Source organism: Mucilaginibacter gracilis, assembly GCF_003633615.1.
Lineage (GTDB): Bacteria > Bacteroidota > Bacteroidia > Sphingobacteriales > Sphingobacteriaceae > Mucilaginibacter > Mucilaginibacter gracilis.
The window spans coordinates 2,710,028-2,825,370 of the sequence record NZ_RBKU01000001.1 but is presented as its reverse complement, the minus strand read 5'-3'; the positions used below and the strand labels follow the sequence as shown (position 1 = coordinate 2,825,370).

Sequence of the window (115,343 nt, the reverse complement as noted above, 5' to 3'; positions counted from 1 at the left end):
TTCCAAATTTTGGTCAGTTTATCTTTGGGGTGGCCTTTTTCGGTGGCGCCGCTAACAAACTGAGCTTCCATTTTATTTAAAATCTCAATTTGCTTTTTACCCATCGCCTTCCGCAAAACGTCGGCATCACCTTTACTAAAGCCTGCCAGCTTTTGCGATAAAAGCATCACCTGCTCCTGGTACACGGTAATACCATAGGTTTCGGCCAGGTATTCTTCCATATCATCCAAATCATAAGTAATGGGCTCCAACCCATGCTTACGCTTAATAAAGTTTGGAATGTACTCTATCGGCCCAGGGCGGTAAAGTGCGTTCATGGCAATTAAATCCTCAAACTTATCGGGTTTCAGGTCGCGCAGGTACATTTGCATACCATCACTTTCAAACTGGAAGGTACCGTTGGTATCGCCGCGTTGGTAAAGCTCGTAAGTTTTAGCATCGTCAAGCGCTATATAATCAATATCAATTTCAACGCCGTGGTTTTGCTTAATCATCTTTAACGCACCTTTAATAATGGTTAAAGTTTTAAGCCCCAAAAAGTCCATTTTAATAACCCCGGCATCTTCAATTACGCGGCCATCATATTGGGTAACCAGCAAATCCGAGTCTTTGGCAACGGCAACGGGTACAATGTTGGTTAAATCGTCGGGCGCAATAATAACGCCGGCGGCGTGTACACCCGTGTTACGTACCGAGCCTTCCAGTTTTTCGGCGGCCTTTAGTACCTGGGCGCGCAAGTCGTTGCCGGCTAATATGGCTTTTAACTCGGGCACCTGCTCTATGGCATCTTTTAAGGTAATGCCCAGGGTATCGGGCACCAGCTTTTTCATGGCGTTCACTTCGGATAGCGGCATATCCAGCACCCGGCCTACATCCTGTATACTGGTGCGGGCAGCCATTGAGCCATAGGTGATAATTTGTGCTACCTGGTTTTTGCCGTATTTATCAACCACATAATCAATCACCTTTTGGCGACCCTCATCATCAAAATCGGTATCAATATCGGGCATTGATTTACGATCCGGATTTAAAAACCTTTCGAAAAGCAGGTTATACTTCATCGGGTCAATATTGGTAATGCCCGTACAATAAGCCACCACCGAACCCGCCGCCGAACCACGGCCAGGGCCAATAAACACGCCAATATCGCGCCCATGCCTTATAAAATCGGCCACAATTAAAAAGTAGCCAGCAAAACCCATTGTACGGATGGTAAAAAGCTCAAAATCTATCCGCTCCTGGTTTTTGAGGGATATATCTCCGTAGCGTTCCTTTGCACCGGTATAGGTTAAGTGCTTTAAGTATTCCCATTGGTTTAGTACATCGCTTTCGGGGCCGTTGTGTATTTTAAACTCGGGCGGTATCGGGAAATTGGGCAGCATAATATCGCGCTTCAACTTCAACACATCCACCTTATCAACTATTTCGTTGGTATTATCTAACGATTCGGGCAGGTCATGAAACAGTTTACCCATTTCGGCCTGCGTTTTAAAATAAAACTGGTCGTTAGGGAAACCGAAGCGATAGCCCTTGCCACCTTCTTCGTCGGTTGCTATAGGCGTGCTTTGCATATCGCCGGTATTTACGCAAAGTAAAATATCGTGCGCATTACTATCCTGCTGATCCACATAGTGCGAATCGTTAGAGCAGATCATCTTAACATTATACTTTTTAGCATATTTGGTTAATGTTTCGTTGATGATGCCCTGTTCCATTATCTCGTGCCGCTGTAGCTCGATGTAATAATCTTCACCAAAAATATCAAGCCACCACTTAAATTCGTTTTCGGCCTCCTCTTCGGTACCCTTTAAAATAGTTTGCGGCACCGATGCACCAATACAACAGGTGGTAGCTATGAGCCCCTTATGGTATTGCAGTATCAGTTCTTTATCAATACGCGGCCATTTACTGTACAAACCCTCCATGTAACCCAGTGAACATAGCTTGATGAGGTTTTTATAACCTTCGGCGTTTTTTGCCAAAAAGAGCTGGTGGCGGCGCACGTCTCTTTTTTCTTTGGTAAATTGTTTTTTATGCCTGTCGTCAACCACATAAAACTCGCAGCCAACTATGGGTTTAACATTATGCTTACCGGCCTCGGCCACAAACTTAAACACGCCAAACATATTGCCGTGGTCGGTAATGGCCAAGGCTTTCATGCCATCGGCGGCGGCTTTTTTATAGAGTTTACCTATATCGGCGGCACCATCCAATAACGAAAACTGAGTATGTACGTGTAAATGCGAAAAATCGGGCATGGTAAAAAAATCTGATTCACTAATATCCTAAGCGGATAACAAATTTACCAAAAAACCCCTGCTAAAGACAATGTTGTTGAAAAATACGGTATATCTTTATGCAAGCGAAATGAAACTCAGGCTATTTATATATCCTCTTTTTTTGCTTATCAATACGGTGCTTTTTTTTGCGCAATTAAATTGAAATTTCTCATATTAATAAAAATGTATGCTTTAAAGTACAAAACACACATTTTGCTTAAAACAACTTTCCCAAAGTGTTGTTGAAAACTTAGCTTGCGGCCTTAAATGGTAGTAAACTGATATTCAGCGCAGAAATTCGAAGCATTACTTTTACAGACGGATCCGGAATATCTAACATAAAGCATCAACTATAGAAAAATTATACAAAATTGGAAAAATTCGGACGCTTAGCCCTCAAAACGCTTCTGTGGATTATAGGAGTAGTTATTTTCCTTGTAGTACTGGTGCTGGTTTTGATACAGGTACCCGCTGTGCAAAATTATGCCAAAGATAAAGCGGTAAATTTTTTACAGGGTAAAATAAAAACGAAAGTTAAAATTGACCGCCTAAGCATCGACTTTCCTAAAATGATAGTTTTGCAGGGTGTTTATTTTGCCGACCAAAAGGGCGATACCCTCTTAGCCGGAGATAAACTAAAGGTTGATATTGCCATGCTGCAACTGCTACACAAAAAAGTAGTGGTTGACGAGATTAACTTAGAAGGCATTACAGCCAACATAACCCGCACACCCGATAGCCTTTATAATTACAGTTATATAATGAAGGCCTTTATGAGCGGGCAAAAAGAAGAACCCAAACCCGCTGATACCACCTCAACGCTCAAGTTTTCGCTTGATAAGGTTATACTCGATAAAATTAACATCAAATATAAAGATGCCATTAGCGGTAACAACGTGGCGTTTTTGCTGGGGCATTTTGATACCCGCATTAAGGATTTTGACCTTGATAAGATGAAGTTTAACATCCCGAAAATTACCTTATCGGGATTTGATGCCAATATCATTCAGGCACCTGCCGGACCGCAGGTAGCTGCCGCGCCCGATACTGCAACCAAACCCCTAAACCTTACTTTAAATTTAGGCACTATCGATTTTTCAAAAATAAACGTGGCGTACCAGGGCGGCGATACTAAAACCAAAGTTAACCTGGGCAGGCTTTTGGTTGAAATGGATAAGATAGACCTTAAAAACCAAAATGTGGTTGTTAAAAACATTCAGTTGGAAAACACCAATGGTATGTTATCGTTGCTAAAGCCCCAAAACGTTCAAAAAGCTGTGGTTAAGGCAATAAAAAAAGCCGATACCTTAATGGCTTCTGCGCAAAGCGGCAAAAGCTGGTCGTTGGTTTTAAACAAAATGAGCTTGGTTAACGATAATATTAAATTTGATAACGAAGCGCAAAAAGCTATGCCTAAAGGTTTGGATTTTGGGCATATGGATATTCATAACCTAAACGCCGACGCTCAGGATATTAGTTACGATGCAACCAAAATAGCCGGAAGAATAAATGCTTTTACTTTTAGCGACAAAAGCGGCTTAAAGGTTGAAAAATTTCATACCACGTTTTTATACGGCGAAAAGCAATCGTACCTGAACGATTTGTATTTGCAAACACCTTACACCGTATTGCAGGACCAGGTACAGATAGCTTACAAATCGCAAGCAGATATGACCAAAAACCTGGGCGAACTACGGGTACATGCCAACCTAAACGGCAGCAAACTGGGCCTGCGCGATGTTTTGATACTGATGCCAACTATGGCTACCATGGAACCCTTTAAAAGTTCGCCCAATGCGGCTTTCAAAATTAATGGTAAAGTAAACGGGCAGGTTAATAATTTAGATATTCCTACCCTCGAAATAACCGGCCTGAGCAATACCCACATCAAAGCATCGGCTACTTTAAAAGGCTTGCCTAATATGAACATAGTTTATTTTGATGTAAAAATAAATGATTTTACTACCAGCGCTGCCGACATTAATAAACTTGCCCCGGCAGGCAGCATTCCGTCAAGCTTCCGGGTTCCGGCAACTATCAACGTCAAGGGCACTTTTAAAGGTGGAATTAAAAATTTCACCACCAATCTTAATCTGCACACCAGCGATGGAAACCTTACGGCAATTGCCGGGCTAAATACCAGCAAAGGCGGCATGAGTTACACCGCCGATTTAAAGGCCGACAATTTAAATGCCGGCAGATTGCTTAAACAAGAAAAAAATGTAGGAAATATAACCTTAACGGCTAAGGTGAAGGGATCGGGTACAAATTTAAAAACTGCCGTAGCCCAATTTAGTGCCGATGTGGTAAGTGCCGATATACGGGGTTATCGTTATCAAAATTTGGTAATGAGCGGTAAAGCTAATCGCGGTATCATCACCACAGTTGCCCGCATGAAAGACCCTAACATCAGCTTTGCACTCAATGCCAAGGCAAACGTGACTAAAAAATATCCGTCAATTAACATGACGCTTAATGTAGACAGCATCAATCTGCAAAAGCTGCATTTTGCTAAAGATGATATGCGTTTTCACGGAAAGCTGATTGCCAATATAGCTACCGCCGATCCGGATTATTTGAATGGGGATATTAAATTAACCAATATTCAATTGGTAAACAAAGGCCAGTTAATTCGCATGGATTCGGTACTGGTAATAGCAACTGCTAATGCCGATAGCAGTACCATGCGCTTAAAAACCGATATGCTTACTGCACACCTGGCCGGTAAATATAAATTAACCGAAATTGCGCCTGCCTTGCAGGATGTGGTTAACAAATATTTTAACACGTCCCCGGCAAATGCTAAAACGGTAAAAGTAAAATATTCGGCACAGCAATTTACTTTTGAGGCCAAGCTGGTAAAAACCCCACTGTTTAAACAATTTGTGCCCGATTTAAAACAACTTGACCCGGTAATTATAAAAGGCAGTTTTGATAGCCAGGCAGGCAAACTGGTGGTTGATGCTTCGGCGCCCAGGGTGGTATATGGTACCAACTCCATCAATAATCTTAAATTTAATATTAATACCAATAATGCACTTAATTACAGCTTAACTGCCGATCAGATCAAAGCTTCGCAGGTTAACCTGCTGTTTGCAAGCATTACCGGCAACGCTCAAAACAACAAGCTTACTACGAGTTTGCAAATACGCGATGCCGGCAAAAAAGAACGTTACCGCATAGCAGGGGTACTAAGCACTACCGATGGCGAATTTTCGTTCAGCTTTTTGCAGAATGGCTTACTGCTTGATTATACGCAATGGGCGGTTAATGCCAGTAATGCACTGCAATTTGGAAACAAGGGCATTATGGCTAATAATTTCACCATTAGCAACGCCAACCAAATATTAAGCGTAAACACATCGCCGCAGCAATACAACGGGCCGCTAAATGTTGATTTTAAGAATTTTAAAATAGAAACCATTACCAAACTTGCCGATCAGAGTTCGTTACTGGTGGGTGGCGTAATTAATGGCACGGCCAATGTAACCAATCTCAATAAATCGGCAACCTTTACCTCCGATATCAACATTACCGATTTCAACTTTAAGAGCGATACCCTGGGCAATGTTGCGCTCAAGGTAAATAACCAAACAGCCAATGCATTTGCCGCCAACGTAGCCATTACGGGCAAGGGCAACCAGGTTAATTTAGATGGTTATTACTATACCGATAAAAGCAGTTTCGATATGAACCTCAATATTGCTAACCTTAACCTTAAAAGCGTCGAGGGGTTCACTTTTGGTAACATGAAACAGGCCAGCGGTGCTATAAACGGCAAGTTAAAAATAACCGGTACTACCGATGCCCCAGCCGTGCGCGGCGACATTAACTTTGATAATGCGGCTTTTAATGTTTCGATGATTAATTCGTACTACAAACTGCCTAAAGAAACCATCACTTTTAACGACGATGGCATTTTGTTCCGCGATTTTACTTTGGTTGATTCGGCTGGAAACAAGGCCATTATTGCGGGTACTATTTACACAAAGACCTATAAAGACTATAAATTTGGGCTCGATATAACGGCTGATAACTTTAGGGTATTTAACGCCACACAAGCCGATAATAAACTTTATTACGGCCAGGTTTACATTAATAGCCGCATTAAAGTACGTGGCGATATGAATAAGCCTATTGTTGACGGAACCCTTAAAATTAACGACAAAACCAAGCTTACGGTAGTACTACCGCAAAGCGACCCAGGAGTTGAAGAGCGTAAAGGCGTGGTTGAATTTGTAGATAAAAAGAAAATAATTGCCGATTCGGTATTTAAAGGAAAATTGGATTCGCTAAAACGATCGAGCCTTACCGGGCTTGACGTGGCTATGAACATCACCGTTGATAAAAACGCCGATTTTACCATAGTTGTTGACGAAGCCAACGGCGATGTGGTACATATTAAAGGAGATACACAATTAGCCTTAGGTATAGACCCGAGCGGTAAAACCAGCTTAACAGGAACGTTTACTGTAAATGAAGGCTCGTACGATCTGTCGTACCTAACCATTAACCGTAAATTTACCTTTAAGCAAGGCAGCACCATAACCTGGCAAGGCGACCCAACAAGTGCAACTTTAGATTTGACTGCTATTTACATAGCCAATGTAGCACCTATAGATTTGGTTGATAACCAATTAACCGACGAAAGCCAGCGCACCATGTACAAGCAAAAGCTGCCCTTTAATGTGCAGCTAACGCTCAAAGGCGAATTGCTGAAACCCGATATTACATTTGGCATTGTGCTGCCTGCAAATACCAATTACAATGTATCTGCCGATGTACTATCTACCGTAAACAATAAGCTGGACCAGCTAAGGCAAGACCCTAACGAGCTTAACAAACAGGTATTTGCAGTGTTATTGCTTAACCACTTTATTGGCGATAACCCATTACAAAGCCAGGCCGGCGGAGAAGGAATAGAGGGCCAGGTACGGTCAAGCGTGAGCTCGCTCCTCTCCGACCAGTTGAACCAGTTGGCGGGTAATTTAATTGAGGGCGTTAATTTAAACTTCGCGCTGCAATCGGGTACAGATTATTCATCGGGAACAGCCCAAAACAGAACCGATTTGAATGTTGGCCTATCCAAACAGTTTTTAAACGACAGGCTAACCGTTAGCGTAGGCAATAACTTTAACCTGGAGGGCCAGCAGGCTAACGAAAAAGCAACCAACATTGCGGGCGATATTTCGGTAGGATACAAACTAAGTAAAGATGGCCGCTACATGATACGCGCTTACCGTAAAGACCAGTACATTGTTGTGCAGGGCCAGGTTGTTGAAACAGGCGTAGGTTTTTCGCTCACGGTAGACTATAACCGCTTTAGCCAAATTTTCAGGCGCAAAACCAAAGAAGAAAAACAAATGATAAAAGATAATAAGCAACAGGATAAAAAGCAAAAAGAGCAAGATAAAGCCAAAGAACAAAAAGCGCAGGATGATAAGCAACCACAAACAGCAACCAAGTAACATGAAAAGGCACTTACCCTATATACTTTTGCTGGCCTTTATTTTAAACGCTTGCAGTAACACCAAGTATTTGCCCAATAACCAAAAGTTATATCTGGGTGCAACCGTTAAGGTAACCGATAAAAACATCAGCAAAAAAGATGCTAAAGCAGTTGTAAGCGAACTGTCTGATTTAACGCGGCCCAAGCCCAACGCCTCCATTTTAGGTTTGCGGGTTAAGCTGTACCTGTACAACATCAGTAAAGGCAAAAAGAATTTTATTTCGCGCTTTATTAACAAGTGGGGAGAGCCGCCCGTTTTATGGAGCACGGTTGATGTGGATAATAACGCCACCATATTACAAAGCCGTTTGCAAAACGAGGGTTACTTTCATGCTATGATTACGCCCGATAGCGTTATCAAAAACAAAACCGCCAAAGCGGTTTATAATACCGTAACCGGCCCGCCATTTAAAATAAAGAGCATTACCTTCCCAACCGATAGCGACAGTTTAGATACTGCCGTTGCCGGAATATCAAAAAAATCGTTATTAAGGGTGGGCGATAAATACAACTTTGATGTGATAAAAAACGAACGCCTGAGGATAGATGCGCGCCTTAAAGAAGAAGGCTTTTACTACTTTTCGCCGGAGGATATATTAATACAGGTTGATAGCACCAATGCGGGCCCCTACCAGGTAAATTTATATGAAATAGTGAAACAAGAAACGCCCGACAAAGCATGGGATATTTATACCATGAATAAAACGTATATCTACCCAAGATATTCGTTAAAAGACACGGCTGCCAAGCTCGATTCGGCCATCCATTATAACGATTATTACGTGATCGACCCTAAAAACACCATTCATCCCTATGTGTTTCAAAATGTAATAGCACTGCACCCTAACGAGCCTTATAACCGCACGCACCACAACCAGGCACTCAGTCGTTTTATCGACATCGGTCCGTATAAATATGTTAAAAACCGGTTTGATATTTCGCCTAAAGATACCTTAAAGCTGGATGCCTTTTATTATCTCACTCCTTATCCTAAAAAATCGCTGCGGTTTGAAACGCTACTCCGTACCACATCGGCCAATTATAACGGCACGCAGGTAAATGTTAGTTGGCGCAACCGCAACGCCTTTAAAGGTGCAGAGCTACTCACCGTAACCTTAATGGGAAGTACCGATGTACAATTTGGCGGGCAAAATAATGGTTACAACGTGTATCAAACCGGTATACAAACCAGTTTAACCTGGCCCCGGTTTATTTCGCCTTTAAACATCAATACCAACAATGGTTATTTACCGCGCACCCGGCTACAATTGGAATACGATTTAACCCGAAGGCTAAAATTGTATACGCTAAACTCGTTTAGTGCATCGTGGGCGTATTTATGGAAACAAGATGTGCATATTAGCCATGAGCTTAACTTGTTTGGCTTTACTTATACCAATGCTGCCGATATTACCAAAGAATACCAGGATAGCATTATCCATACCCGAAACCCATCGTTAAAACACGTAATTGATAACCAGCTTACTTTTGGCCCAAGCTATAGCTATACTTACACCAATACCACCGAAGATTACAAACAAAACACTTATTACTACAATAGTAAAATTGGACTATCGGGCAATATATTAGGGTTGGTAAGTGGTGCCGATACCTTGAGAGGTAAAGCCAAAAGTATATTTGGCACCAATTACAGCCAATATGTAAAAGTAGAGAACGAGTTTCGCTTTTACCATAAGCTCAATGCCAACACCAAGTTTGCCAACCGTATAATTGTTGGTGTAGGTTTACCTTACGGCAACTCCACCATAATGCCTTACAGCCAGCAGTTTTTTATTGGTGGTGCCAATAGCTTACGCGGCTTTAGGGCGCGCAGCGTAGGCCCCGGCAGTTACTTTCCGGATGCAACTATCACCAACGGCTCGGGCTTTATTCCCGATGAATCGGGCGATATTAAGATAGAGGCCACTACTGAATACCGTCCTAAACTGTTTAGCATAGTATATGGCGTTATATTTTTAGATGCCGGTAACGTATGGCTGTTAAACTCAAATGGCTCACAACCGGGTGGTGCGTTTACCCGCAAGTTTTTAAACGATATGGCTGTTGATGCCGGCCTGGGCCTGCGTTTTGATTTAACGGTACTGGTGCTGCGCACCGATTTGGGTTTCCCCCTACGTAAGCCATGGTTGCCAGATGGACAGCGCTGGGTAATTAACCAAATTAATTTTGCCGATGGCGGCTGGCGAAGCAATAACCTGGTTTTTAATTTAGCTATCGGTTACCCGTTTTGAGCTTAGTTATGGGTTGATGGAGTTAACAGATTACCGGAAGAGGGCGTTAATATTAAGGCTACGTTTGCAATTTTTTAGTACTAACTATTAACACAATAACTTACTAACTGAATAACTAAATTATTATCTTCGGAACAGTAAATATCAACCAATAAATTATAACCAAACATGAAGATAACCGTAATTGGAGCAGGCGCCGTAGGTGCTACCTGTGCCGATAATATTGCCCGCCGTGAATTAGCCGAAGAACTGATATTGTTAGACATCCGCGAGGGTTTTGCCGAAGGTAAGGCCATTGATATGATGCAAACCGCTGCTTACCTTGGTTTTGATACCAAGATAACCGGTGTTACCAATGATTATGCTGCCACTGCCGATTCGGAAGTGGTTATCATCACATCCGGCCTGCCCCGTAAACCGGGAATGACCCGCGAAGAACTGATTGGCACCAATGCAGGTATTGTAAAAAGCGTTACCGAAAACGTTTTAAAACACTCGCCAAACACCATCATCATTGTAGTATCCAACCCTATGGATACCATGAATTACTTAACGCTTAAAACTTCGGGCTTGCCTAAAAACCGCATTTTAGGGATGGGCGGTGCTTTAGATTCGGCACGCTTTAAATATTACCTAAGCCAGGAACTGGGCTGCTCACCTGCCGATTTAAACGCCGTTGTAATTGGCGGCCACGGCGATACCACCATGATTCCGCTGATTGCGCACGCCACCTGGAACAGCATCCCGGTAACGCAATTGCTAAGTAAAGAACAACAGGATAAAATAGTTGCCGCAACCATGGTTGGCGGTGCAACACTAACCAAACTGATAGGCACATCGGCATGGTATGCGCCTGGTGCAGGTACCGCAGCTATGGTTGAAAGCATTGTTAGGGACGAAAAGAAACTGATTTCGTGCGGAGTAGCCTTAGATGGCGAATATGGCCAAACAGATATTTCGCTGGTAGTACCCGTGGTATTGGGCAAAAGCGGCTGGGAAAAAATTGTTAATTTTAAACTAACCGAAACCGAGCAAGCCGAATTTAACAAAAGTGCCGATGCGGTACGAAATATGAACCAGGTTTTGAAGGATAGTAACTTTATATAATTTTCAGCATGACATTTCGCCACCCCGGCTAAATGTTATTTTTTGTTTTTTAATGAGAATTACCATCCCGTTACAAATTATTGAACTGCAAGACGACGGCTTCCACCCACTGGTGGAAGTTGTTGTTTTTGGCAAACCTTTTATTTTGGTGCTGGATACAGGCGCATCAAAAACAGCATTTGATACAAACCTCTTACAGCAAGCCAACGAGGAAACTATCTTTTCAAATTCGGATAGGCTTTCAACCGGCCTGGGCACTAATACGATGGCTTCCTTTACCACTACTATTCGGGATATGCGCATCGGCAAACTTAGTATTGCCGCATTTGAAGTTGCCGTGCTTGATTTATCGGCCATTAACATCGCTTATAGCCAACTCAATAAACCACAGGTATTGGGCGTTTTGGGTGGAGATATTTTGATGAAATACGAAGCCCTTATAGACTATAGTAAAAGCGTGCTGAAACTTAAAAAACTATAGGCCGCTTATTAAATGGTATTTTTCGTCAAGTTCCTTACAATTTTTAATAGCAATTTTGCGTAGTTTATTAACGGTGATAAATAGCAGCACTACAAAAACCACCATCACCCCGAAAATAATACCGGATTGACCTGTACTTACCAAGCGGTAAAGCTTAAACGAATTACCAAGCACATTCCACAAATTGAATAACACACAACAAATAACCAGATAAAAATTACCCATGCGCATGGTAAGCAACTTGCTATACTTTTTATATTTTAACTCATACCGGGTGCCGGTTATTACCAATGCAATAAAAAACCCTATAAGGCCGGCAGTAACAAAGCCCTGCGGATTGTTTATTGCAACATACGTTCGGTAAAATAAGTAAATAAAAGCGGCCATAGCCGGCAGGTACTTCCAGTTGAGGTACGATAAAAAGATAGTTTTAAAAAGCTTGAAATACTTTTGCTGTAGCGAATTAATGAGGGCATCTTCAAACACGCTAAAACCCATTACACCAAACTCGGCGTGGGTTATGCCAATGGCTTCATCTAAATTAAGCTCCGGGCTCTCGGTCATTAATTCCTCCACCCTGCTGGCCACATGGTCAATAATCTCAAGCTGAACATCGGGATAAGTAAAGCCGCGTTTGGCTATAAATAGCTTGATGTGGTTAATTTGTTGGGCGGTAAGTTTCATTGCGCTATATTGATATGGTATTCTTCGCGGTAAAGCCTAAAAAAGCCCAATACATAAACACTATAGCACACAAAAATAAACAGCACCACCGACCCATACAGCACATAATTAGAATTTAAAAAATTTACAAAATTTAATAAACTGTTAGAAAGCACCGCCGCAATAAAAATGTAATTATCCTTTATTGATTGCTTTTGGTAAATATCGTACCGCCACGCTTTGTATTTGCTTTCCAGTTTTTTAAACAAAACAAATAAAATAGGTGCCAGGGCCAAAGCAACCGTAACCAGTTTTAAATACCTCCTATACGCCGGATTAGCGGCAATAAAATAACCGGCAATAGTTATAGCTAAAGTAAAAATAATAACCGGCCAGTTAAAAAAGTACGCCATATTTAGCCCATGCTTTTTACGCATAACTTTAAATAATAATTTAGCGCGGGCTTTTTCCATCGCCTTTAAATTGGCATAACTACCAAATTCCTGTTCAATTATCTCGTCGGGGCCGTTATAGTAGTCAGCCGCCTCTGCCGTTGATATCACATGGTCGTAAACCTCGTCAAAGGTTTCTTTAAACTTAACCGTATAGTTCAGCTTTTCCTTAATCAAGGCCTCCTGTTCTTCAGTCAATATCATTATAGTGCCGGTTTAAGGTTTAATAACGCCTGTAGCTGCTCAATAAATGCCTGAGCTTCATTTAACTTACCTGCCACCTGATTACCCCCTTGCTCGGTAAGCCTGTAATATTTGCGCACACGGCTATCAACAATTTCGGTTGTAGTTTCCAGCATACCTTCTGCCTCCAGTTTGTGCAGAGCCGGATATAAAGCACCTTCGGTTAGCTTAATCTCGCCGGCAGTAATTTCTTTCACCTTTTGTGTTATTTCGTAACCATACATTTGCCGGTTATCTTCCAGCAGTTTCAAAATAATAGTTTGCAGCGTACCTTTTAACAATGGGTTTGTACTCATGGGTACAAACATAAATAAATTTACATACATAAGAAAATTATGTATGTAAATTTAAAAAGAGCCAGTTTACATACCGCGTATAGTTTAATCTGTTTTAGTTTATAAAGCATAATTAACCATTGTTAAGCGTACAATAATAACTATTAGTTAATATTACACACTCAGGTTACCGCACATATCCTATTTTGCCCATTTTAAACAATCTGCAAGCTTATTGTAACATTTTTTATATATTTAGGGTGTTGTATTATTGGCATGATTACATCGTGATTAAATGTTAGTTATGCTTTTTTACCCCACTGTTTTAAGTTAGGTGTAATCAATAATATGAACACATTTTTATTGGAGTGCTTTTATTAGTGCTCATTAATTTTTTATGAAACAACCCCCTATATTAATTCATAAAAAAACATATTACTTAATTGTATTTGTTTTTTTTGCGGTTACTTTATTCAACCTGCAAAGCGGTTACGCACAGCAGGCCGATTATTATTATCAGCGTAATAATACAGGAATAAGGGTAAACGCAGGTATTGGTTTTACCACTTTAGTAACGCACTTTGCCAATAGGCCGCTTAATGAAGCATTCCTTTTTGGCGGCGATTACGATTTTAGTGCTTATTTCTCGGTAGGCATTGAGGGCCAGTTTGGCACATTGCAGGGTAGCGACGAATCGCACAATATGTATTACCAAAGCAGCACCGATCAATATTTTGCAAGCACGGCCAATATCAGGCTGGCCCCTATCGGCGCACTTTTTTCTGATGGTAAGGCACATCACGACTTTCAGGAATACCTTTACCGCCTTTACCTTGGCGTAGGTATAGGCGTAATAAATGTTCAAAACACGCTTGAAAAAGCAACAAACCCACAAACACCCGCCTTCGGCACGGCTGTTCCTAACGGTACATACATGGTTATTCCGTTTAATTTAGGTACTGTAATTGATTTGCCCGGCTTATTTGGGCGGGACAGAATATCGCTCAACCCCAATTTCCAGGTAAACTATGTTAATTCAACTTACCTTGATGGCTTCCAAACCGTAAAGTCGAGCTTAAGTTTATACCGCATGATCTCGCTTAAAGTTAAATTCAAATTTTGGCCAAAACCTAAGCCGAGCCTGTTTTAAGTTATATTATTTATAACCTTTAACACATTTCTGGCTTTATTGGGCTAAACACGGTAAGTTATTTCCTATCGCGCTTAGCCAACTTAATTCTGTTTTGCCTACTGCCAAAGCCTGTTGAGCTATATGGCAATTATTTTCAGCATTCTCACCGCTGTGTATTTTGATGTGAAACATCAAAATATTGTTTTAATTTAAATTATTTCCTTTATTATTTTTAAAGCTATTTATATCTTTAAAAGCTGATATTATATTACAATGATTTAGAAACTAGCCTTTTTCAATCAAAAATATGCAATATCAGCTATAATTAGTTTAAAACATTTACCTAAGCCTTATCCTTCATATGAAATGCCTGAAATTTTATTTTTTGTTATTCATCGCCATACCGCAAATTGCAAAAGCTCAAAAAGATGGCTTAATTAACTCGGGGCAGGTAATCAAAGCGGGGGCGGCTCTTTATGATTCCAGCCAATACAAAAAATCGTTCCTGATGTTAAATAAAATTAACAGGAGTGATACCAATTATGTGTGGTCGTTATACGAAAGGGCCATCACGTGCGAAGCCGATAGCCAGTTTAACAAAGCGATTGAATATTGCAAGGAAGCACTTGCCCTTAAAGGGCAGCGTGAGTATGAGCCCGATTTGTATAACACCTATGGTAACTCGCTAATGGATGTGGCTAAATATGACGAAGCCCTCAAGGTTTTTGATAGCGCCATTGCCAAATACCCCATGTATTCGTTACTGTATTTTAATAAAGGTATTATAGAGCTTCAGCTCAAACATTACGACGTGGCCGAGCAGTTATTTCAAAAAACGCTCTTTATTAATCCGTATATGTACAGCGCCCACTATCAGTTAGCTTTGGCGGCGTTAAAACAAGGCAAAATAATTCAGTCGTTCCTTAGCACTGTTGGTTACCTGTTGGTTAGCCCACAGGGCAGGTACTCCTCAAAATCAATCACCTTGCTTAACCAGATTTCTAAAAGCACAGACGAGATACTGCAATATAAAAATGGCCGAACAATAACGTTGGATGCCAATTACCAAATGGCGGAAGAAATATTGCTGTCTAAAATTGCACTCGATAAACAGTACAAACCCATTATTGCGCTCGACGATGCAATTTCCCGCCAAATACAGGTCGTATTTGAAAAATTAGAATACAGCCCCGATGATAAAGATTTTTGGATACAATATTACTTGCCTTACTACAAACAGGTTTATAGCGAAGGCAATTTTGAACTATTTATAAACCACCTATTCTCGAGCGTTAAAATCGACGTGATACAAGATTATAACAAGAAGAATAAAAAGGCAATGGATACCTTTAAAACCATCGCCGGCAATTACTTTAACCTTATACGCTCATCAAAAGAGTTATTTGCCACCCGGCGCGACTCGGTAACCAAAAAATATTTATACGAAGATGGTGCGTTGGAAGGCAAGGGGCAGCTAACCAATAGCGGCAAAACATTTGTTGGCCAATGGAATTTCAGCTATTCTGCCGGTAATCCTAAAAGCGTGGGCTATTATAATGAGGCCGGCAAGCGCGAGGGGGAATGGACCTATTACTTCTTTTCAGGAAAATTGAAAGCCATTGAACACTTTAAAAACGGCAATTCGGATGGCCAACAAATTTATTATTACGAAAACGGTAATCTGTCATCACAGTCATCTTACCTCGCCGATAAACCCGAAGGCTTAATTACCACCTATTACTACAATGGTGTAAAAAAATCGATTACCTATTATAAGCTTGGTAAAAAAGATGGAGAGGTAAAAACTTTTTACAACAACGGTAACGTAAAGGTAATTTGTAATTACAGCAACGGCCTGGCAAATGGCTCGTATCAAGAATATTATAAAAGCGGCCCGCTTAAAGAATCGGGAACTTATGCTGCCGATAAACTTGAGGGCCCCTATAAATCATATTACGAAAATGGCGCCTTATCTGCCGAAATGACTTTTAGTAAAGATAATGTAACCGGCACATGGAAATCTTATTACGACAGCGGGAAATTAAAAGAAACCCGCAATTACCTTAACAACGAGGAAGACGGGCTTCACCAGGAATATTACGAAAACGGCCAGTTGAGTAACTCTTTCACCGCAAAAAAGGGTAAAATGAATGGCGATGTAGCGTATTACGATAGAGACGGTAAAGTTTACGGTCAATTTGTTTATGAGGCAGGTATGCCAAAATCAGCCAGGTATTTGAGCAAAGCGGGCACACAACTCAGTTCGTCGGTAATGGTAAATAATTTTATTGATATTACTACTTATACGCCGTTGGGCGATAAAAAGGCCCATTTTATTTATGATAAAAAGGGAGACATTAATGGGCCAGATACGCTTTTCTATCCATCGGGCAAAATCTACCAAATTAACCAGTACAAAAATGGGGAATTAAATGGCCTATCCGTTTCTTACTATGTAAACGGCACCAAAAAATCGGAGATCAACATGACGGGCGGAAAAAACGATGGCTATTACACAAGCTATAACGCCAACGGAAAACCCGAATCGGAAGGCTGGATACAAGACGGTAGTTATCAGGGCGAATGGCTATATTACAATTCGCAGGGTGTTTTAAGTTCAAAATCGTATTTTTTAGATAGCGAATTAAATGGCTATAAAGAAGAATACGACCCTGCCGGTCATAAAACATTAGAACAAAAATACTACCAGGGCTGGCTTGAAGAAATGACGCAGTATGATACCGATGGCAAAATCATATCCTCAGCTCAATTCCCCAAAGCTTCCGGAAAATATACACTGGTTTACCCTAAAGGCCAAATCATGTCGCAAGGCAACTATTTAAACGGCGATTTTGACGGCCCTTATAAAAACTATTTTTTTGACGGAAGCCTGGAGAGCATCTTTTTTTATAAAAAAGGAGTTTTAGACAGCACCTATACCAGCTATTACTTTGGCGGAACCAAGCGCCTGGAAGGCCTCTACCTGCGCGGTAACAAAAGCGGCCTGTGGAAAAGCTATGACGAAGACGGAACGTTAACGCATACAACCACCTATGCAAACGATATGATAAATGGCATCCGCACTTATTATAACCCTAATGGCACCAAAGATTTTATTGCCGAGTATAAAGATGATTTGTTAGACGGCCTTTCACAAAAGTATGATGAGGATGGCTCGCTGGCCTATCAGGCATTGTTTCAAAACGATAAAATAGTATCGTACACTTATTTGGGGGCCGATGGTAAGTTGTTGCCGTTTATCACGGTAGCAGGTACAAATGGCATTTTTAAATCGTACTTTGCTAACGGCAAGGTATCCAGAGAATGCTTTTACAGCGATGGCGAAAAAAACGGGAAAATGACCATCTATTATACCAACGGCAAACCGCGATCTACCGACGAAACGGTGTATGGCATATCCGAAGGGCCGGATAGAGAATACTATCCCGACGGAAAATTAAAATCGGAGTATCAGTATCTAAACGATAACTATAACGGTATTTGTAAAGAGTACTATAAAAACGGTGTTTTAAAAAAGGAAATTACTGTGGTAAACGGATATAATAACGGGCCAAGTAAATATTACAACGAAAACGGCAAGCTTATCAAAACTATGCTGTATGAAAATGGAAAACTATTATCAGTTACTCATGAGAAATAAAAAACGCTTACTATTAATATGTTTAACAATTTGTTTCTCTTTCCAGTTAGGCGGTTTAAAAGCACAAACTCTTGATGCCTTACTTAAACAGTATCCCGATGAAAAAGCGGTATTGCTTAACAGAACGCTTGATTATACCATCAGCTTAAAAAATGGCCAACCTTATGTAGAGAGCCACGAACTACAGCAGATAGAATACCTGCAAGGTAATGCGGCGGCCTTCATGAGCGAGTATGGTTTTTCGCACAGCGATTTTCAAAAGCTGGTATCGTACCAGGCTTATACCCGCACATCCGATGATAAAAAACTAAAGGTAACCGAGTTTAAAACAAGCACAAATAAAGAGAGCTTTGTATTTTACGACGACGTTAAAAGCACTACGTTCAACTTTCCGGCTGTAGGCCCTGGTGCCATTGGCAACCTGGAGGTATCGTGGCTCAATACCGACCCGCATTTGCTGTCGCCCTTTTATTTTACAAGCTCTATGCCTGTAGCTAACAGCGAGTTAAAGGTAACGGTTGCTAATGATATATCGCTAAAGTACCACCTTATGGGCTTAGATACCAACCAAATAACGGTAAAAATAGAACGTAACCGGCACGATAAGCTTTACACCTTTCAATACAAAAACTGCCCTGCCGATAAGCGGTATGAAGATGCGCCCGGCTTTGGATGGTACTCGCCCCATGTGATATTTTATATCGAAAATTACAAAGGGCAGGATAACCAAATCGTTTCGTATCTCTCAAACGCCAGCGATTTGTATAAACTGAATTACAGCTACATCAAAAAAATAAATACCACCATTAGCCCCGAGCTTAAAAGCGTTGTTGATTCTATCACGGCAAAGGCCACATCGGCGGAAAGTAAGGCAAAAACTATTTACTCCTGGGTGCAGCGTAATATCAAATACGTAGCCTTTGAAGATGGTATGGAGGGGTTTGTGCCGCGCGATGCAGGCCTGGTTTGCAGCAGGCGCTTTGGCGATTGTAAAGACATGGCCAGCATTTTAACCGAAATGTTGAATGCAGCGGGTGTGCCTGCATATTTTACCTGGATAGGCACCCGCGATTTACCTTATAAATTTAGCGAAGTACCACTGCCGCTGGTAAGCAACCACATGATATGTGCCATTAAACTTAACGACCAATATATTTTTTTAGATGGCACCGACCCTACATGCGTTTTTGGAACACCCTCATACGGCATACAGGATAAAGAAGCCATGATTGCTATTAATGAGCAGGAGTATAAAATTTTAAAAGTACCCGTAATGGAAAAAACCAGCAACCTATTTACCGATACAACGTGGCTTGAATTAGGCCCTACAGGTATTTCCGGAAAAATAAAACAGGAATTGCAGGGCTATTTTGCATCAAATATTTACGCAAGGTTAATGTATGCCAATGGCAAAAACCTAAAAGAGAGCATGAAATACGAATTTGAACGCGGCTCCAATAAGTTTCAACTGGATACTTTCCAGATTGAAAAAAAACCAACTACTGATAAAATAGCACTATCGGCCAATTTTAGTTTGCACGATTATGCCAAAAAAATAGGTAACGAATACTATTTAAATCTCAACCTTTTCAAGTTTTTTGCCGATCAGCAAATAGATTATCCTAAACGCGCAATGCCTATTGAGTACAGCTTTAAGTATATTAAAAAATATGTTACCATGCTTAAAGTACCCGAAGGGTACAAAATTACCTACTTGCCGCAAGGTAAAGAATACCACAATAACGTGTGGGGCTTTAACCTGCAATACGAGCAAAAAGGCAACTGGGTAATACTAACTCAGCAATTTTACAACGATAACCTAATGTTAAGCAGCGACCAGTTTGAACCCTGGAATAAAGTACTCGAAAACCTTTTCCCGCTGTATAAAGAAACCCTAAGCCTTACAAAAATCTAACTACCATGAAAAAGCAATCGCTTTTATTATTTACAGCATTATTATGCTGGCAAAACCTCTATAGCCAGGCTATTGAAAAAGAAACCTGGGAGGCAAAGCCTGTTATCCATACCGTTGGCACTAAATATGGCAAAGAGTCGGCAGTTATCATTATGGATAAACGACAAATAGAATATATAGATGAAAAGGAAGAAGTTGCCGAATATTATACCCTGCATAAAATTATTCACATTAACGATGACAGGGGGATAGAGAACTTTAACAAAATCTATCTCGGCGTAAGCGAAAAATCGGACATTGTGGATGTGAGGGCCCGCACCATTACCCCCGACGGTAAAATTATAGAGCTTAATAAAAACAACATCAAAGATATTAAGGAGGAGGATGGTAATACCTATAAAATTTTTGCTTTGGATGGCCTAAGCAAAGGTTGCGAGGTAGAGTATTTTTATACGGTAAAAAGGCCCACAACTTACTTTGGCCGTGAGGTTATTCAAAGTGTCTTCCCCATTTTAGCAAGCTCCGTACAGCTCATTAAACCCGAACGCCTCAAATTCGAGATCAAACCTTACAATTGCCCGGCAAGCCCTGTTGATACCCTAATTGGCACCAAAAAAATTACGCGCTGCGATTTTACCGGGATACCGGGCGCCGAAGAGGAAAAATATGCCTTTTACGATAACAACCTTTGGCGGGTTGAGTTTAAACTATCATATAACGATGCCAAACAAAAGGGTGAGCGCCTTTTTACCTGGAATGAATTAGCGCGCAGAATTTTTAGTGTTTACACTTATTACTCCGAAAAAGACGTTAAAAAAGTACAGGATTTGGTTAAGGCCAATGCCTGGGATGGCCTTGGCGACGAGGTTAAAAAAATTATAGCTGTAGAAAACTACATCAAAAAAAATTATTCGTACAACGACGATCTAAAAAGCGACGAGGGTAATAGTCTGGAAAGCGTTATTAAAAACAAAATAGGCGGAACTATAGGCTCTGTGCGTTTATATAGTGCTATATTCCAAAATCTGGGCATACGGTATCAGTTTGTATTAACCGGCGACAGAAACAAGTTTATGATTGACAGGACGTTTGAGAACTGGAACAATTGTGATTACCCGCTATTCTATTTCCCCGCCGAAAATAAATTTATAGCTCCAACACGGCCCGATTACAGGTATCCGCTTATTTACCCGTACTGGGGCGATACCAATGGCCTGTTTTGCAAAAGTACATCAATTGGTACGTTTTCAACCGCTATTGCCGATATCCGCCCCATTGAACTGGAAGATTATAAAAAATCCTGCTCCAACATCGAATCCAAACTTGAGCTTAACAACAATTTAGATTCGATAACCGTGGACGCTAAACAGATATACGACGGTTATCCGGCTGTCGACTACAGGGATGCGTTCAATTTTTCAAACGAGGACCAGAAAAAAACTATGATTAAGGAGATGGCCAAAATGGTTTCCAGTACCGATCATATTCTTTTCTCCGAAGCTTTAAATAGCGCATTCGAAGCCACCGATCAGCCTTTTATCATGCATACCAAAACGAAATCAGCTGAATTAATTGAACATGCCGGAAATAAATTATTGCTTAAAATAGGACTGGCCATTGGTCCACAGGTTGAAATGTACCAGGAAAAACCCCGGCAGCAACCCGTTGATATTGAATACGGACACGTTGAAAAAAGAAAGATCGAATTTACCATCCCGGCGGGCTATACCATCAGCAATCCCAATGATTTAAAAATTGACGAAACCTTTAAGGATAACGGCGAACTCACAATGGGTTTTGTATCTAATTACGAGATTAAAGGTAACCTACTCACTGTTAACATCACAGAAGAGTACCGGAAAACACTTTATCCGCTCAGCCAATTCCCCCAATTTAGAAAGATCATCAATGCCTCGTCAGATTTTAATAAAGTTGTACTTGTGCTTCAAAAAATGTAAGCTATCGCTGCAATAGTGCTTTTCTATTAATTGGATAATATGGTTTCCAGTCTAACAGAAACATCTGACCAATTCACCACTATAAAACCAAAAAAGCTGTCCCTTTTTAAGACAGCTTTTTTGGTTTACAGCGTTTAGCTTTATACCCCAATAATGGGGAACGATGCGTTTTAGTGTTTCAACGCCTATTTAAACAATTTAAATTTAATACCCAGTTCAAAGGTGTTGGGTGCATAGGCACTCACCGCACCGGTGTTGTTGGTGTAGGCAAATAGCAGGCCCATGGTAGGCAGGTCTAGCCCGGCACCGAAGGTGATGGTTTTGTTGGTGTGGTATACTGTGGAGATGTCGAAGTGGTTGGTTGGCATCAAAAGGTCTACTCCGCCATCAAAAATATTATCGAAACCTTTAACGCCCCTATAGGCTACCTTGGGTTCTACAATCAGTTTGTTGTACGGGTTGTCGAACGTGATCTTGTAGCTTGCTGCCGTGAAAAACGTTGCACGGTCTATTTCTAAATCTTCGCCGTCGGCCTGTGAGAAGATGCTCTTCAGGTTTGGTAATGAGCCTTGCAGGGTGAGTGCCTTGTTGGTGTATGATAGGCCGAAGTCGCCGTCTACATATGCGCCTCTGTTGTTATAGTTGGCTGCCTGGATGTCGCTGGCATCGCCTACAATTTTGCTATAGTCCAGATGGTTGCTCGTGATGCCTAATGATAAGCCGAAGTTCAGCTTATCACCATCGCCGCTAATGGGCAAATGGTAGGCAAATGTACCCATCACACGTGTTCTGGATAGTAAGCCTGCCTGGTCGGCATTCAGGTTAATCCCAAGCCCTACGTTGTTGCCCGCGCCAAAGTCCGCCGTGGCATTTTGCAGCTTGGGGCCACCGGGTACCGTGTTCCACTGTTGCTGGTAGCCCAGGTTCAGGTTCAAGCCTTTTTCCATCCCTGCCATTGCAGGGTTTGTGAGGTACTCATTCTGGAAATAGCCCGAATGGAAGCCTGTTAACTGTGCCTTGGCTCCCTGTGTTGCTCCAAGCATGCACAGTACGCCTATTACCAGGTGCAGTGCTTTTATATTTTGTGATCTCATTATCTTGTATGCTTTCATTATTAATAGTTAATAATTTGATATGTCTTTCTTTATCCCATCCTTTGGGATCGTTATCCGGCACTTGCCTTTTTTTTTCTCTTGATTCCTGATTCTGGCTTCCTGATTCTATCTTATGGATTCCTGATTCTATCTTTCTCCCGGCTTATCTCTTTCTCAGGATGCTCACGTATCCTTTGATCGGTTGTGCGCCAAAGATGCCCAGGTCTATGGCATAGTAGTACGTACCTTCGGTTAACGGTGAGCCGCTCAGGGTACCATCCCAGGTATTGGCATAGCTATGCTGAGCAAACACGATACGGCCTGCCCTGTCAAATACTTTTACGGTATTGTTAGGGTACAGCAATATGTCTTTAATGATCCAGTTATCGTTCTTGCCGTCTCCGTTAGGGGTCAGGATGTTGGTTGCAAATACCGCATCTGGTGGTACTGCTCTGTACAGTGCTATGGTATAGGTCAGTTTCGTTGTTCCGTCCTGTGCTGTTACCAGTACTGTGATGGTGTTATTGCCTACGCTCAGGTCAACTGCAAAGGGTCCGCCGTTGGTTGCAGGCAGGCCGTTCACCAGAACCGTGGCCGTTGGGTCGGCCGTCGGGATCACTGTTACATTGCTTACGCTGTTGGCTACCGATGTGGTATAGCTAAACGTGCCTGTTGCAAATGTTGGCGACAGGATGCCGTTGCTGATCGTGAGGTTACTCAGGTTGGCATTCGTTAACGGGATTACCCTGAACGTACCTGCTACATAGCTGATGCTATAGTTGGGGCCTACTGCGCCGCTTGCCGTAATAGGGTAAGTACCGGGCAACGAGGTGATGGTGGCTGTAGTGGTGATTGTTGGCTGGGTGCTTAGGCTGTTATTGGTATCGCCATTCACCAGGCCGGTATACGTTACCGTTAGTGTTGGGTTTGGCTGACCGTAGTTCCTGCTGATGTTATTGGCCGTAATCACCAAGGGTGCCTGCGTTACCGTTAGCGTGGCTGCTGTATAGCTGATGCTATAGTTTGCACTGGCTGCGCCTGTAGCTGTGATGGGATATGTGCCTACTGCCGAACTTGCTGTTGCTGTGGTGGCAATGGTTGGCTGGGTGGTGAGTTTCGTTGCGTCGTCGCTATTCACAAAACCGCTATAGGTTACTGCCAGCGTTGGGTTGGCTGCGCCGTATACTTTGGTTTGGTTAACCGCCGTGATGTTAAGCCCTGCTTTGGTTACCGTTAGGCTACCTGCGGTATAGGTAATGTTATAGTTTGCACTTGCTGCGCCTGCTGCTGTAATGGGGTACGTGCCCACTGCCGAACTCGCCGTTCCTGTTGTCGTGATCGTTGGTTGCGTGGTTAATACACCGCTCGTTTCGCTATTCACAAAGCCGCTGTATGTTACTGCCAACGTTGGCAACACCGCGCCGTATACTTTGGTGGCATTACTTGCTGTAATGGTCAGGCCTGCTTTGGTTACCGTTAGCGTGCCTGCGGTATAGCTGATGGTATAGTTCGGGCTTGCTGCGCCTGTAGCCGTAATGGGGTAGGTATTCACCTGGCTGCCTGTTACTGCCGTAGTGGTGATGGTTGGTTGGGTGGTTAGGCTGCTGTTGGTATCGCCGTTCACAAAGCCGCTATAGGTGGCTGTTAAGGTTGGGTTGGCTGCGCCGTATATCTTGGTTTGGTTAACCGCCGTAATGTTAAGGCCTGCCGGGGTTACTGTTAGGCTGCCGGCTGTATAGGTAATGGTATAGTTAGAAGCTACCGCGCCTGTGGCTGTAATAGGGTACGTACCTACTGCCGAACTCGCCGTTCCGGTGGTCGTAATCGCTGGTGCTGTGGTTAGTACGGCGCTCGTTTCGCCGTTTACAAAGCCGCTGTAGGTTACTGCCAAGGCTGGAAGGGCGTCACCGTATACTTTGGTGGCGTTGCTTGCTATTATGGTTAAAGGAGCTTGAGCTATGGTAATGGTTTGCTGTACATCAGTAGCGGCGAGGTAAGTATTATCGCCGGCTTGCGATGCTGTGATTGTAGCTGTACCTGCACCCACAATATGGAGTTTCCCACTTACTATGGTTACTGCTGCTGTATTTGAGCTTGTATAAGTTACAGGTATTGTATTATTAGTACTTGTTGCGCCTGGATCAAAATCGGGATTGCCGTAAACTTTATTGGTAGGCAATGCCGTAAACGTGATGGTTTGCGGTAGTTTGTTTACTTGCTCGGCAGCTACCGTGAATGTTGGAGTTTGCGCTGCATATTGGCGCGCGCGGAACCAATCAACAGACATTGTACCGGTACCTGTTTCCAGGCATCCGAAGGCAGTTTGAATAGTAGCGGAAGGGGCTTGAGCTAAATTTATATTAGCCAGTGCACCACCAGGCCAACTGCCATTTTGATGGGTTGCATCAATGGTTACCAAACTCCACAAACCTGTTGTGTTTCCCAAATTTGTACTTGAACTAAAATTGCCAGCATAGTCGGATCCAGACGCTAAAATGACACCTAAGTACATTGTTGTACCACCCTGGAAAAGTGCTGAACCACTAAAAGTTCCGGAATTAACTTGCGCCAAGCTGGGCCAATTGCCCGACGTAGAATTTGCTTTAATTTCGCTTACGTATGGACCAGGCAAAGAAGCATTAGACCGTACTACACTTGAAGCCGAGGATGCTTGAAATGAAATGGAGCCTCCCGAAATACTGTACGGACTTCCATAGGCTGTCCATTTTGAAGCATCAAGCGTACCGCCGTCAAAATCGTCAAATAACATAAAGGTAGCATTTCCGTCTGTTGCCGCCGCTGCTGCGCTATTGCCATAGTAGCAATAAATGGTATTGGTGCCATTAGCAGGTACCGAGTTAACCTTCACCCAAATAATAGTATTGGCGGTGTTTATGCCGCTTTCTATCCAATAAGGTAAATTAGTGCAGCTTCCATCAACAAAGCGAATATCGTTGCCGGCAGCATTCATCTTGCCAGCCGATATTAGCGCTTGGGTATTCAAGGTAATACTAACCTGAAAATCGGCTAACGCACTTCCATTTGAGTTTGAAACGGTTATAGGAGCTTTATAAAGCCAACCGGTTAAACATTGCCCCTTTAATAAAAACGGGGAAAAACAAAGTACAATAAAAAGTAAATATTTATTCATGAGTGGTTTTTTTTATTGTTTTAATAAAAATCATATTTATAGCCATGCAAAGGCTAAATGCTGAATATCGTTAAAAACAAGAGTAAATATATATATTACTCTATAAAAAAAATACAATCGTCGGAAAATATTTAAACTTTTAATTTTCTGTTTTTTTGGTTCTTTATGCGACTGGAAACAGAGTTAAGAAAGTGATAAAAAATTACTCGTCAGGTTATTAACCTGTAGTTTTTATTATATAAAATAGATTAATAAATATTCGCTTTGGTTTTTAAAATTTCTACATTTGATTATTATTTAACTAAAAAAATACCTATATAATAAAATCAAAAAAACAAGGATTTATTACAAGATGTAATAAATCCAAAACGGGAGAAACTTAAATATTAACTTAACCCCAAATAGCTACTCAAAGTGGCATAAACTATCCACAAAGTCCTTACCGCCATCGGTAACCCACGAATCTAATTGCGCCGGATCCTTCATTTGCTGGCCTCGGAAACGGGGTACAACAACGTAGCCGCATTGGATATTGGTAAGAGACGACATGTCGCTCCATAATTTTTCAATTTGTGCAACAGGGTAAATATCTTCCTGCCCATGGCCCCAGCGGTACTTAACATCTTTAATGGTTACATAGGTTGGCATTCGTTTGGCAATACTTCTTACTGCTTTGGCTAAAACAGCTTCGTCGGCTTTTTGAAGGTCCTCGCGGCTTAGCCCAAACAGTTTTAGCAAAGGGTCTATCTGTATCCAGGTGGTCATGGTGTTATAATAGCTCAGGCCAAGTTCGTCCTCTTCACGTGGCTGCGCCAAGCCCTCCATCAGCCTTACATGGCCGTTTACACGTGCCAAACCGCCGCCCTGATCTTCAATGCGGCGCGGTATCACCTCAAAGGTGAGCGCATTGCCCGATTCCAAATGATACCCCAAAATACTCAAATCAACATCCGCGCCAAGCGTATCAATATTATGCAGCATAATGGTTTTCAATTGCGGGTCGGTTTTCAAAAGCTCTGCCAGGGTACCGTTACGTAAAAGGTTTGATATCTCGTACCAGTGCCCAAGGGGCGAAAAACGTTGTGCGGCAATATTGTCCTCGTAATCGGTGGCTTCGCCCTTTCGCTTCGCCCATTCTATCATGCTTGATCGTACCGCTTCTAAAACTTTCTGTTTGTTATCATCCAGAAGTTCCTGAGGCATTTCCTCCCACATAAAACGCAAATCGCGCTCGGTTGGGATGTAACGCTGACCGATAGACCGGCCCTCGGACAGCAATACCTTTCCGCTATACCCATAATTATGGGCTTGGTGTAACTTTTTACGGATGGCCTGATGCGTTAGATAACTTGTGGCAACAATATGCGGAATAGTGGTATGATATTGGCCGGCAGCTTTACGTGTTTTGGCCAGGTGTATCTCCAAAAAGCTACGATGGCTACCTTGCAATACCACAAACGGGTTGAGTGCTTTAATTACACCGGCCCCTTTTGTCCACCGGCTGCCAACTCCCGCGGCAAGGCTCATTACGGCAACCTTGCCATTACGCAGGGCTTCTTCTCCCCTTTTTTTGCCCGGTGAAAGGTTTTCATAGTTAACAACATCGGTAGGCAACACATCTTCTATGCTGGTCTCAATTGGTAACCGGTTGTTTAGTAAACTAATTTGCCCCTTTTGCAACTGCTCCCTGATTTCTTCATGCTGAATATGGTCGAACCCGTTCATCTTTTTGATCAGATCGGCTTTGTCATCTTCGGCCCTGCGCCCCCCATGAGATGCCGGGTCGGACACTTTAAACAAATTGCTGATAATGGTGCGCAACAGAGGATAGGCCAGGTTATTTTGTTCGCAATAAGTAGTAAACCGGTCAACCTCGGCTCGCCTGATATAGTTGATAGACGCGGGCTCTTTCCGCACCATTTCCGAAACATGTATCGCATAGTATTGCTCCGGCATCAGGGCATCGTAACCATGTAACAAATTGCTCCATGTACCATGCTGGTTAATGCTCCAGTTATAAACCACGGGTTGCATGGCAAAGGGCAATGAATCGGATAATTCGTTTTTGGTAGTTTGCAAAATATCGAGTACAGCCTGTTTATAATCCTGATACTTATCCGGGTTCACAAACATACCCATCCCCCCGCCCGACATGCCGCCGAGCATCAAAAAACCGTAATAATTTTCGCCAAATTGTTTTTTAGCTTTTTCGATAATCTGTTCGGTAAAATAGGTTGTTGCCCAGGGGATAATGGCCTTAATAGGGCCGTTAAAGTTATTTTCGGTATTGGTAGCCAGCTTTTTGATGTCGCCGTCTTTAATGGCTGCCAATATATTATCAAATATTAAATTGGTTTGCTGGCGGGCGTGCCATTCCTGCTCGCCGCGGAGCAGGTATTTTTCGGTCACCATTTCCAAAATAGGACCCACGTTTGATGCCATACCGCCGTGCATCAGCACTAACGAATTCATTATTTTTTCGGCCATTTGAGCGCCTACCTGTTCGCCCTCTAAAATTTGATGACGGGGTAGTAACGTTCCCTTGCTGATGTTGTATTCAGGATCGCCAACCTGCGCAAACGTGCCCTGAATAGCTTTGATACCGGGCCAAACACCGCCCGAATCCTGCCAGCCGCCGCCCGAGCCGCCAATCCACTCACCCAATATAGCGCGCGACGCAACCAAACGCCGCTCGGTCTCAATTAAACCGCCTTCCAGTTTTTGGGTTTGCCCGGTTGCCCGCATCAATAAACTAATGATGGAACCAAGCAGATTTGTGGAGACAGCGAAACGCGAACCTTTAGGAATATCATTAACGCGTGTAACCAATTCTATACCCATCCCAGGCGCAATAATTTGGGCCAATATACCGGGCAAGGATTGGTTGGTACCTTCGAAAGAAGGTGGAATAAACCCTGAAGCAATAATACCTGCTTTGATGAGACTTAGGTAATCATTCCCGAAATTGAATAAATCGGCCAGATCTGTAATATCTTTAGTTGTATTAAGATCAATACTGGTTACGCGGATAACCGGCTCCGGAATTACCCGCAGGTAACTGTGCAGGGGTGGCCTTATCTCCTTATCCCGGCCAAAAACACCAAGATCTATAGAGAGGTTAATTACACGTGCTCCTTCGGGGTAATCCATCCCGAGGAAAAAAATATCCGACCATCCGCTATGCGTAAGGTCCATCCGTACTGATGTATTTTCGTGCAGGATGGGATAAAAAATAGTATTATCTTTAAGGATAAGCAATTGTGGATGAATGCGTACCGGATGTTCTTCCTGGTGCCCCACACGAAACATCCATTGGTTGCCCTTGCTTGCACGCACACTTTTGCGCACCTGATCGGCCAAAATTTGGAACGATAAATTATGATAGGCCTCGGCCAACGCGCTGTACAATGTTGCACTTGGGCCCGAAACTTTTAATTCAGTTAAAAAAACACTGATGGCATGCTCAAACCTCCGTGCAAGCAAGTCCTCAAAGCCATGATACGGAATTTTACCGGTTACGGGTGTATTTTGAGATTTGACCAAAAAAAACCTGAAACCTGCGTACAAAAACAAAATAGCCCTTACCTTATCATATAAATTGAGGGTTTCTTTACGGAAGGTATCCAGTTCGAGCAAGGCTTTTAAAAGCTCATCTGATTTGAGTTGACCCGCAAGCTGGTAAAACGACTGATTACGTACCTTAGGATCTGTGGAGGTTATGGTGTGGACGAAAAGATTCATTTTGAACAGCTTATTTTTTTAATTCGTTTGCCTCGGCTAAGGCTTCAACCAATGTGGTGAGCGTTTCGTCGTGTGCTTCGCCGGCAAGGCCAAGGGCTATTTGCGCACGTAACAAACCATTTTTCCGGCTCAAATCATAACGTTTACCCTTCACTTCGAGCGAAAGATATCGATCTACCGAAGCCAGTTCCTGCAAAGCAGGCGTTAACAGGTAGTTTTTATTTTCTATCTGCTTTTGTAGCAAATCGAAAATAACCGGTGTAAATACATGCATCCCAAAAAAACAGAGGTAGTAGCCCACACGCAAGCCGGGGGTTGATAGTTCCAGTTCGGCCAAACTCAGTGATGGCTTTTCAATTATCTTTTCTATTTCATAAATTCCACTGGTATTGGCTACCTGTTTACCTGTTAAGGTGCCGTAGCGGCCAATCTGATGTTCTATTGTAGGGTTAGAGGCTGATACCGAACAGTTTTCTTGTGCTGCCAGTTCAAGCAACTGGGCGGCACAGCGTTTTTGCAAGGCCGATATGTAAAGATAATCGCCCAAAAGCAGCAAGAAGGGTTCGTTATTAACAAATTCTCTGGCACAATAAACCGAGTGACCGTAGCCCAGCGGCTCCGTTTGCTCAACAAATTGGATATGATTTAAAAAGTAATCTATACCCTCTGCCTGTTTTTTCGCCCAGTCGATACTGTTGTACGAACTCAGCAAGTTATCGCGTAAAGAGGTAAACGAACTTACATACCTTTCGCCATCCCCGGGTGCACAAACCACACATATTTCTTCAATCCCACTTGCAAAGGCCTCTTCTGCAATTATTTGTATAACAGGCTTGTGCAAACCGTCAATATCAATAACGGGGAGCATTGCCTTTTGAACGGTATCCGCAACAGGATACAACCTCTGCCCGCGAGCCGCAGCAGTTATTACACCTTTTTTGATTCTCATCATTAAAAAAATTTAGGCTAAATATATATAACTTATGCAAACGATTGCAGCATATTACACCAAATATTACATTTTACTATTTGCAAAATGCAATCAAGTTAGGGTGTCCGCCCGATAATTAAATGTAATACTACAAAAATAGAAAAGCCAGGCGTGAGCCTGGCTTGTAATAAATAATATTTATATGGGTTTTAAATATGTTCGGTTTCCGCGGAAGCCTTAAATATCTATCCTTGCGTATTTGGCATTTTTTTCAATAAACTCGCGGCGCGGGGCAACCTCATCTCCCATTAGCATGGAGAAAGTATGGTCGCATTCGGCTGCGTTATCTATTGTAGCGCGGCGCAGGGTGCGGGTTTCGGGGTTCATGGTAGTGTCCCATAGTTGTATGGCATTCATCTCACCCAAACCTTTATAACGTTGTACGTGTACGCTATCTTCTTTACCGGCACCCTTTAAACGCTGTATGGCGTTTAGGCGTTGGTCTTCGGTCCAGCAATATTCCTGATCTTTACCTTTTTTAACCAGGTATAACGGTGGCGACGCAATGTATACATAGCCGTTTTCAACCAAGGCTTTCATATACCGGAAGAAGAAAGTAAGAATCAATGTTGTAATGTGGCTACCATCAACGTCGGCATCCGTCATGATAACAATTTTGTGGTAACGCAGTTTATCAAGGTTCAATGCTTTCACATCATCAACGGTGCCTATGCTTACGCCCAGAGCGGTAAACATGTTCTTGATTTCTTCGTTCTCGTAAATTTTGTGTTCCATGGCTTTCTCCACGTTCAGTATTTTACCACGTAATGGCAAAATAGCCTGGTATTCGCGGTTACGGCCCATTTTGGCGGTACCACCCGCCGAGTCACCTTCCACTAGGTACAATTCACAAACGGCCGGATCGCTATTGGCGCAATCGGCCAGTTTACCAGGTAAGCCCGAACCGCCCATTACGTTTTTACGCTGCACCATTTCGCGGGCCTTACGGGCCGCAGCACGTGCCTGCGCTGCAATAATAACTTTACCAACAATTAACTTGGCTTCCTTAGGGTTTTCTTCTAAAAAGTTACCCAATATTTCGCCAACAGCCATATCAACGGCGCCCATCACTTCGTTGTTACCCAACTTACCCTTGGTTTGCCCTTCAAATTGCGGCTCCTGTACTTTTACCGAAATTACAGCAGTTAATCCCTCGCGGAAATCATCACCTGTAATTTCAACCTTCATGTTTTTCAACAATCCCGATTTATCGGCATAAGCCTTTAAAGTACGGGTTAACCCACGGCGGAAACCTGCTACGTGTGTACCACCCTCAATGGTATTGATATTGTTTACGTAGCTATGTACGTTTTCGCTGTAAGTATCATTATACTGGAAAGCCAGCTCAACCGGGATACCATTTTTAATACCATCCAGATAAATTGGCTCGGGTATGATAGATGTACGGGTGCTGTCCAAATAAGCTACAAACTCCTGCAAGCCGCCTTCCGAGAAAAATACTTCGTTAAGAAAACTGCCATCTTCGTTCACAACACGCTCATCGGTTAAAGTTAACTTGATGCCTTTGTTGAGGAAAGACAATTCGCGCAAGCGGCCCGCTAATGTTTCGTATTTGTATTCGAGGGTTAAGGTAAATATTTCCGGGTCGGGCTGGAAAGTTTGTGTAGTACCGGTATGGTCGGATACGCCGATTTCTTTAACCTCAAACATAGGTTTACCCTTTTCATATTCCTGGGTAAATATTTTGCCTTCGCGGTACACCAACGTTTTCATGTGGGTTGATAACGCGTTAACGCAACTTACACCCACACCATGCAAACCGCCCGATACCTTGTAAGTATCCTTATCAAACTTACCACCGGCATGCAACACTGTCATTACAATTTCCAGTGCCGATTTATTTTCTTTTTTATTGATACCTGTAGGTATACCACGCCCGTTATCAATAACGGTAATGGAGTTACCTTCGTGAATAAAAACATTAATGGTATCGCAATGGCCTGCTAAGGCCTCATCAATAGAGTTATCTACAACCTCGTAAACCAAGTGGTGCAGGCCCTTTGCGCCTGTATCGCCAATATACATAGAGGGGCGCTTACGTACGGCCTCTAAACCTTCTAAAACCTGTATATTATCCGCATTATAAGTAGATTTATCTTCTTTTTCTTCGGGTTTATTTACTTGTTCTTCGTTAATATCTTCGTTTTCTTCGCTCATAATTAATATAAAATCAACAACCTTCAAAAATACAAAAATTGGCTGAGATATGGGTTATTGTTGATAAAAAGACGCTCCGCTAAATATCGTTCTAAACATGCTCACTTTGTTACTATTGGCGCGCCCAAACAACTTGTAATAATAACCTGCCCGCTTAAATAACAGGCAAGCCACAGCGCGGGTTTGTATTTATTTGTTCATTAATTTTGTAAACATTACAATTCCCGGAATTTTCAAAAGATTAGGATACTTGTACCGAAAGTTTATCTTTGTCAAAATTTTTAAGTTCAATAAATGAAAACCTCAGTTTCCAAATTAATTAAAACAAGCCTTGCCGTAGCAATAGTGGCTACCGTAGTGGCATGTAACCCAACTAAAACAGACACAAGCAAACCAGCAACCGCCACCGCAGTGCCCGAAAAAGCTGAGATAGTATATGTGAACTCGGATACGCTGGTACATAACTATGAATATGCCAAGGATATGGCTAAACGTTTGCAGGATAAAGGAAAATCGGCAAATGACGACGTGATTTCAAAAAAACAAGCCTTTCAACGTGAAGTTGGTGATTACCAAAAAGGTGCGCAAACCATGAGTGCCGACCAAAGAGCATCCACCGAGCAACGTTTGGGCCGTAAACAACAAGAATTACAAACATATGAGCAAAATGCTAATGCTCAATTCCAAAACGAAAGTGCATCAGAACAAAGCAAACTTTATGATAAGATTGCTGATTTTGCAAAACAATATGCTAAAGAAAAAGGTTATAAATTAGTTTTAACTTATTCGAAAGCAAACCCTACAGTTTTATTTGGCGACCCAAGCCTGGATGTAACCCAGGACGTTGTAAAAAGACTGAATGATTTATACGCAAAAGACAAGAAATAACAATATTTACACAACAAAATAGTTAAACCCCAGCTATATAGTTGGGGTTTTTTTATTGATACAAACATATGGACAACAAAGAGCACGAAAAATTTATGCGGATGGCCATAGAGCTATCTGAACACAATGTGAGGCAGGGACAAGGGGGCCCCTTTGGAGCTGTTATTGTAAAAAACGGAATGGTTATAGCGCGCAGCGCCAACAAAGTTGTTCCGCAAAACGACCCTACGGCGCATGCCGAGGTATCGGCAATACGTTTAGCCTGCCAGGAACTGGAAACCTTTGTTTTGGAAGGATGTGTAATTTATACCAGTTGCGAACCTTGCCCCATGTGCCTGGGTGCTATTTATTGGGCCCGGATAGACAAAATATATTACGCAAACAACAAAGTTGACGCAGCCGCAATAGGTTTTGATGATAAATTTATTTACGAGGAAATTGCCTGCGAAATGACCGACAGGAAGTTACCAATAGTTCAGCTCCTTCGCGATGAGGCTCAGGGTGCTTTTAAACTATGGGAAATATCTGAGAGTAAAACAGAGTATTAACTTTTAACCAAGTGTATACAACCAAAAAGGGTTTGAATCAATTAGATTCAAACCCTTTTTGGTTTATCATATTTTATTTTTTTCTGTTTATTGCTTCACAGGCGTACCAGTGTTATTGTCATTAGTTGTTTTTTTAGGTTTGGTAGTTTTGGTTTTATCGGGTACCGAAACGGCAGTAATATCGGTGCGGTAGTTCCACATGTTTTTCTTGTAATCGGCCAGTTTCTTTTCTATACGGGCCGCTTCTTTAGCCTGGTCTTCCGGGGTTTTCATGTAGTCCTTAATGCGGTTGCCTTTCGGATTAGATTCCTCAACAATTACACTGTTGAACTGGCGCTGCAGGAACATATCATCCATACTCACGTCAAACATATTGTGGTCCGGGTCTGATACGTCCATTTTGGCAAATACAATACGGCACTGGCTGTAGCGCAACCAGCATACCGGCTGTGTACCCACGGTATCTCCGTTTGATAGTTTCAGGGTAATTAGGGGTGCAATACCTACAATATGGGTTTCTACCTTGGCCCGTTGTTTATCGTAGTAAACATCTTCTTTAATGCGGTAACCTACCACTTTATCCGGACTGAAATCATTCAGTTGCTTTACGCTGCCTATCTTGTTACCATCCTTATCCAGTTGGTCAACCAGTGCGGTATCTACCAAATGGCCCATCAGCTGGTTATACGTCATCGGGATGGTAAATGCATCACCTGTAGGGTTAATTTTGGTTACGGCAGTAGGGTCATAAGCTGTGATGATGTGATCTTTAACGCCCTGTAAAATAGCTTCGATGAGGGTGGCGCCTGTGGTATTAAACTTGGCATTACGGGCATCTTTAAAGCTGATATCGCGTTTATACTGGTGATAGTATTTGATGTTATTGGGGCTTGGCTCAAATATAGGGAAGGGCCTGGCCTTGGTTAGCACAATACTTTTCAAATACCCGTCGCCGCTATCAGGCACCGACCTGATGGTGTCTATCTTATTGTTTGCCGGCAAAACAACCACGGGGTTAACTGCAGCTTTTGCTGTAGTATCAACCGGTTTTGGTTTGGGTTTTGTTCTTACCGTGTGAATTGTTCTTTTAGCCGTGGTACGGGCCTTTGCTTTTTTCTTTTTGGTTTGGGCCATCAGGGTTAAGCTTGCCGCTAATGTAATAAACAAAACAATAATAAATTTCTTTTTCATACTGGGTACGTTGCTGTTCCTATTCAATTTTACTTGCCTTTGTCACTATTTTCCGCTTGCCTTTACTTTGGCGTTCTTGTCCTTTTTGGGAGCAAGGTATTTCCGGGTTCCTACCTGTTCGGTAATCAGATCCGGAGCTGCCATCGTACACCTGAAGCCGATGTAAGAGTGGGCCACATTCTGTACTTCGTAATTACGGGTTGCCGTATTCAGGTCGGTTGCATTATCTTTCCATGATCCGCCTCTTACTACTTTACGTTTCATCACGTCGGCATCCTCATCTGTTGCATCCAGTAACAATACCGGGTCGCGGTCTTCAACAAATTCAAAAGCCGAAGGGCTGTAGGCATCAAGGGCCCACTCGGCTACGTTACCGGCCATGTTATACAGGCCGAACACGTTTGGCGCGTATGATTTTACCGGTACCGTTTGGATGGCTCCATCCCGGGTATAATCACCTTCGCCCTGTTTAAAGTTGGCTATCGGTAATATCTTTTTTGTTTTCTTCTGGATGTATGACGGTACCACGTTCTGATCTTTGGACTGAACGTTGCCTGTTGCATTTTCCATGTTTTGCTCACCGCCCGATGCTGCATATTCCCACTGGGCCTCGGTAGGCAAACTGAACGAAAGGCCCAGTTCTACCAAACTCCTGTCCAGGGTGCTGGCACTGATGATATTTCTCCAGCCGGTATAGGCACGGGCCTGTTTCCAGGTTACACCAACAACGGGGTAATTATCAAAGCCTTTCAACTGGAAATAGTTATTCACCAAAAAGTCTGACTGTGAATTCGGGAAATCTTCCTGCCAAACGTTATTATCGGGCATTATCTTGATGGTATCGGTTACTGATTTGCCTGCATTGGGCCCGCCTGCCTGCACATGTGTATAAGCAAATTTGAGCATATCCTTGTTCAGCGTTTTCCTTCCGTTAACCATAGATACCAGGCCGGGGAATTTTTCGCTGTGCGACTGCCAGAACGGAACCTTACCATTGATATCGATATTGCGCCAGTTAATCATCCGGGCAACCGAATCGGCCTTAGCACCCTTAGCACTGGCGGTTTTGCTTTTCAGCTTGGCGTTATAAAAGAATTTGGGATCGTTTTTTAAATAGGTGGTCACAGCAACAGAATCGGCAACCCAATCCACAAATTTGCGGTATTGTTTGTTGCTTACTTCGGTCATATCCATAAAAAAGGAACTTAAGCTCACCCGGCGCGTGCTGGTATCGGCGTTTATAGAATCTTTTATGGTGCTGCTTTCGTATATGGTACCTGCCGGAATATAGATCATGCCCGGAGGGGCGGTAAGGGTTTTACCCGTGTACGGCCTTACATCAGTTGGTACCTCATATATGATTTTTGACGTTTTACACGCACAAAACAATGCCGATCCAAGAATAATGGCTATCTTTCTATAATTTGCACTCATCTTTTATATTTGAATAATTAAATGGCTGTATCAACAAAACTACGCTCAGGAATTTTGTTATTAGAATTTATATTTTAAAGTTAACGATATCAGGGAATAACCGGTATAATCATGCTTGGTATATTGATCGGCCGGTCCGATTCCGTCAAGATATTGATCCCGTGAATAATTGAACTGGTAGTTGGGGTTCAGCTCCAGCTTGTCTGCGCCGAGTATGCCGGGTAAATTAATATTGGTGCCGATGTTGATCGGTATAACGAAACAGGTTTTGTCCATTTGGGGGGTACTATAGCTTCCCTTGTTAGTTGAAAGCCTGTAATCGCCCAATGAAATGTGCGTCATCACTACACCTCCGCCAACTCCAAGATATATCTTTTTTATCACATCCTGCAAAGCGGTAGAAGTAGGGTAATCTTTAATGGCACCTACGCTAACGCGCACGCCCAAACTCACTGACGAATAATTATCGAGCGAAAAAGGAAAATATTGCCGGTTTGGCACCACGTCCTGGCCCAGTAACTGGCCCATTTGCCCTTCAACGCCAACGCTGATATATTGGGTAAAGTCGTAATCAACTTTAACCAGGCCCACGCCGCTTAAAGGATTGTCGCGGTAGTGGGCGTTTAAGATAGATACACCGCCACCGATACCTATAGACAAGCCTCTTTTATGCTGGCCGTAATAATAGTCGACCTGGCTGTAGCCCCTATGCGGACAAAGAATACTTGCCAGCATAACTACCATAAATGAAAATAAGTATGTTTTATTTTTAAAAAGTAGATAAGTTTTAAATTTCATAGACTGCAATTTTCGTTTGGTGAAAATATAAATTAACGTAATCGTTTAAATCATAAATATTTACATAAAAATACAAATTATTGTATTACTTGTAAAGAAATAATAAAAAAAATATGTTTTTTTTTAGTTAATGATAGAAAAAAGGCTAAAACAATTTAAAATTGTCCAAATTTCTAATCGGAATTCCAAATTCCTCAAATGTAGGTGCGTACTGTTTTAAAAAACGCGTAGTTTGCCTTGCAAACAATGATTTGTAGTGATAATGCATAGGATAGATGTTTAGTTTTTTTTAATAACCGTATATACGCAAATAACCACGTTTAGGTTGCTTTGTTTTACATTTTATTAAGGAAAACGATAAATTACTCAAAAAAATCGTCTTTAAGGTCGTCTATCTCCCGCCTATCTTTTTTTGTGGGCCGCCCCGCGCCCCTGTCGCGGCTCAACATGGGCGCATGAAACATGGTTTTAAACGCCTGCGTTTGCTCAACAGGTGTAATGTCTTCATAAAAGCCTACTGCCTTTTTAGCATCAACCCTGGTTTCCAACAAGCCCGTTACCTTTATCGTCTTCCGGTCGGCACCTTTTGTTATCTGGTAAATTTCATCAATATGCACTTCGTGCGAGGGCTTTATATTATTTCCGTTTAGTTTAACCCGGCCCGCCTTGCAGGCATCCGCGGCAAGCGTACGCGTTTTAAATGCCCTAATTGCCCATAAGTATTTATCAATGCGGAGTTTTTCTTTTTCAGCCATAATTCAAGTATCTACAAAAGTCATAAAAATAGGTAACAAATCAGCAATGTAAGGCAAACATCAAATAACCAGGCCACCTAACTGTACATTCTCATCTTTAAAACAGCCTATACTTCATTTTTTATTATCTTCGTCGTTTTATTATCAAAAGCCATTAAAAAGCTACAGAAATCATTTATTTTGTTAAAAATATCAACAAATGCAAGACCTTAAAAAATTAATTGAAGACGCCTGGGTTGACAGGAATTTGCTCACTTTTAAAGAATATACCGAAGCTATTGAAACCGTTATACAGCGCCTTGACAGGGGCGAGCTGCGCGTTGCCGAAATGATTGGCAGCCGCTGGCACGTTAACGAATGGATAAAAAAAGCAGTGATATTATACTTCCCTATTTGCGAAATGGAAGAAATAAAGGTTGGCCCATTTGTTTTTCATGATAAAATGAAGTTAAAAACCAATTACAAGCAATTGGGCGTGCGCGTTGTACCACATGGCATTGCCCGTTATGGTGCGTTTTTGGCTAAAGGCGTTATCATGATGCCATCGTACGTTAATATTGGTGCGTATGTTGATGAAGGCACTATGGTTGATACCTGGGCAACTGTAGGGTCGTGCGCGCAAATTGGTAAACATGTACACCTAAGCGGCGGTGTTGGTATAGGCGGGGTTTTAGAACCTGTACAAGGTGCGCCTGTTATTATTGAAGATAATTGCTTTTTGGGCTCGCGCGCTATTGTTGTAGAAGGCGTGCATTTAGAACGCGAAGTGGTTTTAGGAGCCAATGTTGTTTTAACGGCTTCAACCAAAATTATTGATGTAACGCAAGACCCACCTGTTGAATATAAAAGCTTTGTTCCGGCGCGATCGGTAGTTATACCAGGATCGTACCCTAAAAAATTTCCCGGAGGCGAATACCATGTTCCCTGCGCATTAATTATTGGTAAGCGTAAAGAGTCTACCGATAAAAAAACATCATTAAACAATGCTCTGCGCGAAAACAACGTAGCGGTATAAAAACAATGGTTGGTTATATTTAATAGTTATCGGTTTGTTTATTCAGAAACATCTTATCAAACAGATATTTAAGAAACATAAACCGATAACTTAAAAACTAACAATGCGTATAGGATACGAAGCCAAAAGAGCGTTTTTAAACACAACCGGCCTGGGTAATTATAGCCGGGGTGTTATCAAAATGATGACTTTGTACTACCCCCACAATATTTATTTCTTATACACTCCTAAAACAAGGCCGGGCAAAGTAAACAATTTTACCACACCACTACCGGCAACTACCACCGTAACACCTACAAGTAAACTATTTACGGCACTATGGCGAAGTATATTTGTGGTGAAAAACCTTAAACGAGATGGTATTGAATTGTATCATGGCTTAAGCCATGAGTTGCCGCTGGGTATTCATCACAGCGGTATTAAATCGGTAGTAACCATACACGACCTCATCTTTATGCGTTTTCCGCAGTATTTTGATTTTGTTAGCCGTAAAATTTATGCTGCAAAAATAAAATATGCCTGCAAACATGCCGATAAGATCATCGCGATAAGCGAGAAAACAAAGGCCGACCTGATAGAGCTTTTAAAAGTTAACCCGACTAAAATTGAAACCGTTTATCAGGATTGCGACGAGAGCTTTAAAGTTGTACAAAGCCCGGAGAAAAAAAACGAGATCAAACTAAAGTATGCGTTGCCGCTAAATTTTTTGCTTACGATAGGCACTATTGAAGAACGTAAAAACTTATTGCTGGCTGTAAAAGCATTAACGCTGCTACCAATTAACATCCAACTGGTAGTTGTTGGCAAGGATACTGCTTATGCCGATGAAGTTAAGCAATATATTAAACAACATCAGCTTTACCATCGGGTACTATTCCTGAGCGATGTTGCTTTTGCAGATTTGCCGGCTATTTACCAGTTGGCGCAGGTATTTGTTTATCCTTCGCGTTATGAAGGCTTTGGGATACCCGTTCTGGAAGCCTTGGTTTCGGGCACACCTGTTATTGCCGCCAGCGGTTCGTGCCTTGAAGAAGCAGGCGGCCCGGATAGTTTATATGTTGAGCCGGATGACGAAAATGATTTGGCACGAAAGATAAACTTAATCCTGACAGACAAGGTACTGCGACAAACCATGGTAGATAAGGGCCTGAATTATGCACGCAAGTTTGATAACAAAAACCTGGCTACCCAATTATTAAACCTTTACAAAAATGTATTAAACCATGCTTAAAGACGAAGTTGCCAAAGCATTAAAAGTATTACAAAACGGAGGTATAATTTTGTACCCTACCGATACAATTTGGGGTATTGGTTGCGATGCCACCAATGCCGATGCCGTTAAAAAAATATACACTCTCAAACAGCGTGATGAAACCAAAAGCATGATTGTTTTGGTTGATAACGACAGTAAACTGCAAACTTACATTACCGAAGTGCCCGATATTGCCTACGATTTAATTGAGTTTAACGAAAACCCGCTAACCTTAGTAATGCCAGGCGCCCGCAACATAGCTGCTAATTTAATTGCCGCAGACGGTAGTGTAGGCATAAGAGTTGCCAGGCACCAGTTTTGCGAACAACTGATACAGCGTTTGCGCAAACCAATTGTGTCCACCTCGGCAAATATCAGCGGACAAGCTTCGCCAAAAAACTTCAATGCCGTATCGGCAGACATTATAAACGGTGTGGATTATGTGGTTGACCTGGAACAGCATGACCTTTCGGAAAAAAAGCCATCAACTATTATGAGACTCGAGCCCGACGGGCGTTTTGAGTTTATCCGTAAATAATAACCCGGCTAAAGGCTTATTTAATTAACTTTGCGGTTTGCAAAACCGGGCTAACCGCATCGGCAGGAACTAAATGAAACAACATCTGCAACATCCTATCTTTAACATTATATCGCAGGCGGCGGGTAAAACCGGCATGGACGCCTATGTTATAGGTGGTTTTGTACGAGATTTGTACCTAAACCGCCCATCCAAGGATATTGATGTTGTTGTGATAGGTAATGGTATTGCTTTTGCCGAGCTAATTGCTTCGCAGCTAAAGGTGCCGCTTTCGGTATTTAAAAATTTTGGTACAGCTATGCTCAGGTATCACGACCTGGAGATAGAATTTGTTGGTGCCAGGAAAGAATCGTACCGGGCAGAGTCGCGCAAGCCAATTGTTGAGAACGGCACTTTAGAAGACGACCAAAAACGGCGCGACTTCACCATAAACGCTTTAGCCATTGCCTTACATCCCGAGCAGTTTGGCCAGTTAATTGATCCCTTTGGTGGTATCAACGATCTGCAAAACAAATTGATTCGTACCCCTTTAGACCCGGTAGAAACGTTTTCGGACGATCCCTTACGAATTATGCGCGCCATCCGTTTTGCATCGCAGCTTAATTTCAATATTGACGAAACTGCACTTGCAGCAATCAAAACCAACACTAACCGCATCGGCATAGTATCGCAGGAAAGGATAACAGATGAGTTGAATAAAATCATCCTATCGGCAAAACCTTCAGTTGGCTTTGAATTATTGTTTGATACCGGCTTGCTAAAGGTGATCTTTCCGCAAATGGTTGATCTGTATGGTGTGGAATTTATTAAAGGGAAAGGCCACAAGGATAATTTTTATCATACGCTACAGGTTTTAGATCATATTGCTGAAACTACAACCGACCTTTGGCTGCGTTGGGCGGCAATTTTGCATGATATTGCCAAACCAGCCACTAAACGCTTTGAAGAAGGACATGGCTGGACGTTTCACGGCCATGAAGATAAAGGCGCACGAATGGTGCCTAAAATATTTGCGCAGCTTAAACTGCCGCTTAATGAAAAAATGAAGCTGGTGCAAAAATTGGTTCAATTGCATTTGCGCCCCATTGTTTTGGCGCAGGATATTATTACCGATTCGGCAGTGCGGCGATTACTATTTGAAGCCGGCGACGATATTGATAGCCTGATGTTGTTGTGCAAAGCAGACATAACTACCAAAAACGAATACAAAATAAAAAAATACCGCAATAATTTTGAGCTCGTACAGCAAAAATTGAAGCAGGTAGAAGAGCGCGATAAAATACGTAACTGGCAACCGCCGGTTAGCGGGTTGGACATTATGGAACTTTTTGGTATTAACGAGGGCCGTGAGGTAGGTATTATCAAACAAAAGATACGCGAGGCTATATTGGAAGGCGAGATTTTGAACTCGCGGGAAGCCGCAATTGATTATACAATTAAAAAAGGACAAGAAATTGGCTTAAAAGTTGTGGCAAACAGAAAATCAGATTAAAATATTATTTTTGACTTTTAAAATTTACTAATTGTAATGGCTGTTTATAGGTTTAAAGTTTCTTTTGAAGATTATGACGATGTAATAAGGGAAGTTGATATTAAATCAACCCATACCTTTGAAGATCTGCACAAGGCGATACATTTTTCAACCGGTTACAAGCACGATTATCCTTCGTCGTTTTATATCAGTAACGATCAATGGATGAAGGGTCAGGAAATTACCTATATGCCCAGCCAACGGAGGATAGACCGCGGCGTGCCTTTGATGGAAAAATCAAAACTGAGCAGCTTTATTGACGATCCGCACCAAAAATTTTATTACACCTTTAATTTCGATCGCCCGTTTGATTTCCATGTGGAACTGATTAAAATACTAAACGAAACTCCCGGCGTAACTTACCCTTTTGTGGCGAAAAGCGTTGGAGAAGCACCTAAACAGTTTGGCAATGTATTTACACCGACAGAAACAGCAGCAGTTGCAACCGATGACGATTTTGACTTTTTAAACCAACTTGAGCTGGTTGCCGAGGAAACTGTAGATTTTGAAGAGGTAGCAGATCCGGATGAAGTAGTTCGAGGTAAAGATAGTGATGACTCGGACGATGAAGAAGATGAGTTTGGCGATGAATTTGCCGATAACGATGGCTTTGAAGAAGATGCCAGCGATAAAGACGATTATTAATAGATACCACAAAGCCCACATTACCCCGTTTAACGATATTGACAACGGGGTAATGTGCCATAATTAACCCTGAAGGATTGATTGATAGAATAGATTTTCAGGAGGCTATGCCAGTGTTTAAACAAAAAACATTAATTGTTATTGCCGGGCCAACTGCAGTTGGAAAAACGGAAACGGCTATTAAACTGGCCAATCATTACAACACTGTAATTATCTCGGCAGATTCGCGTCAGTTTTACCGGGAAATGTCAATCGGCACGGCCAAACCCACGCCAGATGAATTATCGCGAGCTAAACATTACTTTATAAATTCGCATTCCGTTACCGATAGTTTTAATGTCGGCGACTTTGAAAAACAAACGTTAGCCTTACTGGACGAGCTATTTGAAGAGCGCGATGTTGCCATATTGGCCGGCGGCTCCGGTTTATATATTAAAGCTGTTTGCGAAGGCTTTGACGAATTACCTCCAGTTGATACAGCAATGAGAGAGCGGTTAAACGCGGAATATTCTGAAGACGGCATCGTCCCTCTTGCAGAGCGTTTAAAAGCAATAGACCCTGTATACTATGCCCAGGTAGATGTTAACAACCCACAACGCATCATTAGAGCCCTTGAAGTAACCGAGAGTACAGGCAAACCATTTTCATCCTATCGTACTGCAAATACCAAACAGCGGCCGTTCAACATCATCAAAATAGGATTAAACCTCCCCCGCGAATTACTATACCAAAGAATTAACCTGCGGGTTGACAATATGATAAATGAAGGGCTGCTGGCCGAGGTAGAATCTCTCCTACCCTACCGCCACTTAAATGCCCTCAGCACCGTTGGCTACAAAGAGCTATTTGACTACCTGGACGGCAAAACCGACTTAACCACAGCAATAGGCCTAATTAAACAAAACACCAGGCATTTCGCAAAAAGACAGCTTACCTGGTTTAATAAAGATAAAGCTATACGATGGTTTGCGCCGGAGCAGTTTGCAAAAATTATTGATTCGGTTGAACTGTATTCCGATCTTCGATAACAGCCTACGGTTTTTAAAAATGTGGGGGGGGGGGGGGGGAATTGCACAAATCAAAAGCAATAGTTCTGTTCTTTCATAAAGTAGTTTAACTTCTCGGCAGCCAACCTTCTTGTCCTATTACGCAATACCTTAGTCCAACCAAATAGCACCCCTATTGTGCCGGTTGTTTGCTTTACCAACTTATAAACATCAAAATGGTTTGAATGCAGTAATATCTTACCATCGGTATTAAAGGCAAAACGTGATGTTATATCATTTAATACCTTTTTCCCATTTTCACAAGTCCAGATCAGAGTACAATCGGCAGTTAAAAACCGATCACTTATATCTATTTTTTTTATGTCAATCTGAAAATCCTTTTCTTTAACAACCATTGCCCACATTGCACTAGCCTGCGAAGCATTTAAACTAATAAATATCGGATCCCTGAAAGTGGCATTTTTGGCATAAAAATTGCCTATTTTTTTAACATCTCCTTTTCTTAAATTATCATAAAAATCAAGTATCAGTTTTTCGTTAGAATACATTTCAGGAAGGTTTGGTTCAGTTTTAGTTATTAATCTATACTTTGGCGCTAATACAGAATATAGATATTTAGAAATTCATAAGTAGAAAACCCAGTAAAGCTGCATCAAATATTATTAATTGCATACGCAGTTTAAGGCAAAGGGCTTAAAACTTCAATAGAAATTTTACTAAAAAGGGGAGGTATGTTTAGATATAAAAACAATATATGCTACTATTAATTCACTAAATCAATAACTATCTCAGTAAGGTTGATTAATTATAGCGATATGTTTTAACGCAGTAAATTTATAATTTTTTGTTAGTTTACAGAAGTAATTGTAAGAAAAAGTGCTTTGGGATCGAAAAAATCAAGTTTTAGTGAAAGATGCTTTAGACGATACTTTAATTAATTTGCCTAACTAATTGGCTCTGTTAGTTAATTTCAGTCACACAACCCACCAAACTTTCTCGCCAATAAGGAATATTTAATTTAAACTCATTTCTTGCCTTAGACTTATCCATAACGGAAAAAGAAGGCCTTTGGGCGGCTGTAATGAATTCGGAGGAGCGGACGGGATAAACGAGTATGTCAATCTCACTTATTTCAAAAATGGCCTTGGCAAAATCATACCATGATGCTACACCTTCGTTACTGTAATGGTATATTCCATAGGATTCGCTACCCGAATCAACAATCTTTAAAATAAAATGGGCCAGATCGACACCATATGTAGGCGTGCCAATTTGATCGGCAACCACCTTGAGCTCTGTTTTTTCGCGCCCTAAACGCAACATCGTTTTAACAAAGTTATTCCCAAATTCGGAGTATAACCAGCTTGTTCTGATGATAAAAAACTTACTGGTTGATGAAGCTATTACTTGCTCGCCCTCTAATTTAGTTACACCATAAACGTTAATGGGTGCAGGCACATCGTCCTCCGAGTAGGGCAAATGATGATTGCCCGAAAAAACGAAGTCTGTTGATATATGGATTAAAACGGCGTTGTATTTATTGCATAGCTCTGCCAAATTTTGGGGACCTTCTTTGTTTACCTTTCCGGCAATCACTTGGTCACTTTCGGCTTTATCCACTGCTGTATAAGCAGCGCAATTAATGCAATATTGTGGTAAATGATGTTTGAATAACTCTTCTAATTTGTAAATATCTAAAACATTAGCTTCGCCTTCGCCGGGGAAAATGACATCAGTGTCAGGATATTGGCCAGATACCGATCTTAAACATTGGCCCAACTGGCCCGACGCTCCCATTACTATTACCTTATTCATTTAACGCTAAATTATCAGCTATTATAAATTATCACCAAAAAACTGCATGTTTTTAAATGGGTATTTGCCTATTAAATTGTAAGCCGCACCACTTTTAACAAAATCATTAATGGCCTGTAAGTGCCTTATATTGTGAAAATCAGTACCAATCAAATCAATCATGTTTTCTTTAATCAACTTCAAAGCTATGGTTTTAATGCCCTTACCATAATAGCCCGATAGTGAAAGCAGATTAACCTGCATTAAGCAGCCCATATCAATAAACCGATGATACCGCTCATAATCCTGATGATAATAAACATATCTTTCGGGGTGGGCTAATATAGGCGTATATCCTTTCATCCTTAAATTAAAGATATATTTTTCTATGTCATAACTTTCAAACATGTACGACATTTCTATTAACACACGTTTGCCGTTCAACACCATTAAATCATCGGATTCCATCAATGGATCAAAATCCGTATTAATCATATATTCTGCCGCCGCCGTTATCTCAACATCAATTCCTCTCTCTACAAGAGCATTTTTTACAGCTTGCAGGGCGGGCAAAATTGTTTCCCTACTATTGGGATGGATTTCTTTAAATATATGAGGAGTGCAAATAAATTTGCTGTACCCCAGTTCGTTTAACTGAGAGATATAGGATATTGAAGTTTCCAAATCAGGAGAACCATCGTCAATCCCGGGTAATAAATGCGAATGCATGTCTACCCCAATCCATTTAACGTCTGAAACTAATGGCGACCTTTTAAACAGATTAAACATGGAGCATATTGATTAACTATGTATTGGTAAAAGCGTTATGAAATATCTTCAATAAATTTATTCATTACGTTATCAATGTTTAAATATTGTAACGCATACTCACGGGCCGCAATCCTTTTGCCACTTATATCCTCTTGCTTTATAGCAGCAATGGCTTCGGCAAGTTTAACTACATCGTCAGGTTCAACAATAAACCCTACCTCAAATTGTTCAAGCAACTTATGGAGAGAGGTACCCTTAGGCGCGGTAACTACGCTTACCCCACCAACAGCTAATATAGTTGAAAGTTTTGAAGGCATAACCAAATCGCTGGCGTTTGCTTTTTGAATTATTAAATGCAGATCAGCCATGTTTAAAAAGTCGTTAAACTTCTCTTTATCCTGAAGCGGCAAAAATTCAACATTTGTTAAATTTTTTGATGATGCTAATTCCTGCAACTTACTTTTATAAGGGCCGGTTCCGCAGATAATAAAATGAATGTCTTTATCGTCCTTCAAAATATCAGCAGCCAGAATGATGTTCTCAAGCCCTTGCTTTTCGCCTATGCTACCCGAATACAAACAAATTAATTGATTGGGATTATAACCCCAATTCTGTTTCAGCGTATTACGTTCGGCGATGGGGAAAAAGTATGATGTATCAACCCAATTTGGAAAAAAAAGCACATCCCTGTTAACCTTCCGCTTAATTTTGTCGATCATTCCGCTTGAAATACTGCTTACAAAATCACTGCTTTTTAACAAAACCTTTTCGGCATTATATAAAATTTCAAATAGTTTATCACTCGAAAGGATTTTTAGTTCCTGAGCTGCCTCTATCTGAAGATCCTGAATGTGATATATTAATTTTCCGCCTTTTAACTTACGGTAAAACCATGCTAAGTAACCGAGATGAAAGGGAGGAGCAACTGTTATGATAAAATCGTGTTTGGGTTTAAAAAGCATTAATTTCAGTATCATCCAAAATTTGGAACTCCAGAACGAAATATCCTGTAACATCCGGCTTTTGCCCGTTGGGTTTTCGGGCACGTATAAAGGACATCTGTATACTGTAAGGCTTCCAACGCTTTCAGGATAAGTAAATACCTCTTTTTTGTACCAGCCGTTTTTATAGGGCTTTTGCACCTTCCAATATGGGTAATGGGGATAGGTGGTTACAACTGTACAATCATAACCATTTTGGGCAAGCCATTCCATCATCTCACCGCTATACTTTCCAATTCCGGTTGGTTCGGGCGAGAAGTTATGTCCAATTAAAAGGATTCTTTTTTTATCAACCATTTATAGCTATTCTAAACAACAGCACCGATGACTTAATAGGTTAAGTCATCGGTGCAATCCTTTTAAATTAATGATTACTATTTATTCAAATTGGTTTTTAATAACGTAACCCGATTCTTTCAATAACTTTTCTCTTCTGAACAAATCAACATCAGCAGCCATCATCTCTTTTACAAGTCCTTGTAAATCATATTTAGGCTGCCAGCCTAATTTTGTGTTTGACTTGGTAGGATCGCCAATCAATAAGTCAACTTCTGTTGGCCTAAAATATTTATCGTCAACGGCTACAACTTCTTTTCCAATTTCTATGGTAAAATCCGGATTGGTGCAGCTCACAACGTATCCTTTTTCGTCAACACCCTGGCCCTTAAATTCAATTTCAATTCCAACTTCTGCGAAAGCCAACCTTACAAATTCTCTAACCCGGGTTGTTACGCCAGTTGCTATCACGTAATCTTCGGCAACTTCCTGTTGCAATATCAGGTACATTGCCTCAACATAGTCTTTGGCATGCCCCCAATCTCTTTGGGCGTCAAGGTTACCTAAGTACAATTTATCTTGCAAACCCATCGCAATTTTAGCTGTAGCCCTGGTTATTTTTCTGGTTACAAAAGTCTCACCGCGTAAAGGGCTTTCGTGGTTAAATAAAATACCGTTGCAGGCATAAATTCCATAAGCCTCCCTGTAATTAACAGTAATCCAGTATGCGTACATTTTAGCAACTGCATACGGAGAACGCGGGTAAAAAGGCGTGGTTTCTGATTGAGGAACGGCTTGTACCAACCCGTACAACTCAGATGTTGAAGCCTGATATATTTTTGTCTTTTTTTCCAATCCTAAAATACGGATGGCTTCTAACAATCTTAAAGTTCCTATACCGTCGGCGTTAGCGGTATACTCGGGAGTATCAAAACTAACTTTAACGTGAGACATCGCACCCAAATTATAAATCTCGTCAGGCTGTACTTGCTGGATGATGCGTATAAGATTGGTTGAATCACTTAAATCGCCATAATGCAAAAACAGACTCTTGTTTGTGTCATGTGGATCCTGATATAAATGATCAATCCTATCAGTATTAAACAGTGAACTCCGGCGCTTAATACCATGGACTTCGTAACCTTTAGAAAGTAAAAGTTCTGTTAAATAGGCTCCGTCCTGGCCTGTTATACCTGTTATTAGGGCGATTTTTTTTGTATCCATTTTTAAATTTTTGACAATCAAACAATAATATATTTACAATATTAATAAAAATAGTATAACCTTTTACAAAAAACAAAAATAAAACTACTACTTATTTTGTTTAGCAATCAATTCTTTCGTTTTAAGTACGATAAAGTATTCGTATATCGACTGGAGAGTGGCGTAAATGAAACCAGCGTTCCCATCTAACAAACCCCTTCTCCATATAATCATATAAAACCATTTTATTACCGGCCTGCCCGGTATCTTATAAAAAAGCCCCTTTTGGTGGTAACGCTTTTCAGAAAAATCTTTGCTAAAAAGTGCTTTTTTTAACGAAAATTTTTCATTTCCCTTGTGTTCATCTATCCATCTCTGCGCCTCCATCGAGGAATAAACATTATGCTTACTTAGCCAATGCGTAAATCCCTTGGAAAAAGGATAATGATCAAAATATCCAGACAGTTGAACTACTTCTCCATCAACTTCCAAAACCTCATTTATTTCACGATGGTATCTCGCATGGCCAACTCTAATTAACCTGATGTAGTAAGGTGATATTTGAGAGTATTTTAACCATGAATCCCATAAAAAATCTTTGCGTTGTATGCGGTAACCGTTAACATTTGGAGATGCCGATTGTGTAGCATCAAACATTATATTTTTGAGTTCAACTGGAATTCTCTCATCGGCATCAAGAATAAGAAGCCACTCATATTTATATGTAATTGTGCTTAAAGCTGCGTTCCGTTGAGATGCATACCCGTCAAATTTTCTTTGGGCTATTTTCGCTCCGGCTTGACTTGCCACCTCAAGTGTGTTATCAGTACTAAACGAATCGAATATGTGAACATCGTCACTCCAGGAAACTGATTTTAAGCATCCCGGGAGATCACTTTCTTCGTTTTTGGTAAGAATTAATATCGAGATCATCTATATCCTTTTTTGTTGCAATATGTAAATCAAATTAAGAAATTATTTCTCTTTTTAATGAATTTACAAGGATTACCTGCATACACAGACCAAGCTTCCAAATCTTTTGATGTTACAGAGGCTGCACCCAATACACTCCCTTGTTTACAAGTAACTCCAGGTAATACGACTGCTTTAGAACAAATCCACACATACGCTTCGATAATTATCTGTCCTTTAAGATAGGTAAATTCAATAGTGTTATAATCATGAGTTGCTCCGCAGAGGTATGAGTCCTGAGATAATATAGAATGGTGCTCCATTTTAACGCCTCCAGGATTATAAACTTCAACTCCAGGACCAATTGTCACAACATCCGAGGTTTCAAGAAACCATGGTGCCCAAATCTTACAGGTGGGATAAATATGATTATCACGTCCGATCTTTGCACCAAAACTACGAACAACCATAGCACGCCAAGCATGCATAGGTTTAGGTGTCCAACGGCATAGCATCAGCCAACTTATATTCCAAAAAAATCGACGGAGTTTATCCCGAAACGGAAACGAAGGTTTTAAAAAGGCGTCAGAAAGGTCGGAATCACGAGATGGGAACATCAGAAATTAGTAATTATCATCAACAGTAATATATTTAACACGCATCCAAATATATTTATTTAATTTAAATATCCGTACAAAATGTCAGCGAAGTTACCTTAGGCAATTGAATACCTCGTAGCTTTACATTAAACCTATTCATTGGTTAATGTCTCAAATAGCTTTTTAGTGACAGAAATTATTCCAAAATTATCTTTATATGTATTATAAGCTCCCTTTTGCATTTCCTCTTTCTCACTTGCGCTCTTTTTTAACCACGACCTAAGTACCAACTGTGTACCTTCCAAAGAATCGTCTCCAATAATACCTCCGCCCCCATACTCAATTTCACGCCAGATATTCACTTGATTAGATATTAAAACTGGTTTACCACATGCTAAAGCTTCCGCCACTGCTATACCAAAGTTTTCCTGATGGCTTGGTAAAACGAAAGCTTCACAACCATAAAACGCCCCCCATTTAGCATCTCCCGATAGCATACCCGGAAAAATAACATGCTCGCCAATTTTGAAATCATTTACCAATTTCTTTATTTTCTTTCCATACGCGGTATCTAAACCCGGACCAGCTATTACCAACTTGGGAATCAAATCGCTCACTAATGACTTATCCTGTAAAATCGAATTATACGCTTCTATAAGCAAATCAACACCCTTTTTTTCATGAATCCGACTCAGAAAAAGGAAAAATTTTCCATTCTGTAAATCAGGACACCTATCTAAGAAAGCTGACGCCATTCCTTCGGTAAATAAAGGCGGACGCTGTACACCATAGCCCACATTTAACTCTTTTTTTGGATGGTATGGAGTAAAGGACTCCCTAGCAAGCTTTAGTTCTGCCTCACAGGTAAACAAAACACCATCTGCACTATTAAGCAGTCTACCTTCAATAAGCTTCCAATAAAACCAGTTTCGAATTGCTTTTAGTTTACGGTCGGGGGCACGTTGAAAATAAGGATCAAGCATACCATGCGACATAATGAAAAATTTAGGCAGTTCGCCCATATCTCCCCCGGCTTTCCTTACTTTACGACGTAAGATTTTCATTGCTTTATATAAAGCATAACCCGGATATAACCACAGGCCATTCAATATTACAACATCAAATCGACTAAGATTATCGATCAGCCAAGGCAATAAATCGGGAACATAGCGCCAAGGACTTATTGAAGGGCCAAATGTATGAATTGGAAAATTGTCCATCCCTAAGAAAGTTGCATCGGGCTTGTCCAGGCTTGCAATCTCCCTGAAAACTCCCAATTTTTCCAATTCAAGAGTCGTATTCCTGATACCCTGGCATGGCCCGCCACTCATAGGATCCATACTTCCAATTACATGTAATAACTTCATATATTTATTTTTACAATATGTATTTAGTACTTAAAATCACTATTTGATTTTAAGCGACTTTGAAGTTTGAATCCTCTATATCAAACACTGTCTACCAATTTAGTGAGACTATAATATCTATAATTTAATTAATTCTAACTTTTTTGCCAATATATGCGACGGCCGCTCACAGCTTAAATAAAATAAATATGCACATGTAATAGTCAATAAAACATAAACAAGATAAGTATAATTATTCAGAGGCGTTAATGCAATTAAAACTGTTATAATTAAGGGGTGGCAAAAGTACAACGAATAAGAAAACTTCCCCATATTTTCAAAAAAGACAATAGGCCTTTTGGTTTTATAATAACGTATTTCAGCCTCTACCCATAGCGCCACCTGAAAAGAAATTAAAACCATTGATAACGTATATGGAACAAAAAAATGAAATCTAAGAACCAGACAAATAACTGATAATAAATAAATTGATAAACGTAAAAACCATATTTTATGAACAGAGATAATTTCATTTAAACTATCAATATTCTCTGCCAGTCTAACCCCCAAAAGCCAAAAGGGCAGCCCGACTAGCCAAGTAAACGAAAATCCAAGTTGGGCAAAGTTTCCATTATAATTAAGGTCTCGTTGATGTATCATTGAATTAATGTCATTTCTAGCCCCAATTGCTATTACAATAAAAGCTATTACATATGCAGCTATTACTTTTGTAGTCCATGTTGTCTTTACCTTACATAGAATTGGGTAAATAGTGTAATAAATAAGCTCACAATATAAACTCCAAACAACATTGTTTTCAGGATTTCCAAACCAGCTACCAATAACCTTAATAATAATTAATGGGATTAGAACCCTTGTAAATCTTCTAAAATAATAGACCTTTAAATTCTTGATCTTAACTTTATTAGGATAATGAATAACAAAGCCGGAAATTACAAAAAAAGCAATAACAGCAACAATACCAACAAACGACGACCCTAAAATAAATCCCGAATATTTAAGAATTTTATTTTCCGAATGTTTTAAAGCATCAAAAACAGGATTTTTTAGATGTCCAAGCAAAACTACTAGAGCACAAACAAAACGCAAGCTGTCTATACCTGCAAACCACTCCCTGCTAGTGTTTCTCTGAATATTACCACTATTATTCTCCATTATTATTAATCAGCTTATAAATACAATCAATTCTATAAAGATGCCTATTGCTACATTTTAAGAATATTGCTTAATAATAAGCTCCTTTACTTAAGTAATTTTGAACATAGTCTTTAACTCCTTCTTCCAATGTATGAAATGGTCGGTTATAACCAATCGAGTAAAGTTTATTCATATTTGCTTCGGTAAAATATTGATATTTATCACGAATGTCTTCCGGCGTTGGTACAAAACTAATATCAGGCTGTTTTTCAAGTGAGTTAAAGGTATTGATAACCAGATCAAGGAAAGTGCGAGCCTTGCCTGATCCCAGGTTGTAAATTCCTGAGTCTTTCTGATGAATCATTAAAAAATATAAAACTTCTACTACATCTTTTACATATACGAAGTCGCGCATTTGCTCACCATCCTTTATACCTTCTTTGTGCGATTGAAAAAGTTTCATTTTTCCGCTCGCCTGTATTTGATTATAAGTGTGGAAAATAACAGATGCCATCCGCGACTTATGATATTCATTAGGGCCATAAACATTAAAAAACTTTAAGCCCGCCCAGAAAATTGGCTTTTTTTCTTGAACTATTGCCCACTTATCAAATTCATTCTTCGAATCTCCATAAGGATTAAGGGGTTGCAATAATGATAATTTACTTTCGTCATCATCATACCCAAATTCGCCAAGTCCGTAAGTAGCCGCTGAAGAAGCGTAAATTAATGGAATATTAAATTCTGCACAACGCGTCCAAACCGCTTTTGTATAGTCAAGATTAAGTTCATTTAATATTTCATAATTCATTTCCGTGGTGTCCGTACGGGCACCTATATGGAATATAACTTTAACCTTATCATAATTAATATCGAGCCAGTTTATAAACTCGTTTCTATCAATTTGTTTTTCAAAGTCCTTCCCTTCAAAATTCTTATTTTTTTGGCTGTTTGAAAAATTATCAACCAATATTAAGTTTTTGTGGCCCTCATCATTCAGTTTTTGAATCAGACAACTACCTATAAATCCTGCTGCTCCTGTAACTATAATCATATCTTAAATCTAATTTTTATTAAATAAAATGTGTTCTATTTGTCAACTACGATAACAAAAATTTCAACAACTTCATAACAATGCATGCTGGCCTTCATTTATTAAATTAACTATTTCATCGTGCACTTCATCAATAGTTATTGACAAAATACATTTCTTTTTTTGAATAATGCAAATCTCTAATCCACATCCGGCACAGTCCGTTTTGTGGTATATTATCCGATTTTTATTCCCTCTGGGATACCATTGGCGTGGTAAATTCCGGGCAGCAAAAATAGCTACACAAGGGATACCTACTGCAGCGGCCAAATGCATAGGGCCGCTATCGTGCCCAACAAAAAGGAAAGCTTGCTTTAATACCGCGGCCGAAACTCTCGGAGAACTTTTACCACATAGGTTAATTGAATTGTGTCCCCACGCGGTAATACATTCATTCGCCCTGTCTGCCTCATCGGGTGCCCCAATCATTACTAATCCCCAACCCGGCAATGCATCCTTCAAACGACTTATTAGCCCAACCCAATTATCATCTTCCCAATCTTTAGCCTGCATTTTTGTTCCAGCAGAAACGGCTATAAACGGTTTTTGCTTATCTATTGAACTGAGAGCGTTCTCTCCCGCTTTAATTTCAGCTTCTGTCAAATGCAAATCCCAATAACGATCTTCGTTAATTGATATTTTTCCCAATTCATTAATACGACGGCTCAACCTTATAGCTTCCCATTCATATTCATTAGTTAAAGGGTCGATGCTTAAATTAAAATCTCTATCGTCTTTAGGAAAGCCTATTAAATGTTTTATACCGGCAAGTTTAAAAAACAGACGATCTCTAATGGCGGCTTGTTTTGAACGAGAAGCAGTGATATTAACAATGGTATCGATTTTAAGCCTTCTGATCTTCCTTATAAGAGAAAATAAAACAAATAAGCTACGAGTCCCTACAGGATAATCAAATATATGATCATAGAAATAGCCCTGCCCTAATACAGCTTCCAAAGGAGCGGCTTTCGCTGCAACCGGCCTGTTAGTTAATAACGTAATATCCGCGTACGGGAATGTTTCCCTTATTTTATTAAAACACGGCAATGCTATTACGGTATCTCCCAGACTACCTAATCTGTATATAAGAATTTTACGATTACTTACGTTCATCAGTACTAATCTTTATTTTTCCCATTATAACCATAAGGAAATATTTGGCTGCTATCTCTCATGCCTATTTATCCAACTATTTAATTCACTTAAATTAATTGGTTTAGTACCCATGTGAGCTACCACACAACCGGCAGCACCATTTGCCAGCCAAGCGGCTTCGCCTAAGTCAAACTTAGCTGCTATCGCCGCAGTAAGCGTAGCTATAACTGTATCGCCAGCACCAGAAACATCAAAAACCTCGCGAGCTTCGGTTGGCAAAAGCTGTATCACCTTCCCTTTTTCACAGATAGCCATCCCTTCGGCACCAAGTGTTATAACCAGCAATTTTGGATTGTAAATATCATAAATGATACGGCAAATTTCCTCAAGTGGGTAAGGCTCGCCATGGTGAGGCAAAGAAAGCCCGGCTAATTCAAGTGCTTCTGTACGGTTAGGGGTTAGTAAACCTACTCCGTTAAACAATAATTTACGCGACGGCTTAGGATCAACCGCTACTAACAATTGAGATTGCTCAGACGCCCTTTTTAGAACTTTATTTAATAGCTTTTGGGTAATTACACCTTTGGCATAGTCGGAAATAATTACAGCATCAACATTGCTTAATACATCTTCCAGCAGATCTTCAAAATCAATAGCGTCGTCAATTTGATAATATTCACGTAAATCTTCACGATCAATTCGACAAAGTTGCTGGTTACGAACGATAACACGTGTTTTAATTATTGTAGGAGCGCCAGACTGTTTAGCTGTTGATAATACTTTAACTTTATTGTCTGATAATATATGCTTCAATTTTTGTCCAGCATCATCATCGGCAAAATAACCTAATACAGAAGTTTCCACACCAAGGTTAGCCAAATTAAGTGCAACATTAGCAGCTCCTCCGGCGCTATAAGTATCATTGGCCGCGTTCACCACAGGAACAGGTGCTTCTGGTGATATGCGGTTTACATCGCCCCATAAATAATGATCAAGCATCAGGTCGCCTATTACCAACACTCTGATGTGACTTAAACGTTCAAGTATCGTCATAATTAAATTTTTATATTGTTCCAATCCGTAATATCAATTTCCTCGAGCCATTGGTGGAGTATCACAGTATGAACCTCCTGAATACGAGCTGTGGTAAAACTTGGAATAATAATTTCATGATCACACAGCCCTTTAGCTGCCCCCCCATCTTTACCACCTAAAAATATAGTAATTATTCCTGCCGCTTTTGCGCGGTTAAAAGCTGATATTATATTGGGGCTATTACCACTTGTTGTAAAGCCAACCAAAACATCACCGGGCTTACCTAAAGCTTCAACTTGCCGCTCAAATATGTGGTCGTATCCATAATCATTGCCAATACAGGTAATTGCTGTTACGTCTGCATTAAAACAAATAGCTGGTAAACCGCGGCGTTCCATTTTATACCTACCAACCAATTCCTCGGCAAGATGAAGTGCATCAGCGGCGCTGCCCCCATTACCACAAGTAAGAAGCTTACATCCTTGTTGTAAAGATTGAAGGATTGCATCACCAGCTCTTTTAACCTGTTCTTCTAAAGCATTACTTGCCGAAAGTACATCAATTAATTCTAAAATAGATTGGCCGAATGTTGGAGATTTTTTCATGTTAATAATGTTTTTTGACAATTATGATTGATATTACCGGTGTGCCCTAACCAGAGTCTTATTTATCCTCTTAAATCTTATAGGGATATTAATGTTATTAGCGATACCCAAAATACGTACTACTCCGATTGCAATATAATAGATGATCAAATCTTGCCAAAAATTTCTCAACATAAAAGACAAAACCATAGTCAAACTATCGATTGTAATATAAACGAATAAAAAATACGCATATAATAGCGAAAGAGTTGAGATACCGCCGTACATTGTAGTATATCCAAAAATTGAAAACAATCCTTGAATCATTGTAAATACTAAAAAATATACTATTGCCAAAACCACTGGATATAGCCAATAGAACAATGTAAATGAATGTATTGGTATGGAAGCGGTAAGAAATGAATTGTTAGATTCCTGCCCCGTGCTTAAATCGACTATAAAATCAGCAATAGAAAAAGAATTGATAAACTTTTTATCTATTTTAATACTTAACGCTTTCAGTAAAGGATCCGGCAATAAAGCGTACAATTTATTGATAGTGACATTTCTCAATTGATCAATTTGGTAATCCCCAAAGGAACTTGTGCGATAAAGGCAGTTATCATCAAATTTAATTTGGATAAACCTTGCCAAAAACGGATTGTTAACATAGTTTTCTTGCCAAACATTAGCGGCGCTAATACCCTCATTAGCTTCGCCAAGTTCAGAACGAAAGTCTTCAAGTGACTTTTTATCTGTGAATCTACTTAAAGTTGCAGCTAACTGTTCATCGGCCGATCTTGTGGCTCGTTGCCCCCGTTCCATAATGATAGCGGTTGATAAATCAGCAAATTGCCCCAATAAACCGAGACCTAATATTCCGGCGATTACACCCCTACGTAAAAGTTTGTTATCAATAAACACCAGCCCCATCAGCATTTGCATCAACCAGCCTGCAGCAAGAATAGCAATGGGCAAAACAAATCCAGCTCGAGAATTGTTTATAAACGCTATAACTACCTGCAATAAAAAGTACAACAAAATTTTCAACCAGATTTCCTTCCATTTTACGATCGAGTTATAGGGTCTCAACAATATAAGAAACGGACTGACAGTTAAAAAGTTAAAGCCATCGATAAATTTAGCTAATATTGATGGTAAACCCACGAAGTGATTTATCATAATAGCCGAAACGCCAATAAATCCCAAAACCCAAAGCCCACTTGGGGGAATTAAAACACGCGACTTAGCATAAGTGCCTATTTTACTCATACCCATTTTAATAGGTAATGAAAAGCGGGACGAAGCCAACAACTGAGCCGCGAGTAATGCTAAACCAAATAATAAACGATGGAAAAAAACGTCAACCGGAATTAATAAAGTGTAAATTAGCGGATGACCTTCTAATGTGGTACCGATCATAGGCATTAAGCTATTACCTGTAATACAAATAAATACAGTTGTAGCGGTAAGGGCAGGTCCTAAACTATTGTTACGCGGAGCAAATACAACAAGGCATGTCAGATAAAAAATAGCAACAGCCATCAAATTGCAAAGTATGTTTTCATAACTTGCATCTATCATTAATTGCAATAAAAATACAATTAACGAGGTGGTAACCATCAGCTTCCTGAATAGTAAAAGGCTATCTTTATGTTGTTGTGAATACACTCTTACAATTATTTTATAATGTTTGCTTCAAAAAATCTAATAGTTCTTGCATACTGTCTTCTAATTTGTAATGATGATTGGTAAATCTTTCATATGCTACTCTTCCCATGGCAAGGCACCTATTTTTATCCGAAAGTAACCCCATCAGGATTTTTCGGCATTCTTCTATATTTGAGAACAATATAGCATCCTCATTCTCTACAAAAAGTAGTTGATGGTAAGGGGTACGCTCTGCAAGCAGTAAACGTGCACAACCAGGCACTTCGTAAGTTCGCATAGTCCATTCGTCTAAGTTTGAATGCGATACCAAGCCTATACATATTTGCGATTTACGAATTACCTCTGCATAATTTTCTCCCTCAACAGGAGGGTGAAAATTAGCGGGAAAGCGTTGTGGCAAATCACTTCGTCTATTCCAGTGGTGCCCAAATACATGGATTGGTATTTTATTTTCGAGAAGAAAGCCAATCAACTTTTCCCTTCCGTCCATACATGTACCAACAAAACTAACAGGATATTCTATTTCAACCGGTTCAATCGACGGATGAAAAATAGGGCTATAAATACCATGTCTCCAGAGTCGGCAAGCTTTGGCACCCAGTGCACTTAAATGTACAATGTCACTTTCTCGTTTAACTAAATGAAGATCAAATAAGGGTACTATTTTTAAGTATTCGCGCCATAGCCACAAATCATTAGTTCGTTTCCCCCATGGATTGTCATCCTGAAAAGAAATCAAAAACGGCCTTGGTTCAATTTTTTTTAACTCATTGATTAAATTAATACTAAGTTGCCTTGGCCATTCAAGCCAAATAATTTCAGGCTTAACTTGTTTGCTTATATCTAATATTGCTTGTTCTAATAATCGGGCATTTCGCATCAATCTAGGCCGCTTAAATATTCTGGCGATATAATATGCCCATTTACCAAATACTGATGGATAATCTTCTGTGGTGATTACAGAAACATCTATCCCGCACTGCTTTAAAGCCCATAAGCGTTGCCTACCAGAGGTACTTGGATTTTTTAGGTCGGCAACAAATACAACTTTCATTCGAATAATATTTTAATTAAATTTAGTTACCACCATAAGCATTTTTCGCCAAGTTCTTGAGCCCAGCCTGCTTCAGTGGGGACGTTAGCAATCAATGCTGAGGGTGGGAATTTAGCCTTCAATGATGCTATATGCTCGGCAAGCTTCTCGCTAAATGATTCTGTAGAATTATCTGATATACTTACCCAAGGATTCTCATTCAACATCTCAGAAATACGAGATTCTACATTTAGTACAACTGGTACATGCCTGTATAATGCTTCTAATACAGGCAAACCGTAACCTTGACGGCCAGGCACTAAAAAAATATCAGCATTACGATATTCGTTCTCAACTTCCTCCGCGTTTAAAAAGCCGGGAAAGGTTAATATATCATCTAAACCCAAGGCAGCACTTTGATCTTTTAAAGCCTGAAGTTGAGGCCCCATCCCAGCTATAACAACCTCTATTTTACTATACCACTGTTTAAACTGTTTGTGTGCTTTTAAGTATGTCGCTCCGTCTAATATCCAGTTGAGATTTTTTGATGCGGCGATGCGACAAATCGAAAACAGTCGCAATGTATCTCCATGACATCGCGGAGCACTATTAATATTGCCAGATGGAGGCACCCCTCCTTGATATACAACTTCAAAATCACGACCATAGAGAGATTTAAGCTCCACCGCGTTCCACCGGGTCATGGTAATGCACACTTTTGCTTTTAATACACCTTGTTCTGTGAACCAGTCTGCAACTATTCTTCTCGGAAATGTTAGCAGTCTGTTTATTGCGGATTTAGCGGTCGCACCTGTTAAAAGGCTTGGCGGATCTGTATAATGCAATGCATAAGGGCTAACACCAGGAATGGCTGCATAAAAACCAGCCTTACCCCCAAAATATAACGGCAAACCTTTTATCTCATTTTGGTTCTTATTTAACCACCTTCGCAAACGAAATGCTTTAGTTATAGGATTCCAATGATCGGGTATTTGAACGATTTCAAGATCCTCGCAATATCGTTTCATCCCCACTTTATCATAAAAGCACACCAACACTGGTTGAACGCCTTGCTTATTTATTTCTTCAGCTAAACCTATAATGTTCCTCTCCATGCCACCATATTCGAGTATGTGAGGGTAATAAATTATTATTTTTTTCATTAATTTATTCACTTAAAGCTTTAAACTTCAATCTAAAACTCGTTCAAAAACTATTATCGACGTGTTGTGATATCCCTTAATATTACAATTAAATAGTACGGATTCAATTGATGTATCTATACCGTAATTATTTCTTATTTCCAATGATAATGTGCTTGCGGTATACTGCATAACCAAAACCGGCAGGCTGAAACCATTGGCCAAGTCGGCCCTTTGCTATTTTAGAATGTGTAAATCTGTTTATGTAGAGATCGTAGTTGAGATATATTGGGGGCGAATCTCTCCCTTCATGACTTTGTTGAATCACAGCATAGGGAAGTTCTGTTTTTAATAAGTTCCCCATGTCATATTCCTCATAGGCCATAACTTGATTATTATTAGTATTTTCGGTAAGAATAAAAAGAGATTTTGAAAAAGCAATTCCCGAACGAGAAGGTATGTCCCGTGATAGGCTCAAACGTGCCTCATTTAACGAAAGCCCGCTATATCCAGTTAAACGCGCACAGCTAATTAATATAATATCTAATGAAGATATTGCGAATATTAGCAACACAATTGTTAGAGCAAAATTATTTTTCCTGTTGGATATATGATTTTGCTTTAAAAAAACAATTATAATCATTATTAGAACCGGTACCATAGAGCCCACTACATACCATCCAGAAACACTGGAGAAATATAAAATACAAATCAGTATACCTATTACGCCACAAACCGCCAAAACTTTCAGAATCATCTTTGAAAAACAAAGCCTAATAAAAACTGAGCCAGTTACAAATGCTGTGATTAATATACCCATAATAAAAAAATGTCCGGTATATATAAACCATGAACGCCAATTTTCTGTAAAATTAATTGAATGTAAAGTGTTTCTATGTTGAATAATTCCGCTAATTAATTCGTTTAATTTATAAGGATAAAAAATAAATGCTATTGTAACCGCCAACGCAAATCCGATAAGAGCGATTAAACAATTATATATTAACCGAAGAGATATTTCAAATTGCACAATCCAGAAAGTGAGAACTATAAGCCCAACCAAAACCGCGGGGACGGGACTAGTTACAAGGGCAAATCCAAGCAAAATTCCTAATATAATTGACTGTATATTTTGATTTTTTATACTCACAGCATATAGGCCACATGAAAACAGCAACGTGGACAATGTTTCGGGCCGGCCTTGTAAACCGATTAAAAAACCACCCGCTGTTAATAGTATTAAAAAAAGAACGAGGGCACCTAACTTAGTAGGCAAAGCAGCGATGTGTTTCCTAACAGATAATGCAAGTAACAAGATAGAAAATACATTTAAGATACTGCAAACAGATGCAAGCTTGGTATATGTAGATACAGGTAGTATTCTGCCAAATATCACTTGAAATAAAAAGCCATGCCATATATAACGGCCATCATGAAATGGAGAATAACTGATAGTATGCAAGTAATATACATTTCTTAAACCATGACCATTTGCATAACTTACTATCTGAGGAAGAAAAAACATGGCGTCCCCATCAAGCATGCTAGAAAACTGATTAGACAACACCCACACTACCCAGGCAACAAAACCTGATACGATTATAAAATAACTGAACTGTTTATTAATCTCTTTATCCATTGATTATATTTAAGTTATTACGTCCGCATATTAAAAATAGTGCACCTGGTTTTTAGCTTATTAAACTCGCGCGCTAAATATTACGCCTAAGCAAAGCACAAATATAATCCAAGTTTCCTTCGAAAAAAGTATCTCAATAACGGGATCGTGAGAAACTTTCTTCAATTCTGTACTATACCACATACGAAGTGTTGTTGCTAACACTAACGGGCAAAGTAACAACAAAATCATAGGCCTATGATATATACTCGAAATATCTGATGACGATGTATAAATCACCAAAACAACGCAAGCCGAAAACACCGATGCTATACCTGTAGCCAAAAGAAGAGGGGTATGCTCTGCATTATATTCCCTACGTGAAAACGACTTACTAATTGACTTTAAAGCCCCTTTGTATTCTACATAGCGCTTCCATGCCGCTATATTTAAAAAATTCAAATATAGAAAGGCTAAAAACCAAATAGAGTTAGGCATATTTAAAACATGCGAACCAAGTAATACCCTCAATATATACAAAAAGGTTAACAATACGATATCGTATACGGCTAATTTTTTAAAAAACTGCGTGTAAAGTAAATTTAATCCTAAGTAACCCAATACAATTAATCGACTGCCCACATCAAGTGCATTTCCAAGTAAAAGGATCGCGATCATCAATAATCCCAACATGAAAATTATATTAAACATAGAGAGATTTCCACTTGCAATTGGCCTATTTTTTTTTGACGCATGAGCCCTATCGTCCCATATATCCGCCAAATCATTTAATATATATATAAATGATGCAGACACACACATCAAAAGCATCGCAATAAAAACAGAGATAATTCGCTTTGTTTCATACAATCCAAAGCCTGTTAATGCTGGTAATAAAACCAAAAAGTTTTTGGTCCATTGAAAAACACGCAATTGCTTCAGGAAATCTTTGATCTTAATGGGTTTAATTAAAAATGGAATAACGGATTTACCTAATAACTTAGCAATCCTATCATTTTTTTTCTTTGAACCAACAAATGCTGGATACATTGCGCTTTCCAAAATTGGGATATCAGCAGTTGAATCTCCTATATAAATATAGTTTAAACCGCCCAAAATGCCTTCAATAGCATTTTTTTTATTTCTCCCCTTTAAATTAATTTCGCTCGTTGTCGCAATTACTTCCGTGAACAAGCCAAGGTGATTTGCCACATCCCATGCCATAGCCTCCGGAGCAGCAGTTGCTAAAATAATTTTCCTGCCTTTTTCATTTTCTCTTTTTAGCAGGCTTAAAACGTTTTCTCTATAAGGAAGCAACTCAGCCTTAAAATTTGAATTTATTGATACAAATATTTTGCTGGCAGCAATACTCTTAAAAAGAATAAAGAATATGGCCTTAATGGCTTTTACAGGTTTTGAAAAGATAAGGCCAATTAATGCTTCCGCGTAACAATCTGAAGCTATAAGTGTACCGTCTAAATCAACAACAATAGGTACATCTATTGAAATATTATCAATTAATTCTGAGAAGTTTTCTTCTAATTCTAAGCTCATTTATATATTAGTTGAGGTGAAATGGCATCGTACAATCTAACGTTTTACCACTTATTATTTTATATTTAAAGCCTGCAAAATTGCACGAACTGAAAATCTGAACTCTCTTTTCCCAAACCCTCTTCTACTTTTAAGCATAGAGGTAATCATTTGCCCCCAGGATGCAAGATACCTTTTTTTATCTTTCAATTCGGTAACTCGTTGAAAATCCTTGATTTTACCTTCCGATCTATACCACAAGGCTAGCTTTAGAATACCCTCTTTTGAGTCTGCCCAAAAGGGAGGATTATTTGCTAACTCAAATAGTCTGTCTGCCGTTACATGGCTGGTTTTTGCAAAAAACGCTGTATGTGCACTGTCTGCCGACCTGTCGGTCATCGATTTGATATGAATGCGATAGTAACCCAATGGTTCATTTATAATCACACCTTTCCCATAATCTAATAATGGCCTGGCAAATATTTCGGATGTGGCCGGTAACAAGGTTAAAGCAGCCTCGCGATGCACACACACCGAACTCGTATTACCACATGCACCAATGTTGCCTAATAAATTACCTTCGCCGTCTACTTCCTGTAATGGATGTATAACCACCAGGCAAGTATCATTAATAACCTTTAAAATTTTTTCTAACTTATTTGGCGCCCACCAATCATCAGCATCCATATATGCCACATACTCGCCATTGGCTTCCTCAATACCTCTCGACAAGCTACGTGAAAACCCTTGGTTAACTGTGCGTGAAACCCTGATTTGATTGCCATAACGAGCACATATTTCGGGCGTATTATCTGTTGACCCATCGTCAATCACCAAAACTTCAAATAAACTCTTATCTATCGTTTGGTTAAGGCAACTATCTATAGCTTGCGATAAAAAGCTGCCATAATTATAACATAATATAGAACAGGTAATTTTAGGTTTCATTTAGTACGGGTATTTATCTATCAAATAAAACATCAATTACAGCGCTTTGAGATACCATTTTAAAATACGTAAATTGGCTTTCAAATTATCTGACAGGAACAATAAACTTTGAAGCTGTTTTTTTGCCTCGGTTTTTCTATTAAACTCTATCAACTGGATTACCTTATTAGTACCTGTGGTAACTGCATTAAGGTTTGCTATTTTGAGATTTTTGTGCCGTAAACTTTCGTCATCTATATAGGAGTTAATAATTTTAATTGTTTTTTTAAAATCATCAACATACCCTCCGCTTAACATAAAATTTTCTGTCAACGAATCGGAATGTACCCTATAATTTGCCAAAATCTTATTCAGGTATCCAACCTGGCAGTTTTTTCCAACACGGGCCCACATTTCCCAATCCTCATTTCGCGATTTAAGCAATTCATGATTAAACATACCGCCCTTTTCATAAATAGCTCTTTTTACAACCATGGTTGGTGTTTGTAAAATCTGACTCTGCGATATCCTATCTAAAAAATCATAAAATATACCCGATTCCTTCATCAACTCTCCGGTACCTGTAATAAACTTATCGTTCTCGTCAACAAAATCGTTACGGCAAAACGCAGCACCAATTTCTGGTAAACGGTCAAAAAAAAGTGAGAATTCTTTATAAAAGCCCGCTTTTACACAATCATCGCCATGCAAAATATGAATCAGTTTCCCTTTAGACCTTAATAAGCCAGTTTCGTAATTTTTGATATGCCCTAAGTTTTTTTCTTGTCTATAATAAGTTACTCCCAAGTTTTCGTATTTCTTAACAATCTCAATAGTATCATCTGTAGAACAATCGTCTATTACCTCTATTTGTACGCCACCTTCAATTGGTAACTGAGAGGTTACTGACTCAATAGTACGGCCAATAAACTTTCCTTTATTATAAGCCGGAATGATCACACTCCATAACGGCCTGTCCGAATTATCGGGCAGACTTGGTAAAAGATCAAAACTCATATAACGAATAAATTAAAAGCATATATTTTATTAACAACCACTATTCAAATTTTAGTAATAACGCAATTTTCACTACGCTTTAACAAGATAATTAGCTAATGTTTCGCCTGGCGTTAAATCGGTAATTGTCATAGCGTGTTCAAACGCTGCCTTACCCATTTCCTGAAGACGGGCTCTATTTTCCCAAAGATCTTCAAGCGCGGCCGACAAGGCATTTACCGAACTTACCGGTGCTAAAAAGCCTGTTGAATTATTTATTATATATCGCGCAATACCACCAACATCTGTCGACAATGCAGTTCTTCCGCAAAGCATAGCCTCAACCAAAGCAAGCGGCGTACCTTCGCTTAACGAAGGCAGAACGAGAACTTCGTTATCTTCCCAAATTTTATTTATATTGCTTACCTGGCCTTTAATAAAAACCTTATCTCGTAAACTATAATAATCAATAAGCGATTGTAAATATTCCTCATCGGGGCCCGAACCATAAAGTTCTAAGGCAAACTTACGATTTTGCCAATTCTCGCTTCCTAACGCTTGAAATAAGATATCCTGGCCTTTACAATAACAATCATAACGGGCAACGCAGGCCATTTTCAAAATACCATTATTACCAGGATAGTTTAAAACCCCAATGCTATTTAAATTAACAGGATTATCAATCACGATCCCGTTTTTTATTGAACTTGCTATTTGCCGTTCGGCTGTTTTTAAGTTACGGGCTGCCACGAATAAAAAGCCCGACGCTTTATTGATATATTTTTTTGCTTTGCTGATTCTCGCAGGTGGCATAATACCAGTAAATTCTGGATTGTACTGACTCAACAAAAGGAAAGGCCTGTTAATAGCATCAAATAACGCTCCGTATACACCATCTTCAACAAAGTGGAACGTATAACCTTGCGACAGGCAAATTACATCGGGTTTAAAGTTTAGCACCTCGCCAAATGCTAATTGCACAAATTTACCTTTTATGGTTTTCTCAATTTTAAAAACCGCCTTTTGAAGCAAACTTTTTTTATTGTTAATTGTACTTTTTCGTATCGAAATTAATGCTCCGGCTTCCTTAAGCATTTTAACTTTATTTGATGACGCTGCACTTTCAAACACAACAGCCATTACCGAATGCCCATTATTTAGCAAATATTGAGCTGCTTTAAACCAAAGCTCCTCGCTGCCCGCCCAGGGTGGCCCTTGCATCGTTGTTATAAAAGCTATTTTCATTAGGTTTTATCGATTACTGACGATTGATTAGTTAATTATTCATTCTTTTAACAAAAAGGAATTCTTTTATTTCCTTGCTCCCTTTATATCGTGTTAAATATATTTACAAGCTATTATAGATCATTTAGGCTTTTTTCAAAATCTTTAACTTAGTCAGATTAGAAATTCTTTTAAATAACACTTTAAAATTCTTATCAAATACAGCGTAAAGTGCTAAAGTTATCGCCAACGAAGCTATACAGGTGATGATTGCATCCAAAAACAGATAAAAATAATTATCATGAATGTGAACCGGTAGAAATTTATATAAATAAATTATTATAAATGTATTAACTGCCGACAAAAACAAATAAGGAATAAAAATAGTGTAATAACGCCACAAAGATTTCCCTATTGAATTCATAAATAATTTTGGAATATACCACGAATTACATAACCAATGGCCCAAAAAAGTTCCTGCTAACGCACCGGCGGTGCCTAATTTGGGAATAAGATATAATGATAAGCAAACGTTTACAATTAGCTCACTTACTGATCCCCATATTCTTTGCCAAAAAAAATTTTTTGCGTTAATAAATATAGTAGTACAATGAATTGTTACAAGATATACTAAGTTGAGAACAAATAAAATAGTATTTAAATGCGGTAAAACACTATTCTTTCCGATCCACAATTGAATGAACCTATCAGTGAAGATGAGCATTGCTGGCACAACTACCGACAATACAATAAAAGCAAAATTAATCATATCGCGCCAAAGCGCATAGATTTGATCGAGCTGGAATTTAGCATATAATTCGCCTATTCCATGTGTTATATCGTTTAGAGAAGTCCAAACAAAATCTCTAATTAAAACAAACAGATTGGTATACATCGCATATGCGGCTACATACGCTACACCTATTAACGAAGAAATTAATATATAATCAGTTTGAAATACTGCGAGCACCAATAGCTTGTCCATAAAAACCGGAAATAAATTCGATTTATAAGGCTCATAAAATGTCGTGTCAGATTTTAAATTTAGCCACGGAAATTCCTTTTTTACTATATAAATAGATATCATCAATGTAACAAGTCCCACAAGCAAGCCATTTACAGCAATACCTATTAAACCGAAACCCAGATAAAGTACCCCCAAATTAAATAATGGCAATAAAGGGCCAGTAAATAAATTAACCAAGCCTAACTTATATCCTTTTTGCGAAGCAGAGATTAAACTGAAGCGAGAACTAAAAAAGTAAGTTATTACTGTTTTCAACAAAAAAATAAAGAATACTATTTTAGCTATTAAAACATCACTGGGACTTATCTTAAATAAATGATCAAAGAAAAAGCAAACAATCCCACCTATAACAAATATAAATAGTCCAATATAGTTAAATAATTTTTGCCCTGTGGATAGAATCCGGTTAATTAACTCATAATTTTGATCGGCAAGCGGCTTATATATGGCGACAACCATAACTGTACCCACGCCAAGTTCGGCCATTGAAAGATAACCTAAAGCCTGAAATACCAACGCATTGATACCATACAACTCTTTACCTAGTAATTTATAGATAAAGGGAGTTACTGTCAAGCCCAAAATAATAGACAGGATCTTATTTGTATTCGAAATGGAGAAGTTTCTTAAAGCGTTTTTAGATCGCATTCTTTTAGCCTTTATATTTAAGATTTTTTGTATATTTCTTTACTAAATAAATAAAGTTTAATAAGAATATGTAAGCTATATTGCTGTAGGTTTTAGGATATTGATAAACCAGTTTCAAATATTCTATAAAGGAAATATATTTAAGATTATCTCTATTGTAGACAAATAAATCTCTATAATGATGCCGTTTAAGTTTGTTATTTATTAAACTCTTTAAACTTTCATTTACAACAAGTCGATCTCCACCAGCTTTTAACCAAATACCATGTAAGTACACGAGATAATAACAATAGTATAAAGAAAAATATCTTTTCCATCCTACGTTATAAGATGCTAGTACCAACGGCGTATTAATATAGTACCCTTCTTTATTAAACATTTGTTCGGGAATGTATACTGCTTGGGGAGCACAATTAGCTAATGTTGAAAAAACAGGTTTATCGAGATCATAAAGGTCAAGCGCATTAAGCCAGTCAGCCTTTTTCATCACCGATAAATATATTGGAGTAAACTGATCTTCTCTTTTACCCAGTAGCCTGGAAATCATAGGAACATATTCATCATTGCTATTTTTAATATGTGTTTCAGCTTCAATGAATATATTTTCATCAAAATTTACAAATTCTTCGTCCTCTGGATTCCAATTTTTATTATTCAACAGAAAAAGGCAAACTTCAGGATATTTATAAATCGCATCTTTCAAAAGTGAAAACTTTCCCGGGATTACAATATCATCACTACCTAATAACCACACAAATTTTCCGCGTGCTAGCGAAATTGATTTCTTCCAATTTGGCACCATCCCTATATTACTAGGGTTAGTATGTGATATTATAAAAGGATATTGATTGGCAAGAGTATTTATGTACTCATAAGTACCATCAGTTGAATAATTATCCGAAATAATTATTTCAACGTCATCATTATAATTACTTAGTACTTCCTGAATCAAAAATTTCAAATTGATTTTTAATTCAGGAAGCCTATTATAGGTAGGTATGCATACAGATAGAATCATTAAATAAATATTATCTGCTTTAACTGTTTATGTATTTTCTAATCACATCAGCAATATAATCGTAATGTGTTTCGTCCAATCCTGGCCATACACCTAACCAAAATGATTGATTCATGATGGTATCGGTATTTTGGAGGCTGCCTACAACGCGATGCTCAACGCCGGCATAGGCTGGCTGGCGTAATAAATTACCGGCAAATAACAGCCTAGTACCTATTTTATTTTCTTCCAGGTGTTGTACCAACATATGCCTGTCGGCGGCATCACCTTCTCGCAGGGTAAGCAAAAAACCAAACCAAGATGGGTCACTATTAGGTGTTGTTTCTGGCAGGATAAAAACATCTTCAAATTCTTTCATTCTCGCGTAAAGAGCTTTGAAGTTCTGCCGTCTTTTTTCAACAAAACGATCTAATTTTCTTAGTTGCGATAACCCTATGGCAGCCTGCATATCAGTAACCTTTAAATTGAAACCGATATGAGAATAGGTATATTTATGGTCGTAACCAAAAGGTAACGATCCTAATTGCTGCGAAAAGCGGCAACCGCAAGTATTATCTTTACCGGGCTCGCAATAGCAATCGCGCCCCCAATCCCTAAAACTCTCGGCAATTTTACCAAGCTCCGGGTTATTAATTAAAACTGCACCACCCTCGCCCATTGTGATATGGTGAGCCGGGTAAAAAGAAAAAGTAGCAATATCACCAAAGGTTCCGGTTTTTTGGCCCTTGTAAGTTGCACCTAACGAATCGCAATCATCTTCTACAACCCAAAGGTTATATTTTTTTGCGATACGCATCACCTCATCCAGATCAAAAGGATTTCCTAATGAATGCGCTATCATAATTGCCTTTGTTTTTGGCGAAACGGCAGCTTCTATAAGGTCGGCTTTTACGTTGTGTGTAGCAACATCAACATCAACAAATACGGGTATTGCACCAAATTGCACAATTGGGTTAACCGTTGTTGGAAAACCTGCCGCAACGGTTATCACCTCATCACCAGGTTTAATTGCCCTATCGCCTAATTTAGGCGACGTTAATGCATAAAAAGCTACTAAATTTGCCGATGAGCCCGAGTTTACCAGTAGAGATTTGGTACGGCCAAAATATTCGGCAAACTCTTTTTCAAAAGCATTTGCAAACCTGCCGGCGGTTAACCAGCCATCAGCCACGGCTTCCATTCCAAGCAATAAATCATCTTCCTCGATAATTTTACCAGTTACCGGGATATAATTAACTCCGGGAATACTTTTTTTAAACGTGGTTAAATCGAAATCAATTTTCATTTGTAAATCTGTTTTTCTCTGTTAATATCATTTCTGTTAAAGCCGCATCCAAAGTATATTTTGGCTGCCAGCCGATGTTTTTAAGGGATACATTATTAGCTTTCGAATCCTCAATTTCTCCACTCCGACCAGGAATAGCACCAAAACAAAGTTTTGTTTTAGATTGTGTAGCGGTTGCAATTTTTGTAACAAGTTCTTTGATACTTATTGACTCGCCTGTACCTACTTCGTATTCCTGAAAGCCCTGTGATAACCCTGAATTTTCTAATATGTTGATATAAGCATCGGCAACATCTTTTACATATATAAAATCTCTTTTTTGCAAGCCTTCACTTAATAAGATCTCATCCGAATTTTGAATAGTTTGCTTTAATATAGATGTAACAAATTTTTGTTCATCATCACTTTCTCCAAATACATGTTCTATTCTAAGGTTTACAACTTTTAATTGAGACGAAAGGTTGGTAAGCAAACTTTCTAAAACTCTTTTTGAAGTAGTATAATCGTTTAAATAGCTCAAATTAAATTGCTTTTTTCCAAAAAACGTATCTGTATTGATAAATAAATCTAACCCTTTTCTACTACCCGACTCGATAAGTTGTAATGGAAAAATCACGTTTGTTTGTAATATTTTTGAAAGGGGTGTATGCCTTCCATATTCCGTGGCTGTGTGTATTACAGCATCAATTTTATATTTATCAAATAACTTTGGTAAATCACTTATATGATCGTCTGAAATAAAAACATCAAAACTGTTTCTTAAATGTGCTATCCGCCACAAATTTGAAGTTGACCTCAACAGAGCCACAGGAAAGTAACCCTTTTCAATAAGTAACTTCAAGATATGACTTCCAACAAATCCATTTGCACCAGTTAGTAATATTTTTTTCATTGTGACCAGGCAATTTTTTTACCAAATGCTTTTTGGGTATATTTTTCTATTTGCGCTTTCCGTTTCTCCAAAATATCCTTTCCCGACAAGTCATCCAGATATCCGTTTACTGTAAACTCAACCGTTTCGTCAAATGTTAACGCGGGATGCCAGTGTAAATAATTAACTGCTTTTGAGATATCAAGTTTTAACAAATTGGCTTCGTGAGGCTTTTGAATAAGTTCGGGCGTTTCGTACCCTCCTGTAGAATCAATCAGCAAAATTTTATCAATCAACTCTTTAACCGAATAGTTTGACGTATCCTCAGGCCCAAAATTCCATCCGCCGGTAAACTTCCGGCCTTCATTTAACAATTTGGCACCCAGGTTTAGATAACCACTTAATGGCTCTAATACATGCTGCCAGGGGCGGGTTGCATGCGGATTTCTGATCATTAACTTTTGGCCGGCTTTAACAGCCCTGTAGTAATCAGGAACTATCCTGTTTTCTGCCCAATCACCGCCACCAATTACGTTTCCGGCCCGGCCAGACGCAATAAGAGCAGTATCGCCATGACTAAAGAACGAATGATGGTAAGAATTGGTAATCAGCTCCGAACATCCCTTTGAAGCGCTATATGGGTCTTTACCGCCCATTGGATCATTTTCACGATATCCCCACACCCATTCCTGGTTATCATAGCATTTATCGCTTGTAATATTAATGGCCACCTTAACAGAAGGTGTGGCTCTTACCGCCTCAAAAAAATTGACAGCACCCATTAAGTTACTCTCAAATGTGCCAACAGGATCAACATAGGATAACAACACCAGTGGTTGAGCGGCTAAGTGAAAAGCAATATCGGGCTGAACCTCATTAAAATATTTTTTTAGAGATTCACCATCTCTAACATCAGCTTCTTTATGATGGATTTCTGCTGCTAAATTACAGGTAACAAAGTTATCCATATCAGAATATGGAGCTAAGGCATAGCCATAAACTTCGGCACCAAGAGATTTGAGCCAAATGGCCATCCAAGATCCCTTAAAGCCTGTATGACCAGTTAATAATACTTTTTTTCCGTTATAACTATTTGCGAAACTCATAAATTACCAGTTTTTCCATTTAGCTTTTCCCAGCGCCCAATCATTCTCTAATTCTTGTTTATCTCTTAACGTGTCCATCGGCTTCCAAAATCCGGAGTGTTTAAATGCAACCATCTGTCCTTCGGATGCAATTTGTTCCATTGGCTCTTTTTCCCAAATGGTACTATCGCCTTCTATGTAATCAAATACCGACGGTTCACAAACAAAAAAACCTCCATTTATCCAGGCACCATCGCCTTTTGGTTTTTCCATAAATGAATGCACAATATCGTTTTCGGTTAAATTTAAAGCACCGAAACGCCCAGATGGCTGCACCGAAGTAACTGTACAATATTTGCCGTTAGCCTGATGAAATTCAACCAGTTTTTTTATATCTACATCTCCTACACCATCGCCATATGTTAGCAAGAAAGGCTCGTTTCCAATATGTGGTTGTATCCTTTTTATACGCCCCCCTGTCATTGATTCATTACCGGTATCCACCAAAGTGATCTTCCAGGGTTCGGCCTGAGAATCATGTACCTTAATAGAATTGTCGCTCATATTAATAGTCACATCCGATTTATGTAGAAAATAATTAGCAAAATATTCCTTTACCACATAACCTTTGTATCCCAGGCAAACAACAAAATCATTAAAACCATATGACGAATATATTTTCATGATGTGCCATAAAATTGGCATACCACCTATTTCAACCATTGGTTTGGGTCTTAAGGTGGTTTCTTCAGACAACCGGGTACCAAGACCACCTGCTAATAATACTACTTTCATTGGTAAGGATTATAAGATTAATATATTAAACGTAAATTTCAACATCGTTAGTTAAAGGGTGTGCGCAACAAAGTAAAAACTCATTTGGCTTCAAATCCGCCGGTCGGTTTTTCATACCGATTTGCTTTACTTCCCCGTTTGTAATAAGTGCTTTGCAAACCGAACAACTGCCCGTTTGGCAGGAATAAGGAAGCTCTATGTTAGTATCTAAGCCAGCCTCTAATATACTTTTACCTTTAACAACTTCAACAGTTGTGCTCTGCCCATTTTGGTGAAAAGTAACAGACCGGGTTATAATATTTTCGAAATCTTTCTCGTCCTTAACTATCTCAAAGTCTTCAGAAAAGATAAAATCGTCATTGACGCCCAATTGCTTTAAAGCGCTTTTCACGGACTCTTTTAACCCGGTTGGGCCGCATATATAATGATACGATTTTTCAATACTGCTCATATTGTTCATTACGGCTAATACCTTATCCGAACTAATGCGACCCTGAATAACGTTTGGATGCTCCTTTTCAACAACAAGTTGCGTATGAAAATGCCAAACAGTGAATAAATCAGAGAATTTTTCTTGAAGTGCCTTAATTTGTTTTAAAAAGATTACTGATTCAAAATCTCTATTACCATAAACTAACGTTACTGGTACTTTCAACACCTCTAAAGCGTATTTGGCAATAGAATATAAAGGAGTTATACCACTGCCAGCCCCCCATATAACAATTTGGCTCTCGGAATTGAGTGTGCTTTCATCCACAACAAAATCGCCCATAGGTGGCATCACCTCAACCATATCACCTACATTCACAGTATCTAAAATATGGTTAGATACAACCCCGCCGGGAACACGCTTTATGGTAACCTCCAGAAAAGGATCAATACCGGGCGACGACGAAAATGAATATGGGCGGATATATCTTCTTCCATTTATGCGAAAAATCAACGTTAAATATTGCCCGGCCCGATATTTTACTTTTTTTAAACCTGGCTGCTTAAAACAGATGGTAACTGTATCAGAAGTTTCCTGACGCAAGGCCTCAATTTTAAGTGTATAGGTAATCATTTTAAAGCAACTAAAAGTATTTAAATGTACTAACAAAACATTGGTGAATTAAACTAACGTTTAATGGACACCTTATTGACCGAAGAATTTCTTTAAGGTAGATGTAAATGTTTTTTTAGACTTACGTTTAGGTACATCTTCGGTGTAGCCGCCGTAACTACCATACCCGTAGCCATATCCGTAACCATACCCGTAACCATAGCCATAGCCATACCCTGAACCATAGCCCTTACCGTAACCATAGCCGATTACACCTCTCGGTTTTAAGCCGTTAAACACGATATTCATGTTAGTAAGGTCGCCGTTATGATGAAGTTCATCGATCATCTTTAAGTAAACCTTAGGTGTGTGATCGTGACGTACCATATATAAACAAGCGTCACTGTAAGTATTTAACAATTTAGCATCGGTAACAAGGCCAACCGGCGGCGAATCGATAATAACATAGTCATAATCATGTTTCAATTGGGCTATCATCACATCCAATCGCCCGTTGAGAATCAATTCTGTAGGGTTTGGAGGAACTGCACCAGCCGAAAATACAGATAAGTTAGGGATTTCATTTACAGGCCGGGCAATATCTTCAATACTTACCAACCCTGCTAAATATTCTGTCAAACCCCTTTCTTTAGGTAAATTTAAAGTTTGAGTAATTTTAGGCTTACGTAAATCGAATTCGAGCAAAGCAACTTTCTTACCGGTGAGTGTTAATGTTGCAGCCAAATTTATAGCCATGAAACTCTTTCCCTCACCTGATATAGACGATGTCATTAAAATGCATTTCTTTTCCTGACTGATTCCTATATAATTTAAAGAGGTACGCAATGCTCTAAATTGTTCGGCAATAACAGTTCGCTTCCCATCTTTTACAACAACAGCGTCACCGCTTTCATCAAATAAAATCTCAGCCAACACCGGGGTACTTGTAGTTCGCTCTATTTCGGCTCTAAAAAGAACCTCTTTGTTATATTGCTCTCTGATCAACACAAAAAGAATTGATGCTATTATCCCGACAGATATTCCAAGTAAATAGATATTGAATGGAATAGGCTTAATAGGTCCGGTTCCACTTTCAGCTTGGTCAATCAAACGATTGTCAGCCACAGTAGATGCTAAAGACAATGCCGTTTCCTCGCGTTTTTGTAACAGGAATGAATAAATGCCACTCTTAATAATTTGTTCGCGGCTTATTTCTAATAAAGCACGCTCCTTGCCTGGTATTGTTTTTAAAAGCGAGTTAAATTTACTGCTTTCGGTTTGAAGTCTATTTTTGGTGATTATTAAATTTTGACGAAGTGTTTTCAAATTCTCTTGCAAACTGGGTTTAATTTGCGCAATTTGATTACGAATAGATTGTACTGACGGAGAATTCTCACCGGAAGTTTTACGTAGGCGATCTAATTCTAACTCCGCATTATATAACTTATCAATTAACTGTAATAGTAAAGGATCGGAAATGCCAAGGGTAGCAGGAACGGTACCTGGCTGATCGCCTTTATTTACAACGTACCTCTCAACTTGGTCGAGAACATTTAATTGGATTTGTATTTCAGAAAGTTTAAGATCATTAGCCTGTACACTGGTTAAAAACAATCTCCCTTCTTCGGACATATCCACAATACCCTCTTTTGACTTATAAAACTGAATATCGTTTTCCACTTTAGAAAGTTCGCCGGTTACTATGCGTAATCGATCCTGAACAAAGCCATAAGTGTTTGTGGTAATGGCGTTTTTATCGTTTACGCCGGCCTTGGTATAAACCCGGATAAGATTATTTAGAACTGCCTCAGCACGCTTAGGGTTTGGATCAGTCATCTTCAAAGTAATAACCGAAGATTCTTTTGAATTAGACGAAACACTTAAGGCACCCAAAAAACCCCTGGCTACCGATTTAACCGGGCTCAATTTAAGGTACAGTGTTGAATTCCCTTTCTCTAACGGAGTAGTTGCGTTAGAATCTAATGGCGCTGGATTTATTCGAAAAATACCGTAGGGTGTTTTAACCGGCACACTAAGAGGATATTTTACTCCGTTTAATACAACTAACTTTTCCCGATATAGATACTTAATGGGTATTATTGTTGAGCTAGCTATTGTTTCGGGGTTTAGAGCTATAAAATTAACGGGGCTTGACGGGAACGTAACGATATCCCGAACATTACCTTTTTGATAAACCTGAGCATATAGCCCCATCTCAGTCACAACCTGGCGCATAAGCGTTCGCGACTTCAAAACTTCAAGTTCGTTTTGAACATTCTTTTTTGAACCCGATATATTTAAGGCTTCTAATATGTTTGACCCTTGTTCGTTAGATTTGTCGTCTTTTAATAAGATAGACGCATTAGCTTCAAAAATAGGAGTTTGATAATGGAGATAAATCCATGATGCAAGAACAGAAAGAAGCATAGCTAAAACAAACACCGGCCAATAGGGCACATACCGATAGGTGATATTTTTTAAAAAATTACTTGATTCCTCTCTTTCCAGAGAACCGGATATATCTTGTTGATCAATATTACTATTCATTTAAATAAAATTATCTTTTAAAGATCTGTGAGAAAATAATAACAACCAACGACAGTGCACTTAATACTATTGGCAATAATTGAGTAGTGCGATCTGACAACGCAGCTTTAGCATTATTTGGCTCAACATAAATTATATCTTTGTTTTGCAGATAAAAAAATTCATTATCCAATAATTGGCTGTCATTTAAACTAAACCTTTTAAATATTCGCTTACCATCTTTTTCTCTGATCAATAATACTGTACCTCGCTTACCAAACGGAGTTAGGTCGCCCACTAAACCCAGTGCCTCGGGGAGCGTCATTCTCTCATTGAGAACTGGTATTACACCGGGGTGGTTTACCTCACCCAAAATGGTTACCTTATAATTAAGCACTTTTACCGTTACCACCGGATCGACTGCAAATTTCTTTGACACAAGTTGACTAACAATTAAATCAGCAAGTTCATCATCGGTTAGCCCTTCAGCTTTTATAGTGCCAATAAGAGGTAAATTAATCGTTCCTTTACTACCAACCAGGTATCCGTTCATAACACTGCCGGTACTAGTAACATTGCCTGCAGATGCACCATATATCTTTGTTGTCACATCATCGAAACTCGAAATATTTACTTGCAAGATATCATTTTTATCTATCCTGTTTGCAAGATCAGGAAGATTGATTGGAGCAACACTATCTCTAACAATGTTGTTAAAATAACTTAGTTTCTTACCGCTTACACAGGAATTCAATATTGCTAATCCTAAAAAAAGGACAAAAAAATAGTTAGGTGTTCTTTTCATATTATTTGATGTTCTCTAAGTGCATCTATCTACAGCCCCTTTAGTTTATTGCAATAAATGTATAATTATTATATTAAGAATGCAATTTTTTTAAAAATTTATAATCAGTATTGAATTAAATATAATTAATTACAACAACTATTTAGTTGTATTTTTCTGCATTCAAGTTATTAAGGGCACTTTTGACCTTAAATTATCGCCATTTTAAATAATTAAGATTACGCATACTATTCATTTAAAGTTCGGAGCTATCTTTTAAAAATTGGCACTCTTAAAATTAAAAAAATAACACTTTAACTTAATATTTGGCGTTTTAAGAATTTTTATATCAATAACTTTTAAACAAGTATATTTATTAACTTATCCTATTAAACCATTAGTTTAAACAATCTTCAATAATTAACTAATTGCTAATAAACTAAATTTTTATTTTTAAAATGCATTATTGCACAAATATATGAGCTTTTTTTATAAATTTATTAATTTGATGCATGAACTTTATAATTTCTTTGTTGATTGATCGGGGTGTTGATTATTGCAATGAACCAATCATTCTACAACGTATTAATTAATTCGAATACCAATTATTCGCCGCTATGAAAATAAAAAAAAATCTATCACTTATATTGCTAGTAATTTTTGTTCCGCTAATTGTACGGGCAAACTTTAATAAGTTGGAGCGAAATAACAATAAGTTGCCTATTGATACAATAAAAACCGGTTTAGAAAACATCCCGTTTCTTACTTCGTCAAACCAGGCACTATTTATTACGAAAAAATCTTTTATTTGGGACGGTAGCATATGGGAACTTTTTAAAGGAACTTTAAAACAAACAGACTTGGGCTATCAAGCTATTTATTTGCCCGGTCCATCGGGATACTATTATAAGCGAAATTTTACAGGCGAAGTTAATGCGAAATGGTTTGGTGCCGTTGGCGATGGCAAAGCTGACGAGACAGAAAGCCTTCAGGCTTTTATTAATTATGTAGTGTCTTTTGGAGCTAATGGCTATATAGCAAAGGGCTATTACAAAATCACTAAAACACTCGATGTTGGATACAGTACTAAACAAAGCGGTAAGAATTCATCTTTTAAAATACGCGGTGACGCCCCGGGAGCAGGCGTAGGTGTTGGAACAAATGGGACGAAAATAGTTTTAGAAGGACAAGCTAAAGCTATTCTTCGCATAAAACAATCAGCATGGTATTTTGGCAGTTATGAGGATTTTTCACTTGATTGCCAGAATGTAGATGGTGCAGAATACGGCTTTCTTTTTGAGACTATAGGCTTTAGCCAACATATGTTGAAGGGCATAAGGTGCGAAAACACCAAATGCGGATATGGAATTATTTCGGGTGACCTGGCAAATGGAGAATTTGTAACGTTTGAAAAATGCACCGCAGTAAATGTTGATCGTTTCTTCTTCATGGACGAAAAATCAGGGCAATCTTACAACCATGTTTTTTTGCATTGTGGAGCCCTCATTAGAAATAACGGTGCCTGTTTTGAAATTGGCGGAGGTAATTTGGGCTACGGAATCCATGTTATTGACTTTGAGGCAAGCGGACTGACAACTAAAACGGGATATACCTATTTAATTAATAACGGGGTAAGCGGAGAGGCTATTTTTGACGGAGGAAGAATAGAAACATGCAACACGGTGGTATCTCATCAATGTACAGGATCGTATGACCAAAATACCCCTATTTCTTTTAATAATGTTCAGTTTTCTGGAATGAGATCGAGTAAATTAAATCCATTCTTATCATCAACGGGTGGCGGCGGAGCTTATCAGTATATCTTTACCGCTTGCAGCTTCATTCTTGTTAACGTTGAAAATAATTTTTTTGAAACCAATTTATCAAAAAATAGCGGTACAACATTCCGATTTAAATATTGTACTTTAAGTGGCCCTAACATGTTTAGCAACCTACCCGCAAATCCCTCTGGCGGAATGGAATTTAGTGATTGCAATTTTCTTAAAATAAACCCTGGAGCAAAAACCATTACCGGGGCACCTATTAAATTAAATAAATCGAGCATTTTACCTTCAATAGGTAGTTTGGGAAAGAGAGAAACAATTGGGGCTTCGGTATGGGAATCACCTGGTATTCCTTCAAACTTGCTGATTTATCCTGATTTTGGAACTAAGTTTGGAACAAATATAGTGGCTCCCGCCCCTTGGATACATACCGGACAAGTACTAAATTTTCCATTATTGCAGGGGTATGGGGGCCCCGGGGCAGCAGATATTTCTTCATCACCCAATTCGCGGGTAATCTGCATCGCTCCGTTAAGCGGAATATACCAGGATATTCCGGCCATAAATTTTAACACCACAACTCCATCCGTATATCAAGCGGTATTAACCGCAACCGGAAACGCATCTTTCAAAATCAGTCTGGAAAATTCGTCTTCGGGAGTGGTATATGACCAATTTGAAATGGCTGTAAAAAGTTCAACATCATCACAACCTATTTGTGTATCACTATTTGCATCGGACATTAAGGTGGAAGGCAATTTGAGGATTAGAATACAAAACATCACAACCAACGAAAATATAACCCTCCAATTTTTTTCACAACTAATAAGCCAGAAGCCCATGGCTGCTTATGTTAATCCACCTGCGGGACAAACCAAAGAGTTTAAAAATTATTGGTCGGCTAATGAAGATATGGTACGTATTTATGGACGGCTTTCTATACCGCATAAAACCGATATTACAGGCAGCGCGGCCACAGCGTTACCTGATGTAGAAAGCGACATCTATCTTTCGGAAAATACAGAACGAATTAAATACTACGCTAAGGGTAAATGGTGGGAAATACCACGTACTTCATACCAACAGGATGTACCCAAATCTCTAAATTGGGATATAGGGGATATTGTTTATAATAATGACCCAATGGCCAATAGTTCAATAGGATGGATTTGTACTGAGGCGGGCACGCCGGGCAAATGGCAGGCGATTTATAAATTCATCAATCACGCTATCCTGGATGCCGCAGAAAATTCAACCATTACCCTGCTCAATAATGAGTATAACATAATAGCTCCTAAAAATTACGTTTCTACCATAAACTTAAAACTTCCGGACCGGCCGAAAAACAATGATGAAATAACCATCAAGTTTACAAAACCGGTAAAAAATGTTAAAATTATTAACGGGAATATAGGATACAGCCCCGACGCCGTATCTGCCGGCGCTATGATAAAACTTGTTTTTGATGCTGCAACATCAACCTGGTATTAACGTAGTTGCAATATTCGGCTGTTGAACATGCATCTCTTACGCCTGCCCTACAGTCCCACCAAAATTCATTGGGAAGCCCGTTGGGTCATCTTGTATTTTTATCCGCCCGTTGATGGCTTCAAATTTTTCGATGTTGTCGCTTAGGGCGGTTAATAGCCTTTTGGCGTGTTCGGGCGTTAGTATGATCCGCGATTTTACGCGGGCTTTGGGTACGCCGGGCATGAGGCGGATAAAGTCGACCACAAATTCGGAGTTGGAATGGGTGATGATGGCCAGGTTTGAATAAATCCCTTCGGCGATCTCTTCCGATAACTCAATATTGATCTGGTTTTCATTTTGATCTGTCATAGCGGCATAAAAATAAAAAAGTCCTCTCTTAAAAGAGAGGACTTTGTAAAGTTTATTTTATGAAGCTTAATTATGCTTCTACTTCTTCTTCGGTTTTGGAAGCCATCAGGCGGTCGAATTCTTCTTTCGAACCTACACGGATGTTGTCGTATATTCTTAAACCTGTTCCGGATGGGATCAAGTGTCCAACAATTACGTTTTCTTTCAAACCAAGCATTCTGTCAATCTTACCGGCTATGGCGGCTTCGTTAAGTACCTTGGTGGTTTCCTGGAACGATGCGGCAGACATAAACGATTTGGTACCTAATGATGCACGGGTAATACCTTGCAGCATCGGGCTTGAGGTTGCAGCAATAGCATCTCTCACCTCAACCAGTTTCTGATCTTTACGTTTCAGGATAGAGTTCTCATCTCTGAGTTTCCTTACCGATACGATTTGACCAGCTTTCAGGTTGTTTGAATCGCCTGGTTCAACAACAACTTTCTTATCAAAAATATCGTCGTTTTCTACCATGAAATCCCATGAGTTAACTGCTTCTTTTTCAAGGAAGCGGGTATCGCCGGCATCTTCAATGGTTACCTTCTGCATCATCTGGTGAACAATCACCTCAAAGTGCTTATCATTGATTTTCACACCTTGCAAACGGTAAACTTCTTGTATACCATTAACCAGGTATTCTTGTACGGCTGCGGGGCCTTTGATAGCCAAAATATCAGCCGGAGAGATAGATCCGTCGGAAAGTGGCATACCGGCCTTCACGAAGTCGTTATCCTGAACCAGGATGTGTTTAGACAATGGAACCAAGTATTTCTTGATCTGACCGTCTTTAGATTCGATGGTCATTTCACGGTTACCACGTTTCACACCGCCTAAAGTTACCACACCATCAATCTCGGTCACTACGGCCGGGTTAGATGGGTTACGTGCTTCAAACAATTCGGTTACACGTGGCAAACCACCTGTAATATCTCGGGTTTTACCTGTTGAACGCGGTATTTTAGCAATGATCTGTCCGGTTTGGATTTTCTCACCCTCGTCAACCGCGATGTGCGCGCCAACCGGGATGTTATATCCTTTAACAACCACACCTTTTTCGGTTATCTGGATAACAGGGTTTTTTGTTTTATCCCTGGTATCGATAATTACCTTTTCACGGTGACCGGTTTGCTCGTCAGATTCTTCACGGAAAGTAATACCGTCTAAAATAGCTTCAAACTGTGCTTTACCTGCAAATTCGGAGATAATTACCGCATTGTACGGATCCCATGAACAGATACGGTCGCCTTTGTGAATTTTGCTGCCGTCTTTAGCGTACAGGTATGAACCGTAAGGAATGTTATTACTTACGATAACTTTGTTTGTACCTTCTTCGATGATACGGAACTCGCCCGAACGGCCAAGAACCACATCAACCAAACCGTCTTCGGTTTGATAAGCTACTGTACGAACGTTTTCAAATTCAATGATACCTTCAAACTTAGCGTTGATTTGAGATTCGGCCGCGATGTTTGATGCGGTACCACCCACGTGGAATGTACGTAAGGTTAACTGCGTACCCGGCTCACCGATAGACTGTGCGGCAATTACACCTACAGCCTCGCCCATTTGCACGCGTTTACCGCTTGCAAGGTTACGGCCATAACATAAGGCGCATACGCCACGTTTGCTTTCGCAGGTTAATACCGAGCGTATTTCGATACCCTCTAAAGGAGAGTTTTGAATTTTACGGGCTATTTCCTCTTCAATATCCTCACCGGCAGAAACCAGCAATTCGTTGGTTAACGGATCGTAAACATCGTGTAATGTGGTACGGCCTAAAATACGGTCGTATAATGGTTCAACAATATCCTCGTTATCTTTTAACGCTGTGGTATAAATACCGCGCAGGGTACCGCAATCGGTATCGCCAACGATCATATCCTGAGCCACATCATGTAAACGACGGGTTAAGTAACCAGCATCAGCCGTTTTCAAAGCCGTATCCGCCAAACCTTTACGAGCACCGTGAGTAGAGATAAAATATTCTAATACCGACAAACCTTCTTTAAAGTTTGAAAGGATAGGGTTTTCGATAATCTCACCACCTGAACCTGATTTTTGCGGTTTCGCCATCAATCCACGCATACCGGCCAACTGCCTGATCTGTTCTTTAGAACCACGGGCACCCGAATCAAGCATCATGTAAACCGAGTTGAAACCTTGATTATCGGTAGACAGTATTTCCATCACGTTTGCAGTTAAACGGTTGTTAATACGTGTCCAAACGTCAATAATTTGGTTGTAACGCTCGTTGTTGGTAATGAAACCCATGTTATAGTTGTTCATTACCTCTTCAACTTCTTTAGTTGCCTGTTCAATCAGGGTTACCTTTTCGGCAGGGATATTCAAATCTTTCAGGTTAAACGACAAACCACCACGGAAAGCCATTTGGAAACCTAATTCTTTAATATCATCCAAAAACTGAGCTGCGCGAGCCATACCAGTTACCTTAACTACGGTACCGATAATATCACGCAGTGACTTTTTGGTCAGCAATTCGTTAATGTAACCTACTTCTACCGGTACATGCTGGTTAAACAATACACGGCCAACAGTAGTATCGGTTAATTTATTTACGATGCTGCCATCGCGCTCTTTAACGTTTACTTTAACTTTGATGAATGCGTGCAGGTCTAACTTTTTCTCGTTATAAGCTATAATAACTTCTTCCGGAGAGTAAAAGCTTAAGCCCTGGCCTTTCATCACCCTGGCTTCATCAGTTTTGCGGCCCTTTGTAATGTAATACAGACCCAAAACCATATCCTGCGAAGGAACAGTAATTGGCGTACCATTAGCCGGGTTCAAAATGTTGTGCGAAGCAAGCATCAATATTTGGGCTTCCAAAATTGCAGCGTTACCAAGCGGTACGTGAACTGCCATCTGGTCACCGTCAAAATCCGCGTTGAAGGCCGTACAGGTTAAAGGGTGCAACTGGATAGCTTTACCTTCAATTAGTTTTGGCTGGAACGACTGGATACCTAACCTGTGCAGCGTAGGCGCACGGTTTAGTAATACCGGGTGTCCCTTCAATACGTTTTCCAAAATATCCCAAACTAAGGGATCTTTACGGTCGACAATTTTTTTGGCCGATTTTACCGTTTTTACTACACCACGCTCAATCATTTTACGAATGATGAATGGTTTAAATAATTCGGCAGCCATATCTTTAGGTAAACCGCATTCGTGCAATTTAAGGCTTGGGCCTACAACAATTACCGAACGGGCCGAGTAATCAACACGTTTACCTAATAAGTTTTGACGGAAACGGCCTTGTTTACCTTTCAGGATGTCTGAAAGAGATTTTAAAGCACGGTTACCTTCGGTTTTTACAGCGTTAACTTTACGTGAGTTATCAAATAAAGAGTCGACAGCTTCCTGCAACATACGTTTTTCGTTACGTAAAATTACTTCGGGAGCTTTGATCTCGATCAAACGTTTTAAACGATTGTTACGGATAATTACACGGCGATATAAATCGTTCAAATCGGAAGTAGCAAAACGGCCACCTTCCAATGGAACCAACGGACGTAATTCCGGCGGAATTACAGGAACGATTTTCACGATCATCCATTCCGGGTTGTTTTCGATACGTGTTTTAGCATCGCGGAAAGCTTCAACAACCTGTAAACGTTTTAAGGCTTCGTTTTTACGTTGTTGTGAAGTTTCGTTAGCGGCCTGGTGGCGCAAATCGTAAGACTGCTGATCCAGGTCAAGACGTTTCAATAACTCTTCCAAAGCTTCGGCACCCATTTTGGCAACAAACTTTTGAGGGTCTTTGTCGTCAAGGTACTGGTTTTCTTTAGGAAGGGTATCTAAAATATCCAGGTATTCTTCTTCTGTAAGGAAATCCATAGTTTGGATACCATCAGTTTCTTTAATACCAGCTTGTATTACTACGTATCTTTCGTAGTAAATGATTAAATCGAGTTTTTTAGTAGGCAGTCCCAGTAAATAACCGATTTTGTTAGGCAATGAACGGAAATACCAGATGTGTGCAACAGGAACTACCAGGTTAATGTGTCCCATACGCTCACGACGTACTTTCTTTTCGGTTACTTCAACACCGCAACGATCGCAAACGATACCCTTATAACGGATACGTTTGTATTTACCGCAATGGCACTCATAATCTTTAACCGGACCGAAAATACGCTCGCAGAATAAGCCATCGCGTTCAGGCTTGTAGGTCCTGTAGTTGATGGTTTCTGGTTTTAAAACTTCGCCACTTGACCGCTCCAGTATAGACTCCGGAGAGGCCAGACTGATGGTAATGGTGGTAAAGTTACTTTTGATTTTATTATCCTTTTTGTAAGACATAGCTCTTTTTTTAATGATTGAAGGATTGAGTGATGGAATGATTGAGTGACCAAATGAATAAACCTGTCATTCATTCAATCATTCATTCATTCAATCATTATTCCAATGTGATATCTAAACCTAAACCTCTTAATTCGTGAACCAATACGTTGAATGATTCGGGAACAGATGGTGTTGGCAGATTTTCGCCTTTAACAATAGCTTCGTAGGTTTTAGCACGGCCCACAACATCATCCGACTTAACAGTAAGGATTTCTTGCAGGATATTTGCCGCTCCGAATGCTTCAAGAGCCCAAACCTCCATCTCACCAAAACGCTGACCACCAAACTGGGCTTTACCACCCAATGGCTGTTGTGTAATTAATGAGTATGGCCCGATAGAACGTGCGTGCATCTTATCATCAACCATGTGGCCTAATTTAAGCATGTAAATTATACCAACCGTGGTTTGCTGATCGAAACGATCGCCGGTTAACCCATTGTATAAATAGGTACGGCCAGATTCGGGTATGCCTGCTTTGGTAACCCACTCTTCTACTTCGGTATGGCTTGCACCATCAAAAATAGGAGTAGCAAATTTAACGCCAAGCTCTTTACCTGCCCAACCTAAAACGGTTTCGTATATCTGCCCAAGGTTCATACGCGATGGTACACCAAGTGGGTTTAACACAATATCAACCGGGGTTCCATCTTCAAGGAAAGGCATATCCTCATCACGCACAATACGTGCAACGATACCCTTGTTACCGTGACGGCCAGCCATTTTATCACCAACTTTAAGCTTACGCTTTTTAGCGATGTAAACCTTAGCCATTTGAACGATACCCGATGGAAGCTCATCACCTACGCTGATTGCAAATTTATCGCGACGGTAAGCACCCAGTTCTTCGTTAACTTTAATGTTGTAGTTATGCAGCAATAACTTAATTAAATCGTTTTTGTCATCATCGGTTGTCCATTTTGTTGGGTTGATGTTGGCAAACTCTAATTCAAGTAATATTTTTTGAGTGAATTTAACACCCTTAGCTATCAATAACTCTTTGTAAACATTATAAACGCCTTGCGAAGTTTTACCGTTAACGATCTCGAATAATTTATCAACTAAAGTATTCTTTAAATCCTTAATTGCCTTTTCGTGCTTGATATCCAACTTGTCAATAGCTGCTTTTTCTTCAGCCTTTGAGGTTTTTTTGGCACGTGAAAACAATTTAGTATCAATAACCACACCTGCAATTGAAGGAGGTGTTTTTAAAGACGCATCTTTAACATCACCTGCTTTATCGCCAAATATGGCACGTAACAGTTTTTCTTCGGGTGAAGGATCAGACTCACCTTTTGGAGTGATTTTACCGATCAAAATATCACCTTCTTTAACTTCGGCGCCTACGCGGATGATACCGTTCTCGTCAAGGTCTTTAGTAGCCTCTTCTGATACGTTAGGAATATCCGGTGTTAATTCTTCTTCGCCACGTTTGGTATCACGTACTTCCAGTTCAAATTCTTCAACGTGAAGCGATGTGAAAATATCTTGTGATACAACGCGCTCAGAAATTACAATCGCATCCTCAAAGTTGAATCCCTGCCAAGGCATGAAAGCTACTTTTAAGTTACGGCCTAAAGCTAATTCGCCATCCTGAGTTGCATAACCTTCGCAAAGCACCTGCCCTTTTTCAACACGCTGACCTTTTTTAACAATAGGTTTTAAGTTGATGGTAGTACTTTGATTGGTTTTTTTGAACTTGATTAAGCGGTATGATTTGCTATCGCCTTCGAAAGAAACCAAACGGTCTTCTTCGTTACGATCATATTTAATGCGGATTTCGTTGGCATCAACATATTCAACCACACCATCGCCTTCGGCATTGATTAGTGTACGCGAATCTTTAGCCACGCGGCCTTCTAACCCGGTACCAACAATTGGTGCTTCCGGACGTAACAATGGTACGGCCTGGCGTTGCATGTTTGACCCCATCAGCGCACGGTTAGCATCATCATGCTCCAAAAACGGAATTAATGATGCCGCGATAGACGTGATTTGGTTAGGTGCAATATCCATATAATCCAAACGGGTTGGCTCGATAATCGGGAAATCGCCCTCAAAACGTGCTTTTACACGCGGGGTGCTAAATACACCATTATCATCATATACAGCATTAGCCTGGCCAATAGTTTTGCCATCTTCATCTTCGGCAGAAAGGTAAACAACCGGCTCCTGCATTTGCACTACACCATCGGCAACACGTTTATATGGTGTTTCGATAAAACCAAGGTTATTGATTTTTGCGTGGATACATAATGAAGAGATCAAACCGATGTTTGGTCCTTCGGGAGTTTCAATGGTACACAACCTACCGTAGTGGGTGTAGTGAACGTCGCGAACCTCAAAACCTGCACGCTCACGTGACAGACCACCGGGCCCAAGGGCTGACAGACGACGCTTGTGCGTAATCTCTGCCAGTGGATTGGTTTGGTCCATAAACTGCGATAACTGGTTAGTTCCGAAGAACGAGTTAATTACAGATGATAGTGTACGTGCATTAATCAGATCGGTAGGTGTAAATACCTCGTTGTCGCGTATGTTCATACGCTCGCGGATGGTACGTGCCATACGGGCCAAACCAACACCAAATTGTGCGTAAAGTTGCTCACCAACAGTACGTACACGGCGGTTTGACAAGTGATCAATATCATCAACTTCGGCCTTGGAGTTAATTAATTTAATTAAGTATTTAACAATAGCGATAATATCGTCTTTAGTTAAAACCTTAACCTCGTTAGGCGTAGTTAACTTTAATTTACGGTTGATGCGGTACCTGCCCACATCGCCCAAATCATACCTCTTATCGGAGAAGAACAAACGATCAATGATACCACGAGCTGTTTCTTCATCAGGTGGTTCGGCGTTACGTAATTGACGGTAGATGTGCTCAACCGCTTCTTTCTCTGAGTTTGAAGTATCCTTTTGTAAGGTGTTATATATAATAGTATAATCACCGCTGGTTGAAGCATCTTCCTTGTTGAGGATGATAGTTTTCACACCTGCATCGATAATCATATCAATATGGTCGTCTTCTAAAACGGTTTCGCGCTCAAGGATGATCTCGTTACGGTCGATAGAAACTACCTCGCCGGTATCTTCATCAACAAAATCTTCCACCCATTTTTTGAGCACCCTTGCAGCAAGCTTACGGCCAATAAATTTCTTTAAGCCAGATTTGCTTACTTTTACTTCGTCGGCAAGTTCAAATAATTCTAAAATGTCTTTATCTGAATCGTAACCAATTGCACGTAGCAAGGTAGTAACCGGGAACTTTTTCTTACGGTCGATGTAAGCATACATTACGTTATTCACGTCTGTAGCAAACTCAATCCATGAGCCTTTAAAAGGAATAACGCGGGCAGAGTATAGCTTGGTACCGTTAGTGTGGCGGCTTTGTCCAAAAAATACACCCGGCGAACGGTGAAGCTGTGATACAATAACACGTTCGGCGCCGTTAATTACAAATGTTCCTTTAGGTGTCATATAAGGGATAGTTCCCAAATACACATCCTGAACAATTGTTTCAAAATCTTCGTGCTCCTCGTCGTTACACGACAGGCGAAGTTTTGCTTTTAAAGGTACGCTATGTGTTAAACCACGCTCAATACACTCCTGGATATCGTATCGTGGCGGATCAATAAAGTAATCAAGAAACTCCAAAACAAAGATGTTTCTTGAATCTGATATAGGAAAGTTTTCGGCAAACACCTTAAATAAACCTTCTTTATGACGGTTATCTGAAGTAGTTTGTAATTGAAAAAATTCCTGGAAAGACTGTAACTGTACATCCAAAAAGTCGGGATACTCCAAAACTTTCCTGCTGGTTGCAAAGTTTACTCTTTGATTAATTTTGTTTGCCAAGGGATTATAATTTTAGTTTATTAATAAACTGTGGTATAGATTTGAGTATTTAGATTTGAGGTCTGAGACTACAAGAGTTGGATTTTTTTGCTTTGAAGGCAACAAAATTTCACATCTCACATCTATTATCTCATATCTATAAGGCAATATAAACGACAATAGACCCCGACCAAATATTGGTCGGAGTCGTATGTTATTGGGCGTTATGGGTTAAATTACTTAACCTCAACAACAGCTCCTGCTTCTTCTAATTGTTTTTTCAAGCTTTCAGCTTCTTCTTTAGTTACACCAGTTTTAACTTCTTTAGGTGCACCATCAACTAAGTCTTTAGCTTCTTTCAAACCTAAGCCAGTTAAGTCTTTCACTAACTTAACAACTGCTAACTTAGCGCCACCAGCTTCTTTCAATATTACATCAAATGCTGTTTGTACTGCTGCTTCAGCCGGAGCTTCTGCTGCTGCTGCCGGGCCGGCTACTACTGCTGCCGCTGCTGGCTCAATGCCGTACTCGTCTTTCAAGATCTGAGCTAATTCGTTAACTTCTTTTACTGTTAAGTTTACCAATTGTTCAGCAAACGCTTTTAAATCTGCCATTACTATAAATTTTTAATGTTAAATACTTTGTTTTTTAATTCGAACTTAAGGTGTTCGATTTAACCTCTTTCTTGTAATGTTTTAACTAAACCGGCTATTGTGTTACCGCCCGATTTAAGAGCAGAAATAACATTTTTAGCAGGCGATTGCAATAATCCGATGATTTCGCCAACCAATTGCTCTTTCGATTTAAGGTTAACTAAAGCATCTAACTGGTTATCACCAATAAATATAGCAGTATCAATGTAAGCTGCTTTCAATACTGGCTTGTCACCTTTTTTTCTCAATTGTTTAATCAGTTTTGCCGGAGCAGTGCCTGATTTAGAGAACATGATAGATGATGAACCTTTTAATACGTCGTAGATTTCGGTAAAATCACCTTCAACAGCTTCCATAGCTTTTTTGATCAGTGAGTTTTTTGTTACCTGCATCTTAATGTCGCTTTCGAAACATTGACGACGGATAGCGTTAATTTTTGCAACAGTTAAATCAGAAGTGTCGGTAATATAAAAATTACCATACTCTTTCATTTGTTCAGCAAGGGCAAGAACAAGATCGTGTTTTTCTTCTTTATTCATGATTTAGATCCCCGCTACTGTTTTAGTTTCAACTTGTATTCCGGGAGACATGGTTGAAGAGATATGAATACTCTTGAAATATGTTCCTTTGGCTGCTGATGGTTTTAGTTTTGAAATGATTTGGAGAATTTCCAAAGCATTCTCATAAATTTTATCAGCAGGGAATGATACTTTTCCTATTGAGGTATGGATAATACCGGTTTTATCAACCTTGAAGTCAATTTTACCTGCTTTTACCTCAGTTACAGCTTTACCCACATCCTGGGTTACTGTACCTGATTTAGGGTTAGGCATTAAGTTACGCGGGCCTAATATACGACCCAAACGACCAACTTTAGCCATAACACTTGGCATAGTGATGATAATATCAACATCAGTCCATCCACCTTCAATCTTGGCGATATAATCATCCAAGCCTACAAAATCAGCACCTGCATCTTTAGCTTCTTGTTCCTTTTCAGGAGTACAAAGCACCAATACACGTACAGTTTTGCCGGTTCCGTGAGGTAAGGTTGCAATACCACGCACCATTTGATTGGCTTTACGCGGATCAACACCTAAACGAACATCTATATCAACCGAAGCATCAAATTTAGCGATAGTAATATCTTTCACTAATGAAGATGCATCCTGTAAAGAATACGCTTTATTAACCTCAACTTTGGATAGTGCCGTTTTTTGATTTTTTGTTAATCTTGCCACTGTCTTTTAAACTGATTAGTTATTTAATGTTTCAATTTCGTTTTTCGAATTTTTGATTTCGGTGTTTAATTCCGAGAGTAAAAATCCGACTTCGGAAATCATTTAATTCCAGGGCGCTGTACCAGAAACGGTAATTCCCATACTGCGAGCTGTGCCTGCCACCATTTTCATGGCCGATTCAACTGTGAATGCATTTAAGTCGGTCATTTTATCTTTGGCGATAGTTTCAACCTGGTCCCAGCTTACGCTTGATACCTTTTTACGGTTGGGTTCTGCCGATCCGCTCTTTAAACCGGTAGCTTCCAATAACTGGATAGCAACTGGTGGAGTTTTGATGATAAAATCAAACGATTTATCTACATAAACTGTGATTACTACTGGCAACACTTTACCTGGCTTGTCTTGCGTACGGGCATTAAACTGCTTGCAAAACTCCATAATGTTCACACCTTTAGCACCCAATGCTGGGCCTATTGGAGGAGATGGGTTTGCAGCGCCGCCTTTTACCTGTAGCTTAACCATTGCACCGACTTCTTTTGCCATTTTAATTTAATTATTGTTACTTAATGTTAATAAGTGGAAGCTATGTAACATTTTCTTAGATTTGAGTATTGAGATATGAGATTTTAAACCTCTTTTTCTCTTTACTTTCTTCCAATTATCGTGATCAGATTTTTAATGCCGATAGGGTATCTCAAAATCCTATCTAACATGTTACATCTAAAATTATTCTTTTTCAACCTGCATGTAATTCAATTCGAGCGGCGTACGGCGGCCAAATATCTTTACCATTACTTTCAGTTTCTTTTTCTCTTCGTTAACTTCTTCAATAACGCCGCTAAAGCCATTAAACGGCCCATCCATTACCTTAACGTTTTCGCCAATGTAATATGGTACGTTCATTGTTTCGCCTTGCTCGCTCATTTCGTCAACCTTACCTAAAATACGGTTAACTTCGGCCTGGCGCAAAGGAATAGCGTTACCTTGTTTATCGCCTAAAAAGCCAATAACGCTGTTTATATTTTTTATAATGTGCTCCAACTCACCGTCGAGCGCGGCTTCCATCAGTACGTAGCCCGGAAAAAAGTTACGCTCTTTTGCTATTTTCTTTCCATCGCGCATCTGGTAATATTTTTCCATTGGTATTAATACCTGCGGAACCAGATGTGATATACCTAAACGATTAATTTCGGCATCTATGTATTGCTTAACCTTTTTTTCTTTACCACTTATGGCTCTCACCACGTACCATTTCAACTGATCGCTCATCGTTATTAAAATATTACGCTAATGATTTATAGAAGTATTGCAGTAAACGGCCAAATGATTGATCCATAAGCAATACTATTAAAGCTATGATAATAGCAGCTATCAATACTAAAATTGCACTATTTTGTAATTCGCTCCACGTAGGCCAGGTTACCTTTTCGGTAAGCTCTTCGTAGGACTCCTTTATATATTCAGTTACTTTAGCCATTTTGTTTACTTCCTCTTCAAGCACGGGAACAAGGATTCGAACCCTGATCAAAGGTTTTGGAGACCTCTATTCTACCGTTGAACTATTCCCGTTTATTATAAGAAAACATAAGCCCGCATTTGATAGCAGACTTATGTTTCTCAATTAACCTTTTTTGAAATATTATTTCAAAATTTCTGTTACCTGACCAGCACCTACTGTTCTGCCACCTTCACGGATAGCGAAACGTAAGCCTTTTTCCATCGCGATAGCATTAATCAACTTTACAGTGATTGTTACGTTATCACCTGGCATAACCATTTCTACACCTTCGGCTAATGAAATTTCACCAGTTACGTCTGTTGTGCGGAAATAGAATTGCGGACGGTATTTGTTAAAGAATGGCGTGTGACGGCCACCTTCTGCTTTTGACAATACGTAAACCTCAGCCTTGAAATCTGTGTGAGGAGTTACTGAACCTGGTTTGCAAATAACCATACCACGACGGATGGCTTCTTTTTCAATACCACGTAATAATAAACCAACGTTATCACCAGCTTCACCACGGTCAAGGATTTTGCGGAACATCTCAACACCAGTTACGGTTGATTTTAAGTTCTCAGCACCCATACCTAAGATATCAACCTGATCACCTGAGTTAATAATACCACGCTCGATACGACCGGTTGCAACAGTACCACGACCAGTGATCGAGAATACGTCTTCAACAGGCATCAAGAAAGGAAGCTCAGTTAAACGTGGAGGAATTGGAATGTAGTTATCAACAGCGTTCATCAAATCCATGATCTTCTCAACCCATTTATCATCGCCGTTAAGACCACCTAATGCTGAACCCTGGATAACCGGGATATCATCACCTGGATATTCGTAGAATGATAATAATTCACGAATTTCCATTTCAACTAATTCTAATAATTCCGGATCATCAACCATGTCAACCTTGTTCATGAAAACAACAAGTGCAGGTACACCTACCTGACGTGCTAACAGGATGTGTTCGCGGGTTTGTGGCATCGGACCATCAGTTGCAGCAACTACTATGATAGCACCATCCATTTGAGCAGCACCTGTAACCATGTTTTTCACATAATCCGCGTGACCTGGACAGTCAACGTGAGCATAGTGACGGCTAGCAGTTGAATACTCAACGTGCGCTGTATTGATAGTAATACCACGTTCTTTTTCTTCAGGAGCTGAATCGATAGAATCGAAAGAACGAGCTTCTGAAAAACCTTTGTCAGCTAATACTTTGGTGATAGCTGCGGTAAGGGTTGTTTTACCGTGGTCAACGTGACCGATAGTACCGATGTTTAAGTGCGGCTTACTGCGGTCAAACTTTTCTTTTGCCATGATTTATAAATGTTTGTAGGTTAATTTTTATTTTCTAATTGTTATAATACTAAAATTATAGAGCCAACAATGGGATTTGAACCCATGACCTCTTCCTTACCAAGGAAGTGCTCTACCACTGAGCTACGTCGGCTTTTTTGTTAGTTCATTTGTTCACTTGTTGATTAGTTTATTAGTGCCAAGCACCAATGAACCAGCGAACTAATAAACCAATGAACCAAACTGAGCGGAAGACGAGGTTCGAACTCGCGACCTATAGCTTGGAAGGCTATCGCTCTACCAACTGAGCTACTTCCGCTTTTTTTAATGATTGAATGATTGAGTTTTTGAATGACTGAATGTTTAAAATTCAATTTTTCAATAACTCAATCATTTTCCTTTTTAATTTCCAGATCATTCAATCCATCAATCATTCAGGAACTCAATCCTTAACAAGTGGGGGGAGAAGGATTCGAACCTTCGTAGCCGAAGCAACGGATTTACAGTCCGTCCCATTTGACCGCTCTGGTATCCCCCCAAGTTAATTTTGGATTTGGTATTTTCAATTCGGGATTTGATTTTATTCAAATCAAAAAATCCCTTATCAAACATCCTATATCCAAAATTAAACTGAGCCTCCTATCGGGATCGAACCAATGACCTACTGATTACAAGTCAGTCGCTCTACCAGCTGAGCTAAGGAGGCAATTTATTTTTAAGAACAACCCCTTTTGTTTGCGAAGTAGTGTTGAGTACCTCTCCAAAAGGGATTGCAAATCTACACAATTTAAAAGCCTATCAAAATTTTTTTTCAAAAAAAATCGGCAAGATAAAATCCCGCCGATTTTGCTCAAAATTTAGACTATTTTAAAGGTTATTCTTCTTCTACAAGGTTGCTTAAAACTGCCTTATCAACAGCACTCTTTTTTTGTTTGTGCTTACCAATTTGCTTAATTAATGATTCGATTGCTAAATCGGTAGCTTCTTCAAATGTTTTACATTGGTGTTTGGCAAATAATTGATTGCCAGGGAGCATGATTTTAATTTCGGTAATTTTGTTGGCTTCGTCTTCTACATTTTCCAGCTTCAAATAAACCTCGCCGCTAATAATCTGATCAAAAAAAACATCAAGCTTATCGGCCTTTTTTTGAATAAAATCCAGCAACTTTTTGTCGGCTGTGAAATGGATGGATTGGACTCTGATTTTCATGTTTACTCCTTTTGTTTACGCCTTTGGATGGGCTTGTTTATAAATATACTTCAATCGTTCCACAGAATTGTGGGTGTAAATTTGGGTTGCGCTTAGGTTAGCATGGCCCAAAAGTTCTTTAATGGCATTTAAATCGGCCCCGTGATTTAGCATGCTTGTTGCAAAGGTGTGCCTTAAAACGTGCGGGCTCTTTTTATCCTGGGTGGATATAGCTGATAAATATTTTTGCACTATAAGGTATATCATTTTGGGATATGCGTTTGCTCCTTTACCTGTAACGATAAACGTTAAGGAATTGTTATGAAATTTTTCACTTTTCTTTTTTATGCTGTATTTTTCGAGCAAAAGCTTTAATTCGGTATTAATGGGTACCAGGCGTTCTTTGTTACGCTTGCCTAAAACTTTAATGGTACCTTGGTATAAATCAATATCGGTTTCTTTTAAACCAACAAGCTCGGCAAGGCGTATGCCTGTGCCAAAAAGTAATTCGATAATGAGTTTATCGCGCAGGCCGGCAAAATCGTCGGTAAAGGCTTCGGCGTCGTTTAAGAGGCCCATTATCTTATCCTCTTCTATCACTACGGGCAGGCGCCTGGGTATTTTAGGTGCCTGTATTTTAGATGCTGGGTTGTTGGTAATAACGCCCTGGCGCATGGCAAATTTAAAAAAAGTGCGCAGGCACGATATTTTTCGGTTAACAGATTTGGCTGTTTGGCCGTTGTTAATGAGTTGTACTACCCATTCGCGAATATCCTGATAAGTGATATTGCCGAGGTTAGCTATTAAAAGTTGGATGTGATGATCTGGTGGCGTGGCATCGGCATTTAATTGGCCGGATGATGAGGTATACTCAAAAAATTGATCCAGATCGTGCTGATAAGCGGTTATGGTATGGGGAGAGAACCGCTTTTCGAATTGAAGATATTGGATAAATTGCTCTAAAACCATAAAAACTACTTGTACAAAATCAATAAATGAATGTACAAATAGTTTTAATATGATATAGAAAAATTTAAATTAACTTAACGTTAGCTTTAAACAGTTTCTGCGTTCATGTTTTGTTTGTAAATTGCGTGCTTGATTTCAGTTCTGCGGGTAACAGACTTTTTCTCGTATGCCTGACGGCTACGCAATTCTCTTAATACTCCGGTTTTTTCGAATTTCTTTTTAAAGCGTTTCAGTGCTTTATCTAATGATTCGCCGTCTTTAATGTTGATAATGATCATAAGTTCCTACAATACCTCCTTTCAGGGAGGGCAAATGTAGATATAATGTTTTGACTTTCAAAAAGATTTATTAATTTATATCGGAATTCGGATGTTCGATTTCGGATTTAGTACTTAACGTTTAGAAAATAAGAGTTAAGCTGGTTTAGGATACAAAACAACGAGGATAACTATCGGTAATACAAATGCTGCAAAAGAGAAGCAGAAGCCAAATACTCTATCCCAAAATAACTTGGGATCGGTGGTTTTCGCAGCAAAAACAGGATAGCGATGCATCTTTTTGATGAACCAAACACTCATCACACGATATGTAATATATGCGTATAATGGATTTGCAAGAAATAAGTAAAAATTCGGCCCATGATTTTTATAAAAAAATGTAGACAAGCCAATTAGCGCGAGTGCTATTGTAATAATCCAGATAGCTGAGAAATATTTAGGGTTGTTTAACGGTGCCTTTTTCTTTTCATAAAACATACCTAAAAAATGAAAAACCTGCATTGACATTAATCCGAATAGAAAGCAGGCAAATTCCATTATTTAAATATTAATTTATTGCAATTAGCGAGCAATAATAGCAACTTAATATTGCAAAACAACAGGGAAATAACGCATAAGTCAATTACACTACTTCAACACCTCCCTTGCTATTACAATCTTTTGTATCTCGGATGTGCCTTCGCCAATGGTGCATAATTTGGCATCGCGGTAGTATTTCTCAACCGGAAAATCTTTGGTGTAGCCGTAGCCGCCAAATATCTGTACGGCTTCGTTGGCGGCCTTTACGGCAACCTCTGATGCGTAGTATTTAGCCATGGCCGATTGCTTGGTTACCGGCAAATGGCGATTTTTTAAATCGGCGGCCTGCATAATCAGTAATTCGGCGGCTTCTATTTCGGTAGCCATATCAGCCAGTTTGAATGATATGCCCTGGAAGTTAGCTATGGGTTGCCCAAACTGGTGCCGCTCTTTGGCGTATTTTACGGCAGCCTCAAAAGCACCTTTGGCTATACCTAATGATAGCGCAGCGATAGAAATGCGCCCCCCGTCTAACACTTTCATGGCTTGTTTAAAGCCTTCGCCCTCAATGCCCAACAGGTTTTGTTTGGGTACGCGGCAGTTATCAAAAATAAGTTCGGTAGTTTCGGATGCGCGCATCCCCAGTTTATTCTCCTTTTTGCCGTGGGTGAAACCGGGTGTACCTTTTTCTATCACGATGGCCGATATGCCGTGCGAATCGCCTTTTTGGCCTGTGCGTACCATTACAACTGCAATATTGCCGGATTTGCCGTGGGTGATCCAGTTTTTTGAACCATTAATAAGGTAATGGTCGCCATCTAAAACAGCCGTAGTATTCATACCCAAAGCATCCGAGCCTGTATTAGCTTCGGTGAGGCCCCAGGCACCAATCCACTCGGCAGTGGCCAGTTTTGGTAACCACCTATGCTTTTGCTCATCGTTACCAAAAGCTAAAATATGCCCGGTACACAACGAATTGTGCGCCGCAACCGATAAACCTATGGAGCCGCAAACCTTGGCTATCTCAACAATAACGGTAACATACTCGTGGTAACCAAAGCCCGAACCGCCAAATTCTTCGGGAACTAAAACGCCCATTAAGCCCAATTGGCCCAATTTTTTAAAAAGCTCAACGGGAAAGTATTGATCTTCGTCCCACTGCATTACGTTGGGGCGTATGTGCTTTTCGGCAAAATCTTTCACCATCCGGGCTACCATTTGTTGGTTCTCGGTGGTGGAAAAATTAAATCCTGAAGCGGTTTCGGCAATTAAAGTATTCATGTATTTACAATTGGTTACACGAAGCTAACAAATTAAAATACAGTAAGTTTGCCAATAAATCGCTTTCTAAATTAGTATAAAACGGTTTTTGGTACAGATATATGGCACATTAGGTTTAAAGTAAATTGTGCGGTTACTGTACACTCGTAAAATATTTTTTAAACTTTTTTAATAGTTGGCCAGCACCACTATATTATCTGATATGGGGCTTATCTTCTCCTCCCCTTTCAGGAAACTTAACCCTACCACAAACGAAAACCCGGCAATGTGGCCGCCCATCTCTTTAATGAGTTCGCTGGTTGCGGTAACCGTGCCGCCGGTAGCTAACAAATCATCGTGAATTAAAACATTGCTGCCAGGGGTAAAAGCATCGGTATGCAGTTCGATAGTAGCGGTTCCGTATTCCAATTCGTAAACTTTACGTTTAACGGTAAACGGAAGCTTACCGGCTTTGCGTACCGGAATAAAAGGCACGCCCAGTTTCATGGCTATCATTAACCCGAATAAAAAGCCGCGGCTCTCAACTCCGGCAACGGCATCAATATGCATTCCCTGGGCGCGTTCAACAAAAGCATCCAAAATTTCCTGACAAAGCTGATGGTCTTGCAGTATGGTGGTTACATCTTTAAATATAATGCCAGGCTTTGGAAAATCGTGAACATCGCGGATGGCAGCTTTAATTTTTTGTTCTATCATTTGAATTTTAAATAGGGCGCAATTTTACGCAAAATTTCATCATCGAGAAGAGCAATATCGTGTAAATCGGTTATCGATTGGTAATTACCATGTTGCTTCCGGTATTCAACAATGGCGTTCATTTGTTTAAAGTTGAGATAGGGGAACCGGCGCAGATCGTCAACCACAACGTGATTGATGTCAATTTTAACGATCTTTTTAGGGTTAACGGTTATTTGTTTGGCCAGTTGATTGTATTTTGCCGAATCGATACCGTATACTTCTTTCAATTGCCCTTTATAAGCAAAGCCGCCCAATTGCCTTCGATAACTTACAATGCGCGCCGCAAAGGATGGCCCTATCCCTCTTAGCTGGGTTAAATGAGCCGAATCGGCTGTATTGATCTCTATAATTATATCGCCTTTTTTAGCAAAGGTTTCGCCTGCTGGTAAATCAATATAGGCTTCGATGCGGGTATAGTCATCGGCAGTAATGGTGTACATTTTTTTTACATCGGCACGGGTATAAAAATGCCCACCCTTGGCTTCGTAGTTTTTGATGCCATTTATTTGGTGTTGGCTTAGGCCTAGCTTTTTCCATTGTTCATCGGCCAAACCATTGGGGTTAAATTTGAACAGAATGGGATGAGGGTCTTTTTTATCGTCATCGCTATTAAAAACGGAAGTGCCGTTTGGATTGCCGCCTTTGGCAGATTTGAGCTGGGCCAGGGCCTTTTTAAAACCTGTTACATCCATTGGTTTATCCTGATGGAAATAGGGTAATATAAAAGGTATAACAAGCACCAATGCAATAATGAGCATTAGTACTACCATACCGTTCCATTCTTTTTTAGTTATTGCAAAGTAATTTTTAAAAGCGCGTATCATTAGGGCAATTAGGTAGGTAAATTATGAATATTTTTGCAATACCTTTAAAAACATAATGAAGATAATTACCAGAGAAGAATTTGCAAAAGCTACCAAGATAGATAAACTGCATATGCCCGGCCTTGCGGCATTGTTAATGGAGATTATGAAGATAAACCAGGTTAACAATTTATTTGCGCAGGCACAGCCCAAACAAGGCCCTGATTTTGTGGATGCTATTTTAGAAGGCTGTGGTATTGATATTGAATTTGATGAGGCCGATTTAAAAAACATACCTACCAACGGTGCCTTTATTGCCATAGCAAACCACCCTTACGGCGGCATTGAGGGCATGGTACTGCTTAAAATACTTTGCATGGTAAGGCCCGACGCTAAGCTGATGGCCAACTTTTTGCTTAAAAAGATACCTAACCTGAGTGATTATTTTATAGCGGTTAACCCTTTTGAGAATGTTGAACATTCATCAAGCATAAGCGGAATAAAGAATACCCTTGAATTATTGAACGGCGGTACACCTATCGGGATATTTCCGGCTGGTGAGGTATCAACCTACCAGTTTGAGGCCCACCAGGTAACCGATAGGCTTTGGCACCCGGTGGTGGGTAAAATTATATCGCGCGCCAATGTGCCGGTGGTGCCCATTTACTTCCACGGCAATAATGGTTTGCTGTTTAATTTATTGAGTTTAATTCATCCAACACTGCGCACGGCCAAGCTACCATCGGAGTTGTTTAACAAGCATGGGCATACCATAAAACTGCGCATTGGTAAACCTATTGATGTTACCGATATTAAACGTTACGGTAATAATACTACCCGCCTGCTCAACTTTTTACGCGCCAAAACCTATGCGCTGGGCGCCGGCTTAGATGAACAGAAAAGGATTTTTAAACCACGCAGTTTGTTTAAAATTAAAAAGCGGCCAAAAGCCATTGCACTCGCTATCAACACAGGGGTTTTGGAGGCCGAGGTTAGCGCATTGCATGATGAATACCTGGTTTGGACCGAAAAAAATTATCAGGTTTTTATATCGCCTACATCGGCCATACCTCATGTTATACTCGAGATTGGCCGCCTGCGCGAAATTACCTTTAGGGAGGTTGGCGAAGGCAGCAACAAAAGCATCGACCTGGATGAATACGATATTTACTACCACCACTTGTTTATCTGGGACACCAAAGCTAAACTGATTGTTGGGGCGTACCGAATTGGTATGGGCGATGAGATTTTTTACAGTATGGGCAAACGCGGCTTTTATACAGCCGAATTATTCAAAATAAAAAGTCAGTTTACCCCGGTATTAAAAAAGAGCCTCGAACTGGGCCGCTCGTTTATCCGGAAGGAATATCAGCAAAAACCGCTTCCTTTATTTTTGTTGTGGAAAGGCATTTTAAAATACCTGATAGATAAGCCTCGTTACCGTTACCTTATTGGCCCGGTTAGCATTAGCAACAGCTTTTCGCAGTTCAGCAAATCGCTCATTGTTGATTACATTAACCGTAACCACTTTGATTATGAGATGGCCGAATATGTAAAGCCCCGCAAAAAATTCAAGGTTGATTTTTCGAGCATTGATACTGATGTGCTGCTACAGGGTGATGAAACCTTTAAAAGCTTGGATGCCTTAATATCCGAAATAGAAACGCGCCACATGAAGGTACCTGTGCTGCTGCGCCAGTACATAGCTCTGAACGGCAAGATTATCTGCTTCAACATTGACCCCAAATTTGCGGATTGCCTGGACGGTTTTTTGGTACTGGACCTGGAAAAAGTGCCGCACGAAATGCTGGAAAAGCTGGGGAAAAACTTGTAAGGGGAAGAGGCAAGAAGCGAGAATCAGGAATCAAGATATGGGAGAAACGGAAGTCAGATCTGTCAGAAGACTGAAGCCGGAAGTTGGAAGTTGGAAATCACTAAACCGGCGAAGATCAAAGCACCTTGATTCCTGTTATTAAGGTTTGCTGTGCGGATTATTAACCTGAGTTCGATTAATCAGAAAGCAAGAATTTGATTAGATCGATTTTGTTGGTAGGATATGGAAGGTTTTTTAGGGAGAAATGAGTATGCGATCAATCCAGATACGATATTAACGATAAAGTTGGTAAAGGATCGGTGTCTTGAATGTTCGATCTGGCAGATGTTTTTGAGTTCATCATTAACAGTCTCTATGACCGATCTCTTGCGGAGCATGATTTTGTCGTTCATGGTCATCAGGCTGTTTTTCATATTGTTACGGATATTGGTTATGAGGTGTATATCACCAACAAACAATATTTTGGTCAGTTTTTCTGATATATAGCCTTTGTCGGCAAACAGTTTGCCAAAAACGGCTTTCAGGAAAGCTTCGTTTTTAAGTGGTTCCCGGTCATCTACGTTGGCCTGTGTAATAGCGAAGTTGAGTATTTCACCCTTGTCGCTAAGGACGATATGGAGCTTAAAGCCATAAAACCAGCCCATGGTTGATTTGCCTACTTCGGCAATGCCTTTAAATACCTTATTTCTTTTAATCCGTTTGGTATGGCATACCCTTATCGGTGTAGAATCAACGAACGAAATACCAGTACATAAGCCTAAACAACAGGTTTTGAGAAAGATAGACATAGGCATGAGGACACTTTGGCTAAGTTCTACAAAGCGATTGTAGGATACGGTGTTAGGAAATTCACGCTGCATGTGCCTTTGCAGATAGAAGATATAGAAGTGTTTAAAACAGCGAAAGCCGCTTAAATGAAAAAGCATACAAATGGATATGATCTCGCTTTTAGACATGGTTGGAGGACGTTTAGATGGCTTTCCTAACAGGAATGGTTGGGTAGTGGCATCAAAGTCCTTGCAAAACCCGTCAACAATACAAAAAATATCAGTAATTTTATCGTAGTCAATCATCTGGAAATGTATTTAAATATTTGAATGTCAGATACTTAAATATACTTACATTTCCTTTGATTGACAAATATTATCTCATTTATTAATCGAACTCAGGTTATTAGGTATGTGGCGTTATTTTTGTTTGTAAAAAACATTGCGGCAGCATCGGGTTTCAAAACAATGGGCATAAAAAAACCCGGTTCAACAATATGTTGAACCGGGTTTTTCTTTTTTTTGAGTTGTTACGTTGCCTATTAGAAGGTGTAACGCACTCCCAATTGCATTTGGTAACGCGATTGGAACAAATCAACTTGATAAGGTGTTCCCGGATCGGTCCAGGTGTAGGTTGGGTTTGTTGTAGATACGTTTGCAAACGATGGTGTAACTTTTTGTGCTAAACCCACACTAGCTGTTGAATTGAAAGTGTTTGATGAGAAGTAATAATGTCCCCAATCTTTGTTCAACAGGTTGGTTAAGTTAATAATATCGTAAGTAATGGTGATAACTTGTTTGTGTTTAGCACCTACGTTAAAATCCTGAGTGAAACGGAAATCAAGATCAGTATTCCACGGTGTGCGGGCAGCGTTACGCTCGGTGAATTGACCGCGGCGTGAGCTTAAATATGGGTTGCTGTTGATGTATTGATCGAATGCAGCAGCTTGTGTTTCTTCGGCTAATGAAGGACTGTTTGGAGTAGTGCTGAACAAATTGATAGTTTCGCCTACTTTAGGTATGTAAGCAACGTTAACTTGTTGACCGGTGCCATCAATTGCCTTGTTGTAGAAACCATAAGTATATGGATTACCCGATTGCGCACTCAGGAAGAAAGTAAAGTTTGATACCAGGCTTTTATCTTTTCCGTAAGCTAACCTGTAATTAACCGTTGAAACGATGCGGTGACGGATATCAAAGTTAGAGTAAGCAGCTTGTGGGTTATTTGGATTAGCTGCCTGGTTTAACTGCCAGTTGGATTCCATTGAGTTACGGATACCGTTGGTAACATCTTTAGATTGGCCGTAGGTATAGGCCACGTTAGCATCTAAACCGAAAGGGAATGATTTAGCAGCCTGACCAGTAATGCTGTAACGGTAACCTTGGTTAGTGTTTGATAACTCGTAAGCGTTGGTAAAGTTAGATGAAACCTTTTGGTTAACAAATATAGGCTGTATGTGGTTAACATCGTAAGGATAGTAGGCAACTTTATCTACAGTATTAACTTGTTGAAATTTTAAATCGCGGATAACATCGGTATAAATACCTTCTAATGTAAATTTCCACTGATCGGGAGTTTTAACATCAAAAGCTAAGTTTGTTCTCCAAACTTTTGGCATTTTAAAGTTATTGTCAATTAAGTCAACCTGTGTAGCACCTGTAGATGTAGTGTTGATAGGCTGACCGATGAGAGATGTATTAGTACCTGCTGTAGCAGCAGTATAAACCTGACCCTGAACAAACCCTAACCTACCATTTGCCGAAGAACCTAACAATTGATTTGGCGTATATGTGGAGTATCCTGTTGATGTATCATAAGCACCAAAAGTTTTACCATTGTTATAGAACGCATAACCAAACCATGCAAATGGAACACGACCTGTAAAGGTACCTGTACCGCCGCGTATTATTACACTTTGATCGCCATTTGGATCGTAGTTAAAAGATATACGTGGATTGATCTGCACATCATTTAAATAATTGTTTTTGATATCTGCAGGCTTAGTATATGTAAAAGTATTACCGTAGTTAACATCAACTGCTGCACTGGTTGTTCTATCTGCCAATGGTTGCTTGGTTGGTACACCGGCATAATCTAAGCGAATACCTGCTGTGATTTTTAAATTATCAGAAGCTTGTATCTCATCCTGAGCGTAAGCGCTTAGCAAGTTAACATTAAATTTGGCCGAAGGGTTAGCCAAAATGGTAGCACGGTCGTTAGCCGAATAATCGGTATAGTAATAATTTGTCCTCACACGCGATGGACCGAAAGTAGCACCGTTAAGACCGGTAAATTTATCAATACTTCCAAAAGCAATACGGCCATTCCAGGAGTTTACAAAATTATATGTAATATCGTAAAACTCGTTGTGGGTACCAAATGTAAAGGTATTTATGCCTTTTGTTACGGTTAAGTTATCGGTAAACTCCATTACTTTTTGGTGCATATCAAAAATAGAGGCTTCACGGTCGGTACCCATAAAAATGGTAGTTCCCGGGGTGCGGCCTGTAATTTCAAGTTGCGGTAATGAAGGATCAGAATTAGGATCGCGGTAATCGTGAACATTTGAATAACCAAGTAACAAGTTGTTGTTTACGTTATTTGATAACCTTGATTTTAACTCGGCAACAAACGATGTTGAATTGTTATGCGAAGTATAGTCAATACCACTAAAGCGGAAGTTAGCGTTATCGCGCTCTAAGTTAGTAGCTGTTGAGGTAATAGTGTTGTTACGTAAAGTTAACTGGTTTTTATCGTTAATATTCCAATCTAAACGGTTAAAATACTTGTTTGAGTTTGAGTAGATGGAAGTATTATCGTAAGTACCTGGGTCGATGCCGTTTGGATGTGCAGCATCGGTTGTGTAAGCTTTAAATGCCGCTGTAAGGTCTTTAGCATCCTGTAAAGAAAGGATAGCTGCCGAACCGGAAGTACCTGCGCCGCTGATAACAGGATCGCGGCGGCGCGAAATTTCTTCGTTGGTAAAGAAGAACAATTTGTCTTTTATAATAGGAAAACCTAAACGGAAACCGGTGTTATAATCATGAAAATCGTTTGGTTCTTTAGCACCGTCGCCACCAACATTGGCTGGAGCGTTGTTTGGGCCAACCATAAAAGCACCACGACCATAACCGTAAACCGAACCGGTAACTGTGTTTGTACCGCTACGGGTTACCGCGTTAATGCTACCACCTAATACGTTACCAATTTTAATATCAAAAGGGGCAACAAATACCTGTACATCCTGAATAGCATCTAATGATACCGGGCTTGTACGTGTACTGCTACCTACCGAACCGCTTTGGTTAGTTTGGCCACCTAATGAAGGGCTAAAACCAATAGCATCGTTATTAATAGCACCATCAAGCGTTATGTTATTATAACGAAAGTTGGTACCTTGAAAAGAGTTGTTTGCGCTTTGCGGTGTGATGCGGGTAACATCCTGCAAGCTGCGGTTGATAGATGGCAACCTGCGAATTTGGGCCTGGCTAACATTGGTACCTGCGCCGTTTTTGGTTGGCGTACCGGTAATATTAACTGCTTTTAACTCGGTTGAAGCATCTGTTAGTTTAAAGTTGAAAGTTACACCGCCCAAAGTAAGGGTAATGTTTGTACGCTCTTCTTTTTTAAAGCCGATAAAGCTGGCGCTGATGGTGTATGGGCCACCCGGGTTAACGTTAGGGATAGAGTAACGTCCGTCGGCATTACTTTGGGTACCGTATTTGGTGCCTGTGCTGGTATTTACAGCTACAATAGATGCGCCAGGGATTGTTTGACCTTTTTGATCGACAATTTTACCACTGATTATTGCACTGGTAATTTGCGCATTTGCCACGCCCGTTATACCGAGTATTACGAGTGTTAAGGCTAATAGGTAAAGTTTTTTCATTGTGCTTGATTTTGTATATTGATTTGAGCACAAAGGTTGCCCTGGCACATTAAGTATATGTTAATGCAACATTATTTTTAGAGGAAATTGACCGCTATGTTTTAATGTAATTTCAACCTATTTTTAACATTGATTTAACATTGACTAAGGAGTTGAGAATGGGAAGACTAAAGTCGGAATTAGAGAGTTGGGAGTCAACAAGGTAAAGCCGAAGGGAAGGGTTAGGCACGGGAAGCAAGTTAGCAAATTAAAAATATCCCAAATTAAACGTCCGAAATTGAAAATCGATCAATACTTAATTTTTAGTTTAAGCAGGACAAAATGCAGCAGCCATATTGGGCCGATGAGCAAAAACTTAATATCATCAAAAAATGAAGGTTTTTTGCCTTCTATTTTATGGCCGATGAACTGCCCCACCCAAGAAAGCGCAAAAACAACCAAACATGATTGCCATAGCATAGGGCCACCCGCATGCTGCCAGTTTTCTAACCCGATTATAAAATAACTAAAGATAAAGATTAGCAACAACATACAGTAGGATAACACAGGCGACAAACGGTAATAGTAGTAAATAGAAAAAGCGATGAGGAACGACGCCCAATTAACAAACCCATTGTACCTGCCCAAAAAGCCGATGTGCGGAAATGGAATTGACCATACCAAACCCAGCAAGCTGAATACAATAAGCGGTACGCATACCCAATGAATTAACTCGTTGCTGTGGTTTTGATGGCTGTCGGCGTATTTGTTAAAATAAACATCAACCTGGCGAACAGACCCTGCAACCTCCCCAAGGGGGAGGCTTTTGGATGCTGATTTATTTTTTTTTGTATTTGCCATATTAAAAAGACCTCTCCTTTTGGAGAGGGTTATACGAGGCTGTTACTTAGCAAACGCTACCGACCTGGTTTCGCGGATAACGGTAACCTTGATCTGGCCGGGATAGGTCATTTCGGTTTGAATGCGGTTTGAAATATCGGCAGCCAATATTTCCGACTGGGCATCGCTTATTTTTTCGCTTTCTACAACAACGCGCAACTCGCGGCCGGCTTGTATAGCAAAGGTTTTTTCGACACCCGGGTACGACAGTGCCAGTTCTTCGAGCTCTTTTAAACGTTTAATGTAGCTTTCAACAACTTCGCGGCGTGCGCCAGGGCGTGCGCCCGATATGGCATCGCAAGCTTGAATGATGGGCGATATCATGCTCGTCATTTCCACTTCATCGTGGTGGGCACCAATGGCGTTGCAAACTTCGGGGTGTTCTTTATATTTCTCGGCCAGTTGCATACCTAAAATAGCGTGTGGCAATTCGGGGTTATCATCAGGCACCTTGCCTATATCGTGCAGTAAGCCTGCGCGTTTGGCCAATTTAACATTAAGGCCCAATTCGGCAGCCATAGTGGCGCAAAAGTTAGCAACCTCGCGCGAGTGCTGCAACAAATTTTGCCCGTATGATGAGCGGTAACGCATACGGCCAACCATACGTATCAGTTCGGGGTGCAGGCCGTGAATGCCTAAATCAATCACGGTACGCTCGCCTATTTCAACAATTTCTTCTTCAATTTGCTTTTTGGTTTTGGCAACCACCTCTTCAATACGTGCCGGGTGTATGCGCCCGTCGGTAACTAAGCGGTGCATGGCTAAACGGGCAATTTCGCGCCTAACGGGGTCAAAACCGGATAGGATGATAGCTTCCGGAGTATCATCAACAATGATCTCGATACCGGTAGCGGCTTCCAGCGCACGGATGTTGCGGCCTTCGCGGCCAATAATACGGCCCTTTACCTCGTCGTTATCAATATTGAAGATGGATACCGTGTTTTCGATAGCACTTTCGGTAGCGGTACGTTGGATAGTTTGGATAACTATCTTTTTAGCTTCCTTGGTAGCGGTTAACTTAGCTTCGTCAACAATATCCTTAATCTGCATCATGGCTTTGGTACGGGCCTCTTCGCGCAGGTTATCAACCAATTGGTTTTTGGCTTCTTCGGCAGATAGGCCAGCTATGTTTTCTAACTGTTGTACGTGCTGATTTTTTAACAACTCAACCTCTTCCTGCTTTTTAATGGCAATATCGGTTTGTTTTTCCAGGTTTTTCTTCACGTTTTCCACTTCCTGATCGCGGCGATTAGCATTTTCGAGCTTTTGGTTTAACGATTGCTCCTTTTGCTTTAAACTATTTTCGCGCTGGTTAATGGCGTTGTTTTTAGAGTTTACTTCCTGCTCATGCTCGGCTTTCATTTGCAAAAACTTTTCTTTTGCTTCAAGCAGGCGGTTCTTCTTTAATATGTCGGCATCGTTTTCAGCTTCCTTCAGTATTTTTTTTACCTTAGACTGTGCTGCTATTTCCTGATCTTTAAAGAGTTTTCTGAGTAAAAAACGGCCGATAGGAACGCCAGTAACAACGCCCACTAAAAGCCCGATAATTAAATATAATATGTTCATGATATAATTGGTATGAAATAAAAAAACCGCAACTAAATTTTAAGCCTCATGTATTACTAAACTTCGATAATGTTTTGAAAGCCGGATCATCGTTAAATCATGACGAAATAACGTACATCCTCACCTGCCTTCGCTGATATTGAAGTGTTAAGTTTATAAATAGTGAAACTTAAAAATTTAACTGCGGCTAAATTTTTAATATGCTTTGTATGTGTAAAGAACGTTATTACTTTGAGAAAAACTCCGTTAACAAACTATCCAACTGGTAAACCCGCTCTGCCACCTCTACATCCTCTACTCCTACCCTCTTTTCGGCCTTTAAAGCCGCTGTAGCGTAGTGTAGCACACACATCGATAGCAGGTCTTGCTTATCCTTAACTGCGTAATTTTCCTGGTATTCTTTTACCCGGTCGTTAATCAGTTTAGCAGCTCTGCGTATTATCTCTTCCTCTTCCATGTTTACCTTTAAAGGGTAAACTCTGTCAGCAATATTTATTTTTATGGAGATTTCTCCCATTGAGCATTTTCACTTTTTTGTATTACTTTTTAAGCAATACAATACACTTATCTATTTCCCGCACAAATTCGTTAATTTTTTGCTTGATGTCAAGGGTTTTCTCATTTGTTTCTGAAAACGACTTGGCAAGCTTCAATACACGAAGCTTCTCATCAAACTCTTTATTCTTTTCTCTACTTGCCGTTAGGGCCACTTTTAACGATTGATTTTCTAACCTCATCAAATCGTTTTCTTCCTGTAAAGCACTGCAAAGCTCAATTAACCTCTCTGTTTTGTCTATAACTTTATCAAGGTGTTCAGCTAATGCAGCCATTTTTATTCGTTATTGTGTTATTATATTGTAAGTTACCGGGTTGTTTATGTTGATATGTGACAAATACTGGTGCGGATCAATACTTAATAACCTAATAACAGCTAACTCAATAACCAGCTACAAATATCAGATAAATTTAACAACATATTAACTTAATAACAAATAACTAATAAAACCTTGTTATTTACGGATTTCGGCACCGGCTTCTTTACCAAAATTGTAAATGAGCTTTTGCATAACGGCATCAATAGTTTTATCGGTAAGTGTTTTTTCTTCGTCTTGTATCACAAAGCTCAACGCGTACGATTTTTTACCCTCCGGCAATTTATCGCCCTGGTAAACATCAAACACGTTAACGCCCTTTAACAGTTTGCGCTCGGTTTTTTGGGCAATGGTTTTCAATTGCTCAAAAGATACAGCCTGATCGATCAGCATCGACAAATCGCGCCTAACGGCCGGGAATTTGGATACTTCCTGGTAAACAATTTTATTTTTTTTAACCAGGTTAAGCAATACATCAAAGTTAAAGTCGGCATAAAAAACCTCTTTATCTATATCGGCTTTTTTTAGTGCCGCTTTGCTTACCGCGCCAAAGCTAACCAGGGTTTTATTGCCACGGTTGTATTTTAAGCCGTAAGCAAAATTGACATCGGCGGTATCTTCAATGGTAAAATCGTTAACGTTTAAGCGTTCCATCAAACCGTCAACAATGGCTTTGAGGTTATAAAACGTTGCCGCTGTTGTTTTGGCATTCCAGTTTTCGTTTTGCTTTGCGCCGATTAAAAATATAGCGAAGCGAGAGTTTTCTACATACTTCTCTTCGCGCAAGTTGTAAGTTTTGCCAAACTCGTAAAATTTAAGGTCGGCATTGCGGCGGTTTTGGTTATAGGCCACGGCTTCCAGGCCCGAATAAAGCAGGGTTTGGCGCATAATGTCCAGATCACTGCTCAGGGGGTTCAATATCTTAACAGCCTCGTCGATATTTTCGGCATAGGCCGATTTGGTGAGCGAGTTTGATAAGATTTCGTTAAAGCCGTTGGCACTTAACAAGTCTGATATGGTATTTTGTACGGTATCCTTATCGGGCCTGCCCGATGTATTGAGCGATGCCCGTATTTGTGTAGGTATCTCGATGTTGTTATAGCCGTAAATGCGCAATATCTCTTCAATTACGTCCACATCGCGGGTAACATCTACGCGGTATGGCGGCACTTTAAGCGAAAGACCTTCGGCGGTTTCGCCGGTTATTTGTATATCTAAAGCGGCAACAATAGCTTTAATTTCGCCGTGAGGGATTTGCTTGCCTATCAGCCTGTCAACATGCTCGTAGCTCAGTTCAACCTCAAAGGGGGCAACTGGTGCGGGGTAAAAATCGGATATTTGGGACGAGATACTACCGCCCGCTACTTCTTTAATAAGCAGCGCAGCATATTTTAAGGCAAACACCGTTATGTCCGGATCGGTACCACGTTCAAAACGGAACGAAGCATCGGTTTTTAGGCCAAACCTTTTTGATGTTTTACGTACCGATACGGGGTTAAAATAAGCACTCTCTAAAAATATGTTTTTAGTGGCTTCACTTACGCCCGATTTAGCACCGCCAAATACGCCAGCTATACACATTGGCTCTTCGGCATTGCAGATCATCAGGTCATCAGCCGAGAGTTTGCGGTCGGCATCGTCAAGCGTTTTAAAGGTAACGCCTTCCAGGCCTGTTTTAACTACAACCTTGCCGCCTGTAATAGCGTCGGCATCAAAAGCGTGCATGGGTTGGCCCAGGCCATGTAATACATAGTTGGTAACATCAACAATGTTATTGATAGACCGTATGCCAATTACGGCCAGTTTTTCTTTAAGCCATTTAGGCGATTCGGTTACGTGAATACCCGAAATGGTTAAGCCCGAATAACGCGGTGCTGCTGCGGCATTTTCTACCTCAACCGGGATGGTTAAACTTTGGTTATCAACCTTAAATGCGCTTACATCCGGTTTAATAATTTCTATTTTTAAAAACGCGGCAATATCCCTTGCGGTGCCTAAATGCGAAGCCGCATCGGCACGGTTTGGCGTTAGGCCAATTTCGTACAGGTAATCGTCGGTTACTTTAAAATAATCTTTGGCTAACGAGCCTACCTCGGCATCGGCGGCAAGCTCCATAATACCCTCGTGCGATTCGCCCAGGCCAACCTCATCTTCGGCACATATCATGCCCTGGCTTTCTTCGCCGCGTATTTTCGATTTGTTAATTTTAAATGGTTCGCCTTTTAGCGGGTGCACGGTAGTGCCTACCGTTGCTACCACTACTTTTTGACCGGCAGCTACATTGGCAGCACCGCAAACTATCTGTAAATCCTCGCCACTGCCTACATCTACCTTGGTAATGCGCAGCCTATCGGCATTGGGGTGCTGGCCGCACTCTTTTACAAAACCGATAACCAAGCCTTCCAGGCCGCCGGGAATGGCCTGCACTTTTTCGAGGCTTTCTACCTCCAAACCTATCGCCGTTAAAATACGCGATAGTTCGTCGGGAGTTTTATCTGTTTGTATGAATTGCTTTAACCAGTTATACGAGATTTTCATGCTTGCAAAAAAATGAACCGCAAAGATACAATTTAAGCAGAAAGCTTAAAGGCTAAAGCTAAAAGGTTTTTAAAATCGGGAAATCGGTTACTCAATCTGCACACGGTTTCATTTGCACATTTAAAGTATTCCCTCGTCGCCAAAGCTAAAATAGGCTTTGTCGGTTATAATGAGATGGTCGAATATAACGATGTCCAGCAACCGGGCACCTGCAATGAGGCGTTTGGTTAGATTCAAATCATCGACACTTGGTTTTAGTGAGCCCGACGGATGGTTATGGGCCAAGATGACGGATGCTGCATGTTTTTCTAATGCTACCTGGAAAATAATCTTCGGGTCGGCAATGGTGGCGGCCATACCGCCTTTGCTAATGAGGTGTGTGCTTAAAACATTGTTGCCTTTGTTGAGCAGTATAATCCAAAATTCTTCGTGATTAAGGTCGGAAAGCAGGGGGTTCAATACTTTGTAAGCATCGCGGCTACCGGTAATTTTTTGCACTTCGGCAGCGTCGGTATCGCCGCGGCGGCGGCCCAGTTCTAAAGCTGCAACTATCGAAATTGCTTTGGCTTCGCCGATGCCTTTAAACTTGCAAAGCTCGGCCACGGAGGCTCTCCCCAGGGCATTTAAGTCATTTTTATAATGATGGAGAATGCGTTTGCTTAACTCAACGGCTGTTTCGTTACGGCTGCCCGAGCCTATGAGTATAGCAATAAGTTCGGCATCGGTTAGGGTGCGCCTGCCCTGGCCCAACAGCTTTTCGCGGGGGCGGTCTTCCTCGGCCCAGCTTTTTATGGTAATGTTGGCTTGATATGGTTTTTCCATCGGTTTAAACCTATTAAAAAACCGTTAAAAAACAAAAAAGCGTACCTATTTTATCGGTACGCTTTTTTAAAGCCATAAAGCTAAATATATTACTAAGCTAAAGTGTTAACAAATTTAGTCAGTTTCGACTTATTGTTTGAAGCTTTGTTTTTGTGGATAACGTTCTTTTTAGCCAAACGATCAAGCATAGAAATCACCTTAGATAAAAGTGGAGCAGCTTCTGCCTTAGCAGTTGTGCTTCTTAACCTTTTGATGGCATTTCTGGTGGTTTTTGCCTGATACCTGTTGCGTAAGCGCTTCGCAGCGTTACTCCTGATTCTTTTTATTGATGATTTATGATTTGCCATTGCTTATAGCTATTATTCGTTCTGTTTTAAGGACTGCAAATATAGGGACTTGTTTTGAATTTACAAAAGAGAATTGAAAAAAAGTACAAATAGATTTTAGTATTGAGATTTTAGATATGAGATTGCCTTTCAATGTTATGCGAGGCCATTTACGCTACGGGTAGTATGAAGCACCTTCCATTTCAAATTTAGCCCTATCGAACTAAGTTTTCATTGATCTTCACTAATTTTATTACCAATCGTCAAAATATTTTTTCGTTTCCTTGCAACGTTTGTAAAAAAATGGAGTCATCATCATATCTGTTAACTCTATTACCATTACAATGAAAACAAAGGTATTTACTCTTACCCTCATCTTATTTTGTATTGGCACCGTTGCCAGGGCCGAGAACAAAGAATTTGAAAATTACGCACAAACCCAGTCGAAATTAATGCAGGACGCTTACGAGAAGCGCGATGTAAAAATGTATGGCGAATTGTTTGACGATTTTAAAGCCAAATACAGTAAACTGCCAGACCAGGATCAGAAATATTATAGAAATTACCTTATCAACGGTTACTATAATTTTTGCTGCACTTACGCGATTTTAAAGAACAAAAAGATGGCTATTGATTATCTGGATAAATCCATCAAAGCGGGATATGTGGATTACAGCCACATTAGTACCGATAGCGATTTAGACTATATACGCAACGATGCCGGTTACATTGCCCT

Annotated in this window: 88 protein-coding genes and 5 tRNA genes (2 of these 93 running past the window's edge); 19 read left to right on the top strand and 74 right to left on the bottom strand. The window is 40.0% G+C overall.

Features of this window, described 5'->3' with window-relative positions; genetic code table 11:
* On the bottom strand, window positions 1-2,258 hold the 5' portion of the coding sequence (gene dnaE / locus BDD43_RS12105; protein WP_121197916.1) for a DNA polymerase III subunit alpha. It extends 1,330 nt beyond the left edge of the window; the window shows 2,258 of its 3,588 coding nt (coding positions 1-2,258); it begins with the start codon at window positions 2,256-2,258; its stop codon lies off the left edge, out of view.
* Between the two features lie 392 nt (window positions 2,259-2,650).
* On the opposite strand from dnaE, the gene BDD43_RS12100 reads away from it, so the two are divergent.
* The 4 genes from BDD43_RS12100 to BDD43_RS12085 all read left to right on the top strand — a co-directional run bounded on the left by BDD43_RS12100 (window position 2,651) and on the right by BDD43_RS12085 (window position 11,628).
* The gene (locus BDD43_RS12100) at window positions 2,651-7,747 is read left to right on the top strand and encodes a translocation/assembly module TamB domain-containing protein (RefSeq protein WP_121197915.1); all 5,097 of its coding nucleotides are present in this window, start codon (window positions 2,651-2,653) and stop codon (window positions 7,745-7,747) included.
* Between the two features lies 1 nt (window position 7,748).
* Window positions 7,749-10,040, top strand: a complete 2,292-nt coding sequence (tamL, locus tag BDD43_RS12095; RefSeq protein WP_121201969.1) for a translocation and assembly module lipoprotein TamL — start codon at window positions 7,749-7,751, stop codon at window positions 10,038-10,040.
* 168 nt (window positions 10,041-10,208) lie between these two features.
* Complete coding sequence (gene mdh, locus BDD43_RS12090; RefSeq protein WP_121197914.1) at window positions 10,209-11,147, top strand: malate dehydrogenase; 939 nt, start codon at window positions 10,209-10,211, stop codon at window positions 11,145-11,147.
* A gap of 52 nt (window positions 11,148-11,199) precedes the next feature.
* Window positions 11,200-11,628 (top strand): retropepsin-like aspartic protease, encoded by a 429-nt coding sequence (locus tag BDD43_RS12085; RefSeq protein WP_121197913.1) that lies wholly within the window; start codon window positions 11,200-11,202, stop codon window positions 11,626-11,628.
* Here BDD43_RS12085 and BDD43_RS12080 read toward each other — a convergent pair.
* The 3 genes from BDD43_RS12080 to BDD43_RS12070 are packed head-to-tail and all read right to left on the bottom strand — an operon-like array spanning window position 11,623 to window position 13,282.
* Entirely contained in the window at window positions 11,623-12,312 is a 690-nt protein-coding gene (locus BDD43_RS12080) for a hypothetical protein (RefSeq protein WP_121197912.1), read from the bottom strand. The genes BDD43_RS12085 and BDD43_RS12080 overlap by 6 nt on opposite strands.
* The gene (locus BDD43_RS12075; protein WP_121197911.1) at window positions 12,309-12,947 is read right to left on the bottom strand and encodes a hypothetical protein; all 639 of its coding nucleotides are present in this window, start codon (window positions 12,945-12,947) and stop codon (window positions 12,309-12,311) included. Before BDD43_RS12075 ends, BDD43_RS12080 begins: the two co-directional genes overlap by 4 nt.
* Window positions 12,947-13,282, bottom strand: a complete 336-nt coding sequence (locus BDD43_RS12070; RefSeq protein ID WP_121201968.1) for a PadR family transcriptional regulator — start codon at window positions 13,280-13,282, stop codon at window positions 12,947-12,949. Before BDD43_RS12070 ends, BDD43_RS12075 begins: the two co-directional genes overlap by 1 nt.
* Before the next feature lie 376 nt (window positions 13,283-13,658).
* On the opposite strand from BDD43_RS12070, the gene BDD43_RS12065 reads away from it, so the two are divergent.
* The 4 genes from BDD43_RS12065 to BDD43_RS12050 all read left to right on the top strand — a co-directional run bounded on the left by BDD43_RS12065 (window position 13,659) and on the right by BDD43_RS12050 (window position 21,927).
* Window positions 13,659-14,411 (top strand): hypothetical protein, encoded by a 753-nt coding sequence (locus tag BDD43_RS12065; protein WP_121197910.1) that lies wholly within the window; start codon window positions 13,659-13,661, stop codon window positions 14,409-14,411.
* 343 nt (window positions 14,412-14,754) lie between these two features.
* Window positions 14,755-18,054, top strand: coding sequence for a toxin-antitoxin system YwqK family antitoxin (locus tag BDD43_RS12060; RefSeq protein ID WP_121197909.1), 3,300 nt, complete (start codon window positions 14,755-14,757; stop codon window positions 18,052-18,054).
* Complete coding sequence (locus tag BDD43_RS12055) at window positions 18,044-19,969, top strand: DUF3857 domain-containing protein (RefSeq protein WP_162847055.1); 1,926 nt, start codon at window positions 18,044-18,046, stop codon at window positions 19,967-19,969. The genes BDD43_RS12060 and BDD43_RS12055 overlap by 11 nt, the downstream gene beginning before the upstream one ends.
* A 5-nt stretch (window positions 19,970-19,974) precedes the next feature.
* Complete coding sequence (locus tag BDD43_RS12050; protein WP_121197907.1) at window positions 19,975-21,927, top strand: DUF3857 and transglutaminase domain-containing protein; 1,953 nt, start codon at window positions 19,975-19,977, stop codon at window positions 21,925-21,927.
* A gap of 185 nt (window positions 21,928-22,112) precedes the next feature.
* Here BDD43_RS12050 and BDD43_RS12045 read toward each other — a convergent pair whose 3' ends face one another.
* The 5 genes from BDD43_RS12045 to gyrB form a co-directional block, all read right to left on the bottom strand.
* Window positions 22,113-23,021: a PorP/SprF family type IX secretion system membrane protein gene (locus BDD43_RS12045; protein WP_162847054.1), complete on the bottom strand. Its 909-nt coding sequence runs from the start codon at window positions 23,019-23,021 to the stop codon at window positions 22,113-22,115.
* Between the two features lie 163 nt (window positions 23,022-23,184).
* Window positions 23,185-26,172 (bottom strand): DUF2341 domain-containing protein, encoded by a 2,988-nt coding sequence (locus BDD43_RS12040; RefSeq protein WP_121197905.1) that lies wholly within the window; start codon window positions 26,170-26,172, stop codon window positions 23,185-23,187.
* Window positions 26,173-26,577: 405 nt separating this feature from the next.
* The gene (locus BDD43_RS12035; protein WP_121197904.1) at window positions 26,578-29,913 is read right to left on the bottom strand and encodes a UTP--glucose-1-phosphate uridylyltransferase; all 3,336 of its coding nucleotides are present in this window, start codon (window positions 29,911-29,913) and stop codon (window positions 26,578-26,580) included.
* 10 nt (window positions 29,914-29,923) lie between these two features.
* On the bottom strand, window positions 29,924-30,865 hold the full coding sequence (locus BDD43_RS12030) for a UTP--glucose-1-phosphate uridylyltransferase (protein WP_246001554.1): 942 nt from the start codon (window positions 30,863-30,865) through the stop codon (window positions 29,924-29,926).
* Between the two features lie 216 nt (window positions 30,866-31,081).
* Complete coding sequence (gene gyrB, locus BDD43_RS12025) at window positions 31,082-33,082, bottom strand: DNA topoisomerase (ATP-hydrolyzing) subunit B (protein WP_121201967.1); 2,001 nt, start codon at window positions 33,080-33,082, stop codon at window positions 31,082-31,084.
* 294 nt (window positions 33,083-33,376) lie between these two features.
* Between gyrB and BDD43_RS12020 the strand changes: the two genes are divergently transcribed.
* Both BDD43_RS12020 and BDD43_RS12015 read left to right on the top strand, forming a co-directional pair.
* A complete protein-coding gene (locus tag BDD43_RS12020; protein ID WP_121197902.1) occupies window positions 33,377-33,970 on the top strand; it encodes an OmpH family outer membrane protein in 594 nt (197 codons plus the stop codon).
* 68 nt (window positions 33,971-34,038) lie between these two features.
* Entirely contained in the window at window positions 34,039-34,518 is a 480-nt protein-coding gene (locus BDD43_RS12015; protein ID WP_121197901.1) for a nucleoside deaminase, read from the top strand.
* An 87-nt stretch (window positions 34,519-34,605) separates the two neighbouring features.
* Here the strand turns inward: BDD43_RS12015 and porN are convergent, their stop codons facing one another.
* From porN to BDD43_RS11995, 4 genes are all read right to left on the bottom strand, one after another.
* Entirely contained in the window at window positions 34,606-35,709 is a 1,104-nt protein-coding gene (porN, locus tag BDD43_RS12010) for a type IX secretion system ring subunit PorN/GldN (RefSeq protein WP_121197900.1), read from the bottom strand.
* A 45-nt stretch (window positions 35,710-35,754) separates the two neighbouring features.
* Window positions 35,755-37,143: a T9SS ring complex lipoprotein PorK/GldK gene (gene porK / locus BDD43_RS12005; protein ID WP_121197899.1), complete on the bottom strand. Its 1,389-nt coding sequence runs from the start codon at window positions 37,141-37,143 to the stop codon at window positions 35,755-35,757.
* A gap of 60 nt (window positions 37,144-37,203) precedes the next feature.
* Window positions 37,204-37,941, bottom strand: a complete 738-nt coding sequence (locus BDD43_RS12000) for a hypothetical protein (protein ID WP_121197898.1) — start codon at window positions 37,939-37,941, stop codon at window positions 37,204-37,206.
* A gap of 362 nt (window positions 37,942-38,303) precedes the next feature.
* Entirely contained in the window at window positions 38,304-38,696 is a 393-nt protein-coding gene (locus tag BDD43_RS11995; RefSeq protein ID WP_121197897.1) for an RNA-binding S4 domain-containing protein, read from the bottom strand.
* Between the two features lie 199 nt (window positions 38,697-38,895).
* On the opposite strand from BDD43_RS11995, the gene BDD43_RS11990 reads away from it, so the two are divergent.
* The 6 genes from BDD43_RS11990 to miaA all read left to right on the top strand — a co-directional run bounded on the left by BDD43_RS11990 (window position 38,896) and on the right by miaA (window position 44,705).
* Window positions 38,896-39,711: a 2,3,4,5-tetrahydropyridine-2,6-dicarboxylate N-succinyltransferase gene (locus tag BDD43_RS11990; protein ID WP_121197896.1), complete on the top strand. Its 816-nt coding sequence runs from the start codon at window positions 38,896-38,898 to the stop codon at window positions 39,709-39,711.
* A 103-nt stretch (window positions 39,712-39,814) separates the two neighbouring features.
* On the top strand, window positions 39,815-40,942 hold the full coding sequence (locus BDD43_RS11985; protein ID WP_121197895.1) for a glycosyltransferase family 4 protein: 1,128 nt from the start codon (window positions 39,815-39,817) through the stop codon (window positions 40,940-40,942).
* On the top strand, window positions 40,935-41,501 hold the full coding sequence (locus BDD43_RS11980) for an L-threonylcarbamoyladenylate synthase (RefSeq protein ID WP_121197894.1): 567 nt from the start codon (window positions 40,935-40,937) through the stop codon (window positions 41,499-41,501). The genes BDD43_RS11985 and BDD43_RS11980 overlap by 8 nt, the downstream gene beginning before the upstream one ends.
* A 73-nt stretch (window positions 41,502-41,574) precedes the next feature.
* Window positions 41,575-42,993, top strand: a complete 1,419-nt coding sequence (locus BDD43_RS11975) for a CCA tRNA nucleotidyltransferase (protein ID WP_121197893.1) — start codon at window positions 41,575-41,577, stop codon at window positions 42,991-42,993.
* 36 nt (window positions 42,994-43,029) lie between these two features.
* Window positions 43,030-43,677 carry an IS1096 element passenger TnpR family protein gene (locus tag BDD43_RS11970; RefSeq protein WP_121197892.1) on the top strand — a complete coding sequence of 216 codons (648 nt, stop codon included), beginning with the start codon at window positions 43,030-43,032 and terminating at the stop codon, window positions 43,675-43,677.
* Between the two features lie 107 nt (window positions 43,678-43,784).
* On the top strand, window positions 43,785-44,705 hold the full coding sequence (gene miaA / locus BDD43_RS11965; RefSeq protein WP_121197891.1) for a tRNA (adenosine(37)-N6)-dimethylallyltransferase MiaA: 921 nt from the start codon (window positions 43,785-43,787) through the stop codon (window positions 44,703-44,705).
* Between the two features lie 50 nt (window positions 44,706-44,755).
* On the opposite strand, the gene BDD43_RS11960 is transcribed toward miaA, so the two are convergent.
* The 30 genes from BDD43_RS11960 to BDD43_RS11815 all read right to left on the bottom strand — a co-directional run bounded on the left by BDD43_RS11960 (window position 44,756) and on the right by BDD43_RS11815 (window position 78,797).
* Window positions 44,756-45,232, bottom strand: coding sequence for a nuclear transport factor 2 family protein (locus tag BDD43_RS11960; RefSeq protein WP_121197890.1), 477 nt, complete (start codon window positions 45,230-45,232; stop codon window positions 44,756-44,758).
* Between the two features lie 412 nt (window positions 45,233-45,644).
* Complete coding sequence (rfbD, locus tag BDD43_RS11955) at window positions 45,645-46,499, bottom strand: dTDP-4-dehydrorhamnose reductase (protein WP_121197889.1); 855 nt, start codon at window positions 46,497-46,499, stop codon at window positions 45,645-45,647.
* Window positions 46,500-46,520: 21 nt separating this feature from the next.
* Window positions 46,521-47,267, bottom strand: coding sequence for a tyrosine-protein phosphatase (locus tag BDD43_RS11950; protein WP_121197888.1), 747 nt, complete (start codon window positions 47,265-47,267; stop codon window positions 46,521-46,523).
* Between the two features lie 35 nt (window positions 47,268-47,302).
* Window positions 47,303-48,547 (bottom strand): WcaI family glycosyltransferase, encoded by a 1,245-nt coding sequence (locus tag BDD43_RS11945; protein ID WP_121197887.1) that lies wholly within the window; start codon window positions 48,545-48,547, stop codon window positions 47,303-47,305.
* Window positions 48,548-48,628: 81 nt separating this feature from the next.
* Window positions 48,629-49,750, bottom strand: a complete 1,122-nt coding sequence (gmd, locus tag BDD43_RS11940; RefSeq protein ID WP_121197886.1) for a GDP-mannose 4,6-dehydratase — start codon at window positions 49,748-49,750, stop codon at window positions 48,629-48,631.
* A gap of 87 nt (window positions 49,751-49,837) precedes the next feature.
* Window positions 49,838-50,662, bottom strand: coding sequence for a glycosyltransferase family 2 protein (locus tag BDD43_RS11935; RefSeq protein WP_121197885.1), 825 nt, complete (start codon window positions 50,660-50,662; stop codon window positions 49,838-49,840).
* Between the two features lie 29 nt (window positions 50,663-50,691).
* Entirely contained in the window at window positions 50,692-51,258 is a 567-nt protein-coding gene (locus tag BDD43_RS11930; RefSeq protein WP_121197884.1) for an LbetaH domain-containing protein, read from the bottom strand.
* Between the two features lie 134 nt (window positions 51,259-51,392).
* Window positions 51,393-52,607 carry a glycosyltransferase gene (locus BDD43_RS11925; protein WP_121197883.1) on the bottom strand — a complete coding sequence of 405 codons (1,215 nt, stop codon included), beginning with the start codon at window positions 52,605-52,607 and terminating at the stop codon, window positions 51,393-51,395.
* A gap of 117 nt (window positions 52,608-52,724) precedes the next feature.
* Window positions 52,725-53,762: an acyltransferase family protein gene (locus BDD43_RS11920; protein WP_121197882.1), complete on the bottom strand. Its 1,038-nt coding sequence runs from the start codon at window positions 53,760-53,762 to the stop codon at window positions 52,725-52,727.
* A 70-nt stretch (window positions 53,763-53,832) separates the two neighbouring features.
* A complete protein-coding gene (rfaD, locus tag BDD43_RS11915; protein WP_121197881.1) occupies window positions 53,833-54,798 on the bottom strand; it encodes an ADP-glyceromanno-heptose 6-epimerase in 966 nt (321 codons plus the stop codon).
* 72 nt (window positions 54,799-54,870) lie between these two features.
* On the bottom strand, window positions 54,871-55,950 hold the full coding sequence (locus tag BDD43_RS11910) for a glycosyltransferase family 9 protein (RefSeq protein ID WP_121197880.1): 1,080 nt from the start codon (window positions 55,948-55,950) through the stop codon (window positions 54,871-54,873).
* Window positions 55,951-56,001: 51 nt separating this feature from the next.
* Window positions 56,002-56,985 (bottom strand): bifunctional heptose 7-phosphate kinase/heptose 1-phosphate adenyltransferase, encoded by a 984-nt coding sequence (locus BDD43_RS11905; protein ID WP_121197879.1) that lies wholly within the window; start codon window positions 56,983-56,985, stop codon window positions 56,002-56,004.
* A 2-nt stretch (window positions 56,986-56,987) separates the two neighbouring features.
* Entirely contained in the window at window positions 56,988-57,572 is a 585-nt protein-coding gene (locus BDD43_RS11900; protein ID WP_121197878.1) for a D-sedoheptulose-7-phosphate isomerase, read from the bottom strand.
* 33 nt (window positions 57,573-57,605) lie between these two features.
* Window positions 57,606-59,174, bottom strand: a complete 1,569-nt coding sequence (locus tag BDD43_RS11895) for a hypothetical protein (RefSeq protein WP_121197877.1) — start codon at window positions 59,172-59,174, stop codon at window positions 57,606-57,608.
* A 61-nt stretch (window positions 59,175-59,235) separates the two neighbouring features.
* Complete coding sequence (locus tag BDD43_RS11890) at window positions 59,236-60,276, bottom strand: glycosyltransferase family protein (protein WP_121197876.1); 1,041 nt, start codon at window positions 60,274-60,276, stop codon at window positions 59,236-59,238.
* Window positions 60,277-60,302: 26 nt separating this feature from the next.
* Window positions 60,303-61,418, bottom strand: coding sequence for a glycosyltransferase family 4 protein (locus BDD43_RS11885; protein WP_121197875.1), 1,116 nt, complete (start codon window positions 61,416-61,418; stop codon window positions 60,303-60,305).
* 127 nt (window positions 61,419-61,545) lie between these two features.
* Window positions 61,546-63,036, bottom strand: coding sequence for a hypothetical protein (locus BDD43_RS11880; protein WP_121197874.1), 1,491 nt, complete (start codon window positions 63,034-63,036; stop codon window positions 61,546-61,548).
* 60 nt (window positions 63,037-63,096) lie between these two features.
* The gene (locus BDD43_RS11875) at window positions 63,097-64,569 is read right to left on the bottom strand and encodes a UbiA family prenyltransferase (RefSeq protein WP_121197873.1); all 1,473 of its coding nucleotides are present in this window, start codon (window positions 64,567-64,569) and stop codon (window positions 63,097-63,099) included.
* Window positions 64,570-64,623: 54 nt separating this feature from the next.
* Window positions 64,624-65,496: a glycosyltransferase family 2 protein gene (locus BDD43_RS11870; RefSeq protein ID WP_121197872.1), complete on the bottom strand. Its 873-nt coding sequence runs from the start codon at window positions 65,494-65,496 to the stop codon at window positions 64,624-64,626.
* 36 nt (window positions 65,497-65,532) lie between these two features.
* Complete coding sequence (locus tag BDD43_RS11865; RefSeq protein WP_121197871.1) at window positions 65,533-66,492, bottom strand: glycosyltransferase; 960 nt, start codon at window positions 66,490-66,492, stop codon at window positions 65,533-65,535.
* Window positions 66,493-66,564: 72 nt separating this feature from the next.
* Window positions 66,565-67,716, bottom strand: coding sequence for a glycosyltransferase (locus tag BDD43_RS11860; protein ID WP_121197870.1), 1,152 nt, complete (start codon window positions 67,714-67,716; stop codon window positions 66,565-66,567).
* Between the two features lie 124 nt (window positions 67,717-67,840).
* The gene (locus tag BDD43_RS11855) at window positions 67,841-69,370 is read right to left on the bottom strand and encodes a lipopolysaccharide biosynthesis protein (RefSeq protein WP_147425623.1); all 1,530 of its coding nucleotides are present in this window, start codon (window positions 69,368-69,370) and stop codon (window positions 67,841-67,843) included.
* A gap of 4 nt (window positions 69,371-69,374) precedes the next feature.
* Window positions 69,375-70,388: a glycosyltransferase family 2 protein gene (locus BDD43_RS11850; RefSeq protein WP_121197868.1), complete on the bottom strand. Its 1,014-nt coding sequence runs from the start codon at window positions 70,386-70,388 to the stop codon at window positions 69,375-69,377.
* Window positions 70,389-70,407: 19 nt separating this feature from the next.
* Complete coding sequence (gene rfbH / locus BDD43_RS11845; RefSeq protein WP_121197867.1) at window positions 70,408-71,673, bottom strand: lipopolysaccharide biosynthesis protein RfbH; 1,266 nt, start codon at window positions 71,671-71,673, stop codon at window positions 70,408-70,410.
* On the bottom strand, window positions 71,663-72,565 hold the full coding sequence (locus tag BDD43_RS11840) for an NAD-dependent epimerase/dehydratase family protein (protein ID WP_121197866.1): 903 nt from the start codon (window positions 72,563-72,565) through the stop codon (window positions 71,663-71,665). Before BDD43_RS11840 ends, rfbH begins: the two co-directional genes overlap by 11 nt.
* Window positions 72,562-73,650, bottom strand: coding sequence for a CDP-glucose 4,6-dehydratase (gene rfbG, locus BDD43_RS11835; protein WP_121197865.1), 1,089 nt, complete (start codon window positions 73,648-73,650; stop codon window positions 72,562-72,564). The genes BDD43_RS11840 and rfbG overlap by 4 nt, the downstream gene beginning before the upstream one ends.
* A 3-nt stretch (window positions 73,651-73,653) precedes the next feature.
* Entirely contained in the window at window positions 73,654-74,424 is a 771-nt protein-coding gene (rfbF, locus tag BDD43_RS11830; protein ID WP_121197864.1) for a glucose-1-phosphate cytidylyltransferase, read from the bottom strand.
* A gap of 25 nt (window positions 74,425-74,449) precedes the next feature.
* A complete protein-coding gene (locus tag BDD43_RS11825) occupies window positions 74,450-75,487 on the bottom strand; it encodes a ferredoxin--NADP reductase (protein ID WP_121197863.1) in 1,038 nt (345 codons plus the stop codon).
* A 72-nt stretch (window positions 75,488-75,559) separates the two neighbouring features.
* On the bottom strand, window positions 75,560-78,013 hold the full coding sequence (locus BDD43_RS11820; RefSeq protein ID WP_121197862.1) for a GumC family protein: 2,454 nt from the start codon (window positions 78,011-78,013) through the stop codon (window positions 75,560-75,562).
* 10 nt (window positions 78,014-78,023) lie between these two features.
* On the bottom strand, window positions 78,024-78,797 hold the full coding sequence (locus BDD43_RS11815; RefSeq protein WP_121197861.1) for a polysaccharide biosynthesis/export family protein: 774 nt from the start codon (window positions 78,795-78,797) through the stop codon (window positions 78,024-78,026).
* A gap of 596 nt (window positions 78,798-79,393) precedes the next feature.
* Between BDD43_RS11815 and BDD43_RS11810 the strand changes: the two genes are divergently transcribed.
* Entirely contained in the window at window positions 79,394-82,051 is a 2,658-nt protein-coding gene (locus tag BDD43_RS11810) for a hypothetical protein (protein WP_121197860.1), read from the top strand.
* A 36-nt stretch (window positions 82,052-82,087) separates the two neighbouring features.
* Here the strand turns inward: BDD43_RS11810 and BDD43_RS11805 are convergent, their stop codons facing one another.
* The 22 genes from BDD43_RS11805 to BDD43_RS11700 form a co-directional block, all read right to left on the bottom strand.
* Window positions 82,088-82,399, bottom strand: coding sequence for a DUF3467 domain-containing protein (locus tag BDD43_RS11805; RefSeq protein WP_121197859.1), 312 nt, complete (start codon window positions 82,397-82,399; stop codon window positions 82,088-82,090).
* A 70-nt stretch (window positions 82,400-82,469) separates the two neighbouring features.
* The gene (gene rpoC / locus BDD43_RS11800; protein ID WP_121197858.1) at window positions 82,470-86,756 is read right to left on the bottom strand and encodes a DNA-directed RNA polymerase subunit beta'; all 4,287 of its coding nucleotides are present in this window, start codon (window positions 86,754-86,756) and stop codon (window positions 82,470-82,472) included.
* Between the two features lie 97 nt (window positions 86,757-86,853).
* A complete protein-coding gene (gene rpoB / locus BDD43_RS11795; protein WP_121197857.1) occupies window positions 86,854-90,657 on the bottom strand; it encodes a DNA-directed RNA polymerase subunit beta in 3,804 nt (1,267 codons plus the stop codon).
* A gap of 215 nt (window positions 90,658-90,872) precedes the next feature.
* On the bottom strand, window positions 90,873-91,250 hold the full coding sequence (rplL, locus tag BDD43_RS11790) for a 50S ribosomal protein L7/L12 (protein ID WP_121197856.1): 378 nt from the start codon (window positions 91,248-91,250) through the stop codon (window positions 90,873-90,875).
* Window positions 91,251-91,309: 59 nt separating this feature from the next.
* The gene (gene rplJ, locus BDD43_RS11785) at window positions 91,310-91,828 is read right to left on the bottom strand and encodes a 50S ribosomal protein L10 (RefSeq protein WP_121197855.1); all 519 of its coding nucleotides are present in this window, start codon (window positions 91,826-91,828) and stop codon (window positions 91,310-91,312) included.
* Between the two features lie 3 nt (window positions 91,829-91,831).
* Complete coding sequence (gene rplA / locus BDD43_RS11780; protein WP_121197854.1) at window positions 91,832-92,530, bottom strand: 50S ribosomal protein L1; 699 nt, start codon at window positions 92,528-92,530, stop codon at window positions 91,832-91,834.
* Between the two features lie 102 nt (window positions 92,531-92,632).
* Window positions 92,633-93,073 (bottom strand): 50S ribosomal protein L11, encoded by a 441-nt coding sequence (gene rplK, locus BDD43_RS11775; protein WP_121197853.1) that lies wholly within the window; start codon window positions 93,071-93,073, stop codon window positions 92,633-92,635.
* Between the two features lie 183 nt (window positions 93,074-93,256).
* Window positions 93,257-93,799 (bottom strand): transcription termination/antitermination protein NusG, encoded by a 543-nt coding sequence (gene nusG, locus BDD43_RS11770; protein WP_121197852.1) that lies wholly within the window; start codon window positions 93,797-93,799, stop codon window positions 93,257-93,259.
* A 13-nt stretch (window positions 93,800-93,812) separates the two neighbouring features.
* On the bottom strand, window positions 93,813-94,007 hold the full coding sequence (secE, locus tag BDD43_RS11765) for a preprotein translocase subunit SecE (protein WP_121201966.1): 195 nt from the start codon (window positions 94,005-94,007) through the stop codon (window positions 93,813-93,815).
* 21 nt (window positions 94,008-94,028) lie between these two features.
* Window positions 94,029-94,099 (bottom strand) — tRNA-Trp (locus tag BDD43_RS11760).
* A gap of 70 nt (window positions 94,100-94,169) precedes the next feature.
* Window positions 94,170-95,357, bottom strand: coding sequence for an elongation factor Tu (gene tuf, locus BDD43_RS11755; protein ID WP_121197851.1), 1,188 nt, complete (start codon window positions 95,355-95,357; stop codon window positions 94,170-94,172).
* Window positions 95,358-95,418: 61 nt separating this feature from the next.
* Window positions 95,419-95,490 (bottom strand) — tRNA-Thr (locus BDD43_RS11750).
* A gap of 92 nt (window positions 95,491-95,582) precedes the next feature.
* Window positions 95,583-95,655 (bottom strand) — tRNA-Gly (locus BDD43_RS11745).
* A 138-nt stretch (window positions 95,656-95,793) separates the two neighbouring features.
* A tRNA-Tyr gene (locus tag BDD43_RS11740) sits at window positions 95,794-95,874 on the bottom strand.
* Between the two features lie 95 nt (window positions 95,875-95,969).
* A tRNA-Thr gene (locus BDD43_RS11735) sits at window positions 95,970-96,042 on the bottom strand.
* Between the two features lie 168 nt (window positions 96,043-96,210).
* A complete protein-coding gene (locus BDD43_RS11730; protein WP_121197850.1) occupies window positions 96,211-96,546 on the bottom strand; it encodes an HPF/RaiA family ribosome-associated protein in 336 nt (111 codons plus the stop codon).
* A 15-nt stretch (window positions 96,547-96,561) separates the two neighbouring features.
* On the bottom strand, window positions 96,562-97,494 hold the full coding sequence (locus BDD43_RS11725) for a tyrosine-type recombinase/integrase (RefSeq protein WP_121197849.1): 933 nt from the start codon (window positions 97,492-97,494) through the stop codon (window positions 96,562-96,564).
* 86 nt (window positions 97,495-97,580) lie between these two features.
* A complete protein-coding gene (gene rpsU, locus BDD43_RS11720; protein WP_121197848.1) occupies window positions 97,581-97,772 on the bottom strand; it encodes a 30S ribosomal protein S21 in 192 nt (63 codons plus the stop codon).
* Between the two features lie 135 nt (window positions 97,773-97,907).
* Window positions 97,908-98,309, bottom strand: a complete 402-nt coding sequence (locus tag BDD43_RS11715) for a hypothetical protein (protein WP_147425622.1) — start codon at window positions 98,307-98,309, stop codon at window positions 97,908-97,910.
* 90 nt (window positions 98,310-98,399) lie between these two features.
* Complete coding sequence (locus BDD43_RS11710; RefSeq protein WP_121197846.1) at window positions 98,400-99,572, bottom strand: acyl-CoA dehydrogenase; 1,173 nt, start codon at window positions 99,570-99,572, stop codon at window positions 98,400-98,402.
* Between the two features lie 168 nt (window positions 99,573-99,740).
* Window positions 99,741-100,268, bottom strand: a complete 528-nt coding sequence (locus tag BDD43_RS11705) for an adenine phosphoribosyltransferase (protein WP_121197845.1) — start codon at window positions 100,266-100,268, stop codon at window positions 99,741-99,743.
* Window positions 100,265-101,134, bottom strand: coding sequence for a ComEA family DNA-binding protein (locus tag BDD43_RS11700; RefSeq protein WP_121197844.1), 870 nt, complete (start codon window positions 101,132-101,134; stop codon window positions 100,265-100,267). The genes BDD43_RS11705 and BDD43_RS11700 overlap by 4 nt, the downstream gene beginning before the upstream one ends.
* A gap of 55 nt (window positions 101,135-101,189) precedes the next feature.
* On the opposite strand from BDD43_RS11700, the gene BDD43_RS11695 reads away from it, so the two are divergent.
* The gene (locus BDD43_RS11695) at window positions 101,190-102,947 is read left to right on the top strand and encodes a lysophospholipid acyltransferase family protein (protein WP_121197843.1); all 1,758 of its coding nucleotides are present in this window, start codon (window positions 101,190-101,192) and stop codon (window positions 102,945-102,947) included.
* Between the two features lie 179 nt (window positions 102,948-103,126).
* Here the strand turns inward: BDD43_RS11695 and BDD43_RS11690 are convergent, their stop codons facing one another.
* The 9 genes from BDD43_RS11690 to rpsT all read right to left on the bottom strand — a co-directional run bounded on the left by BDD43_RS11690 (window position 103,127) and on the right by rpsT (window position 114,628).
* Complete coding sequence (locus BDD43_RS11690; RefSeq protein WP_121197842.1) at window positions 103,127-104,020, bottom strand: IS982 family transposase; 894 nt, start codon at window positions 104,018-104,020, stop codon at window positions 103,127-103,129.
* A 236-nt stretch (window positions 104,021-104,256) separates the two neighbouring features.
* Complete coding sequence (locus BDD43_RS11685; RefSeq protein ID WP_121197841.1) at window positions 104,257-107,604, bottom strand: TonB-dependent receptor; 3,348 nt, start codon at window positions 107,602-107,604, stop codon at window positions 104,257-104,259.
* Between the two features lie 288 nt (window positions 107,605-107,892).
* Window positions 107,893-108,444 (bottom strand): Mpo1 family 2-hydroxy fatty acid dioxygenase, encoded by a 552-nt coding sequence (locus tag BDD43_RS11680; protein WP_121197840.1) that lies wholly within the window; start codon window positions 108,442-108,444, stop codon window positions 107,893-107,895.
* A gap of 42 nt (window positions 108,445-108,486) precedes the next feature.
* The gene (rny, locus tag BDD43_RS11675) at window positions 108,487-110,049 is read right to left on the bottom strand and encodes a ribonuclease Y (protein ID WP_121197839.1); all 1,563 of its coding nucleotides are present in this window, start codon (window positions 110,047-110,049) and stop codon (window positions 108,487-108,489) included.
* A 226-nt stretch (window positions 110,050-110,275) separates the two neighbouring features.
* A complete protein-coding gene (locus BDD43_RS11670; RefSeq protein WP_121197838.1) occupies window positions 110,276-110,566 on the bottom strand; it encodes a cell division protein ZapA in 291 nt (96 codons plus the stop codon).
* Between the two features lie 22 nt (window positions 110,567-110,588).
* Window positions 110,589-110,879, bottom strand: coding sequence for a hypothetical protein (locus tag BDD43_RS11665; RefSeq protein ID WP_121197837.1), 291 nt, complete (start codon window positions 110,877-110,879; stop codon window positions 110,589-110,591).
* A gap of 180 nt (window positions 110,880-111,059) precedes the next feature.
* Entirely contained in the window at window positions 111,060-113,459 is a 2,400-nt protein-coding gene (gene pheT, locus BDD43_RS11660) for a phenylalanine--tRNA ligase subunit beta (RefSeq protein ID WP_121197836.1), read from the bottom strand.
* 120 nt (window positions 113,460-113,579) lie between these two features.
* The gene (radC, locus tag BDD43_RS11655) at window positions 113,580-114,281 is read right to left on the bottom strand and encodes a RadC family protein (RefSeq protein WP_121197835.1); all 702 of its coding nucleotides are present in this window, start codon (window positions 114,279-114,281) and stop codon (window positions 113,580-113,582) included.
* A 92-nt stretch (window positions 114,282-114,373) separates the two neighbouring features.
* Window positions 114,374-114,628, bottom strand: coding sequence for a 30S ribosomal protein S20 (rpsT, locus tag BDD43_RS11650; protein WP_121197834.1), 255 nt, complete (start codon window positions 114,626-114,628; stop codon window positions 114,374-114,376).
* Between the two features lie 323 nt (window positions 114,629-114,951).
* Between rpsT and BDD43_RS11645 the strand changes: the two genes are divergently transcribed.
* Window positions 114,952-115,343 carry the beginning of a transglutaminase-like domain-containing protein gene (locus tag BDD43_RS11645; RefSeq protein WP_121197833.1) on the top strand. 856 nt of this gene lie beyond the right edge of the window, so only the first 392 of its 1,248 coding nucleotides appear in the window; its start codon is at window positions 114,952-114,954; its stop codon lies off the right edge, out of view.

Bases quoted from the DNA above. Each gene is read 5' to 3' on its own strand.
- BDD43_RS12035 (WP_121197904.1), bottom strand. From the start codon at position 29,913: ATGAATCTTTTCGTCCACACCATAACCTCCACAGATCCTAAGGTACGT.
- rfbH (WP_121197867.1), bottom strand. From the start codon at position 71,673: ATGAAAATTGATTTCGATTTAACCACGTTTAAAAAAAGTATTCCCGGA.
- BDD43_RS11930 (WP_121197884.1), bottom strand. From the start codon at position 51,258: ATGTTCCCATCTCGTGATTCCGACCTTTCTGACGCCTTTTTAAAACCT.
- BDD43_RS11850 (WP_121197868.1), bottom strand. From the start codon at position 70,388: ATGATTCTATCTGTATGCATACCTACCTATAATAGGCTTCCTGAATTA.
- BDD43_RS12085 (WP_121197913.1), top strand. From the start codon at position 11,200: ATGAGAATTACCATCCCGTTACAAATTATTGAACTGCAAGACGACGGC.
- BDD43_RS11990 (WP_121197896.1), top strand. From the start codon at position 38,896: ATGCAAGACCTTAAAAAATTAATTGAAGACGCCTGGGTTGACAGGAAT.
- BDD43_RS11725 (WP_121197849.1), bottom strand. From the start codon at position 97,494: ATGGTTTTAGAGCAATTTATCCAATATCTTCAATTCGAAAAGCGGTTC.
- BDD43_RS11730 (WP_121197850.1), bottom strand. From the start codon at position 96,546: ATGAAAATCAGAGTCCAATCCATCCATTTCACAGCCGACAAAAAGTTG.
- BDD43_RS12070 (WP_121201968.1), bottom strand. From the start codon at position 13,282: ATGAGTACAAACCCATTGTTAAAAGGTACGCTGCAAACTATTATTTTG.
- BDD43_RS11950 (WP_121197888.1), bottom strand. From the start codon at position 47,267: ATGTTTAATCTGTTTAAAAGGTCGCCATTAGTTTCAGACGTTAAATGG.
- BDD43_RS11985 (WP_121197895.1), top strand. From the start codon at position 39,815: ATGCGTATAGGATACGAAGCCAAAAGAGCGTTTTTAAACACAACCGGC.
- rplK (WP_121197853.1), bottom strand. From the start codon at position 93,073: ATGGCAAAAGAAGTCGGTGCAATGGTTAAGCTACAGGTAAAAGGCGGC.
- BDD43_RS11695 (WP_121197843.1), top strand. From the start codon at position 101,190: ATGAAGATAATTACCAGAGAAGAATTTGCAAAAGCTACCAAGATAGAT.
- porK (WP_121197899.1), bottom strand. From the start codon at position 37,143: ATGAGTGCAAATTATAGAAAGATAGCCATTATTCTTGGATCGGCATTG.
- BDD43_RS11810 (WP_121197860.1), top strand. From the start codon at position 79,394: ATGAAAATAAAAAAAAATCTATCACTTATATTGCTAGTAATTTTTGTT.
- pheT (WP_121197836.1), bottom strand. From the start codon at position 113,459: ATGAAAATCTCGTATAACTGGTTAAAGCAATTCATACAAACAGATAAA.
- BDD43_RS12020 (WP_121197902.1), top strand. From the start codon at position 33,377: ATGAAAACCTCAGTTTCCAAATTAATTAAAACAAGCCTTGCCGTAGCA.
- rfbG (WP_121197865.1), bottom strand. From the start codon at position 73,650: ATGAGTTTCGCAAATAGTTATAACGGAAAAAAAGTATTATTAACTGGT.
- BDD43_RS11875 (WP_121197873.1), bottom strand. From the start codon at position 64,569: ATGAGCTTAGAATTAGAAGAAAACTTCTCAGAATTAATTGATAATATT.
- BDD43_RS11910 (WP_121197880.1), bottom strand. From the start codon at position 55,950: ATGAACGTAAGTAATCGTAAAATTCTTATATACAGATTAGGTAGTCTG.
- tuf (WP_121197851.1), bottom strand. From the start codon at position 95,357: ATGGCAAAAGAAAAGTTTGACCGCAGTAAGCCGCACTTAAACATCGGT.
- BDD43_RS12060 (WP_121197909.1), top strand. From the start codon at position 14,755: ATGAAATGCCTGAAATTTTATTTTTTGTTATTCATCGCCATACCGCAA.
- BDD43_RS11825 (WP_121197863.1), bottom strand. From the start codon at position 75,487: ATGATTACCTATACACTTAAAATTGAGGCCTTGCGTCAGGAAACTTCT.
- BDD43_RS11900 (WP_121197878.1), bottom strand. From the start codon at position 57,572: ATGAAAAAATCTCCAACATTCGGCCAATCTATTTTAGAATTAATTGAT.
- BDD43_RS11945 (WP_121197887.1), bottom strand. From the start codon at position 48,547: ATGGTTGATAAAAAAAGAATCCTTTTAATTGGACATAACTTCTCGCCC.
- porN (WP_121197900.1), bottom strand. From the start codon at position 35,709: ATGAAAAAGAAATTTATTATTGTTTTGTTTATTACATTAGCGGCAAGC.
- BDD43_RS11895 (WP_121197877.1), bottom strand. From the start codon at position 59,174: ATGGTTACCACCTCGTTAATTGTATTTTTATTGCAATTAATGATAGAT.
- BDD43_RS11935 (WP_121197885.1), bottom strand. From the start codon at position 50,662: ATGATCTCGATATTAATTCTTACCAAAAACGAAGAAAGTGATCTCCCG.
- gyrB (WP_121201967.1), bottom strand. From the start codon at position 33,082: ATGAGCGAAGAAAACGAAGATATTAACGAAGAACAAGTAAATAAACCC.
- BDD43_RS11880 (WP_121197874.1), bottom strand. From the start codon at position 63,036: ATGGATAAAGAGATTAATAAACAGTTCAGTTATTTTATAATCGTATCA.
- secE (WP_121201966.1), bottom strand. From the start codon at position 94,007: ATGGCTAAAGTAACTGAATATATAAAGGAGTCCTACGAAGAGCTTACC.
- BDD43_RS12030 (WP_246001554.1), bottom strand. From the start codon at position 30,865: ATGATGAGAATCAAAAAAGGTGTAATAACTGCTGCGGCTCGCGGGCAG.
- BDD43_RS11995 (WP_121197897.1), bottom strand. From the start codon at position 38,696: ATGGCTGAAAAAGAAAAACTCCGCATTGATAAATACTTATGGGCAATT.
- BDD43_RS11925 (WP_121197883.1), bottom strand. From the start codon at position 52,607: ATGAAGTTATTACATGTAATTGGAAGTATGGATCCTATGAGTGGCGGG.
- BDD43_RS12080 (WP_121197912.1), bottom strand. From the start codon at position 12,312: ATGAAACTTACCGCCCAACAAATTAACCACATCAAGCTATTTATAGCC.
- BDD43_RS11865 (WP_121197871.1), bottom strand. From the start codon at position 66,492: ATGAGTTTTGATCTTTTACCAAGTCTGCCCGATAATTCGGACAGGCCG.
- BDD43_RS12015 (WP_121197901.1), top strand. From the start codon at position 34,039: ATGGACAACAAAGAGCACGAAAAATTTATGCGGATGGCCATAGAGCTA.
- BDD43_RS11970 (WP_121197892.1), top strand. From the start codon at position 43,030: ATGGCTGTTTATAGGTTTAAAGTTTCTTTTGAAGATTATGACGATGTA.
- BDD43_RS11815 (WP_121197861.1), bottom strand. From the start codon at position 78,797: ATGAAAAGAACACCTAACTATTTTTTTGTCCTTTTTTTAGGATTAGCA.
- BDD43_RS11975 (WP_121197893.1), top strand. From the start codon at position 41,575: ATGAAACAACATCTGCAACATCCTATCTTTAACATTATATCGCAGGCG.
- BDD43_RS12040 (WP_121197905.1), bottom strand. From the start codon at position 26,172: ATGAATAAATATTTACTTTTTATTGTACTTTGTTTTTCCCCGTTTTTA.
- tamL (WP_121201969.1), top strand. From the start codon at position 7,749: ATGAAAAGGCACTTACCCTATATACTTTTGCTGGCCTTTATTTTAAAC.
- BDD43_RS11980 (WP_121197894.1), top strand. From the start codon at position 40,935: ATGCTTAAAGACGAAGTTGCCAAAGCATTAAAAGTATTACAAAACGGA.
- BDD43_RS11870 (WP_121197872.1), bottom strand. From the start codon at position 65,496: ATGAAACCTAAAATTACCTGTTCTATATTATGTTATAATTATGGCAGC.
- BDD43_RS11700 (WP_121197844.1), bottom strand. From the start codon at position 101,134: ATGATACGCGCTTTTAAAAATTACTTTGCAATAACTAAAAAAGAATGG.
- rfbD (WP_121197889.1), bottom strand. From the start codon at position 46,499: ATGAATAAGGTAATAGTAATGGGAGCGTCGGGCCAGTTGGGCCAATGT.
- BDD43_RS12050 (WP_121197907.1), top strand. From the start codon at position 19,975: ATGAAAAAGCAATCGCTTTTATTATTTACAGCATTATTATGCTGGCAA.
- BDD43_RS12075 (WP_121197911.1), bottom strand. From the start codon at position 12,947: ATGATATTGACTGAAGAACAGGAGGCCTTGATTAAGGAAAAGCTGAAC.
- BDD43_RS11860 (WP_121197870.1), bottom strand. From the start codon at position 67,716: ATGAAAATAGCTTTTATAACAACGATGCAAGGGCCACCCTGGGCGGGC.
- BDD43_RS11855 (WP_147425623.1), bottom strand. From the start codon at position 69,370: ATGCGATCTAAAAACGCTTTAAGAAACTTCTCCATTTCGAATACAAAT.
- BDD43_RS11805 (WP_121197859.1), bottom strand. From the start codon at position 82,399: ATGACAGATCAAAATGAAAACCAGATCAATATTGAGTTATCGGAAGAG.
- rpsU (WP_121197848.1), bottom strand. From the start codon at position 97,772: ATGATCATTATCAACATTAAAGACGGCGAATCATTAGATAAAGCACTG.
- BDD43_RS11920 (WP_121197882.1), bottom strand. From the start codon at position 53,762: ATGGAGAATAATAGTGGTAATATTCAGAGAAACACTAGCAGGGAGTGG.
- rpoC (WP_121197858.1), bottom strand. From the start codon at position 86,756: ATGTCTTACAAAAAGGATAATAAAATCAAAAGTAACTTTACCACCATT.
- rplJ (WP_121197855.1), bottom strand. From the start codon at position 91,828: ATGAATAAAGAAGAAAAACACGATCTTGTTCTTGCCCTTGCTGAACAA.
- gmd (WP_121197886.1), bottom strand. From the start codon at position 49,750: ATGGATACAAAAAAAATCGCCCTAATAACAGGTATAACAGGCCAGGAC.
- BDD43_RS11690 (WP_121197842.1), bottom strand. From the start codon at position 104,020: ATGATTGACTACGATAAAATTACTGATATTTTTTGTATTGTTGACGGG.
- BDD43_RS11890 (WP_121197876.1), bottom strand. From the start codon at position 60,276: ATGAAAGTTGTATTTGTTGCCGACCTAAAAAATCCAAGTACCTCTGGT.
- rfbF (WP_121197864.1), bottom strand. From the start codon at position 74,424: ATGAAAGTAGTATTATTAGCAGGTGGTCTTGGTACCCGGTTGTCTGAA.
- BDD43_RS11715 (WP_147425622.1), bottom strand. From the start codon at position 98,309: ATGGAATTTGCCTGCTTTCTATTCGGATTAATGTCAATGCAGGTTTTT.
- BDD43_RS12065 (WP_121197910.1), top strand. From the start codon at position 13,659: ATGAAACAACCCCCTATATTAATTCATAAAAAAACATATTACTTAATT.
- mdh (WP_121197914.1), top strand. From the start codon at position 10,209: ATGAAGATAACCGTAATTGGAGCAGGCGCCGTAGGTGCTACCTGTGCC.
- BDD43_RS11885 (WP_121197875.1), bottom strand. From the start codon at position 61,418: ATGAAAAAAATAATAATTTATTACCCTCACATACTCGAATATGGTGGC.
- BDD43_RS11685 (WP_121197841.1), bottom strand. From the start codon at position 107,604: ATGAAAAAACTTTACCTATTAGCCTTAACACTCGTAATACTCGGTATA.
- rpsT (WP_121197834.1), bottom strand. From the start codon at position 114,628: ATGGCAAATCATAAATCATCAATAAAAAGAATCAGGAGTAACGCTGCG.
- miaA (WP_121197891.1), top strand. From the start codon at position 43,785: ATGCCAGTGTTTAAACAAAAAACATTAATTGTTATTGCCGGGCCAACT.
- nusG (WP_121197852.1), bottom strand. From the start codon at position 93,799: ATGAGCGATCAGTTGAAATGGTACGTGGTGAGAGCCATAAGTGGTAAA.
- BDD43_RS11680 (WP_121197840.1), bottom strand. From the start codon at position 108,444: ATGGCAAATACAAAAAAAAATAAATCAGCATCCAAAAGCCTCCCCCTT.
- BDD43_RS12045 (WP_162847054.1), bottom strand. From the start codon at position 23,021: ATGAGATCACAAAATATAAAAGCACTGCACCTGGTAATAGGCGTACTG.
- rfaD (WP_121197881.1), bottom strand. From the start codon at position 54,798: ATGATTATAGTTACAGGAGCAGCAGGATTTATAGGTAGTTGTCTGATT.
- BDD43_RS11840 (WP_121197866.1), bottom strand. From the start codon at position 72,565: ATGAAAAAAATATTACTAACTGGTGCAAATGGATTTGTTGGAAGTCAT.
- BDD43_RS11665 (WP_121197837.1), bottom strand. From the start codon at position 110,879: ATGGCTGCATTAGCTGAACACCTTGATAAAGTTATAGACAAAACAGAG.
- BDD43_RS11960 (WP_121197890.1), bottom strand. From the start codon at position 45,232: ATGTATTCTAACGAAAAACTGATACTTGATTTTTATGATAATTTAAGA.
- rny (WP_121197839.1), bottom strand. From the start codon at position 110,049: ATGAACATATTATATTTAATTATCGGGCTTTTAGTGGGCGTTGTTACT.
- rplL (WP_121197856.1), bottom strand. From the start codon at position 91,250: ATGGCAGATTTAAAAGCGTTTGCTGAACAATTGGTAAACTTAACAGTA.
- BDD43_RS11705 (WP_121197845.1), bottom strand. From the start codon at position 100,268: ATGATAGAACAAAAAATTAAAGCTGCCATCCGCGATGTTCACGATTTT.
- BDD43_RS12000 (WP_121197898.1), bottom strand. From the start codon at position 37,941: ATGAAATTTAAAACTTATCTACTTTTTAAAAATAAAACATACTTATTT.
- BDD43_RS11710 (WP_121197846.1), bottom strand. From the start codon at position 99,572: ATGAATACTTTAATTGCCGAAACCGCTTCAGGATTTAATTTTTCCACC.
- BDD43_RS11670 (WP_121197838.1), bottom strand. From the start codon at position 110,566: ATGGGAGAAATCTCCATAAAAATAAATATTGCTGACAGAGTTTACCCT.
- radC (WP_121197835.1), bottom strand. From the start codon at position 114,281: ATGGAAAAACCATATCAAGCCAACATTACCATAAAAAGCTGGGCCGAG.
- BDD43_RS11905 (WP_121197879.1), bottom strand. From the start codon at position 56,985: ATGACGATACTTGAACGTTTAAGTCACATCAGAGTGTTGGTAATAGGC.
- BDD43_RS11820 (WP_121197862.1), bottom strand. From the start codon at position 78,013: ATGAATAGTAATATTGATCAACAAGATATATCCGGTTCTCTGGAAAGA.
- BDD43_RS12055 (WP_162847055.1), top strand. From the start codon at position 18,044: ATGAGAAATAAAAAACGCTTACTATTAATATGTTTAACAATTTGTTTC.